General features: G+C 66.8%; 75 protein-coding genes and 4 pseudogenes. 49 read left to right on the plus strand and 30 right to left on the minus strand.

The window, feature by feature from the left end:
* Window positions 1-154: 154 nt before the first annotated feature.
* Together QM693_RS27365 and QM693_RS27370 are read right to left on the minus strand one after the other, a co-directional pair.
* Entirely contained in the window at window positions 155-316 is a 162-nt protein-coding gene (locus QM693_RS27365; RefSeq protein WP_349307522.1) for a hypothetical protein, read from the minus strand.
* A gap of 24 nt (window positions 317-340) precedes the next feature.
* Entirely contained in the window at window positions 341-940 is a 600-nt protein-coding gene (locus tag QM693_RS27370) for an acyltransferase (RefSeq protein ID WP_283353857.1), read from the minus strand.
* A gap of 246 nt (window positions 941-1,186) precedes the next feature.
* Here QM693_RS27370 and QM693_RS27375 point away from each other — a divergent pair, with 246 nt between their 5' ends.
* The 4 genes from QM693_RS27375 (at window position 1,187) to QM693_RS37930 (ending at window position 4,912) form a co-directional block, all read left to right on the plus strand.
* Entirely contained in the window at window positions 1,187-1,471 is a 285-nt protein-coding gene (locus QM693_RS27375; RefSeq protein ID WP_283353858.1) for a PAS domain-containing protein, read from the plus strand.
* A 1,133-nt stretch (window positions 1,472-2,604) separates the two neighbouring features.
* The gene (locus QM693_RS27380; protein ID WP_283353859.1) at window positions 2,605-3,444 is read left to right on the plus strand and encodes a DUF6551 family protein; all 840 of its coding nucleotides are present in this window, start codon (window positions 2,605-2,607) and stop codon (window positions 3,442-3,444) included.
* Window positions 3,445-4,227: 783 nt separating this feature from the next.
* Complete coding sequence (locus QM693_RS37925; protein WP_502942678.1) at window positions 4,228-4,431, plus strand: tyrosine-type recombinase/integrase; 204 nt, start codon at window positions 4,228-4,230, stop codon at window positions 4,429-4,431.
* A 40-nt stretch (window positions 4,432-4,471) separates the two neighbouring features.
* Window positions 4,472-4,912, plus strand: a complete 441-nt coding sequence (locus QM693_RS37930) for a helix-turn-helix domain-containing protein (protein WP_418340889.1) — start codon at window positions 4,472-4,474, stop codon at window positions 4,910-4,912.
* Here QM693_RS37930 and QM693_RS37935 read toward each other — a convergent pair.
* Both QM693_RS37935 and QM693_RS27395 read right to left on the minus strand, forming a co-directional pair.
* A pseudogene (locus QM693_RS37935) lies at window positions 4,894-5,242 on the minus strand (IS1634 family transposase); the annotation flags it as partial. The gene QM693_RS37930 and the pseudogene QM693_RS37935 sit on opposite strands and share 19 nt — an antisense overlap.
* Before the next feature lie 59 nt (window positions 5,243-5,301).
* Window positions 5,302-5,571, minus strand: a pseudogene (locus QM693_RS27395) (transposase); the annotation flags it as partial.
* Between the two features lie 218 nt (window positions 5,572-5,789).
* Here QM693_RS27395 and QM693_RS27400 point away from each other — a divergent pair.
* Together QM693_RS27400 and QM693_RS27405 are read left to right on the plus strand one after the other, a co-directional pair.
* Window positions 5,790-6,770: a DNA cytosine methyltransferase gene (locus tag QM693_RS27400; RefSeq protein ID WP_283353862.1), complete on the plus strand. Its 981-nt coding sequence runs from the start codon at window positions 5,790-5,792 to the stop codon at window positions 6,768-6,770.
* A 114-nt stretch (window positions 6,771-6,884) separates the two neighbouring features.
* Window positions 6,885-7,967, plus strand: coding sequence for a DNA cytosine methyltransferase (locus QM693_RS27405; protein ID WP_283353863.1), 1,083 nt, complete (start codon window positions 6,885-6,887; stop codon window positions 7,965-7,967).
* A gap of 8 nt (window positions 7,968-7,975) precedes the next feature.
* Here the strand turns inward: QM693_RS27405 and QM693_RS27410 are convergent, their stop codons facing one another.
* From QM693_RS27410 to QM693_RS27420, 3 genes are read right to left on the minus strand one after another with little or no spacing between them, the layout of a single operon-like run.
* Window positions 7,976-8,875, minus strand: coding sequence for a DUF6339 family protein (locus tag QM693_RS27410; protein ID WP_283353864.1), 900 nt, complete (start codon window positions 8,873-8,875; stop codon window positions 7,976-7,978).
* Window positions 8,872-9,825 carry a hypothetical protein gene (locus QM693_RS27415; protein WP_283353865.1) on the minus strand — a complete coding sequence of 318 codons (954 nt, stop codon included), beginning with the start codon at window positions 9,823-9,825 and terminating at the stop codon, window positions 8,872-8,874. Before QM693_RS27415 ends, QM693_RS27410 begins: the two co-directional genes overlap by 4 nt.
* Before the next feature lie 23 nt (window positions 9,826-9,848).
* A complete protein-coding gene (locus QM693_RS27420) occupies window positions 9,849-11,942 on the minus strand; it encodes a helix-turn-helix transcriptional regulator (protein ID WP_283353866.1) in 2,094 nt (697 codons plus the stop codon).
* Between the two features lie 343 nt (window positions 11,943-12,285).
* On the opposite strand from QM693_RS27420, the gene QM693_RS27425 reads away from it, so the two are divergent.
* Genes QM693_RS27425 through drmB form a run of 4 tightly spaced genes read left to right on the plus strand, consistent with a single transcriptional unit; the run spans window position 12,286 to window position 24,168 of the window.
* Window positions 12,286-17,097, plus strand: a complete 4,812-nt coding sequence (locus tag QM693_RS27425) for a DEAD/DEAH box helicase (protein ID WP_283353867.1) — start codon at window positions 12,286-12,288, stop codon at window positions 17,095-17,097.
* Window positions 17,076-19,013 (plus strand): UvrD-helicase domain-containing protein, encoded by a 1,938-nt coding sequence (locus QM693_RS27430; protein ID WP_283353868.1) that lies wholly within the window; start codon window positions 17,076-17,078, stop codon window positions 19,011-19,013. The genes QM693_RS27425 and QM693_RS27430 overlap by 22 nt, the downstream gene beginning before the upstream one ends.
* Window positions 19,010-22,285, plus strand: coding sequence for a helicase-related protein (locus QM693_RS27435; RefSeq protein WP_283353869.1), 3,276 nt, complete (start codon window positions 19,010-19,012; stop codon window positions 22,283-22,285). The genes QM693_RS27430 and QM693_RS27435 overlap by 4 nt, the downstream gene beginning before the upstream one ends.
* 11 nt (window positions 22,286-22,296) lie before the next feature.
* Entirely contained in the window at window positions 22,297-24,168 is a 1,872-nt protein-coding gene (gene drmB, locus QM693_RS27440; protein WP_283353870.1) for an MrfA Zn-binding domain-containing protein, read from the plus strand.
* Window positions 24,169-24,245: 77 nt separating this feature from the next.
* Here drmB and QM693_RS27445 read toward each other — a convergent pair whose 3' ends face one another.
* Entirely contained in the window at window positions 24,246-26,336 is a 2,091-nt protein-coding gene (locus tag QM693_RS27445; RefSeq protein ID WP_283353871.1) for a UvrD-helicase domain-containing protein, read from the minus strand.
* A gap of 926 nt (window positions 26,337-27,262) precedes the next feature.
* Between QM693_RS27445 and QM693_RS27450 the strand changes: the two genes are divergently transcribed.
* From QM693_RS27450 to QM693_RS27465, 4 genes are all read left to right on the plus strand, one after another.
* Window positions 27,263-27,658 (plus strand): low affinity iron permease family protein, encoded by a 396-nt coding sequence (locus tag QM693_RS27450; protein WP_005248960.1) that lies wholly within the window; start codon window positions 27,263-27,265, stop codon window positions 27,656-27,658.
* A gap of 81 nt (window positions 27,659-27,739) precedes the next feature.
* Complete coding sequence (locus QM693_RS27455; protein ID WP_283353872.1) at window positions 27,740-29,293, plus strand: succinic semialdehyde dehydrogenase; 1,554 nt, start codon at window positions 27,740-27,742, stop codon at window positions 29,291-29,293.
* Window positions 29,294-29,295: 2 nt separating this feature from the next.
* Entirely contained in the window at window positions 29,296-29,739 is a 444-nt protein-coding gene (locus tag QM693_RS27460; protein WP_349307523.1) for an SRPBCC family protein, read from the plus strand.
* Between the two features lie 102 nt (window positions 29,740-29,841).
* Complete coding sequence (locus QM693_RS27465) at window positions 29,842-30,792, plus strand: alpha/beta hydrolase (protein ID WP_283332562.1); 951 nt, start codon at window positions 29,842-29,844, stop codon at window positions 30,790-30,792.
* Here QM693_RS27465 and QM693_RS27470 read toward each other — a convergent pair.
* From QM693_RS27470 to QM693_RS27480, 3 genes are read right to left on the minus strand one after another with little or no spacing between them, the layout of a single operon-like run.
* Window positions 30,782-32,341, minus strand: coding sequence for a long-chain-fatty-acid--CoA ligase (locus QM693_RS27470; RefSeq protein ID WP_283332563.1), 1,560 nt, complete (start codon window positions 32,339-32,341; stop codon window positions 30,782-30,784). The two genes, QM693_RS27465 and QM693_RS27470, sit on opposite strands and share 11 nt — an antisense overlap.
* A gap of 10 nt (window positions 32,342-32,351) precedes the next feature.
* Window positions 32,352-33,134: an enoyl-CoA hydratase gene (locus QM693_RS27475; protein WP_283332564.1), complete on the minus strand. Its 783-nt coding sequence runs from the start codon at window positions 33,132-33,134 to the stop codon at window positions 32,352-32,354.
* Between the two features lie 11 nt (window positions 33,135-33,145).
* On the minus strand, window positions 33,146-34,117 hold the full coding sequence (locus QM693_RS27480; RefSeq protein ID WP_283353874.1) for an NADPH:quinone oxidoreductase family protein: 972 nt from the start codon (window positions 34,115-34,117) through the stop codon (window positions 33,146-33,148).
* A gap of 148 nt (window positions 34,118-34,265) precedes the next feature.
* Here QM693_RS27480 and QM693_RS27485 point away from each other — a divergent pair, with 148 nt between their 5' ends.
* From QM693_RS27485 to QM693_RS27510, 6 genes and pseudogenes are all read left to right on the plus strand, one after another.
* Window positions 34,266-35,066: a crotonase/enoyl-CoA hydratase family protein gene (locus tag QM693_RS27485; RefSeq protein WP_283332567.1), complete on the plus strand. Its 801-nt coding sequence runs from the start codon at window positions 34,266-34,268 to the stop codon at window positions 35,064-35,066.
* 89 nt (window positions 35,067-35,155) lie between these two features.
* Complete coding sequence (locus QM693_RS27490; protein ID WP_061042174.1) at window positions 35,156-36,349, plus strand: thiolase family protein; 1,194 nt, start codon at window positions 35,156-35,158, stop codon at window positions 36,347-36,349.
* 39 nt (window positions 36,350-36,388) lie between these two features.
* Entirely contained in the window at window positions 36,389-37,150 is a 762-nt protein-coding gene (locus tag QM693_RS27495; RefSeq protein WP_283353875.1) for a 3-hydroxyacyl-CoA dehydrogenase, read from the plus strand.
* Window positions 37,151-37,160: 10 nt separating this feature from the next.
* The gene (locus QM693_RS27500) at window positions 37,161-37,802 is read left to right on the plus strand and encodes a TetR/AcrR family transcriptional regulator (RefSeq protein ID WP_283353876.1); all 642 of its coding nucleotides are present in this window, start codon (window positions 37,161-37,163) and stop codon (window positions 37,800-37,802) included.
* 55 nt (window positions 37,803-37,857) lie between these two features.
* Entirely contained in the window at window positions 37,858-39,009 is a 1,152-nt protein-coding gene (locus QM693_RS27505; RefSeq protein ID WP_283353877.1) for an acyl-CoA dehydrogenase family protein, read from the plus strand.
* A gap of 141 nt (window positions 39,010-39,150) precedes the next feature.
* Window positions 39,151-40,451: pseudogene (locus QM693_RS27510) on the plus strand (ISL3 family transposase).
* A gap of 52 nt (window positions 40,452-40,503) precedes the next feature.
* Here QM693_RS27510 and QM693_RS27515 read toward each other — a convergent pair.
* Genes QM693_RS27515 through QM693_RS27525 form a run of 3 tightly spaced genes read right to left on the minus strand, consistent with a single transcriptional unit; the run spans window position 40,504 to window position 42,769 of the window.
* Complete coding sequence (locus tag QM693_RS27515; protein WP_283353878.1) at window positions 40,504-41,481, minus strand: NAD(P)H-dependent flavin oxidoreductase; 978 nt, start codon at window positions 41,479-41,481, stop codon at window positions 40,504-40,506.
* Window positions 41,482-41,504: 23 nt separating this feature from the next.
* Window positions 41,505-41,909 (minus strand): nuclear transport factor 2 family protein, encoded by a 405-nt coding sequence (locus tag QM693_RS27520; RefSeq protein WP_280781955.1) that lies wholly within the window; start codon window positions 41,907-41,909, stop codon window positions 41,505-41,507.
* Window positions 41,906-42,769 (minus strand): crotonase/enoyl-CoA hydratase family protein, encoded by an 864-nt coding sequence (locus QM693_RS27525; RefSeq protein WP_280781954.1) that lies wholly within the window; start codon window positions 42,767-42,769, stop codon window positions 41,906-41,908. Before QM693_RS27525 ends, QM693_RS27520 begins: the two co-directional genes overlap by 4 nt.
* A gap of 109 nt (window positions 42,770-42,878) precedes the next feature.
* On the opposite strand from QM693_RS27525, the gene QM693_RS27530 reads away from it, so the two are divergent.
* From QM693_RS27530 to QM693_RS27545, 4 genes are all read left to right on the plus strand, one after another.
* Complete coding sequence (locus QM693_RS27530; protein WP_011596490.1) at window positions 42,879-43,484, plus strand: TetR/AcrR family transcriptional regulator; 606 nt, start codon at window positions 42,879-42,881, stop codon at window positions 43,482-43,484.
* A gap of 61 nt (window positions 43,485-43,545) precedes the next feature.
* Window positions 43,546-44,547, plus strand: a complete 1,002-nt coding sequence (locus QM693_RS27535; protein ID WP_280781953.1) for a YihY/virulence factor BrkB family protein — start codon at window positions 43,546-43,548, stop codon at window positions 44,545-44,547.
* The gene (locus QM693_RS27540) at window positions 44,544-44,906 is read left to right on the plus strand and encodes a PH domain-containing protein (RefSeq protein ID WP_054248435.1); all 363 of its coding nucleotides are present in this window, start codon (window positions 44,544-44,546) and stop codon (window positions 44,904-44,906) included. The genes QM693_RS27535 and QM693_RS27540 overlap by 4 nt, the downstream gene beginning before the upstream one ends.
* A 222-nt stretch (window positions 44,907-45,128) precedes the next feature.
* Entirely contained in the window at window positions 45,129-46,379 is a 1,251-nt protein-coding gene (locus QM693_RS27545; RefSeq protein ID WP_283353879.1) for an MFS transporter, read from the plus strand.
* A gap of 4 nt (window positions 46,380-46,383) precedes the next feature.
* Here the strand turns inward: QM693_RS27545 and QM693_RS27550 are convergent, their stop codons facing one another.
* Complete coding sequence (locus QM693_RS27550; RefSeq protein WP_283353880.1) at window positions 46,384-47,928, minus strand: acyl-CoA synthetase; 1,545 nt, start codon at window positions 47,926-47,928, stop codon at window positions 46,384-46,386.
* A 47-nt stretch (window positions 47,929-47,975) separates the two neighbouring features.
* Window positions 47,976-49,289 (minus strand): MFS transporter, encoded by a 1,314-nt coding sequence (locus QM693_RS27555; protein WP_283353881.1) that lies wholly within the window; start codon window positions 49,287-49,289, stop codon window positions 47,976-47,978.
* A gap of 229 nt (window positions 49,290-49,518) precedes the next feature.
* Between QM693_RS27555 and QM693_RS27560 the strand changes: the two genes are divergently transcribed.
* The 4 genes from QM693_RS27560 to QM693_RS27575 are packed head-to-tail and all read left to right on the plus strand — an operon-like array spanning window position 49,519 to window position 54,802.
* Entirely contained in the window at window positions 49,519-50,604 is a 1,086-nt protein-coding gene (locus tag QM693_RS27560) for a phosphotransferase family protein (RefSeq protein ID WP_283353882.1), read from the plus strand.
* Between the two features lie 34 nt (window positions 50,605-50,638).
* Entirely contained in the window at window positions 50,639-51,868 is a 1,230-nt protein-coding gene (locus tag QM693_RS27565) for an acyl-CoA dehydrogenase family protein (protein WP_283353883.1), read from the plus strand.
* Window positions 51,865-53,439 (plus strand): acyl-CoA synthetase, encoded by a 1,575-nt coding sequence (locus QM693_RS27570; RefSeq protein WP_283353884.1) that lies wholly within the window; start codon window positions 51,865-51,867, stop codon window positions 53,437-53,439. The genes QM693_RS27565 and QM693_RS27570 overlap by 4 nt, the downstream gene beginning before the upstream one ends.
* A gap of 13 nt (window positions 53,440-53,452) precedes the next feature.
* Window positions 53,453-54,802 carry an MFS transporter gene (locus QM693_RS27575; RefSeq protein ID WP_283353885.1) on the plus strand — a complete coding sequence of 450 codons (1,350 nt, stop codon included), beginning with the start codon at window positions 53,453-53,455 and terminating at the stop codon, window positions 54,800-54,802.
* 53 nt (window positions 54,803-54,855) lie between these two features.
* On the opposite strand, the gene QM693_RS27580 is transcribed toward QM693_RS27575, so the two are convergent.
* Genes QM693_RS27580 through QM693_RS27590 form a run of 3 tightly spaced genes read right to left on the minus strand, consistent with a single transcriptional unit; the run spans window position 54,856 to window position 58,164 of the window.
* The gene (locus tag QM693_RS27580) at window positions 54,856-56,337 is read right to left on the minus strand and encodes an adenylate/guanylate cyclase domain-containing protein (RefSeq protein ID WP_283353886.1); all 1,482 of its coding nucleotides are present in this window, start codon (window positions 56,335-56,337) and stop codon (window positions 54,856-54,858) included.
* Between the two features lie 55 nt (window positions 56,338-56,392).
* Window positions 56,393-57,016 (minus strand): response regulator, encoded by a 624-nt coding sequence (locus QM693_RS27585; RefSeq protein ID WP_061041732.1) that lies wholly within the window; start codon window positions 57,014-57,016, stop codon window positions 56,393-56,395.
* Window positions 57,013-58,164: a sensor histidine kinase gene (locus QM693_RS27590; protein ID WP_283353887.1), complete on the minus strand. Its 1,152-nt coding sequence runs from the start codon at window positions 58,162-58,164 to the stop codon at window positions 57,013-57,015. Before QM693_RS27590 ends, QM693_RS27585 begins: the two co-directional genes overlap by 4 nt.
* Window positions 58,165-58,362: 198 nt before the next feature.
* Here QM693_RS27590 and QM693_RS27595 point away from each other — a divergent pair, with 198 nt between their 5' ends.
* The 17 genes from QM693_RS27595 to QM693_RS27675 all read left to right on the plus strand — a co-directional run bounded on the left by QM693_RS27595 (window position 58,363) and on the right by QM693_RS27675 (window position 74,920).
* Entirely contained in the window at window positions 58,363-59,403 is a 1,041-nt protein-coding gene (locus tag QM693_RS27595; RefSeq protein WP_283353888.1) for an ABC transporter permease, read from the plus strand.
* Window positions 59,400-60,110 carry an ABC transporter ATP-binding protein gene (locus QM693_RS27600; protein WP_283353889.1) on the plus strand — a complete coding sequence of 237 codons (711 nt, stop codon included), beginning with the start codon at window positions 59,400-59,402 and terminating at the stop codon, window positions 60,108-60,110. The genes QM693_RS27595 and QM693_RS27600 overlap by 4 nt, the downstream gene beginning before the upstream one ends.
* Before the next feature lie 129 nt (window positions 60,111-60,239).
* A complete protein-coding gene (locus QM693_RS27605; protein ID WP_317569642.1) occupies window positions 60,240-61,622 on the plus strand; it encodes an MFS transporter in 1,383 nt (460 codons plus the stop codon).
* Entirely contained in the window at window positions 61,619-63,127 is a 1,509-nt protein-coding gene (locus QM693_RS27610) for an aldehyde dehydrogenase (protein WP_283353890.1), read from the plus strand. Before QM693_RS27605 ends, QM693_RS27610 begins: the two co-directional genes overlap by 4 nt.
* 215 nt (window positions 63,128-63,342) lie before the next feature.
* Window positions 63,343-64,272 carry a VOC family protein gene (locus QM693_RS27615; protein ID WP_005254764.1) on the plus strand — a complete coding sequence of 310 codons (930 nt, stop codon included), beginning with the start codon at window positions 63,343-63,345 and terminating at the stop codon, window positions 64,270-64,272.
* Complete coding sequence (locus QM693_RS27620; protein ID WP_283353891.1) at window positions 64,269-65,051, plus strand: alpha/beta fold hydrolase; 783 nt, start codon at window positions 64,269-64,271, stop codon at window positions 65,049-65,051. Before QM693_RS27615 ends, QM693_RS27620 begins: the two co-directional genes overlap by 4 nt.
* A gap of 14 nt (window positions 65,052-65,065) precedes the next feature.
* Window positions 65,066-65,572, plus strand: coding sequence for a cupin domain-containing protein (locus tag QM693_RS27625; protein WP_005248926.1), 507 nt, complete (start codon window positions 65,066-65,068; stop codon window positions 65,570-65,572).
* A 2-nt stretch (window positions 65,573-65,574) separates the two neighbouring features.
* Window positions 65,575-66,324 (plus strand): 3-oxoacyl-ACP reductase family protein, encoded by a 750-nt coding sequence (locus QM693_RS27630; protein WP_283353892.1) that lies wholly within the window; start codon window positions 65,575-65,577, stop codon window positions 66,322-66,324.
* 16 nt (window positions 66,325-66,340) lie between these two features.
* Window positions 66,341-67,123, plus strand: coding sequence for an SDR family oxidoreductase (locus tag QM693_RS27635; RefSeq protein ID WP_283353893.1), 783 nt, complete (start codon window positions 66,341-66,343; stop codon window positions 67,121-67,123).
* Window positions 67,116-68,783: a thiamine pyrophosphate-binding protein gene (locus QM693_RS27640; protein ID WP_283353894.1), complete on the plus strand. Its 1,668-nt coding sequence runs from the start codon at window positions 67,116-67,118 to the stop codon at window positions 68,781-68,783. The genes QM693_RS27635 and QM693_RS27640 overlap by 8 nt, the downstream gene beginning before the upstream one ends.
* A complete protein-coding gene (locus tag QM693_RS27645; protein WP_283353895.1) occupies window positions 68,780-69,910 on the plus strand; it encodes an FAD-dependent monooxygenase in 1,131 nt (376 codons plus the stop codon). The genes QM693_RS27640 and QM693_RS27645 overlap by 4 nt, the downstream gene beginning before the upstream one ends.
* Window positions 69,911-71,059, plus strand: coding sequence for an MBL fold metallo-hydrolase (locus QM693_RS27650; protein WP_283353896.1), 1,149 nt, complete (start codon window positions 69,911-69,913; stop codon window positions 71,057-71,059).
* An 88-nt stretch (window positions 71,060-71,147) separates the two neighbouring features.
* Entirely contained in the window at window positions 71,148-71,882 is a 735-nt protein-coding gene (locus QM693_RS27655) for an oxygen-binding di-iron domain-containing protein (RefSeq protein WP_280781934.1), read from the plus strand.
* Window positions 71,883-71,992: 110 nt separating this feature from the next.
* Window positions 71,993-72,952: a PDR/VanB family oxidoreductase gene (locus QM693_RS27660; protein ID WP_280781933.1), complete on the plus strand. Its 960-nt coding sequence runs from the start codon at window positions 71,993-71,995 to the stop codon at window positions 72,950-72,952.
* 12 nt (window positions 72,953-72,964) lie between these two features.
* Complete coding sequence (locus QM693_RS27665; RefSeq protein ID WP_005248918.1) at window positions 72,965-73,177, plus strand: recombinase-like helix-turn-helix domain-containing protein; 213 nt, start codon at window positions 72,965-72,967, stop codon at window positions 73,175-73,177.
* A 1-nt stretch (window position 73,178) separates the two neighbouring features.
* A complete protein-coding gene (locus QM693_RS27670; protein WP_009477073.1) occupies window positions 73,179-74,210 on the plus strand; it encodes a Rieske 2Fe-2S domain-containing protein in 1,032 nt (343 codons plus the stop codon).
* 20 nt (window positions 74,211-74,230) lie between these two features.
* Window positions 74,231-74,920, plus strand: coding sequence for a TetR/AcrR family transcriptional regulator (locus QM693_RS27675; protein WP_348539636.1), 690 nt, complete (start codon window positions 74,231-74,233; stop codon window positions 74,918-74,920).
* A 9-nt stretch (window positions 74,921-74,929) separates the two neighbouring features.
* Here the strand turns inward: QM693_RS27675 and QM693_RS27680 are convergent, their stop codons facing one another.
* Together QM693_RS27680 and QM693_RS27685 are read right to left on the minus strand one after the other, a co-directional pair.
* A complete protein-coding gene (locus QM693_RS27680) occupies window positions 74,930-75,490 on the minus strand; it encodes a MarR family winged helix-turn-helix transcriptional regulator (protein ID WP_192817853.1) in 561 nt (186 codons plus the stop codon).
* Between the two features lie 108 nt (window positions 75,491-75,598).
* The gene (locus tag QM693_RS27685; protein ID WP_009477076.1) at window positions 75,599-75,964 is read right to left on the minus strand and encodes a RidA family protein; all 366 of its coding nucleotides are present in this window, start codon (window positions 75,962-75,964) and stop codon (window positions 75,599-75,601) included.
* A 105-nt stretch (window positions 75,965-76,069) separates the two neighbouring features.
* On the opposite strand from QM693_RS27685, the gene QM693_RS27690 reads away from it, so the two are divergent.
* Both QM693_RS27690 and QM693_RS27695 read left to right on the plus strand, forming a co-directional pair.
* A complete protein-coding gene (locus QM693_RS27690; protein WP_283353897.1) occupies window positions 76,070-76,720 on the plus strand; it encodes a UdgX family uracil-DNA binding protein in 651 nt (216 codons plus the stop codon).
* A 52-nt stretch (window positions 76,721-76,772) separates the two neighbouring features.
* The gene (locus QM693_RS27695; protein ID WP_283332592.1) at window positions 76,773-77,702 is read left to right on the plus strand and encodes an NADP-dependent oxidoreductase; all 930 of its coding nucleotides are present in this window, start codon (window positions 76,773-76,775) and stop codon (window positions 77,700-77,702) included.
* A gap of 50 nt (window positions 77,703-77,752) precedes the next feature.
* Here QM693_RS27695 and QM693_RS27700 read toward each other — a convergent pair whose 3' ends face one another.
* Genes QM693_RS27700 through QM693_RS27720 form a run of 5 tightly spaced genes read right to left on the minus strand, consistent with a single transcriptional unit; the run spans window position 77,753 to window position 81,126 of the window.
* The gene (locus QM693_RS27700) at window positions 77,753-78,691 is read right to left on the minus strand and encodes a CopD family protein (RefSeq protein ID WP_283353898.1); all 939 of its coding nucleotides are present in this window, start codon (window positions 78,689-78,691) and stop codon (window positions 77,753-77,755) included.
* A 5-nt stretch (window positions 78,692-78,696) separates the two neighbouring features.
* The gene (locus QM693_RS27705; RefSeq protein WP_112301550.1) at window positions 78,697-79,230 is read right to left on the minus strand and encodes a copper resistance CopC family protein; all 534 of its coding nucleotides are present in this window, start codon (window positions 79,228-79,230) and stop codon (window positions 78,697-78,699) included.
* Entirely contained in the window at window positions 79,227-79,895 is a 669-nt protein-coding gene (locus QM693_RS27710) for a YcnI family copper-binding membrane protein (RefSeq protein ID WP_283353899.1), read from the minus strand. Before QM693_RS27710 ends, QM693_RS27705 begins: the two co-directional genes overlap by 4 nt.
* Window positions 79,896-79,935: 40 nt before the next feature.
* On the minus strand, window positions 79,936-80,454 hold the full coding sequence (locus QM693_RS27715; protein ID WP_283332598.1) for a hypothetical protein: 519 nt from the start codon (window positions 80,452-80,454) through the stop codon (window positions 79,936-79,938).
* 18 nt (window positions 80,455-80,472) lie between these two features.
* Window positions 80,473-81,126, minus strand: coding sequence for a DUF6474 family protein (locus QM693_RS27720; protein ID WP_280781925.1), 654 nt, complete (start codon window positions 81,124-81,126; stop codon window positions 80,473-80,475).
* Window positions 81,127-81,288: 162 nt separating this feature from the next.
* On the opposite strand from QM693_RS27720, the gene QM693_RS27725 reads away from it, so the two are divergent.
* Together QM693_RS27725 and QM693_RS27730 are read left to right on the plus strand one after the other, a co-directional pair.
* On the plus strand, window positions 81,289-82,845 hold the full coding sequence (locus QM693_RS27725; RefSeq protein ID WP_280781962.1) for a TM0106 family RecB-like putative nuclease: 1,557 nt from the start codon (window positions 81,289-81,291) through the stop codon (window positions 82,843-82,845).
* Window positions 82,846-82,881: 36 nt separating this feature from the next.
* The gene (locus QM693_RS27730; RefSeq protein ID WP_280781924.1) at window positions 82,882-83,556 is read left to right on the plus strand and encodes a YoaK family protein; all 675 of its coding nucleotides are present in this window, start codon (window positions 82,882-82,884) and stop codon (window positions 83,554-83,556) included.
* A gap of 51 nt (window positions 83,557-83,607) precedes the next feature.
* Here QM693_RS27730 and QM693_RS27735 read toward each other — a convergent pair whose 3' ends face one another.
* The 4 genes and pseudogenes from QM693_RS27735 to QM693_RS27750 all read right to left on the minus strand — a co-directional run.
* On the minus strand, window positions 83,608-84,219 hold the full coding sequence (locus QM693_RS27735) for a hypothetical protein (RefSeq protein ID WP_283353900.1): 612 nt from the start codon (window positions 84,217-84,219) through the stop codon (window positions 83,608-83,610).
* A 175-nt stretch (window positions 84,220-84,394) separates the two neighbouring features.
* A complete protein-coding gene (locus QM693_RS27740; RefSeq protein WP_283353901.1) occupies window positions 84,395-86,680 on the minus strand; it encodes a TPR repeat domain-containing protein in 2,286 nt (761 codons plus the stop codon).
* A complete protein-coding gene (locus QM693_RS27745; protein ID WP_280781921.1) occupies window positions 86,677-87,012 on the minus strand; it encodes a hypothetical protein in 336 nt (111 codons plus the stop codon). The genes QM693_RS27740 and QM693_RS27745 overlap by 4 nt, the downstream gene beginning before the upstream one ends.
* Before the next feature lie 38 nt (window positions 87,013-87,050).
* A pseudogene (locus QM693_RS27750) lies at window positions 87,051-87,348 on the minus strand (hypothetical protein); the annotation flags it as partial.

Here is an 87,348-nt window from a genome sequence, read left to right on the forward strand (position 1 = left end):
CCGAACATCCGTTACCGAAAGCCCCCCAACCTTGTTGGGGGGCTTTCGGCATTCCGGAACACTTTTGCCGACGGCAGAGCGAAAACCGTTGCGGCACGATCTCTGTCGACCGTGCCTGGCGTCCGTCAGTAGTTGCCGCAGGTCTCGGCGATCGTCAGTGCCTTCGCGCGCCACTCGACAGCCCGGTCCGTCGGTCAGGACGGGTCTCCAGCCGGCTCTTCAGCTGCGGGTGCGCGTCGAGGACGGCCTGACGATCGGCAGGGGACTTCGAGAAGAAGTCCGCCAGCTGAGCCTTGCGCTCGGGTGCCTGATCCAGGCGGTCAGACGTTCTTCGGACCGCTCATCGACCGGACGGCCTCCGTCCTCGACGACTTCGACGCGGTCGAGAATGCCACCATTTCACGGTTTCTCGACGGCGTGAACCGTGCGGTCGCCGTCGAACGCCGGGCAGGCGCTCAGCGCACGGACGGGGCGGAGTCGAGGTCGCGGACACGGCGCGCGGGCAACCCCGCGTAGAGCCCGTTCGGCTCGCAGTCGCGGGTGACCACTGCGCCCGCCGCGACGACGCACCCTTCCCCACCGTCACTCCGGGAAGGATGATCGCGCCCGCGCCGATCCAGCACCCGTCGCCGATCACGATCGGGCCGTCGAGAACTCGTCCGCCCCGGCCGGAACTCGGACCGATCTCGTGGGTGCTCGTGACGAACTGGACGCGGTGCCCGACGGCGACCTGTTTGCCGAGCGTGATGGGCGCGGTGCCGTCGAACAGGACGCCGCGGTTGACGAAGGTCCCCAGCCCCATCGTGACGTCCTTGCTGCCGAAATAGCAGCCCGAATAGATGCCGGCTCCCCACACTTTCGCTCCCGCGGCCATCAGCAGCAGGACCCGCAGCCACACGGGGGCGAACGCGGAGGCCTGGACGATGGTGACGAACCGCATCCCGTCACCCTATCCTCGCGGAGCACGTTCGCGATCGAGGTTTGCTATTCATTAACTGATTCACCGCACGAAACTGCACGGTGCGGCGTACTATGTGGGCGCCATCGAAGAAGCGCGAGGGGGGACAGTGAGAAAACTGGATAGCGCCGGATTCGCTGCGCTGATGGAATCCATTCCCCAACGCGATCAGCGTTCACGACCGCGAACGAAACGTCGTGTTCAGCAACCCCGCCTGCGCGACGCTGATTGGCTACGACGCCGACGAATTCGCGAACCTCGACCACGCCGCAACTGTTCCACCCCGACGACGCCGCACTGTGGGGCACCACGCTCGCCCGGGTACTGAGCCAGGAAAGCCCCAGCGCGATAGCACATCTGCGCATCCGGCACCGGGAGGGCCACTGGATCTGGGTGCTCGTCGCGGCGTCCACGTTCACCGCAGGCACCGAGAGACTGGTCGCCCTCGTCCTCCAGGACGTCTCCGACACGATCTGGGGCAACCCCACGGCAGCGAGGCAGCCGATCCGATAACCGTCCACTCACCGGCCGTCGCCGGAACCGCAGCAGCACGGCGGAGTCCGAACGGTGGCGCCGCATCGCCGGCAGAAATGGGTGCGGTGCCCACCGTTGCTGGACGTCGCACACCCGCACACCTCCCACCCCACCAGTCACGTATTCGCGGCCAGCGGGTGCCCGTTCGGACAGCACCCCGGCGCGGTCTCGGTTCGGGCGGCCACACGTCGAATCGACCTCGGCAGTCGAACAGATGTGCGAATCGCTGCCCGAAGCGTCACATGTAATTGCCGGGCGAACCGTCCTCCTGGCCGTCTCCCGCTCCACCAGGAACCAACTCCGGGGGGCGTAGATCAGCTCCCGCGCGGCGCGGACGATGACGAGCGCCTCGGACTCGTGGATGCTGTAGCTGTCGTCGTCGCCGAAGTCGGTGACGGCGAACTCCGCCAATTGGTCGAGTGAGCGATGCGTCACAGTGAATGTCATGACGCCAGTGTCCCGCCGGGACAAGAGGGATGAATGAGGAAAGCCCCCACCCGCATCGTCTGCGGACAGGAGGCTTCTCTCGAAGTGGAGCTAACGGGACTCGAACCCCTGACCCCACACTGCCAGGCACGGGACGAGTCGCCGACCACCGTGTTTCCGCGCTCGGTCTATGTGCCGTCAAGGGCGTGAGTGAGTTCGGTGTCGTCGCCGTTGTCGTCAGACCTGTCGTCACCGACGCCCGCCTGTTCGACCACTTCATTACGAGTCGAACACGTCGTGTCCGCGCGGGGATCGCGGAGGTCCGTGCTCCCAGGTGAGGTGGCGATATGGCTCCGTGGGAGTTCCGTCGTGTCCGGGGTTGTCCGGGCGACTTGTGATAACTCGGTGACAACGAGGCGGACCGGCTGGCGGGTGGCACGGGCCCACGCGGACTGCCTACCCGCCTTCTCATAGGCATGCTCCCCACACGTAGAGGCTGGGAGTCAAGGGTGGCGGAGCGATTGAGGTCGAGATCCCAGACCTGAGGAGTCAACAGGACCTGAATAGTTAGAGCAACCTGTCAGAATTTGTTGGCCATAAAAATTTGCACAGGTCATAATTTGACCGTAGGCTTGAAGGAACTTTGACCCAGGGAGGGGCCGAAGACGAGCCGTTGGAGCAACTACATGGACAAGCACTTCGAACGGATCCGGGTCGCTGACCTCACTGTGGATCCGTCAATGGATACCGGGCGCCTCTACATGCAACGCGATGAGATCGCCGCCTGGACCGCAAAGATCGCCGAAGACTGGGACCCGGAGATGCTCCTCCCGGCGCTTGTGTCGAAACGGAAGGACAGCACCCTGGTAATCATCGATGGTCAGCACAGCAACCAGGCCTGCATCAGCAAAGAGGGCCCAGACTTCCTCCGCGACACGATGGTTTATGAAGGGCTGACCATCCAGCAGGAGGCGAAGCTCTTCCTTGCGGCGAACAAGCATCGCAAGCCGGTCAAACCATTCGACAACTTTCGGGTCTCGCTTACGGCGGGCGACGCCATCGCGATTCGCGTCAACGATGAAGTACAGGCCCTCGGCGGCGACCTCCAAGTAGCTGCCACCCCGAGCGCAAACCGCGTCGGCGCTGTCCAGGCCTTGCTTGCAATGGGCAAGAAACCGGGGATGGTCAGTCGAGTTTTGAAGGTGGTGAGTGATGCCTGGGGGCGCGATGCCAGCACCTGGGACAACATTGTCCTGCGAGCGGTGACCATGGTGCTCGATTGGCCCGGAAACTGGGAGCTCGCAGAGGACGCGCGGCTCATCAAGGTCCTGAAACGCGGAGGTTCTCCGACAATCTGGAAGCAAAACGCGGTGCGCCAGCGGGCAAGCGGTGGTGGCTCGGCGTCTCGGTCGACGCCCATGGCGAAGCAGATTGTGCAGGATTACAACGACGGTTTGGATCGCGAGAAGATGCTCCTGAGCGGCCGGCCCAAGAAGGCTCCGTCCAGCCCCGAGATCACGTTGTAGGCAAACAGTCGGCCCCATTCGAGCTGCCGCACTCCAGGCGCGCCGATGCCAGGCTTTAGCCTGCGTATCTGGGTGATTTTTCCGGCCTTTGTGGCGACCTGGTGAAACACTACGGAATAGAGCCCTGAACTGGGCAGGAATATCTTCGCAGTTCTGCCCAGTTCTTCGGCGTTCGTAGACTCTCACGGCCTGAAGACGGCCTGGCAGTCGCAACGCTGAGGGACCTCCTCGCGCCTCAATTCCTCTTGGCACGGGGTTCCATCCATGGACACTCGGCAGATGACCGAGGGTATTCCTCCTGATTCACTGTTCGCGGGCCATGGGCCGCGTCGCAGCTGCCAGCGCGGTGCTGGAGGACGTCCTACGCTACGTGCTGGCTGAACAGTCGGGTGGGCGATTGAGCAATTACGCGGTGATCTTCGAAGGCCAGTCGCTGGATTGGCTCACTTCTAACGCTGTCGCCGTGATGACCTGCCGCATTGAGAATCCCGGCTTAGAGTTCGATGAGCCTGAAACCATCGTGCACGTTGAACCTCTTCGAGACATCCTCAAGGCCGTGCCACCCATCAAGAATGCCCGGAACATCGTCGTCCACGGCGTGTGGAAATCGGAATGCGAGTACGAGGGTGACGAAGACCAGCTCCGTTTCTGCAAACCCCGCTCATCTGTAAAAAATCGCACTGAGCGGGCTTTTCACGTCACACGCAGCCGCTATCGGGACTTCACTGGTAGTGAAGAATCGTGGAGCGTAGGCGGTTGTGTGAGAAGGCCGCCGTTCCCCGAGTGCGTGTCCACGATCTTCGTCACTCATGCGCGACCTTGCTGTTCTCAATGGGTGCGGATGCGGCGACCATTCAGCGGATCCTGCGGCACAGCTCGATCAGCGTGACGACCGGGACCTACGCGGAAGTGATCGAGTCGGTGAAGCGAGAAGCGCTGGATTCGCTCGACTCGCTGTTCGGATCCGCCGAAGACACCGCGATATGAACTGTCGTCAAGTGTGTCGTCAACGGCCGACCGAAATGAGATGGAAACCGTAGTCTTCCCTGGTGGAAGTAAGTGGACTTTGTTCAAACTTAACGGCCCCGATGAAAGGGCCCTGACCACCACATCTGTTAATTCTGGACCAAATCCAGACAGCGGCGACACCATATCCTACCCGTGGGCGCGGCAGATCCAGCGTCGGTTGAATACGGACGAAGTAACCCGGCTCGTGGAGCGATACCAGACTGGCGCCTTGATCAAAGAGCTGGCCAGCGAGTTCGGCGTCAACCGACAGACGGTCAGCAAGCTGCTAGTACGGGCTGGCGTGCCACTTCGACAGCGTGGTCTGAACGCGTCACAGGTCGCGGACAGAAGCCGCGCGACTGTACAAAGCGGGCTGGTCACTCTTTCGGATCGGCGAACAGCTCAGGGTCGACCACACGACCGTCCGGCGACAGCTCCTCAAGCGTGGCGTCCTTGGTAATCGCTCGTAGCGCAACGCTTGAGTGCGTTGGCGTAGGTGTTGCGGTGGGCTGGGGTCAGGCCGATCTCGCCGACGACTGGGGCGGTGTCACTCAGCGAGGTCGGCTCCACGAGTCGACCGAGGACCAACTGGAAGAAGCCGTCGTCGTCAATCGCATCGAACCCCAACCTGCGCCATCCGGTCTCGATCACCTCGATCAATCAGCCAGCGGGACCGTTTCGCGGTGATCACCGACGGGCCGCCGCCGGGGCCGGCGAGCGCATACAGCCCCAGGAGTTCCTCCTGACCCTCGTCGACTTTGTCGCGGGCGACCTGCATCAACGCGGCCAACCTCACTGTCAGGGAATGGGTCAGACGCGGACAACCAACTCGCACCCGTCATTCTCACTGTCCGGGAAATACGAACCGGAGCGCAGCTTGGGGATCGCGATGCCCAGAGTGCCGGCACGGGTGTCGAAGTCGCGGTGTCGGTAGCCGTTTCGGCTGTTGGTGCGGTCGTCGGAGCGTTCACCGAAGCCGGCGCCGCACAGGGTGTCGGCCTCGGCGCCCATGAGCGCGTCGATGAACGTGGACAGCAGGCTCCGCAGCAGGTCGGGGCTGGCGTCGGCGAGCTGATCGCTCAGGAACGGGTGCAGGTCGATATCGTGGGCAGTGGCCATCGCGTGGTCCTTCATCGAGTGACTTTGGTCGGTCTCTCGAAGAGTCACGCGATGGCCGCCTTCATAGGGCTACGACACGCCGGTCAGGTTGGGATCCGGTTCGTACACCACTCTGCTGGACGCAACCTTGGATGTAACCGCTGAGACATGGAAATGCCGGTATGGCAAAGTCGTAGCGAGATGATTCGAATGGTCAGGAGCGATGGAGTGGTGCGCGGATGAAGCGTGATGCGGCATTCAACTCGCTGCTCGTGTGCGCTGGTGGTGGCGGACTAGCACTTGGGCTTGAGCAGGCCGGGTTCGAGCCTGCGCTCCTCCTCGACAATCGGTCGGTCGCTTGTGAGACGCTCCGATTGAATCGCCCTAAGTGGGATGTCGAAAGCTGTGATCTCCTCGACTTCGATCCCATCAACGAGCCGCGTCTCCTCGATATCGACCTGCTCGCCGCCGGGCTTCCACGGCTGAAGGCCTCGGCGGCGGTCGCGCGCACCCGCGGTACCGAGTACGAGTCGTCGCTGGTCCAGGCGGTCGCCTTCCTCGTGCATGGAGTTCAACCCAGAGCGTTACTAATCGACAATGTTCCAGAGCTCGCGACCAGCGACGCATATGCGCCACTCCGGTCCATGGTGGAGGTCGAGCTTGAGCACATCGGTTACTCATATCGATGGTTCGTCGTCAACGCTGCTGATATCGGTGTTCCGCAGGACCGCAAGCACGGTGTGCTGATCGCATTTAAAGACAGGGAGGTCGGCGGCATCAAAGTTCTTGAAGGAATCCCCGATTCGTGGCAGACCGTCGGGGAGGCGTTGCGCGAATCGATGGAAGCCAGGGGGTGGGAGGACGCGGGCGAATGGGCGACTCAGGCGGCCGTCCTGGCGCCGACACTCGTGGGCGGGTCGTGGGACCGCGGAGGTCCAGATCTGGGCCCGACGGGTTCGAAACGTGCCTGGGCCCGGATCGGAGTTGACGGAGGAACGGTAGCGGATAGGGTGCCGGGCCCGGACTTCGTGTGGGATCCGTCCCAGGGACGCCCCGGAATGGTGAAGTTGACCGTCGACCAGGCTGCAATCCTGCAGGGATTCCCCGCGGAGTGGCGTTTCGCCGGACGGAAGACCGCGCAATACCGACAGGTGGCAAACGCCATGCCGCCACCGCTGGCGAGGGCTCTGGGCATGGCCATCGCAGCGCTGCTGCGGTAGCACGCTGGCACCTCGGCGGGTCATCGGCCCATTCGAGACCCTGTCGGTGGCACACCTTAAACTCCACGCATGGTCCCCGCTCCTTCCAAGTCTCGTAGCAGGACGCAACGTCGCATGGTGGACCTGTTCGCAGGTCCCGGCGGACTCGACGTGGCGGCGCATTGGCTGGGCATACCGGTTCACGGCGTGGAATGGGATGACGATGCGTGCGCGACACGGAGGGAGGCAGGACTCGGTACCGAGCACTGCGATGTTCGCAGCGTTGGGCCAGCGGACTATCCCGACGCCACCGTTCTCGCGGGAGGCCCGCCGTGCCAGACGTACACCATGGCGGGCACAGGAGTGGGGCGCCGAGCACTCGACGAAGTGCTCGCATTCGTCAAGCGGATGGCTGTTGGCGACGATGTAACCGCGAGCATCGAAGCGTTGGATGACGAGCGCACCGGACTGGTATTGCAGCCGCTTCGGTGGGTTCTGGAGGCGGTCGGACAGGGCCTCCCGTTCGATGCGGTGGTCCTCGAGCAGGTGCCTGCAGTTTTGCCTGTCTGGGAAGCCTACGGAGAGGTTCTCGAAGGGCTCGGCTATTCGGTGGATTGCGGAATTCTTAAGACCGAAGCGTTCGGCGTTCCGCAAACCCGGCGTCGTGCCATTCTCATCGCTAACCGGGGATTGGAGCCGCGACTACCACGTCCCACCCATCGTGAATACCGAAAGGGCACGCCGAGGACCGAAGGGGACCCGAGTCTGCTGCCGTGGAATACGATGGCTGACGCCTTGCGTTGGAAAGACTCCACGGTGGGTGGAGGTGCGCGTCGGCCAGATCGATTCGTGGTGATCTCGAATTACGGTTCCGGTGGGGACCCCCGAGCGCGTGGCCGCCGTACGTCCGCGGAGCCGGCGGCAACAGTCACCGGGAAGATCTCCCGTAATCGCGTGGTGACACACGACCAGATCGAACTCCCAAGGTTCTCGCACTCGGAAGCCGGCCGACTGCAGACCTTTCCTGCCGACTATCCATGGTCAGGACGTGCAATCGCACAGCAGGTCGGCAACGCGATACCGCCCCGACTTGCCGCCCACGTATTGGCTGCGGCTCTCGGAATCGATCTGGGACCGGGCTTCCTCGATACCGCTGTCGCCTCCAAATGGAGCGAAACCCGGAACGGCGTGCTCGCCCTGGAATCGTGCCGCACCTGACATTTCTGTCAGCAGAGCTGATCGTCGTCGGAGCTCTCTTCCGCCACGTGCCGGGACCGCTTCCTTCGGGGTGCGTCCGCCATGAGTCCTTCGAACAGTGACACGAGAGTGCTGACGGACTGGGCGTTGGTGTAGCCGTCATCGGGGCCCTCAGGAAGGATCCCCCATAGTACGGGCGGCATGTTCTCGACGGCATCGATCCACACCTGTAGAGCGTCATCGTCGACGAAGGCGTCCGGAGCCAGTACGTCGTAGACCAGGGTGCTGCCCGCAGTGTTGACCGCCGACGAGAGCGTATTGACGTAGTCGCCGACGTGAGAGGTGTTCTCGGAGAGCAATCTGTTGACTATTCGGAGAATCGCCTGTGCGGTTGGGCGATGATCGATGACGTCCAGCCTCATGGTTGTGTTGAGAGCATCCTGCACCCGACACGCGACTTCGACCGGCGCATAGTCGCGGCCATCACGGAACAGTTCGGCCGCCCACCACAGTCGGGAGAACGCCTGCGTGTAATGCGCACCACTGAAGCGAGCCGGCGCCGCAACCGCCGCTCCCTTGTGCCGCCACACGACATAGTCCGGGGCTACGACCAACGCGATGAAGTTCCACAGTTCCTCGTTCGCGGCTTCGTGGCGAGTCATACGCAGGGTCGCGTGCAGGCGGGGCGCCAACCACTCGTCGGCGGCAGCCCGCTTACCTTCATACCGGTTCATCGCCTCGTCGAGGAGCTCACGGATCGGTCGTGTCCGCCAACGTGATTGCGATTCGGCCTTCATCACAGCCGACTTCATCAATGTCGCGGTGGCCGGTGGCTCGATCCCCGATTGCACCCCGCGGCCGAGGTGCTTCGTCACAACCGAACTGGGTAGAAGTCCCAGCGCGTGCGGAATCTGGATACCGCGGGTCACTGGGAACTCCTCACCTCAGACTGGTGGACCGAACGCACGGCGGCAGTGAGGGTCCGTGCGAGTCGACTTCGTCGTCCGGCGGCGTACTGGATGCGGGTTTGAATCTCCGACCATCCGACACCGTCACTTCGCTGGCGTTCGATCTCGTAGAGTGCATCGGTCAGCTGGCGGTCCGGAATCACATCGGGCAGCATCGTTCTCAGAACGGAATCACGCCACCCTCCTGGAAGCTGGGGCGTGCCGTCTTCGTCCTTGTCCAGGCTGCTCACCGCGGAATGGAACATCGCCGTCCATGCATCCTGCGCGATCTGGCTGGCCGCCATCTCGCGGAGCAGCTTCTCCTCGCCGGATCCGGCACTGGCGTTTAGGAGTTCGACCAGACCCTCCACCGCAGTGGTGTTCAGGTACACACGCGGGATCTCCGCCGACGTGTCGACGATCCACGCAGATTCTTTGAACGCCTCCAACCAGGCGAGCGGGCCGTCGCGGAAGTCCTCCTCGACGATGTCGACGTCACGTTGCCGAACGGGCTTGGATGCGGTGAGGTCGATGAACCAGGCCTGCTCGGTACCACCGATAACGCGGCCTCCCACACCATCGATCTCGGCAACCACTGTGAGCGAGAGGCTCGCCCGACGAACGTGGCGCGCATGGCACAGATCGACGGAACCCAACCACGTGCCGTGCGACCCTCGGGTCAGGACTGCAGTTGTGCGTGCGTTCGTAACCTTTTCGGTGACCACAGCCAGGCAGGAGACATTTGTCCAGGCGCCCTCGTCGAGTTCTCGCACGGGCACAGTCGCATTCAGCGTCAGTCGGGCGGATTCCCAGTGGGCGCGGTCGACCTCGTGCAGTGCGACCGTGCGCTCCGGCTTGGAGACCCTGCTGTAGTGCAGATCTTGTCCGTCTATGGCGACTGACAGAACATCGAGATCGACCTCCCCGATCAAGGTGGGGTAGGAGACGACAGGTTTCACGCGGCGCCTCCCCGAACCTTGGGAACCTCGACGAGAATGCGAGCGAATCGCCCCTTGACCGGGTGCGTCGCCGGGTCTGTGACACCGACAAAGATCGCCTGCCGGACGCGTGCCTCGATCCGAAGATTCTCGCCGTCCACGCGGCAGCCCTCGACCGCGGTGAGGTCGGTCCACCGGACTGTGGGCCGACCGCCAGAACGCACATCGAACTTCGCGATCGGCGTCAGCAACCACGGATCCTCTGATTCGGGCGCCTTCACCGTCACTGTCACCGACCAGGCGCCCGTGTCGTCGACGCTCCCCTGCATGTGGTGGACTGATGGCGCGCCCTGGACGATGGGCGGTCGTGATACACGTGGGTTCTCGAGTTTCAAGAGCTCGCGCAAGACCTTCGGTCCACGGTTCCGCTCAAAATCCCGTTGTCCGACGACACCGCGAACTGTCTTGTCGATGCTCGAACGGAACTCCTTGAGTCGCGTGAGGGCGCCCTTCTCGTACGAGGAGGTGAGTTCCTCGGTTCGGTCCCACTTGTCGTGTTCCGGTGGTTCCGAAGCGCGGAGGAACGCTTCGGCTTCGGCGACCTCGGTGCCTTCGCGGCCGGTTGCGTAGCCGGCGAGAAGTACCGCTTGGAAAGGTGGTGTGCCAAGCGGGATCTCGCGCGGGCGGTGTTCCGCGATCGTCATTCGGTTACCGCGTATGCAGATGACGCGATTGGCGGTTGTGGCGTTATCGGCCGCGGGTGTGACCAACAGGACGCAGTCGTGCAGTGCGCCTTTACTTCGCCCGGATGCTTTGCCCTTACGAGGAGTGACGACGAGCGGTACGGTCGCGTGCGCGACCTGGTCCGCGGCCGTCAGTGTCTCGACGGTGTCGTCATCGAGGTAGGCGCGAAGTGCGCGGCTAAGCGCGGGGTGGTGTTGATGCGGATCGACCCGTTGCTCGGATACGACGATCTCGTGGTTGCGGAGGGTAGTGACGTGGGCGTCCAGGAGCGGCGCAGCGGCCTTTCCTCCGACCATTGCTGCCCAGAACGCGTCGGCGAGTGAACGAACGAGCTTGTCGTGCATTTCCTGGAGTGTTTCGGCGTCGCCCGAGGCGTCATGGGCGCCAACGATGAGGAAGGACGTGCCGGGCGCTGCCTTCGAGCGGTCGAGGTGAAGGTCGCGGACCATCTGCTCGGTGGCCCACCACGAGCGCGATACACCCTCCCGCTCTGGATCGGTTTCCAACGTTCCAAACCATGCCGGTCCGGCGTATGCCGTTTCCTCGACCTCGTGCCAGGGGAGGTCGAGTCGGCCGATGACGCGGCGTTCCGTGTGGCCATCGTGGGGTTCGGAGAGCGTCGAGTTGATGAGAACAAGGCCATACTTGCTTGTCGCCCAGAGGGTTGCTTTGCCGAGACCATACGAACCGCCTGCGCGACTGACGGACTGCTTGTGGCTGTCGAGTTGGCGTCGAACGACCGCGGCGAAGTTACCGTTTTCGTACTCGGGTCCGTTGAGACCGGAGGCGTTGAAGTCGTCGATGCGCAGCAGCACGAGAGATTGACGTTCGGCCAGCTCGTTGAGCGCGGCTCGGAGGCTGCGTGAGACCTTCTGCTCGGCTCTTGCCGCGCTTTCCAGGTGGGGTGACAGATCACCCCACTGGATCGCCGACAGGAAAGACTCGAGGTGCTCGTCGGTCAGCTCGTGCAGGGTGTAGTGGACGCGTACAGGGGCGTTGTGGTCGAGGCGCTCGTCGATCGAGTTCTGGGTTGCTTCGCGTGCGAGGACCGACAGGTCGGCGTTGAACGCGAACGCCGCGGCATTGCCGTACTCGCGCCCGCCATCGGTATGTGCAGGCCGGTGATGCCATTGCAGGTTGCGATCCGCCGGCGCGATCGCGCTACGGTCATCAGCCTGGGGAAGTTCGGCTTCAAGGATGGTGACAATCCGTTCCTTCAGCTCCTCACGGGGTTCGGCGCGTCCGGCGATCCACGCCGAGACCGCCGCACGAGTGAGCCCCAGTGCGATTGCGAGCTGAGCCTGGCTCATACCCGCTTGCTGGAGGTTTGCCCCGAGCCAGCGCCCGTAACGGTTCGGGGCGGTCATAACGATTCTCCTGATAGTTCGCTGGCAGACAGATCCGCGCGGAGCTTATCAGCGGGGTGAGTAGCCCGATGATGTCAGTCGATCGAATGACTTTCGGCAGGAAGGTGGTCAGATGTGTCGGTGGGAATGTGCACAATATGGACATCAGGATGTCAGGGTGCAATGCCGATCACTTCCTGAGCACTATCGCCGGAGAATTGAGGGGTGCCGTGGACGACAGTGACAATTGGGTGCAAGCGGCTTTGAGCAGGGACATCCGCACGTAACACGGGCGATAGACGACATATGACCCGTCGTCATAGACGTCGGGTCAGCCCCTCCACGCTCCTAGGACGAGACCTCCATGAACATGACCAACGACAGTGACGTTCTCCGCAAAGTTGCGGAGCTCACCGAACTTGCTCTCCGTACGTATGCCTTGAACCCGGCACGCATCGAGGAGGATGCGAACGGGGAGCGCCGTATCCATCAAGGTGGATACGGGGACCGCCAGATCTTCGAGTTGGTCCAGAACGCGGCTGACGAGCTTCGAGCCCCTGAGCACCGCGGAGGACGCATTCACGTCGCCCTCACAGAGGAGTACCTCTACTGTGCGAACGAGGGCACCCCCGTCACGCCGGAAGGCACGGACACCATTCTTCGAATGGGTGTCTCGAAGAAGCGCGGCGGCCAGATCGGCCGGTTCGGTGTAGGTGTGAAGTCGGTCCTCTCGGTTTCGCAGGCGCCGCAGATCTTCAGCAAGACAGGATCGTTCGGATTCGATGCAAAATGGTCCGAAGCTGAGATCCTCGCAGCGGTAAACGGGGCGCAAGCCGAGAGGGGCGAGCCTTCGCTCGACTCCGTAGGTGAAACGCCGGTACTGAGGATGGCGCGTCCCCTCGACGTCTCCTTCGAACGCTCACGCGATTCAGTTCTCGATTCGATGCTGGGTTGGGCGAGCACGGTGGTGCGTTTGCCTCTGGTTGCGGGCGCAGCAGAGCGACTTGGACGTGACATCCAGCAGAGCTCCAAAGCTCGCGTTGATGAGTCGAAACAGGACGAGTTTCCACACCTCTTCCAACTATTCTCTCCCCATGTCGGGAGCGTAGTGCTGGAGGATCGCCGGGATATGCCAGTCGTCCGCCGCGAGATTCAGGTCGGGGAGTCGGGACACATTCGTACGATTCATCAGTCTCGTACTGGATCGAAGGCGGTGTCCGAGAGCTACCGGGTCTTCACGCTCCCCCATAGGGTGAGCGATGAAACGCGACGACGTGCGGGCGAACTCCACGACCGAGTCACCATCGACATCTCCTGGGCAGTGCCCAACTACACGGTGGCGGACGGATCCGACTATCACACCATTCCCAACGATCGGGGTACGTTCTGGTCGTACTTCCCGACGAAATATCCGATGACGTTGAGTGGCGCACTCAACGCTGCGTGGAAGACGAATGAAGACCGGCAGAATCTCCTCGACAGCAGTGACCTGAATGCGGAGCTGCTCAATGTGGCCGCCAGGTTGGTCGTCGGTTCTTTGGAGAATCTCACACCTGTGGAAGACCCTGCGGCCTTCCTGCCGCTACTTCCCGGACGGCCGAAGGAATCGCCGAACTGGGCTTGTAGACATCTCACTGAGGAGGTCTGGTTACTTGCTGCCAAGAGTCCCTCGCTGCCGGACCAGCGAGGCGACCTCCGCTTGCCCACTGGCCTGAGGATCCACAAGGAGAAGCTGTCTCCACAGGCACTGGCATTGTGGCGCGAATACCCGGGACGGCCGGTGAACTGGGTCCATCACTCTGTCGAAGGACCTGGGTCTCGCCGGGGAAAGATGAACCACATCCTCGAAGCGGCTTCCTGCAAGGAACCTGAGACCGTGCGCGCCTGGCTGGAGGCCCTTGTCGAGGACCGCACGGCCGCGGCCTCGGCCGCGGCGATTCGGGTCCTCGCGCACATGCTCGTGCACGATCTCGCGGGGTCGAACAATGCCGCGGATGCGGTCGAGGCAAGGAAGGCTCGTATCGTTTTGACGGAGTCCGGGACATTTGTAGCGCCAGCCGCAGGGAGCTTGTTCCGACGTTCGAGCGACGATGGGCTGCGTGACGATCTCGTCTACGTCGATACCAGTTTGTCGGACGATCCGGAGCTGGTGCCGCTATTGGACCGGTTGGGCATCCGGGAGTCCGATACCGAGGGTCGATTTCACAGCGTGTTGGACCAGGGATTCGCGGGCTATACAGATGAGTCCTGGACGCGCTTCTGGGAACTTCTGAATAGCGCGGGCGGCCCCGTCCAGGCTGCTGCCGTCCGACAGCGCGTCAACGACCTCAATTCGACATTGCATGTCAAGACGGTCACTGGGAAATTTGCACCCTTGAAGGCATGTATGTTGCCGGGGCCGATTGTACCGGCAGATGGATCCCGCGACGGAAACATTGCCGTTGACATGTCATTCCATGCGAACGACCGATCGATCCTCCGCAGCTTCGGAATGTCCGATCGACCCGACGCGTCATACAAGCCCGACCAAGACGGATGGTTCGAACTTTACCGCAAGGCGATGTACGACCAATACTGCTCGACCCTGGGCGCGACGCGAAGTCGCATCCAGATCACTACGATGAAGCTGGATGGCGGCGCGATGGCGGGACCCCTTCACTTGTTCAAGCGGCTGTCAGACGAAGGGCGTGCGGCTTTCATCACTGAGATTTCGGACGACGGCCTGATTGAGAACTGGACGCGGCAGATCGGGCAGAGCGCGAACACCCGGGTACAGATCCTCTCTCCGATTCGATGGCTCATCGGCACGCATGGAATGGTACGGACGACGCAGGGTCTCCGGCGTGTCCGAGAGGCGGTCGGCCCACAGCTGAGCGAGTACGGGTCTGTGCTACCTGTGGCCGAGATCAGCCAGGCGAAGGCTCGGAAGCTACGAATGCCCACCGCCGTCGAGGATGTCGAACCGGCGCGCTGGAATGCTCTGCTCGAGAAGCTCAAAGAAAGTACCGACGACAATTTCGTCGGTCGAACCTACGCACTTCTGATCCGGATCGCGTACGACCTGGTCTTCAAGGAAGAAGTTGTTCGCTGTCGAGTGGGCGACGAATGGGAACTCCGTGTGGATGGCGAGATCGCTGTCGCAAGGTCTCGCTCGGAATATGACGAGTTGATACGCGAGCGTCATCCGGCCATTCTTGTCGACCGGGCCGCCGACGCCGATCAGGCCGACGTGATGATCTCGGAGTGGGGAATGCTGACGATCGATGACGTGATCGAGAAGCGAATCCGCGCAGTGCCGGAGGGTGCGCCGATCGCGTTGTCGGACGAGTATCCATCGCTTCGGCGGAGGATTGCCACGTCGACCCTCAGTGGACTGTTCATGCAACGCTGCAGTGAGCTGGAGGAGGTGGTCCGCACTCCGAATGGGACCCGGCTCACGCCACTGGCCAGCGCACGTGAGGACAGCACAGTCTTGGTCCCGGCGAGTGTCACCAGCGAGAAGGCGCTGATCCTTGCTGACAAGGAATTCGGTTTCGGTCTCGGTGCCGATGGGTGCCGTGCGGCGCTCGAAGCCCACCGGAAGCACCTCGAAGACCAAGCATTCAATGAGAAGTTGACGGCGATCAGAAATGCTGGTGAGGTCCCCGAGAAGCTTTCGCTCATGCTGGATGCCGACGTGCTGCAGCGGGGGCTTCCGGCAGGCCTCGTGGAGAGTGAGTCGCTCGGGAGCGGACAGGATTCCGGGGCGCTCCGCCTTGCGGAACTTGCCTACAACGCCCATGACGATGGTGTGTTGCGTGCGTACGCGAAGGAAATTCGTGCGGAGTTTCCTGAAGCGCCCGCCCGATTCGACGGTGGACGCGTAGCATTGAAGTTTGTTGCGGGTCTGAAGTTTCCGGATTCTTTCGCTGGAACGTATATTCCGCCGCTGCCGGAGCGTGAAGTTGCCTCCGGACCAACCGACTTCCCGTCGCTTCACCCGTACCAGGAATTGATTGCTAGTCGATTCGTCGATCTCTTGTGCAGCGCTCGTCCTCAGCGTGCGATGTTGAGCCTTCCGACCGGAGCCGGCAAGACCCGTGTTGCGGCGGAGGGCGTGATCCGTTGGATCCGCGAGTCGGGGATGCCGGACGGGCCAATCCTGTGGATCGCGCAGACGACCGAACTGTGTGAGCAGGCCGTACAATCGTGGAAGTTTGTGTGGGAGAAGGTGGGTGCGGAGTATCCGCTTGTCATTGATCGATTGTGGACCGACAATTCGGCGACGCCGGTGTCGGGTCGTCCGCACCTCGTCGTGGCCACCGACGCCAAGCTGCGGTCCTGCCTGGACACCGACGACTATGCGTGGTTGCGGAAAGCGTCCTTGGTCATCGTCGACGAGGCTCATGTAGCCATCTCAAAGCAGTACACACAGATTCTCGACTCGATGGGCCTGACTCACCGCGTTACGACCCGGCACCTGGTTGGATTGACCGCAACGCCGTTCCGAAACAACGAGGACCTGACTCGACGTCTGGTGTTGCGATTCGGCGACCGCCGGCTTGATGAAGGGGTCCTCGGTGACGAGCCGATCTCAAAACTGCAGGAGCTGGGAATTCTCTCCAAGGTTGAGCATCGAGAACTCGCCGGAATTGACATGGCCCTGCAGAACCACGAACTTGCCGAGGTCGAGAAGCTCCACGGATTCCTCCCGCGAAGTGCGGAGCGCCGACTTGCCGAGGACGGTGACCGTAACAAGGTGATCATCGAGGAGATCGCGGCGCTCCCGGACGGCTGGCCCGTGTTGGTTTTCGCGACCTCGGTAGACCACGCGAAACTTCTCGCGGCGAAACTGAGCAACCGGGGGATCAGGTCGGTTGCCATCGATTCGGCGACCCCACCCGGTGATCGGCGGCAACGAATCGACGCGTTCCGACGCGGCGAGATTCGGGTCATCACGAACTATGGTGTGCTGTCGCAGGGTTTCGACGCACCGGCCACCCGGGCAGTCCTGATCGCCCGCCCTGTGTACAGCGCTAACGCCTACCAACAGATGGTCGGACGCGGGCTTCGCGGGGTCAAGAATGGCGGCAAGGACAGCTGCCTCATCCTCGACGTTCGGGACAACATCACGAACTTCGACAACAGCCTTGCGTTTACTGAATTCGAGTACCTGTGGCAGGAAGACGAGCGATGATGACCATTGTAAAGTCGCACGACCTCTCGCTTACTCAGGGTCAGCGGAACGTCGTCAAGCAGCCTTGGGACGCACGGACACTCGTCACCGCAGGAGCTGGCGCGGGCAAGACCACGACCCTTACTTACCGGCTCGAGCACCTGACCGGTGTCGAAGAGCTGGAGGCCGGAGAGATCCTGGTGCTCAGCTTCTCGCGTGCAGCAGTGCGCGAGCTACGTGATCGTGTCGACCGACTGGCCGTGTCCGCGCGCCGTGTCCGCGCGCAGACCTTCGACGGATGGGCGCTGGCGCTCCTTAAGCAGATGGACCGGGAGCGGGACGACCTCGCAGGAACCAGCTTCGACGACCGGATCGCGATGGCGATCGATGCGATCGACGCCGGTGTGCTCGAGTCCTTCGAACACGGACCGCCGGCGCACGTCATTATCGACGAGGTCCAGGACCTTGTCGGAGTTCGCCGCGAGATGGTCGAAGCACTGCTGGACCGATTCTCCGACAACTGCGGTTTCACAGTTGTGGGCGACACCGCGCAGTCGATCTACGGGTTTCAGGTCGCCGACCCTGCAGAGCGAGCTGGTGAGACCAACCGATTTTTCGACTGGATCCGTGCGTCGTATGTGGCCGATCTCGTCGAGGTCAGCCTCGACGACAATTTCCGTGCACGCACATCCGAGACCCGGGCCGCGATACCGTACGGTGCACAACTCCAGAACCTCCCGACGGACCAGGCTGCGGCTGACGCCGAGGCATCGCGGATTCACGCCGAACTGTGTTCGGTACTCGGCGCTGCCCCGAATTTCGGCGAATTGAGCGATCAGTTTGTTCAGGATTCGCTGAGAATGTCCGGCGGGACCACAGCCATACTCTGCCGGGACAACGGCCAAGTTCTATGGCTGTCGGACAAGCTGCACAACTATGGTGTGCCGCACCGTATCCAGCGGTCGCCGCGATCCCGGCCAGTGCCGCCGTGGGTGGCAGACCTGCTGCAGTCGGCCGGTGGTGCGACCATGACTGAGGAACGCTTCACCGAGGTCCTGTGCCAGCTCCGGGTCGTGACAGACGAACCGAGTCGGGTGTGGCAGTCGCTGCGGAGGGTCGCGGCGAGTCCTCGAAACCAGTTGGACGTTGAAGCCCTCCGGCGCGCGGTCGCCGAGGGCTGGCTGCCGGACGAGCTGACTGCCAATCCGGTTCACCCCCTGGTGCTGTCGACGGTTCACCGGGCCAAGGGCCTGGAGTTCGACCGTGTCCTGGTCGTCGAACCGGAACCGATTGTGAGTAGGGGAGGCGGGGATGTCGACCCGCCGGCCGAGGCGCGACTGCTGTACGTGGCGATGACCCGGCCTCGCGATGACCTATACCGAATCAAGATTCCGAAGCTGTGGCAGATACGCAAGGCGAACCGCAACCCGTTCCCCGTGGACAGATGGTTCCTTGGCGGCCGGGAACGGTGGGCTCGCAACGGCATCGAGGTTTCCGAGTTCGACGTGTGCGGCGAAGTGCCCGCTGGGGTGCGCGAGCCGTTCGCTGATCCGGTGGTCACCCAGCAGTACCTGCGTGAATCCGTTTCCGTCAACGACGAGGTGGAGCTCAGGCGTCTGCATGATCTGCCTGAGACGACAACCGAAACGCCGCCATACGGAATCTTTCACGCAGGAATCGTCGTCGGCGAGATGTCAGCACGATTCCGTGGTGACCTGTGGCGTTTGCTCAAGCTCAATCGTGGTTACGACGTGCAGCGCTGGCCGCGGTGCATCACAGGGCTGCGAGTCGATGCAATGGAGACCGTCGCCGGCTCCCGTGCTGTCGCCGAGCGCAGTGGGCTCGGCGAAACCGGAATATGGATTGCGCCACGGCTGGTTGGGCTCGGGAAATTCGAATGGAACGACACGACAGCGGAAGGCGGTACCGGCGAGTGACCAGGTCCCACCACAGCGCCCACTACGCGCTGAGATCCGAGATTCGCGGCGCACTGAGATCAGACCTTCTCGGCCCGCAAGACGGACAGGAGGAGGTTCTCACCAATGATGCGCCGATCACGGCATATCTGGTGGGCGTGCTTTTCCCGCACGTTGAAGGGGTCACGCCGAGTATTCGCGGGTCCAACGGGGAGCGTGACTCTCCTAGTGCCGTTGAAGCAGCGGCCGAGTGGGAAGCCGACGGCGGCGACACGCCCCCCGATGTCGTGAGCCGTGACGACGGTGAGCAGGGGGCGACCGACCTCGGAGTCGCACTGACGAATCTCCGCAAGCCGTCGTCGATGGGCCTTACCTTCGGGGTGGCGTCCGATATCGCGACAACCGTCTACGTCACGGTGAGTGCCGCCCGGTACGCGCCCGAGGACGAGGAAGGCCGACCCATCGAGCCCAAGCGCAGCGAAGCCCGTAGCACGGAGCAGCAGCGCGAGCGGTGGCGGAGGACGCCCTTCGAGTGTGATCCGGTACCGATCGAGCTGACAGTTCCGGGCATGCAGGCGCCGGTCGCGTTGTGTCCAGGACTCGAGTTGCGGACGCTCGTCCGCCGCCACGATCGTGAAGGTGTCGTGACGGTCACCGTCACGATCGTGAACACCTTCCGCACAGGCGAGTTCGACCTGCAGGATGCCTCCTGTTTCTTCCAGCCCGAGATCGTCGTCGAGGGGCCGAATGGGACCGCCGCGTTCGTCGAACGTGCGGCCGGCGCCAGCGCGGTGGACGACGAACAGGCGCTCAGCAGGCTGCTGCACCGACACGCGCCGTCGTTCGCGGTGGGTCACGGATGCTCGGTTGCGTGGGAGTGGCAGCCGCCGGCACTGCGGACGGCACTGTCTGGTCGAGCCGCGGTGCAGTCGATCCGCACTGATTTCATGCCGACGCACGAAGTTCTACTGACCGACTCGAATCCCGAGATCGACGACCGTGCCCTAGGAATGGCGGGCCTCGGCAGCGGCAGCCGCGACGAGGTCGTCGCGGCGCTGACACAGCTGCTCGACGGCTACGAGGAATGGATCGCCGCACGTGGTGGCGATGCCGCGGAACTCGCCGGTGGTGACTACGCGAAGGTAGCGAACGAGCAGGTTCGGCTCTGCGGTGAATCGCTCGCTCGTATGCGGCGCGGAGTCGAGCTACTCGCGGATTCCGGCAGGCCCCAGATCTTCGAAGCGTTCCAGCTGGCGAACGAGGCAATGGCCCTGCAGCGCGGCCGGAGCGCATGGATCAAGGGTGGTCGTGTCGGCGTGGTAGACGCGGCCAGCGGCCGGTGGCGGCCATTCCAGATCGCGTTCGTGCTGCTGTGCCTCGAAGGGATCGTCGACCCCGAGCACGAGGACCGCGAAATCGCGGACCTGCTGTGGTTCCCGACCGGAGGTGGCAAGACCGAGGCATACCTGGGGTTGATCGCGTTCACCGTGTTCCTCCGACGGCTCCGGGACGGCGAGGACGGCGCCGGCGTTACGGTGCTCATGCGCTACACACTCCGGCTCCTGACTCTGCAGCAGTTCGAGCGTGCGACTGTGTTGATCTGCGCCATGGAGCGCCTGCGAGTTTTGCGTGACGGACTGGGCGACACGCCCATCTCCATCGGAATGTGGGTCGGGCAGTCGGCTACCCCGAACCGGCTCGCCGACGCCGAGGTCGAACTCGACGAACTGCGCAAGAACCCGCAGAAGTCGTTGCAGCGCAAGAATCCCGTGCAGCTGAAGAGCTGCCCGTGGTGCGGTGACCGCCTTGACGCTGGCAACTACGCGGTGCAGATCGAGCAGTGCAGAATGCTCATCCATTGCCCGAACCAGCACTGTGATTTCCATGGTGGCAACGGCATCCCGGCCCATCTGGTCGATGAAGCCGTGTACGACGCGCATCCCACGCTGATCATCGCGACCGTCGACAAGTTCGCGTCGATGCCGTGGCGTCCCGAGACTGGATCGCTGTTCAACCTGGACCTCGAGGCCGTCCCGCCGGAGCTTATTGTCCAGGACGAATTGCACCTGATCTCGGGGCCGCTGGGCACATTGACAGGCCTGTACGAAACAGCAATCGACCTCTTGGCGAAGCAGCCGAAGGTGATTGCGTCCACCGCAACGATCCGCCGAGCGTCGGATCAGGTGGGTGCGCTGTTCGACCGCAAGGTTGCCCAGTTCCCGCCCGCGGGCGTCGACTCCCGTGATTCGTGGTTCGCCGTCGAGACGCCCCGGGAGGACAAGGCCTCGCGTAGGTATGTCGGACTGTTCACCCCGAGTGGAAGTCAGGCAACCCTGCTCGTCCGTACCTACGCGGCGCTGATCAACTCGGCTCAGGCCGCCGGCGAATCGGCGGACCCAGCAGTCCTGGATGCATACTGGACCTTGGTCGGCTACTTCAACAGCCTCCGACTACTCTCTGCGGCCGAGCTGCAGGTTCTCGACGATGTGCAGGATCGACTCGAACTGCTTGGGAAGAGCAACGAGTCCGGGGCCCGGTCGGCCACCGCGCTCATCGAACTCAGCAGCCGCGCCGATTCCAGCCAGATTCCGAGTCACCTGAAGAAGCTCGACATCGCACTTCCGGACGAGGATGTCCTCGACGTACTGCTGGCGACGAACATGATCTCGGTGGGCGTCGACATCGATCGGTTGGGACTGATGGCGGTGATGGGGCAGCCGCAGACCACGGCCGAGTACATCCAGGCGACCAGCCGCGTCGGGCGCCGGCATCCGGGTCTCGTTGCGGTCATGTTCAACTCGGCACGCTCGCGGGACCGTTCGCACTACGAGAAGTTCCCCAGCTTCCACTCGGCTCTGTACCGCGAGGTCGAGTCGACCAGTGTCACACCGTTCTCGGCGCGGGCGCGGGATCGAGGACTGCACGCGGTGATTGTTGCGTTGACGCGCCTGATGATCCCGAGCGCCTCCGACAACGAGGCCGCCGCGCGGATCATCGACTTCGTCGACGACGTCCGGGCGCAGATCGTGCCCGCCATCCTCGACCGCGTCGGCCAGATCGACGTGCGCGAGCGGGCTGCCACGGCGAGCCACTGCGAGGAATTCATCGATTGGTGGCTCAGTGAGGCGAATGAGCATCCGGATCTCTGCTACGAGAAGAAGCGTGGATCTAGTGGGGCTGCATTGATGGTTGGGTTCGACGACGAATCCGACGACGCCACCGGGTGGGGAACCCTGTGGAGCCTGCGCGATGTCGACGCGGAATCGACGCTGTTCTTGGAAAACAACCGGTAGGGAGCCCTGCGATGACACCTCCGAATAATCCCCGTCGACGGCGCGGTGCGGGAGCGCCCTCTCAGCCGATTCCGCGCAAGCCTGGCGCTGTGCGGCGCGCGCAACTCGTCACCACCTACGGGGTGGGCGCAATGATCGCGATCGACAACGAGTCGTTCATCGTCTCGGGTATCGACTCCTGGAAAATCGACGAGGCCCCGGTGGTGTACGAGCGCCGGCTCGCCCAGATCCTAGGCGTCTCGTCGTTTCGGCTACCGCCCGCCCCAGACCCAGACCGCGGAACCGGTGGGGTGGTTGTGCATCGCTTCCCGGAGTTCTATTCGTGCCCAGAATGCAAGGCGCTTCAGCCGTTCTTCAAGTTCAACTCGGCCAAGGGAAAGGCACGGTGCGACGAGTGTTCGGAGGATCTCGTCCCCTCGCGCTTCGTCATTGCGTGCGATCACGGCCACATCGAGGACTTCCCATACTGGAAATGGGTCCACCGCGGTGTTGAGAGGGAGAGTGGGAGGTGCGGAGGCACTCTGTCGCTCGACACAGATGGCAGTACCGCCTCGCTGCGGTCCGTGGTCGTGAGATGCACCTGCGGCGTGCCCAACGCGTCGATGGAGGGCGCGTTCCGTTCGAAAGCCCTGAAGGATCTCGGTATTCGATGCGGCGGGCGGCGGCCGTGGCTCAAGGGGGCAGCATCCCAGCTGTGTGACCAGCCGCCCCGAGCCATGCAGCGCGGTTCCTCGTCTGCGTGGCACCCGATCATGAACAGTGCACTGTCGATCCCGCCGTGGGGCGAGGGAGTGTATGCGCTCGTCGAGCAGCACAAACTGTTCGGAGCGAACGAGGACTACATCCGCTTCTACTTCAAGGATCGCGCCAGCGTGCTGGCCAAACTGAAGGCGACCGTCGAGGATGTCATCGAGGTCGTCATCGCGATCGAGGAATCTGATCCCGATCAAGGAGACGGTGAAGTGCCGGTCGTCAAGGCGAGTTCCAGGCTTCGTCAGGACGAGTATGAGGCACTCGTCCGCGGGCGGCCCGAGGTGCATGTCGCCGAGTACCAGCCGTTCGTCTGTGAGGCGCCGGAAGGTGACCCGACTCCGATTCGGGACCTGGGGATACGGGACAGCATGCTCGTCAAGCGTCTGCGTGAGGTGCGGGTGCTGTCATCGTTCGTCCGGGGCGAAGCGCCGACGGAGGCAGACCCGGAGCAGCGGCACGCGGAGATTAGTACCAAGGACGATCCGGAGTGGTTGCCAGCGATGGAGGTCAGCGGCGAAGGCGTGTTCCTCAGGCTCGATGCCGACCGGCTCGCAGCATGGGAGTCGGATCTTGCGGTCCGAGCTCGCAGTGAGCGGGTTCGGGCGAATCACAATGCGCTCCTACGCGAGCGAGGGGCCACCCGCAAGGTGAAGGACGGCAAGACGGTGGAGTCACATGTGACCCCTCGGCTTCTGCTGCTCCACACCCTCGCTCATGCGCTGATCACCGAGTGGAGCCTGGATGCCGGCTATCCGGCTTCGGCGCTGCGCGAGCGACTCTATGTCGACGGTGAGATGGCAGGAATGCTGATCTACACGGCGACCAGCGATTCGGCAGGTAGCCTCGGTGGAATTGTGGCTCAGGGCGAGCCGGACAAACTCGCGCACACGCTGCGGTCCGCCCTTGCACGCGCCGAATGGTGCTCGAACGACCCACTGTGCATGGAGGCGGAGGCGAGTGGCTCCGGCAGTGTGAACATGGCGGCCTGCCATGCGTGCGTACTGCTTCCGGAAACGAGCTGCGAGAACCTGAACGGCTTCCTGGACCGGGCGATGCTGCTGGGGGATCCGACAGGGACGCTGCCAGGCTACTTCGACGGTGCGATAGCTATGAGGCCTAACCAGCGGTGAGGCGATTCACCGATCAAGCTCGGCTACCGAGCCCGATCGGAAATTCACCCTTGTAGCTGAATTGACCCGACTACCGATCAGATCAGCGGGACGAGGAACGGGCTTGCCGGCCCACTCCAGGTGATGAGCAGGTCCTCGCGCGCGCGGGTGCATGCCACGAACAGCAGGCATCGTTCGCGTTGAATGTCCTGCTCGTGGGTCTGCAGGTCCTCCTCGGCGGGGGTGATCGCGGGGCCGGCCGGCACCTGCTTCGCGCCGACACCAACGACGGCCATGCACCGGAACTCGAGTCCCTTCATCGCATGCATGGTGCCGACGGAGACGGATTCGGTTGCGGTCTTCGACTTCGCCAGCGATCGCACGGGCACGCCCCGTCTGAACAGTTCGTCCTGCACCTTGGTGCCCAGCCATTTCGCGCGGGTCGCGATGCCTATCTCGCCGGGGTCTACACCGCCGTCGATCCACAGCTGCACGGTGTCCGCGACGTAGCCGATCTCCTCGTCCTGCGTGTCGAACTGCGTGGTCGCCGGCGGTGCGCCGTGGACCTCGGACCGGCAGCCGGCGATGGAGTCGAGCCGGCCGTCCATGTCGTCGACCCGCTCCCCACGCAGCAATTGCAGACTCCAGCCGAGGATTTCGGCGGTGGTGCGGTAGTTGAGGTTCAGCCGGCTCGACCGCCCGGTGATGTTGATGCCGACCTCGCGCAGGCTGACCTTGCTGTCGTAGATCCGCTGATGGGTGTCGCCGGCGATGAACAAACTGTCGGTGTCGTCGGCGACGGCGGCGCGGATAAGGCGCCACTGCTCGGGGCTCAGGTCCTGCGCTTCGTCGACCACGATGTGTCGGTACGGCTTCTCGGTGCGGGTTGTGAGCAGTCGAGCGGCTTCGCGGCATATCGTTTCGTGGGTCCACTGCCCGCGGACGGAGAGGAGAGATTCGAACTCACAGATAGTCTGCCACACCTGCGCCTTCTGGTTTGCGCCGAGCCGCCGCCCGCGGCCGGTCCGCTTCGCGGACAGGTACTCGTCGACAGTCGAGATGCTTTGTGAGAGTGCCACGTTGCGCCACTCTGCCGCGAGAAACACCTCCGAGAACGGCAGTTCGAGGCGATCGACGATCGATGACCATATCGCCTTCTCGTCGTCTTCGGTGAGCATCTTCGGCGTGCCGTGCGCCTCGCGGAAGGTCTGGTTGGCGAGTTTATCGACATTCTGCACGTCGATTCGGTCGAGTGCTTCCGGAGAGCTCGCGAGCAGTTTGATCCCGGCGCTGAGCGAATCGGTCAACGTTGAGGTAAACGTCGTGACGAGCACCGGACCGGTGGATCGGTGTGCCAGGCGGTGCGCCCGATGGAGCGCGACGACTGTCTTCCCGGTGCCGGGTCCGCCGGTGACACGAGCGGGCCCCCGGAAAGTCGCGTCGACGACCGACTGCTGCGTCGGGTGCAGGTAGATGCGCCAGAACGCGAACGGGTGCGCGAAGATTGCCATCAGATCGTCGGGGCCGTCGACGAGGACGATGCGATCGCTGCTGCGGGCGACAGCGGCGTCGAGGTCTTCGGGGTCGTATGGTTCGTCCACGATGCGGGCACCCAACTCGGACCACACCTGCTCGGGGGTGAGGCCGGAGGCAAGTCCGGTCAGTGCATCCCACTGGGTTTCGGGCAGGACCGGCTTGAGGGCGCTCAACTGCGACGCGTCGGTGAGGGTACGCGCGAGTACTAGGATCGTTTCGTCGATACCCAGACGGGTGAGGTCGGCATCGTTGACGTGCTCGAACAGCAACGTGGTCGACGATTTGGCAGCCTTCGCCAGCTCAGGCAGTGCCTCGTCGATCGTGACCACGTCGCGTACTTCGATGCCGCCCGTCGCACGGTTGACCGACACGTCCCGGCGACGCGCCCACATGTACGCGTCGTCGTGGGGCTTCACCGTGAGGAGGGTGTAGGAGTCACCGGTTTCGGGTGCGAGGACGATGCCGCGGTAGAACTGGTCGATCCGGATGGATCGGAATCGCGGATTGCGTGCGTCGCCGATCTTCTCCATATGGACGCCAGTGTGGGTGGCCGCCTCGAACTTTGCGAGGGTGTCGGTGATCCTGTCCTGGACCTGCTTGTCGAGGCGTCCGTATTCGCGGAGGCATTCCTTGTCGAGTGCGAGTTTCGGCATGTGGTGTACTCCCGGTAGCGACGATGGTCCGAACCATCAAACCACTCGCGTGTGGAGAGATGGTTTGGACTCGGCGCCGCGGCCGTAGGTCCGTGTTCAGACGACAGTTTTTACCGGTTCTGACCCCTAGTAGTACTCTGTTGCTCGTGGCGACTGTGGAGATCGACAGTGCTGCAGCAGAGGATCTTTCGGGAACACCTGCGGGCGCGGAGGTCGGTGCGGGCGCTCGAGGAGCGGAGGTGGTGGCGTCAGAACCAGCGGTCCGATCGACGCGGGTGGTCCTCGCGTTCTCGGAGTCTCGGCAACTGGTGCCCCTGTCCGTATCGGCTAGGTCGTCCCGCTGAGGATCACGCAGGCGACGAGAATCGCCGCGACCGACAACCCGCCGATCCAGCCGCGTCGAGGCAGTCCCAGCGCCAGTCTCGGAACTCGGGGTGACCACTCATGATCGGGGCATGTTCTGCGTCCGCCCGAGCAGCCATCTGGAGATTCTCGATGCGACGATTAGCGCATCGAGCACCTTCGGACGCAGGAAGCCCAGTAGAGGCACTCCCCGCCGAGGACGAGCATGAACAAGCCGATCCACGGGGCGCCGGTCATGAGCCCCGCGATCGCCATCGACAGCAGGAAGCTAGCGAGGACGGTGCCGACGAACCGCCACGATAATCGGATCGCTAATGGAGGTGAACGCGTCCATCTCGGGCGCGGAGGCCGCCTGCCCTGGGCGAGGTCGGATCGGCAGCGCGATGGCGGCCGGACCCCCGCACTCGGCGGAACGGGGCTTGGTACTCGGCGGACCGCGCCGAGCGCGGCCCGGATGGCGCTCCACTGCGACGGCGGCTGAGTCGTCTCCCTCGACACCGTCATCGCGGCGACTCGGGTGAAACGGGCATATCGGGAGTGGCAGCTGAGCCTAGACTCCGAAGATGGTGCGCAACGCGAAGGCCGCACGTCAGCAGCCCACCGATCAGCGTTCGGCGTTCGACAGGTTCGTGGAGCAGATCGAACTCCGGGTCAGCCAGGCGCCGTTCTTCGGGATCTGCGCAGGAGTGGTCGCGCTGTGGGTCGTCAGCATTCCGCTCTGGAAGGACCTTCACGAGTGGCAGATCGCCATCCACACCGCCGGTGCCGTCTTCACGTTGCTTCTCGTGGTCCTGCTCGAGAATGCCAGCCGCCGTGCCACCGAGGCTCTGCAGGAGAAACTGAACGTCATCGCCGAGGCGCTCGCCGCCCTGCTCGATTCCTCCGCCCAGGACAACCCCGAGCTGAAGAAGGCGGAGGAGAAGTTGCGGGAGGCTGTCGGGCTCGAAGACCGGCACTAGTCCATCCGCCCCTGTGACTTGGCGCACCAAGCAGGTAAGTTATGTGTAACCGCAAAAACTACTAACCAGTAGGGGTACGAAATGCCTGTTCCGTCCGCCGCCACGTTCGCGCGGCTCGCCGACCTCATCGCCATCCCGGATGCGGCGGATCGCCCGACGCGGTCCGTCGTCGAGGCGTTCACGGGTAAGGAACTGGCCACCGTCCCGGTCGGTACCGCTCAGGACGCCAAGGACGCGATCGCACGCGCCCGGGTGGCACAGAAGGAATGGGCCAAGCGTCCCGTCACGGAACGCGCCGCGATCTTCCACCGGTACCGCGACCTGGTGCTCGAGAACCGCGACGCCCTGATGGACATGGCTCAGGCCGAGACGGGCAAGTCCCGCGCCGCCGCGCAGGAGGAGGTCCTCGACATCTCGATGACCGCCCGCCACTACGCGCGCGTCGCCCCCAAGCTGCTGCGTCCCCGGCGCATCTCGGGCATGCTGCCCGGCCTCACCAAGACGGTCGTGCGGTACCAGCCGAAGGGCGTCGTCGGCGTCATCTCGCCGTGGAACTACCCCATGACCCTCGCGGTGTCCGACGCGGTCGCCGCGCTCCTCGCCGGCAACGCCGTCGTCCTCAAGCCCGACAGCCAGACCCCGTACTGCGCGCTGGCCTGCGTCGACCTGCTGTACCAGGCCGGGCTGCCGCGCGACCTGTTCGCTGTCGTCCCCGGACCGGGCTCGGTGGTCGGCACCGCCCTCGTCGAGAACACCGAGTACCTGATGTTCACCGGGTCCTCGGCCACGGGTCAGCTCCTCGCCGAGCAGGCCGGTCGCCGTCTCATCGGCTTCTCCGCCGAACTCGGCGGCAAGAACCCGATGATCGTCACCGCAGGCGCGAACCTCCGTGAGGTCACCGACGCCGCCGTCCGCGCCTGCTACTCCAACTCCGGGCAGCTGTGCATCTCGATCGAGCGGATCTACGTCGAGGAGTCCATCGCACCCGAGTTCACCCGTTTGTTCGGGGAACGCGTCCGCAACATGAAGCTCGGCGCCGGCTACGACTTCGGGATCGAAATGGGCAGTCTCGTCTCCGAGGCGCAGGTCAAGGCCGTGTCCAGCCACGTCGACGACGCCGTCGTCAAGGGCGCCACCGTGGTCGCCGGCGGTAAGGCGCGCCCCGACCTCGGACCCCTGTTCTACGAGCCGACCGTCCTGACCGGTGTTCCCGAGGACGCCGAGTGCTACCGCGACGAGACGTTCGGGCCGCTGGTCTCGATCTACCCCGTCGCCGATGTGGACGAGGCGATCGAACGCGCCAACGACACCGAATACGGCCTGAACGCCAGCGTGTGGGCGGGAACCAAGGCGGAGGGCGAGGCCATCGCCGCACGGATCCACGCCGGAACCGTCAACGTCGACGAGGGTTACGCCCCGGCATGGGGCAGCACCGGTGCGCCGATGGGCGGCATGGGAGTGTCCGGTGTCGGTCGCCGCCACGGCGACGACGGGCTCATCAAGTACACCGAACCGCAGACCATCGCCACCACCCGCATCCTCAACCTCGGCGGTCCGCGCGGACTGTCGCCGAAGGTGTGGGCCAAGATCATGCCGCCTTTCGTGAAGGCGCTGCAGTGGATTCCGGGCCGCTAGGCGTGGACAGCGCGAGCATCCTGATCGACGTCCCGCCCGGCAAGGTGTGGGACGTGGTGACCGACGTGGAGGGAATGGGCCGGTTCAGTCCCGAGAACACCGGGGCGCGCTGGACGTCCGGCACCCCGGTGACCGTGGGTGCCCGGTTCGTCGGCGCCAACCGGCACGGACCGGTGCGGTGGAAGACGCACTGCACCGTCGTGGATATCGTTCCGGGCCAGAAGTTCTCCTTCGAGGCGGACGAGCCGAAGGCGCGCTGGACGTATCATCTCGAACCCTCCGGCGCGGGCACACTCGTCACCGAGACCCGGGAGATCTACGCGACGCCCGTATGGTGGGTACGGCTGGTGCAGAAGTCGAAGGTGCTGGGCAGCAACCGCGACCAGCTGATGCAGGACGGGATGCGGCAGACGCTCGAGTGCATGAAAGTCGCACTCGAGAGCTGATTTTCCACCCTGGGGTGCCGATTCTTCACCCTAGGGTGGCTGTCGCCGCCGCGCGCAGGGCCCGAGACTGGACCATGTCCACACCTCTCGGAGGCGCCTCCCATGAATCCTCGGCCGTCACCCGTCGAAGCTGGTCGGTCGTGCCCTGACGTCCGCCGTGAGGACGTGTGGTTCTCCTCGCGGGGACAGCGCTGCGCGGCCTGGCTGTACCGGCGCCATTCCGAAACCCACACGGCAGCACCCTGTGTGGTGCTCGCGCACGGCTGGAGCGGGGTACGCGAACAGAGACTCGACGCGTTCGCGGAACGGTTCGCGGCCGCGGGAGTCACGGCGCTGGTGTTCGACTACCGCTACTTCGGCGCCAGCGAGGGCGAACCCCGCCAACTGCTCGACATCGACAGCCAACTCGACGACTGGGACAGCGCCGTCGCGTTCGTGCGCAGCCGCCCGGACATCGACCCCAGCCGGGTCGCGCTCTGGGGAACGTCACTGTCCGGCGGACTCGTCCTGACGGCGGCAGCGCGGGACCGGCGGGTGGCCGCGGTCGTGTCGCAGGTTCCGTACGTCGACGGTCTGACGAACCTTCCGCGACTGGGTGTGGTCGGCCTCGGCCGCATGGCGGTCGCCTACCTGCGGGACCGGTACGCCCAGCTGCGGCACCGGCCGCCGTACATGTTTCCCGTCGTCGGGCCGCCGGGCTCGTTCGCGGCCATGACCACACCCGACGCGGAGGCGGGATATCACGGGATGGATCCGCCCGGTTCGACATGGCGCAACGAGACACCGGGGCGGGTGGCGTTGCAGGCAGCGCTGTACCGGCCGACGAAAACGGTCGCGAAGATCGCCTGCCCCGTCTTCTTCGCCATCGCGGACCACGACGTCGTCACGTTCACCCGCAGCGCGCAGAAGGCCGCGGCCAAGACCCCGGGCGCCGAGGTGCACGTGTACCCGGGCGGTCATTTCGACCCCTACTTCGGCGAGCTCTTCGAGCGGGTGGTCGCGGACGAGACCGACTTCCTCGTCCGCCACCTCCGTCCCCCGGCTAGCCGCTGACCGTGCCGAACTGTTCCCGCAGAACACCTTTGACGACCTTCCCGCTGGCGTTGCGGGGCAGTTGGGGGAGGACCTCGACGAATTTGGGCCGCTTGTAGCGGGCGACCCGGCCGTCGAGCCAGTCCGCGAGGGCGTCGACCTCGAGCGCCGCCCCGGCCCGCGGGACGACGACCGCGACGGGAACCTCACCCCACCGCTCGTCGGCCCGCCCGATCACCGCGACATCCATGATGTCCGGGTGGGCGGCCAGGGCATTCTCGACCTCGGCGCAGTAGATGTTCTCCCCACCCGAGATGATCATGTCCTTCTTGCGGTCTACCACGTACACGAACCCGTCCGAGTCCACCCGCACGAGGTCGCCGGAGTGGAACCAGCCGCCGTCGAACGCGTCCGCGGTGGCCGCGGGGTTCCGCCAGTACCCCTCCATGAGTCCCGGGCCGCGGTAGACGATCTCACCGATCTCGCCCTGCGGCACGTCGTTCATCGCTTCGTCGACCACGCGCATCGCCACGGTGTCGATCGGTTTCCCGACCGACCCGATCTTGCGCACGGCGTCCTTGCCGTCGAGCATGCACGTCACCGGCGACATCTCGGTCTGCCCGAAGAACGCGACGATCGCGGCGTCCGGGAAGGCGGCGTACAGGCGGTCGAGGAGGGTCGGGGTGGCCGGCGCGGCTCCCCAGCCCAGCACCCGCAGGGCGAGATCCCGACCCTCGAGGCCGGCGTCGTCGAGGATGGCCTGCCACTGGGTGGGCACCATGAACACGCTGGTCACCCGCTCACGCTCGAGCGCGTCGAGTAGCTCGGTCGCATCGAACGCACCGGTCGGGTGGATCACGATGGTGGCGCCGATCAGCAGGAACGGCCCGACGCTGCCGAGGGCGGCGATGTGGAACAGCGGGGACGAGACCAGGTTGACCTCGGACTCGGTGTCGAACAGTCGCCATCCGCGGATCAAGGTCAGTGCCTGTGCCTGCAGATTGAGGTGCGACAGCACCGCGCCCTTCGGACGGCCGGTGGTGCCGGACGTGTACATGATGGCGGCGGGGGAGTCTTCCGCCACGTCCGCGATCGGGACGTCGGGATCGGCTGCGCGCAACTGCGTCTCGAGCGAGACGTCGACGGGGGCGTCGCCGACCACGAGAACCGGCACGCTGTCGTCGACCTCCGCGGCGAGCCCGGTGAGTGAATCCTCCACGACCACGACGGTGGCGTCGCTGTCGGCGACGATGAACCGCACCTCGCCGGGGCTGAGCCGGAAGTTCACCGGCACCGCGATCGCACCCAGGCGAGTCGCCGCCAGCATCACCTCGAGGAACTCGGGGCGGTTGGTCAGCAGCAGCACGACGCGGTCGCCGCGGCCGACACCGTGGGCGGCGAGGACGGCGGCCGTCCGCGCGCTGCGGTCCTCGAGCTCACGCCAGGTGGTCGACGTGCCCCGGAACCGGAGCGCCACCGCCTCGGGTTTCGCGAAGGCATGCCGGGCAACATGATTCGCCCAGTGGGTGCGCCGGGAGGCGAAGGGCTGCGCGTTCGACGTCGCGGTCATCGTGATGCCGTCAGCCGCGGCCGAACACTGCCGGACGCTTCTCCAGGAACGCCGCGACGCCTTCCCGGAAGTCGGGGGCGGCGAGGAGGTCGAGCTGACCCGTGCGCTCGCGGGCGAACGCGTTGTCGAGTTCGGTGAGGGTGGCGTCGTTGACCGCGTCCTTGGTGAAGTGGAACGCCTCCGACGGTCCGTCGGCGAGACGTCGCGCGAGGGCGTCGACGGTCGCGGCGAACTCGTCGTCGGGGTACACGTCGGCGATCAACCCGGCCGCGAGAGCCTCACGTGCGGGCAGTCGTTCGGCCAGCAGCGCCATCTTCAGCGCGCGGGCGCGACCGACCGACGCGGCGACCAGTGCGGTGGCACCACCGTCCGGCATGAGGCCGACCTTCGTGAACGCGAGCAGGAAATAGCTCGACGCGGTGGCGACCGTGAGGTCGCAGGCCAGGGCGAGGGACACCCCGACGCCGGCGGCGGGACCGTTGACCGCGCCGATCACGGGCCGGGGGAACGCGCGAATCGTGGCCGCCGTGCGGTTCGCGGCGTCGATCGTCGCGGACGACGGAGGACCGGAGACGTTCTCGCCACCCAGGTCCGCACCCGTGCAGAACGCACGACCGGCGCCGGCGAGGACGGCGGCCCGCACCTCCGCGTCGCCGGCGTACTTGTCGAATGCGTCGGCGACGGCGTCGAGGGTTTCGGTGGTGACGGCGTTCATGCGGGCGGGACGGTCGAGGGTGACGCGCAGGACGCCGTCGTCGACGGTCGTGTCCACGCCGGGAATGTCGGAGCTCATGGGGATCCTTGTCAGGAAGGGTGGACGGAGAGGGCGATCTTGCCGGTGGCGGAACGGGTTTCGAGCGTCCGCAGTGCGTCGACGGCGTGTTCGAACGAGTAGGTGGTGGGCTCGGCGATCTGCAGCGCACCGGATTCGAGGAGCGGGCCCAGGGCCGCCCACTGCCTGCTCGTGTAGCCGGGGTTGGTGCGCACGTACTCGCCCCAGCCGGCCCCGAGAACGGAGATGTTACGCAGGAGAAGGCGATTGACCTTGACGGTGGGGATCTCGCCGCCGGTGAAGCCGAGGACCACCAGTCGCCCGTTGGGCGCGAGGCTGCGCAGGCTGTCGGTGAAACGGTCGCCGCCGACCGGGTCGAGGATGATGTCGACTCCGCGGCCTCCGGTGAGGTCGCGGACCTGGTCCTTCCAGCCGTCCAGGAGAACGACGTGATCGGCGCGGTTGGCCTTCGCGATGCCGGCTTTCTCCTCGGTGCTGACCACGGCGATCGTCTCGAGCCCCAGCGCGGCGGCGACCTGCAGGGCGGCGACCCCGACACCGCCTGCGGCGCCGTGCACCAGCACGATCTCGCCGGGGCGGTAGCGGGCGCGCTCGTCGAGAGCGAAGTGCACGGTGAGGTAGTTCATCAGGAAGCCCGCCCCGGCCTCGAGCGACACCGAATCGGGCAGCGGGAACACCGAGTCCGGCTCCACCGCAATGGTCTGCTGCCACGATCCGTCCGACGCGAGGACGGCCACCCGCTGCCCGGCACGGATGCCGCTGTCCGTGGGTGCGCTGCGGACCACGCCCGCGCCCTCGACACCGAGCACGAACGGCAGTTCCCGGACGAGCTGGTAGCTGCCCGTGGTCTGCAGAAGGTCGGGAAACGACACTCCGGCGGCGTGCAGATCCACGACGACGCGGCCGGTGCCGTCGGGTTCGTCGATCTCGACGAGCTGGACTCCGGCGGGGCCGGAAGCGGTGGTCAATTGCTGGGCATACACGTGGTGATCTCCTCCGTCGGTCCCTGACTATCCATACCAGACGCAACTGAACGGGCGCTAGATAAATTCGACCATTGACCCTGTAGGTGACGCCGTGGTACTAACTTTAACGAGCGATCAGTAATCATGCCGAGGCGGAGGACGAGACGTGCCAGAACAGACGGAGACGACGGAGGCAGCCGCACTGTGGGAGCGGCGCGGAGGAATCGGCATCATCACGCTGAACCGCCCCAAGGCGCTCAATGCGGTGAACGGCGCGTTGTCGACCGCAGTGGGCAATCTGCTCGAGCAGGCCGAGAACGACCCCGAGGTGCGGGTGGTCGTCGTGACCGGGGCCGGCCGCGCGTTCTGCGCCGGCGCCGATCTCAAGGCCCTCTCCACGGGCGGGAACATCGCTGCGGAGGGGCACCCCGAATGGGGCTTCGCCGGATACGCGCAACACTGGATCAGCAAGCCGACCATCGCCGCGGTCAACGGCTTCGCCCTCGGCGGTGGCACTGAACTGGTCCTCGCCAGTGACCTCGCGGTCGTCGATGAGGAGGCGGCCCTCGGGCTTCCCGAGGTCAAGCGCGGACTGTTCGCCGCCGCCGGCGGCGTGATCCGCCTGCAGCAGCAGATCCCGAAGAAGGTCGCGCTGGAAATCGCACTCACCGGCGAGCCGATCACCGCGGCGCAGGGCAAGGAACTGGGCCTGGTCAACCGTGTCGCCCCGGCAGGCACCGCCCTCGACGTCGCGCTCGAACTCGCCGAGCAGATCGCCGCCAACGCACCGCTGTCGGTGCGCGAATCGAAGGCCATGATCCACCGCACCGCAACCGAACCCGACTGGGGCGACGGGGCGTGGGAGGCGAACAACGCCGCCATCGCGACCATCTTCACCAGCGCCGACGCCAAGGAAGGCCCGACGGCGTTCGCCGAGAAGCGCCAGCCGGTCTGGCAGGGCCGCTGACCCGTGAGTACTTATTAACCGCGGGCGGTTAATAAGTACTCACGGGCGGCGCAGCCGCACACACTTTCTCCTCCTCGAAAGGGAACATCATGACCAACGCTGTCATCGTGGACGTCGTCCGCCTCGCCTCCGGTAAGGGCAAGCCGGGTGGTGCGCTGTCGGGCACGCACCCGGTCGAACTGCTGGCACACGTGCTGCGCAGCATCGTCGAACGCAACGGCATCGACCCCGCACAGGTCGACGACGTCATCGGCGGCTGCGTCGGGCAGGCCGGCGAGCAGGCCCTCAACATCTCCCGGACGGCAGTGCTGTCGGCGGGATTCCCGGATTCGGTTCCGGCCACCACCGTCGACCGCCAGTGCGGCTCGAGCCAGCAGGCGGCGCACTTCGCCGCGCAGGGCGTGATCGCCGGCGCCTACGACATCGTGATCGCCTGCGGTGTGGAGTCGATGTCCCGCGTTCCGATGGGCACGACGACCATCGGTCAGGACGCGTCCGGCCCGGGCATCGCCGCCCGCTACCCCGAGGGACTCGTCAACCAGGGCATCTCCGCCGAACTGATCGCCGCCAAGTGGAAGTTCGACCGCGACACCCTCGACGCGTTCTCCGCGCAGTCGCATCAGCGTGCCGCCGACGCCCTGTCGAAGGGCTTGTTCGACAAGGAGATCGTCCCGATCTCGGTCACCAACGCCGCCGGTGAGACGGTGACCCACACCGCCGACGAGACCGTGCGCGCCTCCACCACCGCCGAGGGACTGTCCGGGCTGAAGTCGTCGTTCTATTCCGAGAAGTACGCGGCCCGGTTCCCCGAGGCGCAGTGGCACATCACCCCGGGCAACTCGTCGCCGCTGACCGACGGCGCGTCCGCGGCGCTGATCATGAGCGAGGAGATGGCGTCGAAGCTGGGGCTGACCCCGCGGGCACGGTTCCACTCGTTCGCCGTTGCCGGTGACGACCCGGTCTTCATGCTCACCGCGCCGATCCCGGCGACCAAGAAGATCCTCGCGAAGTCGGGGCTGAGCATCGACGACATCGACGCCTACGAGGTCAACGAGGCGTTCGCCCCGGTGCCGCTGGCGTGGGCGCACGAGTTCGGGGCCGACCCGGCCAAGCTCAACCCGTGGGGCGGCGCCATCGCGCTCGGGCACGCACTCGGCTCCTCGGGCACCCGCCTGCTGAGCACCCTGGTCAACAACCTCGAGGCCACCGGCGGACGCTACGGCCTGCAGACCATGTGCGAGGGCGCGGGCATGGCCAACGCCACCATCATCGAACGCATCTGACCCACTTCCCCGAAAATCCTGCTTCCGAAAGGTATAGACATGATCGTCAACGACAGCGCCGCACTCGTCACCGGCGGTGCCTCGGGCCTCGGCCTGGCCACCACCAAGGCCCTGCTCGCCGACGGCGCCAGCGTCGTCATCATCGACCTGCCCTCGTCCAACGGTGAGACCGTCGCCAAGGAACTCGGCGACCGTGTGCGCTTCGCCGCCGGCGACGTCACCAGCGAGGCTGACGTGTCCGCCGCACTCGATGTCGCGGAGTCGCTCGGACCGCTGCGTGTCGCGGTGAACTGCGCCGGCATCGGCAACGCCATCAAGACCGTGAGCAAGAACGGCGCGTTCCCGCTGGCCGATTTCACCAAGATCGTCACCGTTAATCTGATCGGCACGTTCAACGTGATCCGCCTTGCTGCCGAGCGCATCTCGAAGAACGAGCCGATCGACGGTGAGCGCGGCGTCATCATCAACACCGCCTCCGTCGCCGCGTACGAGGGCCAGATCGGTCAGGCCGCGTACTCCGCGTCCAAGGGCGGCGTCGTCGGCATGACCCTGCCGATCGCCCGCGACCTCGCGTCGCTGCTGATCCGCGTCAACACCATCGCGCCCGGCCTGTTCAAGACGCCGCTGCTCGGCTCCCTGCCGGAGGCGGCGCAGCAGTCGCTCGGCGGTCAGGTTCCGCACCCCTCGCGTCTCGGCGACCCGTCCGAGTACGGCGCGCTCGCCGCGCACATCGTCAGCAACCCGATGCTCAACGGCGAGACCATCCGTCTCGACGGCGCCATCCGCATGGCACCGCGCTGATCGGCGAACTGTGACTCTGCGCGAGGACGGGCCGACGGTGACGGAGCCGGTGTACACCGACTGGCGGACGTTCGAGGCCCTGCCGCTGACGCCCATCCTCGAGCAGGCATTGGATCTGTTCAACGAGAACGGTTACCACGGCACGACGGTGCGGCAGATCGCCCGTCGTGTCGGGGTGACCGTTCCGGCCCTGTACTACCACCACGAGAGCAAGGAAGCCGTTCTCGTGGCCCTGTTCGAACTGCAGATGCGCGAACTGAACGACCGCGCCGAGGCAGCCGCCCGCGAGGCCGGCGACGACGTGGTGGCGCAATTCTCCAACGTCGTCGAGGCGATCGTCCTGTACATGACGTACCGGGTGCGGCACGTCTCCCTCGACACCGAGTTGCGGCACGTCTCGGCCGACAGCCGCAGCCGCTACGCCGCGTCCCGCAAGCGGCTCGAACTGATGTTGGTCGACCTCGTCGCCGACTGCGTCGCCCGCGACGTGTTCCACAGCGGGGACGTCCCCGAGACCGTGCGCGCCCTCCTCGGGATGTGCCAGTCCATTCCGCGCTGGTACCAGCCGGGCGGGGCACTGACCCCCGAGCAGGTCGCAGACCGCTACGTCGACATCGCTCTACACACCGTCGGGTATCTACCCGCCCACTGACATCGCGCCGGGTCCACCGAGCCGGACGAGCTCGTCCCGGCGACAAGGAGAGACCATGCAGCGCACCCTATTCGACAAGGATCACGAAGCGTACCGGGAGACCGTGCGCGAATTCCTCGCCCGCGAGATCGAGCCGAATTACGAACGGTGGGAATCCGAGCGGCTCATCGACCGCTCGGCGTGGCTGGCGGCCGGCAAGTCCGGGATCGTCGGACTCGGTGTGCCCGAGGAATTCGGTGGCTCGGGCGTCACCGACTACCGCTTCCGGTACGTCGTCGCCGAGGAGATCGCCCGCACCGCGACGACGTCGTTCGGTTCGGGACTGTCCCTCCAGGACGACATCGCCATCCCGTACATCGTGAACCTCGGCACGGACGAGCAGAAGCAGCGGTGGCTGCCCGGCATGGCCGCGGGCGAGCTGATCGGCGCCATCGCGATGACCGAGCCCGGCGCCGGCAGCGACCTGCAGGGCGTGAAGACCACCGCGGTGCGGGACGGCGACGAGTGGGTGATCAACGGTCAGAAGACGTTCATCACCAACGGTATTCACTCCGACCTCGTCATCGTCGTCGCGCGCACCGACCCGAGCGCCGGTTCCAAGGGCTTCTCCCTGCTCGTCGTGGAGCGGGGCATGCCCGGTTTCAGCCGTGGCCGCAAGCTGCACAAGGTCGGACTGGCCGGTCAGGACACGGCCGAGCTCGTGTTCGAGGACGTGCGGGTACCCGCCACCAATCTGCTCGGCACCGAGGGTCGCGGCTTCGTCCACCTCATGGAAAACCTGCCCCTCGAACGTATTTCGATCGCGGTCAACGCGATCGCCGCCGCGAAGGCCGCGTACCAGTGGACGAGGGACTACGTGTTCGAGCGCAAGGCGTTCGGGAAGCCGATCGGCGATCTGCAGAACACCCGGTTCGCGCTGGCGGAGATGCTCACCGAGATCGAGGTGACCGAATCGCACATCGACCGGTGCGTACTCGCCTTGAACGCAGACGAACTCACCGCCGTCGACGCGTCGAAGGGCAAGTGGTGGGCCAGTGAACTGCAGAAGCGTGTCGTCGACCGCTGCGTCCAGTTGCACGGCGGCTACGGCTACATGATGGAGTACCCCATCGGCCGCGCATACGTCGACAGCCGGATCCAGACGATCTACGGCGGCACCACCGAGATCATGAAGGAAATCATCGGTCGCGACATCGCGGCAGGATAGGCGGCTCCGCCGCCCGTGCGCCTTTTTGGGCTCTACTGCTGTGAGCGTGGGTGAATACCGGTCCTGCTGAGGGCGCACGCCGTTCTCCCAGTAGCGTTCTGGCTTGTCTAGGGTCAGTCGGCTACATGTGTGGAGAACGGCGTGCGCGAAGCCAGGATATGGCGTCAGGTGTTGGGTGTCGAAAAGACGGTGATCGAGCACGTCGTTTTCGACGAATCGGCCGCGGCGGTGATCGTCGCGGTCCGTCCGCAGGCGCGGGCGATGTCACGGTGCGGGGTGTGCGGGCGGCGCAGCCCCGGATACGACGGCGGTGCCGGGCGGCGACGGTGGCGCGGCCCGGATTGCGGCCTGGTCCGTACCTTCATCGAGGCCGAGGCACCGCGGGTGGCCTGCCGCGAGCATGGGGTCACGGTGGCCGCGGTGCCCTGGGCACGGCACCGCGCCGGCCACACCTACTCGTTCGACCAGACGGTGGCGTGGCTGGCCACGCACACCTCGAAGGCTGCGACGTGCGAGTTAATGCGCACCGCGTGGCGCACGGTCGGGGCGATCGTGGACCGGGTGTGGGCCGACACCGAACCCGCCCGGGATCCGCTGGCCGGGCTGCGGCGGATCGGGATCGACGAGATCTCCTACAAGAAGGGCCACAAGTATCTGACGGTCGTCGTCGACCACGACTCCGGCCGGCTGGTGTGGGCGGCCCCCGGCCGGGACGCGGCCACCCTGTCCGGGTTCTTCGACCTGCTCGGGGCCGATCGGTGCGCGCGGATCACCCACGTCACCTCGGACGCGGCCGGGTGGATCGGGTCGGTGGTGACCCGGTACTGCCCGGATGCGGTCCGGTGCGCGGACCCGTTCCACGTGGTCGCCTGGGCCACCGAAGCGCTGGACACGGTGCGGCGGGCGGCGTGGAATCGGGCGCGGGCCACCGAAACCCTTCCCGTGGGGGCGGTTGGAAACCGCGGCGTCGCCCAAAGGCCGGGCCAGCTCGAACGGTGAAACGCAGCCGGTGGGCGTTGCTGAAGAACCCGGACACGCTCAATGCGCAGCAGCGGGCGACGCTGCGGTGGATCGAACTGCACGATCCCGTGCTGCACCGTGGTTACCTGCTCAAGGAGAGTTTGCGGTTGATCTTCCAGCTCCCGGCCGAGCAGGCCGCCACCGAACTCGATCGATGGATCGACTGGGCGAGGCGGTGCCGCATCCCGGCGTTTGTCGCGCTGCAGAAAAGCATCCTCGTCCACAAACCCGCCATCCTCGCCGCCATCGAACACGGGTTGTCGAACGGGCGGATCGAATCGGTCAACACCAAGATCCGCCTCATCACCCGACGTGGATTCGGGTTCCACACCCCCGAGGCAGTCATCGCACTGGCAATGCTCAGCCTCGGGGGCGCTCGACCACAATTACCCGGCCGGACCAACCCACGAATGAGTCAGTAGAGCCCCTTTTTGGTTGTCCCAGTTACCAAAAAGGCGCACGGGCGCGAAGCGCCTAGAGCAGGCGGGCCCTCGCTTCGGCGTACTCGCGGGTGAGGCGTTCGACGATCTCCGCGGCCGGGACGACGGCGTCGACGGCGCCGATGCCCTGTCCGGCGCCCCAGATGTCGCGCCAGGGCTTGGCTTCCGTCTTCGCGGCGGTGTCCGCGTCCTCGCCGACACCGAAGTTCATGGCGGACGGGTCCGACACGGCGAGGTTGTTCGGGTCGAGTCCGGCGGCCTCGATGCTGCCGCGCAGGTAGTTGCCGTGCACCCCGGTGAACAGGTTGGAGTAGACGATGTCGGATGCGGTGGAGTCGACGATCATCTGCTTGTAGCCCTGGTCTGCGTTGGCCTCTTCGGTGGCGATGAACGCGGAGCCGACGTAGGCGAGGTCGGCGCCGGCGGCCTGCGCGGCGAGGACCGAGCGGCCGTGGGCGATGGAGCCCGACAGCAGGACCGGCCCGTCGAACCATTCGCGGATCTCCTGGATCAACGCGAACGGGGACAGGGTGCCCGCGTGTCCGCCGGCGCCGGCCGCGACGGCGATGAGGCCGTCGGCGCCCTTCTCCACGGCCTTCTTCGCGAACTTGTTGTTGATGACGTCGTGGAGGACGATGCCGCCGTAGCTGTGGATGGCGTCGTTGACGTCGGCGCGGGCGCCGAGGGACGTGATGACGATCGGGACCTCGAACTCGACGATGGTCGCGAGGTCCTCGTCGAGGCGGTCGTTGCTCTTGTGGACGATCAGGTTGACCGCGTACGGCGCGGACGGTGTCTCCGGGTTGTTGGCGTCGTGTTTGGCGAGTTCTTCGGTGATGCGGGTGAGCCATTCACGCAGGACGGGCTGCGGGCGGGCGTTGAGCGAGGGGAAGGAGCCGACGATGCCCGACGTCGACTGGGCGATCACCAGGTCGGGACCCGAGACGATGAACATCGGCGACGCGACGACGGGCAGGCGAAGCCGGTCTTGCAGGATGGGGGGCAGGCTCATGAATTTCTCCTTGATGCAGTGGTTTACGACTGGGAGAGCTGGGCGGCCATCAGCGGGATGAGCGCCTGCAGGCCTTTCACGGGACGGACCATCACCTTGAACGACGTGATCTGATCGCGGTCGTTCCAGTGAATGAGGTCGATGCCGTTGACGTGGATGCCGTCGAGTTCGGTGGCGAATTCCAGGACCGCCGAACGGTCGCCGTACCACTCCTCGACGTAGTGGAAACCGGTGCCGTCGAAGACGGTCAGGGCGGCGCGGAGGTACGCCAGGACCTTCGCCTTTCCTTCCTGCGGAGTGAACACGGCGGGGGAGGAGAACACGGCGTCGTCCGCGATCAGGGCGTCGAGGGCGGTGAGGTCGCGACGGTCGACGACGTGGTGCCAGCGGTCGACGACGCCGGGGCGGGCAGGCAGTTCGGCGGTCATCCGCGGAACGCCGGGGTCGGGAGGTCTTCGCCGAACACGTCCGGCAGGTCGTCGCGCACGCTGTCGGGGAACACGGCCGGCCGCTTCTCGAGGAACGCGGAGATGCCTTCGCGCGCGTCCGGTCCGATGCCGCGGATATTGATCCCGCGTGTCTCGACGCGGTGCGCGATCATCGGGTGCTCGGCGCCCAGTGCCCGCCACATCATCTGGCGCGACAGCGCCACCGACACCGGGGCGGAGTGCTCGGTCAGACTCCGGGCCAGCGCATACGCCTCGTCGAGCAGGGATTCCCGCGGGTACAGCTTGTACACGAGGCCGGCGTCGAACGCTTCCGTGGCGGGGAACACCCGGCCGGAGTAGACCCAGTCGAGGGCCGTCTGCAGGGGCACGAGGCGGGGCAGGAACCAGGTCGAGCAGGATTCGGGCACGATGCCTCGGCGGTTGAAGACGAATCCGATGCGGGCGTCGTCGGCGGCGAGGCGGAAGTCGGCGGCGAGGGTCATCGTGATGCCCACTCCCACTGCCGGTCCGTTGATCGCGGCGATGATCGGCTTGCGGGATTCGAACATCCGGAGCACCACGCGACCGCCACCGTCGCGGCGGGCGTCGGCGCCCTCGTCCCCGTCCTCGTCCTGCCAGTGATCGAACGTGGCGGCACCGGCGGACAGGTCTGCGCCCGCACAGAACGCTCGTCCGGCTCCGGTGAGCACGATCGCCCGGACGGAATCGTCCGCATCGAGCTGGTCGTAGGCGGCGATCAGCTCGTTCTCCATGGTGGTGGTGAACGCGTTGAGCTGGTCGGGCCGGTTCAGGGTGATCGTCGCGATACCGTCCGCGACGGCGAGTCCGATGTGATCCACCGCCCCAGCATGACATTGTTACCGAACGATCGCTAGAGCGGGTTCTGTGACGGGACCCACTACCCTTGAGTGGTCGTGTGACGATCGGATCGGGGACGGAGACCGAGGGATGTGCGCTGCAAAAGTCGCCGCCGTGGCAACGGGTACCGGGCGGCAGGTGATCCTCGACTCCGCGGTGGCCAACATGAACGAACGCGGCTATCACGGCACGTCCATGCGCGACATCGCCCGCGGCGCCGATATCACCGTCGCCTCGATCTACCACCACTTCGCGTCGAAGCAGGAGATCCTGCAGGACATCATGGTGCGCGCACTCCACGACGCCATCGCGATGACCCGCGGGGCCCTGCTGCGCTCGGGTGGCGCCCCCGCCGACCAGTTGCAGGCGCTGATGCGGGCGTGGGTCATGTTCCACACCACCCGGCAGCTGGACGCGATGGTCGGCGCCACCGAGATACGCAGTCTCGACGACGCCGGCCGCCGGCTCGTCGTCGCCCTCCGCGACGAACAGGAGCACCTCTTCCGCGACGTCGTCGAGCGCGGTGTCGAGGAGGGCGACTTCGCGACCGAATTCCCGCGGGACGCCGTCCGCGGCATCATCAACATGGGTCAATCGGTGTGCACGTGGTGGCACGCCGACGGTCCGCTGAAGCCCGAGGAACTCGCCGAGCGCTACGCCGACCTCGCCCTGGCGATGGTGAAACCGACCGTCTGATCGCCGTGGCCGCGGCCCGGGCAGAATCGGGGTAGCGGGTGTCGCGGAAACGGAGCGTGAGATGAAGTTCGCCAGACGGCTCGACGCTCTCCAGCAGAAGTACCCGGCAATGGGCTTCCCGATCGCCGTCACGTACAAATTCCTCGACGATCAGGGCGTGTACCTTGCGGCGTTGATCGCCTACTACGGGTTCATCTCACTGTTTCCCCTCCTGCTTCTGCTCTCGACGGTGCTCGGGTTCGTGCTGGCGGGGCACCCCGAACTGCAGCAGGACATCATCGACTCGGCGCTGAGCCAGTTCCCGGTCATCGGCGCCGACCTGGCGGACCCGCACCGGATCGGCGGCGGGGTGACGGGCCTGGTGATCGGACTCGTCGGCGCCCTCTACGGCGGCCTCGGGGTGGCACTGGCCAGCCAGAACGCGATGAACACGGCGTGGTCGGTGCCCCGCAACATGCGGCCCGACCCGATCCGAGGCCGGTTGCGGGGTCTGCTGTTGCTCGGCACGATCGGTCTCGCCGTCCTCGGCACCGCCGCGGTGGCGGCGGTCGGCGCCGCGACGCACCTGTCCGGATCGTCCACCGTGCTTCTCATGCTCGCCGCGATCACGATCAACTCCGCGATCTTCATCCTCGCGTTCCGGCTCGCCACTGCCCGGCCGCTGTCCGTCGCCGACGTCGCGCCCGGCGCCGTCGCAGCAGCCGTGGTGTGGCAGGTGCTCCAATCGTTCGGCGCGTATTACGTGAGCAAGGTGGTGAGCACGGCGTCCGTGACGAACGGGGTGTTCGCCGTCGTGCTGGGCTTGCTGGCGTTCCTCTTCCTCGCCGCCGCGGCGATCGTGGTGTGTGTGGAGATCAACGTCGTCCGCGTCGACCGGCTGCACCCGCGGGCGCTGCTCGGGCCCTTCACGGACAAGGCCGACCTCGTGGAGGGCGACAGGCGGACGTTCACCGACCAGGCGAAGGCGCAACGCGCGGTACCGCACGAGGGCATCCACGTCACGTTCGACGAAGTTTCTGCGAAGATGGACAGGCCTGGACCGCCGTCGAAGGAGGAACCATGACCGACCCGATCTTCGACAAGTCGGAACAGTTGAAGCAGGTCCAGCAGGGCATCCTTCCCGGCGAGACGATCATCGCCGTGTACGACTGCATCGGCGCGGGCACCGGCTTCCTCGGGATCACGAACCTCCGCGTCGTCATCCAGGACAAGAGCTTCGTCGGCAAGCGCACCGCGATCACGTCCATCCCGTACAAGAACATCCGCTCGGTCTCGTTCCTCAGCAACAAGTCGTGGGCAGGCCAGTTCTTCTCCTCCAGCAGCATCGCCCTCGACGTCGCCGACACCACGTACGAGGCCGACTTCCGTGGCATGGACAAGGCCCACCACGTGCACACGGTGATCCTCGAACACATCACGTGACGTAGGTCGCTCTGCTCCGGTGCGTCGCCCCAGGTCACGGCGACGCACCCACATGCCGCGCCGGTGAGTGGAATCACCCCCGCGTGAATTGTCAATTCGGTTGCAGCCTCGCCCATACTGGTACGAGCCGGTGTGCCACTATCTCGGCCCGGTTCATCCTCAGGCGAGTCCATTGGACGTGCTCGCCGATCCTACGATCAGCCCGACGGGAGTCTTGCTGCCATGACGCCGCCTGCAGTTCACCTCACCGAACCTGCGGTCACCGCTCGTCCGTCTCTGCGTCCGCGGATTCCGTCACCGAGCAGGCGGGGCGCGATGCTGGCGCTTGCCCTCGGCGGGTTCGGTATCGGCACAACGGAATTCGCGTCCATGGGCCTGCTGCCCGCGATGGCTGCGGGGACCGGGGTGTCGGAGCCGGTGGCCGGGCACTTCGTCTCCGCGTACGCGCTCGGCGTCGTCGTGGGGGCGCCCACGATCGCGGCGATGGCCGCGCGCGTCGAGCGGCGCACGCTGCTCATCGCGTTGATGGCCACGTTCGTCGTCGGCAATCTCGCGACCGCCCTCGCCCCCGGTTACGAGTCGCTGCTGGCGGCCCGGTTCCTCGCCGGGCTGCCCCACGGCGCGTACTTCGGGGTCGCAGCGTTGGTCGCCGCGCACCTTGCGGAACCGGGCAAACGTGCCAAGGCGGTCGCGACCGTGATGATGGGTCTGTCTGTCGCGAACGTTGTCGGGGTGCCTGCGACGGCGTTCTTCGGTCAGATCCTGGGCTGGCGGTCCGCGTTCGTGCTCGTGGTGATCATCGGAATCGTGACGCTGGTGGCGTTGGCACGCCTCGTCCCGCCGCTGGCCGGGGTGCACGTGAGCAACCCGGTGGCCGAACTCGGGGCGCTGAGCCGGGTGCAGGTGTGGATGACGCTGATCTTCGCGACAGTCGGGTTCGGCGGTTCGTTCGCGGTGTACACCTACATCAGTTCGACGCTCACCGACGTGTCCGGGTTGCCGCACGCGATGGTTCCGGTGGCGCTGATGCTGTTCGGTTCGGGGATGATCCTCGGCAACGTCGTGGGTGGCCGCATCGCCGACAACGCGGTGGTCCCCGGGCTGTTCGGGTGCATGATCGCCCTGATCTGCGTCCTCGCCCTGTTCATCGTCGCCGCACACAACCCGGTGACGGCGCTGATCGTGCTGTTCTTCATCGGGATGGCGGTGACGGCGATCTTCCCGGCCGTCCAGTCGCGGCTGATGGACGCGGCGGGTGACGCGAAGACCCTGGCGTCGACGCTGATCCACGGCGCGTTCAACCTCGCCAACGCGGGTGGTGCGTGGATCGGTGGTGTCGTGATCGCGGCCGGATACGGCTACACCGCCCCGGCCGCCGTCGGCGCCCTCCTCGGCGTCGCCGGACTGATCGTCCTCACGATCGCGGTCCTCCTCGACCGCCGGCGCCGGGACGAACCGGCCGCCGACGGCTGACGGTTCAGGCGTGAACTCCGGCGGCGTACCGATCTCGTAACGTGCCCTTGACGAGTTTCCCGGTGGGGGTGCGGGGGAGGTCGTCGCTGAAGACGACGTTCCGCGGGACCTTGAACCGGGCGAGCCGTCCCCGCACGTGGTCGAGGAGGTCACCGGCCAGCGCGTCGTCCCCGGTCACACCCGGAACGGTCTGGACCACGGCCAGCACCGATTCACCCATCTCCTCGTCGGGGATCCCGATCACCGCGACGTCCAGGACGGCAGGGTGTTCGGTGAGGGTGTTCTCGATTTCCTGCGGATAGATGTTGACGCCGCCGGAGATGATCATGAACGACTTCCGGTCGGTGAGGAACAGAAACCCGTCCTCGTCGAGGTAGCCGACGTCGCCGGTGGTGGTCCACGTCGGGTGCTGTGGGTGCTGGGCGTCGCGGGTCTTGGCTGGGGCGTTGTGATACTCGAACGGCAGGGTGTCCCGCTCGAAGTAGAGGGTGCCGATCTCGCCCGGTGCGAGGTCGGCACCGTCGTCGCCGCAGATGTGGGCGACGCCGAGCGCGGCGCGGCCGACGGTTCCGGGCTTGCGGAGCCATTCGTCCGAATTCACGAGGGTCATGCCGTTGAGTTCGGTGGACGAGTAGTACTCCGACAGGATCGGACCCCACCACTCGATCATCTGCCGCTTCACCTCCACCGGGCACGGGGCCGCGGCGTGCACGGCGACGCGCAGGCTGGAGACGTCGTACTTCTGCCGGGTCTCGGCGGGCAGCTTCAGCATGCGGACGAACATCGTGGGTACCCACTGGCTGTAGGTGACGTGGTACTGCTCGATGTACGCGAGCGCCTGCTCGGCGTCGAAGCGGTCCATCACGACGACGGTGCCGCCGAGGGCCTGCACCGACGCGCAGGTGCGGAGCGGTGCGGCGTGATACAGCGGGGCGGGTGAGAGGTAGACGGTGTCCGGTGTGACTCCCCATACCGTCGCGTTCATGCCGGTCATGGTGTCGCCGGGTTCCTGGATCTGACGCGCGGGCAGTTCCGGTTTGATGCCCTTCGGGCGACCGGTGGTGCCGGACGAATACAGCATGTCCGCCCCGCGGGGCTGGTCGGGGAGCGGGACGTCCGACTCCGCGGCGGCGGCCCGGTCGAGCGAGTCGTAGCCGGGAATGGTTCCCCCGAACGCGAGCCGGTGCTCGGTGGCCGGGGTGAGGGCGGGGAGGTCACGCGCAACCGCGTCCAGTGCGGCGTCGACGATCAACGCCTTGGCGCCGCAATCTTCGACGATGTAGGCGATCTCGGGTGGCGTGAGGTGCCAGTTCGCCATCGTGAGGTAGAGACCGGAACGCATGGCCGCCCAATAGATGTCGAAGATCGCGGGAGTGTTCGTGGCCAGCACCGCGACGTGATCTCCGCGGCGCAGTCCGAGGGCGTGCAGGTGGCGGGCGATCCGGATCGAGCAGGACTCGAGTTCGGCGAAGGTGACCGTCTGCCCGGTGCCTGCCATGATCACGGCCGGCTTGTCGGGGGTGGTGGCAGCATGAGCGCCGGGATACATGGTTGCTCCAATTCGTGAGGGATCTCGAGGGGGACACTGTCCGGACGTCAGCCGAGTTGCTCCTGCGCGACCTTGGACCGGCGGGCCACACCGGCCACCGAGATCAGTCCGATGACCGCAGCGACGATCACGAAAACGGCAGGGGAGAGGACGTTTCCGGTCTTCTCCACCAGCCAGACGGCGACGAAGGGGGCGGTGCCACCGGCGATGACGACGCCGAGGTTCCAGCCCATGGCGACCCCGGTGAAGCGGACGTCCTTGTCGAACAGCAGCGGCATCAGCGTGTACGCGCCGACCTGGGTTCCCACGGTGTTGACCATGATCAGTAGGTAGGCGATCGCGGCGATCCACAGGCTGTGGTGCATGACGGCCATGGCGGGGAAGGTGATGATCGCGAATCCGGCGAGGCTGATCACGGTGAACCGCAACCGTCCGATGCGGTCGGCGAGCATGCCCCCGAGCGGCATCGCGAGCGCGACGACACCGATGACGGCGGTCGCGATCCAGTAGACCGGGGTGCGTTCGTAGCCGAGGCTCTTCATGAGATGGATGCTCATGTAGGTGAGGCCGATGTACGCGGTTCCGTTGCACGCCAGGCTGATCCCGACCGACTGCAGGAGGGCGAGCGGCTGCCGCCGGAAGACGGCGACGACGGGCGCCTGGACCGGTCCGGAATCGGCGTCCTCACCGTGGGTCTCCTCGACCCGGGTGCGGGCCCACAGGCAGAGCAGCGTCAGCGGCAACGCGAGCAGGAACGGGACCCGCCATCCCCAGCTCTCGAGTTGCGCGTCGGTCGTCAACGCCGACACCGTGCCTGCGACCGCTGCGGCCATCGCGAACCCCATCGTGGATCCGAGCGGGGTGAACGCCCCGTAGGTGGCCTCGAGATGCCGCGGCGCGGATTCGGAGATGAACGTGGCCGAGCCGCCGACCTCGCCGCCTGCCGAGAATCCCTGGACCATCCGCACGACGACGAGCAGCACGGTGGCCCAGATCCCCGCTTGCGCGTGGGTGGGCAGGAATCCCATGGCCATGCTGCCGAGGCCCATGCAGACGAGCGTCGCGAGGAGGGCCTTCTTCCGTCCGAGCCGGTCGCCGATGTGCCCGAACACGATGCCACCGAGTGGGCGCATGAGGTAGGCGGTGCCGAACACGGCGAGTGCGGACAGCAGCGCGATGGCCGGGTCGCTGCTGGGGAAGAAGAGTGGGGCCATCACGATCGCGAGGTAGCCGTACAGGCTGAAGTCGTAGTACTCGATCAGGGTGCCCACGCCACCCGCGATCGCGGCGCGGCGCGCTCGGATGCGGTCTTCGGTCCGCCATGCGGTGGTGGCAGCAGACCCGGTCAACTGGTCCGTCATTGGTGTCCTGACCTTTCGGAGGCGGATGAGACGTGCATCACTTCTCGTGGATCATGCCAAGCGAACGATCGATTGGCAAGGTGTTCGGGCGTCGGGCCTTTTTCGACAGTTCTGGATCTTTAGTCGCTGTATAAGGAGATATTGACTTCCGACGTTCACTCGGTTGATGATGAGAACTGGCCGAACGAGCGTTTGGCTGAAGATCGAAGTATTCGAAAGGACGCAGCGGATGACGACGTCCCACGCCGAAGCGGACACCCACGAGGACCGGGAGGATTCGGCCGGCGTCGACCTCACTGCTCTCGCCCACTACCTCGACGACGCACTCGAGGGCGGGGTGCGCGGCGACCTCGCCGTCTCGCTCATCAGCGGTGGCCGATCGAACCCCACCTACCGCGTCGCCGACGCCGACCGGACGTGGGTTCTGCGGCGGCCACCGTACGGGCACGTCCTGCCCAGCGCTCACGACATGAAGCGCGAGTTCACCGTGATCAGGGGACTGGCGGGAACCGCCGTCCCGGTGCCCGACGCGGTGCTGCTGTGCGAGGACAAGGACGTGCTCGGAGCCGCGTTCTACCTCATGGAACTGGTGGACGGAACACCCGTCGGAACGGTCGAGCAGGCGTCGGCACTCACCCCGGACGACCGTCGCCGGCTCGGACTCGACCTCGCCGACACCCTGGCCGCACTGCACGGCGTCGACCCCGCCGCGGTCGGGCTCGGCTCGTTCGGCCGCCCCGGCGGATACCTCGAACGTCAGCTCGACCGTTGGTCCCGGCAGTGGGAGGCCTCGCGCACCACCGATCGGCCCGAGGTGTCCGTGCTGCTCGACAAGCTGCGCCGGGCGCTGCCCACCTCGCACTTCCCGGGCATCGTCCACGGCGACGTCAAACTCGACAACGTGCTCGCGTCCCGTAACGACGCCGGGAAGATCGTCGCCGTTCTGGACTGGGAAATGGCCACGCTCGGCGACACGTTCGCCGATGTCGGGATCATGCTGAGCTTCTGGGACCAACCCGGCGCCGTCGACAACCCGGTGACCAAGGGTCTCGCCCGACTCGACGGATTCCCCACCCGTACCGAACTTCTCGACCGCTACGCCACGCGGCGCGGCATCGAGATCCCCGACATCGACTGGTACACGGTGTTCGCCGACGTCAAGATCGCCGTCATCCTCGAGGGCATCAATGCCCGGCACGCACAGGGCGACACCGTTGGTGGGGGTTTCGACGACGTCGGCGACATGGTCGGCCCGCTGTTGCAGCGTGCACTCGACCTCGCCGCCGTGTCGCCCGTGTCCGAACTCCGCCGCTGACCGCGGCACCACCGAAGAGATTGGAGCCACGGAAGTGGATTTCGACTACAGCCCGAAAGTGCTGGAACTGCAAGCGAAGCTGACGAAGTTCATGCAGGAGCGGGTACTACCTGCCGAGACGATCGCCGAGGAGCAACTGGCCTCGAAGCCGGACCACTGGGGTGCGCCGCCGATCGTGGCCGACCTGAAGGCGGCCGCGAAGCGCGAGGGCCTGTGGAATCTCTTCCTGCCCGCGCGCGAGGGTGCGGGCCTGACGAACCTCGAGTACGCGCCCCTGGCGGAACTCACCGGCTGGAGCCCGCTGATCGCGCCCGAGGCGTTCAACTGCAACCCCCCGGACACCGGCAACATGGAGCTGCTGCACCTGTACGGCACCGACGAGCAGAAGCGGGAATGGCTCGAACCCCTGCTCGCAGGCGAGTTCCGGTCGTGCTTCTCGATGACCGAACCCGACGTCGCGAGCTCGGACGCCAACAACGTCCGGTTCGAGATCGCCGAGGACGGCGACGACTGGGTGCTGACCGGCCGCAAGTGGTGGTCCACCGCGGCCCTGCGCGACGACTGCCGGGTGGCGATGGTCATGGGCGTCACCGACCCAGGTGCCCCGGTCGGCAGCCGGCACAGCATCGTCCTCGTTCCCATGGACACCCCCGGTCTGACCATCGTCCGGTCCACCACGGTGCTCGGCTTCACCGACCGCCACGAGGGCGGGCACGGCGAGATCGTCTTCGACAAGGTCCGCGTCCCCAAGGCGAACCTGCTCGGACCGCGCGGCAAGGGCTTCGCGGTCGCGCAGGCCCGCCTCGGTCCGGGGCGCATCCACCACTGCATGCGGTTGATCGGCATGGCCGAGCGGGCGATTGCGCTGATGACCGAACGCGCCCGCACCCGGGTGGCGTTCGGCAGGCCCCTCGCCGACGAGGGGGTCGTGCAGGCGACCGTCGCGGACGCGCGGATCCACCTCGACGCCGCCCGGCTGCTGGTGCTGCGGGCCGCCTGGCGGATGGACGCCGAGGGCACGAAGGCGGCCCGTCACGACATCGCCGCAGCCAAGGTGATGGTGCCGCTGACGGTCAAGCGGATCGTCGACGACGCGATGCAGATCTTCGGCGGCGCCGGGCTGTCACAGGACACGATCCTGCCGGTGCTCTACGCGCAGGCCCGGTTCCTGCAGATCGCCGACGGTCCCGACCAGGTGCACCGCCGCTCCCTCGCCCGCGCGGAGTTCGCCGCCACCCCGGTACTGAAAGAAGTCCGCGGGTGAACGACGACAGCACACGCGCCCGGCAGCAAAGCATCGGCGACATTCCGCGGCGGTCCGCGGCGCGTTTCCCGGACAAGCTCGCCGTGGTGCACCGCGACGTCCGGCTCACGTTCGCCGAATTCGACACCCTGATCGACAGGGTCGCGGCGGCCCTGCACTCCGAGGGGCTGACGCGGGGCGACCGGCTCGCGCTGTTGTCGCACAACTGCTGGCAGTACCCGGTGCTGAACTTCGCGACCGCCCGGCTCGGTGTGGTTCTCGTGCCGGTCAACTTCATGCTGACCGGCGGGGAGATCGCATACATCCTCGACGACTGCGCAGCCGACGCGTTCGTCGTCGAGGACGCCCTGGTGCCCGTTGCCGAGAAGGCGCTCGCGGAATCGACGGGAAGCGTCCGGGTGCGGGCCACGATCCCGCTCGGGGATACGGCCACACCAGATGGGTGGCGTTCGGTGACTGACTGGACCGAGGGCGAATTCGGTTCGCCGCCCGAGGTGTTCGTGGCAGACGACGACGTGGTCCGCATCATGTACACGTCGGGCACCGAATCACGGCCCAAGGGTGCGATGCTCACCAGCCGGTCGCTGATGTGGCAGTACATCAGCTGCATCGTCACCGGCGGCATGAGCAGCGACGACGTGGAGGTGCACGCGCTGCCGCTGTACCACTGCGCTCAGCTCGACAACTTCCTCAGCACCGACATCTATCTCGGCGCGACGAGCATCATCGTCGACGGGCCCGACCCGCAGGTGCTGCTCCGCACCATCGAGGCCGAGCAGGTGACCAACCTGTTCTGCCCTCCGACGGTGTGGATCTCGCTGCTGCAGTCACCCGAGTTCGAGAGCGCCGACCTGCGTTCGCTGCGCAAGGGCTACTACGGCGCATCACCGCTGCCGGTGGAGATCCTGCGCGAAATGAACCGCCGGTTGCCGGGTATCCGGCTGTGGAACTTCTACGGGCAGACGGAAATGGCGTCACTCGCGACGGCCCTCGGGCCGGAAGATCAAGACACGCGCGGTGGTTCGGCGGGCAAACCCGCTCTCAACGTGGAAACACGCATCGTCGACGACCGGGACCTTCCGCTTCCCGCGGGCGAGGTCGGCGAGATCGTGCACCGCAGCCCGCACGCCACCGTCGGCTATCTCGGACAACCCGAGAAGACCGCGGAAGCATTCGCGGGCGGGTGGTTCCACTCCGGCGACCTCGGCTACCTCGACGAGGACGGATACCTGTGGGTGGTCGACCGCAAGAAGGACATGATCAAGACCGGCGGGGAAAATGTCGCGACCCGGGAGGTCGAGGAAACGCTCTACGAACTCGACGGCGTCGGTGAGGCCGCCGTGTTCGCGGTGCCGCACCCACGGTGGATCGAAGCGGTCGCCGCAGTCGTGGTCCCCGCCGCCGGCGTCGAACTCGACGAGAAGGACGTCGTGGAGCACTGCCGCGGACGACTCGCCGGATACAAGGTGCCCAAGTACGTGATCGTCGCCGACTCCCTCCCGAAGCACCCGAGCGGCAAGATCCTCAAACGCGTTCTCCGAGACACATTCGGTTCCATTGCCCAAGACTGAGCAGGAGACCATCATGCCCACCGATTCGAACACACAACGCGCGGGCAAGCCCCGGGCCGCGCGCGCCTCGTTCGCGGCCGCCATCTCGACCTCACTCGAGTGGTACGACTTCTTCATCTACGCGACCGCCGCCGCACTCGTCTTCAACGCCACATTCTTCGCGACCGACAGTCAGGTCGTCGCCGCCCTCAACTCGTTCGCCACGGTGGCGGTCGGCTTCATCGCCCGGCCGATCGGCGGCGTCCTCGCCGGCCACTTCGGCGACAAGGTGGGGCGCAAACCGGTACTCGTCGCGGCCATCGTGATGATGGCCGTCGCGACGTCGCTGATCGGCCTCGTGCCCAATACCCAACTCGTGTGGCTCGCACCCACGATTCTCGTGACGCTGCGGATCTGCCAGGGCCTCGCCGTCGGAGCGCAATGGGGCGGTGCCGTCCTCCTCGCCACCGAGAACGCCCCCGCCGGACGTCGCGGGTTCTACGGCAGCTTCGCGCAGCTCGGCGTGCCCATCGGCGTCGTGCTCGGAAACGTCGTCTTCCTCGTCATCACAGCGGTATTCGACTCCGAGTCGTTCCTCGCGTGGGCGTGGCGCATCCCGTTCTGGATCAGCCTCGTGATGCTCCCGGTCGCCTTCGTCATCCACCGCTACCTGGAGGAGACACCCGAGTTCCGGGAACTGTCGAAGAAGCTCGCCGCGACTCCGGTCGCGCGGAAGTCGCCGATCCTGCAGGTGCTGCGCAACAATCCCGGCACCGTACTCACCGCGGCCGGCGCGAACGCCATCGGCGTCATCTTCTTCTACACGATGATCACGGGGTCCGTGCAGTTCGCCACCACATACCTCGGGATCGAACGCTCGACCGTGCTCGGCTTCATCCTCGCCGCCTGCGTTCTGATGATTCCGCTGGTACCGCTGGCCGGATACCTCTCCGACATCTACGGCCGGAAGCTGATCTTCGGAATCGGCACCGCCGGAATGCTGCTGTGGGGAATCCCCATGTGGCTCATGATCGGACACTCGAGCCAGGGCACGCTGTGGCCGTTCGCGCTCGCCGTCTTCGGCGCCGTGATCGTCATGTCGTTCCAGACCGGAACGCAGGGAACGCTGTTCGCGGAACTGTTCCCGCCCGAGATCCGATTCTCCGGTGCCTCCCTCGGCTACCAGATCTCCGCCATCATCGGTGGCTTCTCACCGATGGTCATGGTGCTGCTCATCAACGGCGACGCGTCCAACGCCTGGCGCGTCGGCGCCTTCCTCGCCGGCGCCGGAGCGATCGGGCTGCTCTGCCTCGTCGCGATCGTTCGCAAGTACTCGTCGCCCGACATCCAGCAGGCGCCTGCCCGCCAGCCCACGGCGGTGTGAGGTGACGTGAGTGGCAAAGTGTGCTGGCGCACGCTTTGCCACTCACCTGGGGGTCAGCGGGACAGTCGGCGTTGCCTCGCGTTGGCGGCGCCGACGAGCGCGCGCAGTGCCTGCGGTGCCCGCTTCGCGGTGCGCAGGATGGCCTGGTCGATGACGCTGAGCCGTGGTGCGCGCCGCGGCACCATCCGGGGTGTGTCCGCGTCGGAGAGCGCGTAGAGGATCCATCGACCCGGGACACCCTTGAGTTCGTGTTCACCGACTTCGGTGAACCGGAGACCCGACCCCACCACGAGGTCGCGCACGGTACGTGACACCAGCACTTCCCCGGCGCGGGCCGTCGCTCCGATGCGCGCTCCGATGTGGACGGTCATCCCGCTGACGTCGGGCCCGTTCCGCTCCACCTGCCCGGTGTGTACGCCGGCCCGCACGTCGAGGCCGAGGGCGCACGCGTCGTCGACGACGCTCCGCGCACACCGGATCGCCGAGGTGGGGCCGTCGAAGATGCTGAACGTGCCGTCGCCCGCGACGTTGAGGAGGCGTCCGCCCGCCCTCTCCACCCCGTCGCGCACCTGCCGTTCGTGGGCGGCGCGGAGTTCCCGGTAGGCGCCGTCGCCGATCCTGGCGAGCATCTCCGTCGACCCGACGACGTCGGTGAACAACACGGACGCAACGAACTGCCCGGCGTCCGGTGTCGGGTGACCACCGGTGGCGAGTTGCTCGACGTCGTCGATGATCGGCTTCCACGCCTCCCCGAGCGACGCGCCGGTCGGCGCGGGCGGCAGCAGATGGAAAGTGCTCTGCGGGATGTGATCGGCGACGTACCGCGCGGCGGCCGCGGGAACGGGACTGCCCGAGACGATGACGATCCGGGCCGGGCACTGGATCGCCGGCAGTATGTCGGAGTAGTCGAGGCGGAAGATCCACTCCATGTGGGCGCGCGCGACGGCCGGTGTCGCCGAACTTCGCTCGAGCATCGACATCAGCCGTCGGTTGAACGGGGAATCCTCGCCGGGATCCCACAACGGCACGGTCGCGCCCGACCCCCACACCTCCGTGGCCGCCCGCCATCCCTCGACGAAGTGGTCCCGTTCGGCGGTCGACCATCCCTCCGGATCGTGGTCGCCGCCGATCAGGCGTTCGGCGAACGGCTGGATCAGCAGCACTCCGGTGACTCGTTCCGGTGACCGCGCCGCCACGAGCGCGACGGCGCCGCTCGCGCTGGCCACGCCCACCAGCAGTGCCTCGCGCATCCCGATCTCGTCCATGACCGCGACGATGTCGTCGGCCTGCTCCTCGAGCGTCGGCAGGTGGTCGACCGGGTCGGACAGGCCCAGCCCCCGCTGCTGGAAGTAAGCGGTGCGGGCGAACGTGCTGCCCCGTTCCATCAGGTAGTGGATCTGCGGGTCTGTCCACATCAGGTCGAGGTGCATGTTGATCTCGAAGAGCCACACCACGTCCAGCGAACCGCCGCCCACCACCTGATACGCCAGCGCGTGCCCGTCCCGCTGGATGTACTGGACGACCGGTGGGTCCATTTCCCCAGCGTAAACGCATGTGAGTGGCAAAGTGTGCGTCCGCACACATTGCCACTCACCTGGGGATGGTGCCCAGCTCGCGGGCCCGGGCGATTGCGGAGGTCCGGGACTTGACGCCGAGTTTGCCGAAGATGTGGACGAGATGGGACTTCACGGTGGTCTCGGAGAGGAAGAGTTCCTTACCGATCTCCCGATTGGATCGCCCGGCAGCCACCAACGTCAGCACCTGGATCTCCCGTGGGCTGAGGCTGGTGGCAGGTCGGCGTACGCGCGTCATCAGTTTCGACGCCACGGCCGGGGAGAGGACGCTGTCGCCGGCCGACGCCGCGCGGACGGCGGCGAGGAGTTCGGGCGGGGGAGTGTCCTTCAGGAGATACCCGGCGGCGCCGGCCGCGACCGCGTCGAGGATGTCGGCGTCCGTGTCGTAGTTGGTGACGACCAGCACGTGCGGTGGGTTCGGCAGGGACCGCAGGTTCCGGGTGGCGTCCACACCTGAGGTGCCGGCGCCGAACCGGAGGTCCATGAGCACCAGGTCGACCGGAGTCGTCGCGCACAACGCCACGGCGGCGTCGGCGGTGGCAGCCTCGCCGACCACCTCGATGTCGTGCTCGTGCTCGAGGAGGGCGCGCAGGCCCGCGCGAACGATCGCGTGGTCGTCGGCGAGCAGCAGTCGGATCATGCGCCGACCTCGAGCGGGAACGACACCGCGACCGCGGTCAGTCCTGGTTCCGACTCCACCGACATCGACCCGTCGAGCAGCTCGACGCGTCGGCGAATCGAATTCAGCCCGAACGCTTTCGACGGTTCACGGTCGAGGAGTGCGACATCGAAGCCGCCGCCGTCGTCGACGACGTCCAACCGGACCGCGTCCTCGTAGTAGGTGAGAGTGACCGCCATCCGGGATGCGTGTGCGTGCCGGACCACGTTCGACACCGCGCCCTGCGCAATCCGCACCAACGCCGCCTCGACGGGCATCGGCAATCGCACCGGCTCCCCCTCGACCACGGCAATGGTGTCGAACGTGTCGTTCCTCGCCTGCGTGCAGATCCGTGCGAGCGCGTCCACGAGTGACTGCCCGTCGAGGACGGCGGGTGTGAGATCGCCGATGAGCTGACGGGTTTCGGCGAGGCTGTCGGCGGCCGTCTCCCGCGCCAACCGGATGCGGTCCCGGGCGGGGTGGTCGGGGGCGGCGCGTTCGACGGCGTGGAGCAGCATCTGAATGCTCGACAGATCCTGCGCGACGGTGTCGTGGATCTCGCGTGCGAGCCGCTCCCGTTCGGTCAGGGAGCCGGCGGCACGTTCCTGCTCGGCGAGTTCGGCTCGGGTTCGGGTCAATTCGTCGATGAGGCGATCGCGTTCGACAGCCTCCCGGTACAACGCCCGGTAGCCGAGGCCGATCGCCACCGCGACGCACGCACCGATCACCGGACCGACGACACCCGCGACGCTCCAGCCGCGGTGCATTCCGGTGCCCACGACCGCCACGACGGTCGCGGCTGCGACCGCCAGGACTCCCCAGCGTCGCGGCAGCAGATGCAGGTACAGGAAGAACAGCCCGAACGCGAGATAGGCGGCGTCGGGGGCGAGGACCATCAGCGCCACCCACAGAGCCGTCAGCGCTGCGAGCCACCACGTCCCGCGCAGACGACGCGTCGCTCCCGCCGCGTACACCGCGAGAAACGCCACCGACAGCACCACGATCGCCGGTGCCTGCGGTGCGTCCGGAAGGACGGCGCGCAAGATCACGACTGCAGTGAGCGCCGCGATCAGCGCATGCAGTCCCAGTTGGAGTCCCGCGAACACGGGCGTGAGAGGGGAGCGGTGCACCCCGCCCAGCTTATCGACGCGACCGCACCCGGCATCCATCGAAAGGCGGAACGCGCACCCGACCTTCGACCACCGAGAATTCCACCGCACGTGCGATGGAACCGTGTCGTGTCCGGGGCACGGTGAGTTCGGAGGCCGTGAGGGCCGCCCCGGCCCGCATCGACTGCGGCGTCGGTCGTGATCTGGAGAGGACCACCTGTGTTCGTCGCATCGAGAGACCTGCGTGCCGCGCGTGGTCGCTTCGCGCTGATATCCGTCGTCGTGGTGCTGATAGCGCTGCTCGTCACGTTTCTCAGCGGCCTCACGGCCGGACTGCGTCATCAGAACGTGTCCGTCGTGGAACGCATCGACGCGGAGTCGGTGGTCTTCGCCGCCTCCGACGACGGTCCGTGGTTCGACGAGTCCGTGCTGACGTCCGAGCAGGTGGCCGTCTGGCGGCGGAGCGCCGACTCGGTGCAGCCGATCGGCGTCGGACGAGGCTCGGCGTCGGCAGTAGGAGGTCCGGCGAAGGGGGTGGCACTGGTCGGCGCGGACGGCGGTGTGGGCGACCGTGCACCGTCCGCGCCGGGAACCGTGATCCTCGGGGCCGGCGCGGCGCGATCCCTCGGCGTCGGCGCCGGCGACCGTCTCACCGTCGGCGACGTCACCTTCGCGGTGACCGCAGTCCGCGGCGACGACTGGTACGGCCACAGCCCGGCCGTGTGGATGACGCTCGCCGACTGGCAGCACGCGAACCCGCGTGGGGGTGCGGCGACGGTGCTCGCGGTGGCCGGCGGGGACGACGCCACGAACGCCGTCGCGGGGACGACCTCCCGAAGTGTGGCCGACTCCTTCTCCGCCATCGGCTCCTATACCTCCGAGAACGGGTCACTGACGTTGATGACGGTGATGCTGTTCGCGATCTCCGCGCTGGTGATCGGCGCGTTCTTCACGGTCTGGACCCTCCAGCGGACCCCCGATGTCGCGACGTTGAAGGCGCTCGGCGCGTCCACCGGGTCGCTCGTGCGGGACGCGCTCGGGCAGGCGCTCGTCGTCCTGCTCGCCGGCGTGGGTGTCGGTGTCGGGACGGCAGCGGTGGCCGGGTCGATGATCGGCGACGCCGTGCCGTTCGTGCTCGACATCTCCATCACTGTCCTGCCCGCCACCGCCCTCGTCGGGCTGGGCCTCCTCGGCGCCGCGTTCGCGCTCCGCTTCCTGTTCACCACCGACCCCCTCACCGCCCTCGGGAGCACACGATGACCACCCCCGCCCTCATCCTCGACGACGTCACCCTCACCTACCCCGACGGCGCGGGACGCGTCACCGCCCTCGACTCGGTGTCGCTGACCCTCGGCCGGGGTGAGATCGCCGCGATCACCGGTCCGTCCGGTTCCGGAAAGTCGACGCTTCTCGCGGTGGCGTCGACGCTGATCCGGCCCGACTCGGGCTCCGTCCGGTTGGGCACCACCGAACTCACCGCGCTGAGCCGGCGGGAGGCGTCCACGCTGCGCCGCGACCGGATCGGCATCGTGTTCCAGCAGTCCAATCTGGTGTCGTCGTTGACGGCCCTCGAACAACTGGAGGTGATGGCGCATCTCGGGCAGCGGATGTCCGTGCCGCGGCGGGCCGGGCGCGCGAAGGCTCGCGACCTGCTCGACGCCGTCGGCCTCGCTGACCACGCCGGGAAGCGGCCCGCGCAGTTGTCGGGTGGGCAGCGGCAGCGGGTCAACCTGGCCCGGGCGCTGATGAACGATCCGTCGCTGCTGGTCGTCGACGAGCCGACCAGCGCGCTCGACCAGGAACGGGGCGCCGCGATCATGGATCTGATCCTCGGTGTGGTGCGAGAGCGCGAGGTCGCGACGCTGCTCGTGACACACGACCGCACGCATCTGTGCAGAATGGATGCAGTCCACCGCGTAGTCGACGGCTCTCTCACCCGTGAGCACTTGTTAACCGCGGAAGGTTAAGAAGTACGCACAGGTGTGAATAACATGTTTCTTCCAAAGTCAAGGGTTGACGTTTCTCATGTGCGTGAGATTACATCTTAGCGGTAAGCCTTTAAGGGCTTAAGTAAACGCCTCGACCCGACCCTGAGGATGCTCATGACGACGGTATCGCCCGCCATGGCTGCCACAGCTGAGATGATCAGCGCCCGACTCGAACGCCTGCCGATGAGCAGGTGGCACATCAAGGCCCGCGTCATCGTCGGCGCCGTCACGTTCTTCGACGGCTTCGACCAGCTGATGATCGCGTACTCTCTCCCCGTTCTCATCCCCAAGTGGGGTCTGACCCCCGGCGACATCGCCTGGGTGATCGCCATCGGCGGCATCGGCATGCTCGTCGGCGCCCTCGCCGGCGGCTGGTTCGCCGACCGCGTCGGCCGGCTCAACGTCATCATCTTCTCGCTCGCGCTCTACGCCGTGATGAGCCTCGGCATGGCGTTCACCGACAGCCTGATGCTCTTCCTCGTCTTCCGATTCGTGCAGGGTATCGGCCTCGGCGCCGAGGTCCCGGTCGCAGCGAGTTACATCGGCGAGATCACCAAAGCCCACAAGCGCGGACGATTCGTGCTGCTCTACGAGGTGATCTTCCCGATCGGGCTCGTGATGTCGGCGATCGTGTCGGCGTGGGTGGTCCCGAACTACGGCTACAAGATCCTGTTCGCGCTCGGCGCGCTGCCCGTCGTGCTCCTGCCGCTGCTGTGGAAGCTGCCCGAGTCGCCGCGCTGGCTCGCGTCCCGTGGCCGCCACGAGGATGCGCACAACGCCATGACCCGCATCGAGAACGAGATCACCGGCAAGTACGGCAAGACGCTCCCGGCCCCGCAGCCGCTGCCCGCCGTCGCCGTCGACACCCGCCGCGGAACGTTCGCGGAGGCCTTCCGGGGTATCTACCTGCGTCGCACGCTGATGCTTGCGGCGATCTGGGGCTGCGCCTACTTCGTCAACTACGGCATCGCGTCCTGGCTGCCGACGCTGTACCGATCCGCATTCGACGTCAGCGTCGACACCGCCCTGCACTACAGCATCGTCACCAGCGTCGCCGGCCTGATCGGCTGCATCCTCGTCGCGTTCCTCATCGACAACCTCGGTCGCCGCATCTGCATCACCGCGTCGATGGTCCTGTGCTCGTCGCTGCTCTTCCTGCTCGCCGCCTCCGGCGCCGACACCGCGACGAAGGTCCTGTTCTGGTCGGCCGGATCCGCGCTGTTCGTCTTCGCCGTCAACATGGCGCTCTACGTCTACACCGCGGAGCTGTACCCGACCCGGATGCGAGCCATCGGCTGCGCGATCGGCGGAGCGAGCGGACGCCTCGGCATCATCGTCGGTCCCCTCGCCGTCGGCGCCATCCTCGACGGGGGCGGCACACTCACCGTCGTCTTCGGAATGTTCGCCGCGGTCGCAATGATCGGTGCCCTCGTGGTCGGCTTCTTCGCCGTCGAAACCCGCGAAAAGACTCTCGAGGAGATCTCCCAGTGACCGTTCTCGACACCGCACCACAGACACTGCCGTTCGTCCCGGTCGCCGACCGGATCCTGGTCGCCGGGCAGTGGCGGCAGGCGAACGGACCCGCGTTCGCGGTCACGGACCCGTCGACCGGCGAAACCCTGCAGGTGATCCACCAGGCCACCGCCGACGACGCCGACGAGGCGGTCCGGAAGGGCCGCGCCGCCGCCGACGACCCGGCGTGGCGCGCGCTGCTCCCGCACCAGCGGGCGAAGTACCTGCACCGCATCGCCGACGCGATCGAGGCGAACACGTCCCGGCTGGCGCTGCTGCAGAGCTACAACACCGGCAAGACGGTCGCCGAGACCACCGCACTCGTCGGCAGCGCGGCGGGCACGTTCCGCTACTTCGCCGCCGTCCTCGAAACCGCGGACGACGACCTCACCACCCCGCGCGGCAACTTCCTCACGATGAGCGTTCTCGAGCCCATCGGCGTGGTCGGCGCCATCGCACCGTGGAACTCGCCGGTGGCCAGCGACGCGCAGAAGATCGCGCCCGCGCTGGCGGCAGGCAACGCCGTCGTCCTCAAGCCCGCCGAGTGGACGCCGCTGGTGTCGCTGGAACTGGCGCGGCTCATCGACCAAACACAACTGCCTGCCGGACTGCTGTCGGTGCTGCCGGGCAAGGGCTCGGTGGTCGGCGACGCCATCGTCACCCACCCCGGTGTCGGGAAGGTGACGTTCACCGGCGGCACCAACACCGGACGGTCCATCGCGCACGCGGCAGCCGACAAGCTGATGCCCGTGTCGCTCGAACTCGGCGGCAAGTCGCCGACGATCGTGCTGGACGACGCGGACCTCGACGCCGCCGTGAACGGCGTCATGTACGGGATCTTCTCGTCCACCGGGCAGAGCTGCATCGCCGGATCCCGGCTGTTCGTCGACCGCCGCATCTACGACGAATTCCTCGAGAAGCTGGTGGCCAAGACGCAGCGACTGCGACTCGGGCCCGGCCGCGACCCCGACACCCAGGTCGGGCCGATGGTCCACCGCAAGCACCGCGACAGCGTCGCCGCATACGTCGACCTCGCTCGCGAAGAGGGCGGACGAGTGTTGTGCGGCGGGGCGATCCCCGACGACGAACGGCTCCGCGACGGCGCGTACTACCTGCCGACGATCATCGACGGGCTCCCCAACAATTCGCGCACCTGCCAGGAGGAGATCTTCGGACCCGTCCTCGTGGTCCTGCCGTTCGACGGCGACGCGGATCTGGTTGCACAGGCCAATGATTCGGTATTCGGTCTGGCATCAGGAATCTGGACGCGCGACTACCGTCGCGCGTGGAAACTCGCCCGCCGCCTCCAGGCCGGCACCGTGTGGATCAACACCTACAAGCAGTTCAGCATCTCGACGCCGTTCGGTGGCGTCAAGGAGAGCGGACTCGGGGTGGAGAAGGGGCGCAGCGGTATCGCCGCCTACTCGCGGCAGAAGAGCATCTACTGGGGCCTCGACGAGGAACCCAATCCGTGGGCTGATTGAGCGACCCGCTCGTGGGCTGATTGAGCGACCCGCTCGTGGGCTGACTGAAGCTTGCTCGCCGAATGTCACACGGGTTCCGCCTGACTGAACCGCTGTCACATCGGCCCACGGGGAAGCTGAAGTAGTAGGTCGTCCGGAAAGAAATTCCCGTCAGCTCTGTACGACCTATTACTTTAGCGCTAAGATATTGAGACCTAAGTAACTGGAGGCATGCGATGAACCAACCCATAGCCCGGCTACGGTGCCTGCGCTCCGTCGAACTGCGCACACAGGCCAGCATCGAATCCACCGACTTCTACTCGGAGGTGTGGGGACTGCGCGTGGTCGAGCAGGGCACGGACGGTGCCTGGCTGCGGGGAACCGGTGAGCACCACCACGCGCTGCAACTCACCCAGGCCGAGCGGAACGGCCTCGGCCGCATCACGTTCGCCGTCGCCACGCCGGCCGAGGTCGACGAGGCCGCCCGCCGACTCGAACTCCGCGGCGTCCCGATCGTCAGCGGCCCGGGGCCGGTGGACGATCTCGGCGGCGGCTACGGCGTCAGCCTGGTCGACCCCGAGGGCCGCGTCGTCGAACTGCTCGCCGACGCACTCGCGGTCCCGAAGCTCGGCCGCGAGGACGCCGTCCCGGTGGGCGTCACGCACGTCGTCCTCAACACCGTCGACATCGACGCCGCGGTGACGTTCTACTGCGACGTCCTGGGCATGCGGGTCTCCGACTGGTCCGAGCACCAGATGGCGTTCCTGCGCTGCAACACCGACCATCACAGCATCGCGTTCAACCAGGCCGAGTGGACGTCGGTGAATCACGTTGCCTACGAGATGCCCACCGTCGACCACTTCATGCGCGGCATCGGCCGGTTGCGTCACCACGGCACCGTGCCGCTGTGGGGTCCGGGCAAGCACGGCCCCGGCGACAACACGTTCTCCTATTTCGCCGACCCGGCAGGGCTGGTGTGCGAGTACACGTCCGGCATCGCGCAGGTCGACGAGGACCGGTGGCTGTGCAAGGTCTGGCGCCGGGTTCCCGAACTCTCCGACCTGTGGGGCACCGCGGGCCCGCCGTCCAAGCAGGTCCGCGACCACATGGCCGGCATCCCCGACCCCGGTGCGTTCGAGCGGTTCGACCTCGGGCGGGCGTCGTGACGCACGTCGTCGAATCCGGTTCCGGCCCCGCGCTGCTCATGCTGCACGGGATCGGGGGCGGCGCAGACAGTTTCGCGCCGCAGTTCGACGAACTGTCGTCGTCGCTGCGACTGCTGGCCTGGGACGCTCCCGGTTACGGCCGCAGCGAGGACCCGGGCCGTCCGTTCGACCTCGACGACTACGCCGACGCCGCCGCCGACGTGATCCGCGACCGTTGCGGTGACGCGGGAGCGCACGTCCTGGGGATGTCGTGGGGCGGCGTGATCGCCACCCGGCTGGCGCTGCGCCACCCCGGGCTCGTGCGGAGTCTGCTGCTCGGCAGTTCCACCGTCGGCTCGGGAGCGGACGGCGACGCCGCCGGCCGGATGCGCGCCCGGGCCGCGACGCTCGAGCAGGAAGGCGCGGAAGCCTTTGCCGCCGAACGGGCCCCGCGGCTGCTGTCCGGAACCGCCGGTGACGAACTGACCGCGAAGGCCACGGCGATCATGGCGTCGTCGATCCGGCTGCCCGGCTACGGGTACGCCGCGGAGTCGATGGCGGCCACCGATCACACGGCCGATCTGCCGAAGATCGACATCCCCACGCTCGTCCTCGGCGGAGACGAGGACAGGGTGACCGGGGTTCCGGCGAGTCAGGTTCTCGCAGGCGGAATTCCGGGTGCCGTGTTCGTCACCATCCGGGGTGCCGGACACCTCGCGAACCAGGAGCGGCCGGAGGCTTTCAACGCCTGGGTCGAATCCTTCATCCACATCACCGAACGCCTACGCAACCACCTCTAGAGAAGGAGCACGACATGACACTCGAATACGGCACCGCCGATCTGAAGGAATTCACCGACTCGCTGATCCTCACCCGTGGCTCCCGCCACGAGGACTGGGACACCCTGGGTTTCCAGGCCAAGGCCGGCGACCAGTTCAAGCGCGCGCAGATCCGCTACGTCGGCTCCGGCGCGACGGGTAACCACGAGAACGACAACCGCACCATCGTCTCGCGCGGATTCACGTTCTCCAACATGCTGCTTCCCCCCGGCGCCGAGGGCCCGGAGCACACCCACCACGACGCCGAGGAAGCCTTCTTCGTGCTCGAGGGCGAGGTGGAGGTCGGTGTTCACCGCGACGGCCAGGTGGAGAAGCGCACCCTCGGTTACCGCGACATGATCGTCGTCCCGGCCGGAGTTCCGCGCAGCCTGAAGAACAACGGCGACAAGGACGCTCTGTTCTGCGTCATCATCGGCGCGCAGAAGCCGCAGATCCCGACGTACCCCGAGACGTCGGCCATGCACGGCGTGACGCGGGACTGACCGTGAATCTCGACGGCCGCAGCATTCTCGTCACCGGGGCGGGGCGGGGTCTCGGACTCACCCTGGCCCGCCGGCTCGGCGAGGACGGCGCCACCCTGTGGCTCGCCGACATCCGCGAGGACTGGGGCGAGGACGCGGCGGCGAGCCTGCGCGCCGACGGCGTCAAGGCACAGTTCGTCCGGGTCGATCTCCGCGACGCGGAGTCCGTCGACGCGATGGCGGCCACCGTCACCTCCGGTGGTCCGCTGTACGGCCTCGTCAACAACGCGGCCCTCGCGGACGGCGTGGGCGGCAAACCGATTCACGAACTCGACATCGACGAGTGGGACCGGGTGCTGGGCGTCAACCTGCGCGGCACGTTCCTCGTGAGCAGGGCGATCATTCCCTCCATCATCGGGAACGGAGGCGGACGAGTCGTCACCATCGGCTCCGACGCCGCCCTGTACGGTTCGCCGCGCCTCGCGCACTACATCGCCTCCAAGGGCGGGGTGGCCGCGCTGACCCGCGCCATGTCCCGTGACCTCGGCCCGCACGGCATCACCGTCAACACCGTCTCACCCGGTCTGACCGAAAGCGAATCGGCGCAGAAGGTTCCGGAGCACCGGCACGAGCTGTACCGCCTCAATCGCGCGCTCGAGCGGCCACAGCAGCCGTCGGACCTCGTCGGCGCCGTCGCGTTCCTGATGGGACCCGAGGCCTCGTACATCACCGGCCAGCAACTCGTCGTCAACGGCGGATTCGTCCTGCACTAGAGAAGGGGACCACGTCGTGGACCTGCAACTGAAAGACCGCACCCACCTGGTGACGGGCGGAAGCTCGGGAGTCGGGCTCGCCACCGTCGCGATGCTGCTCGAGGAGGGTGCCAACGTCGTCACCTGTGCGCGCGACCGCGACCGGCTCGACTCCGTGATCGCGCCGCTGCCCGGCAGTGACCGCGTCCTCACCGCGTCCTGCGACGTCCGGGACCCGGCCGCGGTCGCCGCGCTGGTCGACGCCGGTGTCGCCCGATTCGGCGGCCTCGACGGTCTGGTCAACAACGCAGGCAAGTCCCGCATGGTCCCGCGCGGCGAGGCGACCCTCGACGACTGGCGCGACGAACTCGACCTCAAGTTCTCCAGCGTCCTCAACACCGTCGAGGCCGCCCTGCCGCTGCTGCGCAAGTCCGACGCCGCGTCCATCGTCAACATCTCGGCGGTGCTCGCACGTCAGCCCGAGCCGCGGCTGGTCACCACCAGCGCCGCCCGGGCCGGGCTGCTGAACCTCAGCAAGTCGCTGTCGCTCGAACTCGCTGCCGACGGCATCCGCGTCAACTCGGTGTCGCTCGGACTGGTCGACACCGGCCAGTGGCGGCGCCGCTACGAAGAGTCCGGCACCGACGCCACATTCGCCGAATGGGAGGCGGAGATCGCCCAGGACCGCGGTATCGGCCTCGGCCGGTTCGGCCGCGCCGACGAGGTGGCCGCCATGATCGTGACCCTGCTGTCTCCACGCTCGTCCTACGTGACGGGCACCAGCCTCGACGTCTGCGGAGGCGTCGCGCGCTATGTCTGAGAGGAACACCATGTCTGCACGAAATGACAAGCAGGTGGGTAATGGGGGCGACCTGCTCGTCCAGGTGCTGCGCGAGGCCGGTGTCGACACCGTCTTCGGTATCGTGAGCGTCCACAACCAGCCCCTGGTGCAGGCGGTGAGCAAGCACCTGCGGTTCGTGCCGGTCCGGCACGAGGCCACTGCGGTCAGCGCCGCCGACGGGTACGCCCGCGCCACCGGCGGCCTCGGTTGCGCTCTCACGAGTACCGGCACCGGTGCCGGCAACGCGGCCGGTTCGCTGATCGAATCGCTCAGTGCCGGAACGTCGGTGCTGCACGTGACGGGCAACGTCGAGAGCCGCTACCTCGGCTCGGGTCGCGGTTTCATCCACGAGACCAAGGATCAGCTGGGGATGCTGACGGCGACGTCGAAGCATGCCGCCACGATCCTCGACACCGACGGCGCCGGAAAGGTGTTGCGGGAAGGCGTCGCTGCCGCGCTCGCCGCGCCTGGAGGCCCGTCGAGCATCGAATGGCCCATCGACCTCCAGTACGCGGAACACGTCATCGACGTGGTCGGACCGGTGTCGGAGTCGCCGCGCACACCGGACGTCGACGAGTTGGCCGTCGCCTTCGCTCTGCTGCAGTCGGCGGAACGTCCGGTGATCTGGGCTGGCGGCGGTGTCGCCACGGCCGGTGCCGAGCTGACCGAAGTGGTGGAGCAGTGGGGAGTCCCGTTGCTCACCAGCAACTCCGGGCGCGGCGCCGTGCCCGAGGACCATCCGCTGTGCATCGGCAACTACGGCAACACCCCCGTGGGGCGCGAACTCCTCCAGGATGCCGACCTGCTGCTGTCGCTGGGTACCCACTTCCGGTCCAACGAGACCGGCGACTACTCCATGCCCGTTCCTGCCGTGCACGTGCAGGTCGATATCGACGCGGCCGCGATCGGACGCGTCTACCCGGCGCAGGCCGGGGTCACCGCCGACATCGCGACGTTCCTCCGGCAGCTGTCGGGCCTGACGCCCGTCGACGCCGCCTGGACCGAACGTGCCCGCACCACCCGCGAACTCGTCCGCAGCAAGCAGCGCGCCGGACTCGGCGATCACGCGGTGCTGTGCGACGCCGTGCGTGCCGCGTTCCCGCAGGATTCCGTGATCGCCCGCGACGTCACCATTGCGTCGAGTTCCTGGGGCAACCGGCTGCTGCCGATGTTCGACCCCACGTCCAACGTCTTCCCTCGCGGCGGCGGCATCGGGCAGGGCCTGGGCATGGCCATCGGTTCCGCACTGGCCGACGAGACCCGGCCCACCCTGGCGCTCGTCGGCGACGGCGGCCTGGCCGTCCACTTCGGTGAGATCCTGACCATGGCGCAGGAGAAGCCGTGGCTGGTGCTGCTCGTGTTCAACGACGGCGGCTACGGCGTGCTGCGCAACATGCAGAAGGGCGGCGGCGAAGACACCTACGCCGTCGACCTCGTCACCCCCGACTTCCCGTTGCTGGCGCAGTCCATCGGCGTGCCGTACCTGCGGATCGGTGGCGCCGGCGAGGCCCACGAGGTGCTCGCGGACGCCGTGTCGAGGCAGGCGCCGGTGATCGTCGAGGTCGATCTCGCCGCCTACGGCGACATGCCGGCACCGTTCACGCCGCCCGTCACGGTCCCCGGAAAGGCTGCACAGTGACCACGGTCGCCGTCTGCGGCGGCGGCATCGGCGGACTGGCGACGGCGATAGCCCTCCGCAAGTTCGGTCTCGACGTCACGGTCTACGAGCAGACGAGGCAGTTCGCCCGCGTCGGCGCCGACATCAACCTCACCCCCAACGCGGTCCGGGCTCTCGACGGACTCGGCATCGGCCCGGCGATCCGCGAATCGGCCGCCCGCCCGCAGTTCCGGATCAGCCGCACGTGGGACACGGGGGCCGAAACGTCCCGGCTGCCGATGGGCGACAGCGCGGAACAGCAGTACGGCGCACCGCAGTTGACCATGCACCGGGGCGACCTCATGACCGCGCTCGAGAACCGGCTGCCGTCGGGTGTCGTCGAAATGGGTCGCCGGGTCAGCGGCGTGGCCGACGGCCGCATCGAGTTCACCGACGGCAGTGGGGTTTCCGCAGACGTGATCGTCGGCGCCGACGGGATCCACTCCGCGGTCCGGACGTCGCTGCTGGGGCGGGAACAGCCGACGTTCACCGGGGTCGTGGCGTTCCGCGCCGTCGTCCCCACCGAACGCGTCGGCGACCTGCCGAACCTCGACTGCTTCACCAAATGGTGGGGGCCGGATTCGTCGACGCAGATCGTGACGTTCCCCCTCAACCAGGGCAAGGACATCTTCGTCTTCGCCACCTGCGGTCAGGAGGAGTGGACCGAGGAATCGTGGACCACACCGGGATCCGTCACCGAACTTCGTGAGCTGTACCGCGACTTCCACCCCGAGGCACGAGCCCTCCTCGACGCCTGCGACGACGTCCTGAAATCGGCTCTCTACGTGCGCGACCCGCTGGCGTCGTGGACCGACGGGCGGTCCGTGCTCCTCGGCGACGCGGCACATCCGATGATGCCGTTCATGGCGCAGGGCGCCGGCATGGCAGTCGAAGACGCCGTCGTCCTGTCCCGCTGCCTCAGCCTGTTCGACGACCCCGCAGTCGCGCTGCAGACCTACCAGGAGACGCGACTGCAGCGGACGTCACGCATCCAGCGGGGCTCCCGGTCCAACGAATGGCTGAAGGTCGCGGGCAACGGCGACTGGGTCTACGAATACGACGCCTGGCAGGTGCCGCTGGAGTTGGCCGCCGCCCGCACGGACGCCTGAATGGAAACCGTCGGCGGACAAGCTCTGTCGAGGCGGCGGGCGCTGGCCCTGCTGGGGTCCGCCGCCACTGCTATCGCCGCGACGAGCTGCGCGTCTCACACCGCGGACGCGCAGCCGAGTGGCGCGACGCCACCGGACGCCTACGAGTTGTCCGGTGACGTCGACGGTTACGCGACGACGCTGATTCTGCTCGGCACGGCGGCCGGTCCCATCGCCGTGCCGGGGCGGAGCGGCACGTCCAGTGTGCTCGTCGTCGGCGACAGACCGTATCTGATCGACGCGGGTCCCTGGTCGAGCCGAAAGCTGATCCAGGCTGGTATCGCCGCGGATTCGCTCGGTGGCGTCTTCGTCACGCACATGCACAGCGATCACATCGCCGACCTGTTCAACGTCTTCTGGCTGCCCGGCGGGACACCGTCCTACACGTTCCGCAACGTGGTGCCGGTGTACGGCCCCGGCTCGGCGGGCAGACTGTCGGCACCGCGCGGCGGCCAGAGTATTCCGATCCAGAGTCCGGCGTCGCCGACACCCGGACTCACCGATCTGTTCGCGGGTGTACTCGACGCATTCGCCTACGACATCAACATTCGCAACGTCGAAAAGGGCGCCCAGTCCGACTACGGACAGCGGTTGTCGCTGCACGACGTACTGCCACCGGAGTCGGCGGGTGCGTCCGCCGACAACACGGCGCCGGAGATGGAACCGTTCCCGGTGTTCGAAGACGACCGGGTCCGGGTCACCGCGACGCTGGTTCCGCACGGCCCCGTCTATCCCTCGCTGGCGTACCGGTTCGACACGGAGGACGGTGCGGTCACGTTCTCCGGCGACACCGCGAAATCGGCGAATGTCGTCCGGCTCGCCCGAGGATCCGACATCCTCGTCCACGAGGTGATCGACGTCGACTTCTACGCGCAGACTTCGGGTCCCGCACTGGTCGAGCACATGATTCAGGCGCACACCACCGCGCAGGACGTCGGGCGCGTCGCCACGGACGCGGATGTCCGTCAGGTGGTGCTCTCCCACATCGGGCCGGGCGACCCCCGGCAGGTCACCGACGACCAGTGGGAACGAGGCGTGAAGTCCACGTTCGCCGGCACCGTGACCGTCGGACACGATCTCGTCCGGATCGGCGTCGGGCAGCGGCGGTAGCGCCATCTCGGACCGCCAGGATCTTGCGCGCCGCCGCTGTCCCGAGAAGGCTTGTCCTCACGACACCGTGACGTGATCGGAGCCAGGGATGGACACCACGATTACCGAGATCGCTCCCGACATCTACCGGTTGTCCACGTATCTGGACGAGCCCAACCTGATCATGAACCAGTTCCTCGTCGACGGTGAGGAACCGCTGCTGTTCCACACCGGTCAGCGTGCGCTGTTCCCGTCCGTGTCCGCGGCGGTCGGCCGGCTGATTCCTCTCGACAGACTGCGGTGGATCACGTTCGGGCACGTGGAGGCCGACGAGTGCGGTGCGATGAACTCGTGGCTGGCGGCCGCGCCGAACGCCGAGGTCGCGCACGGGGCGATGGGTTGCTTCGTGCAGGTCAACGACCTCGCCGATCGCATGCCGCGTCCCCTGCAGTACGGCGACGTGATGGAGACGGGCACCAGGCGGGTCCGTCATCTCGACACCCCGCACGTTCCGCACGGGTGGGACGCCGGGCTGGTTTTCGAGGAGACGACGCAGACGCTGTTCTGCGGCGACCTGTTCACCGCGTTCGGGCATCATCCGCCTGCCACGGAGGAGGAGATCGTCGGCCCGGCCATCGCGGCGGAGGACATGGGGAACGCGACGTGCCTGTCACCGGCGCTCGGCCCCACGATCCGGGGACTCGCCGATCTGGAACCCCTGCTGCTGGCGCCGATGCATGCGCCGGTGTTCACCGGTGACTGCGTGCAGGCTCTGCACGACCTCGCACAGGCATACGAGGAGCGGCTCGCGGCCGAGACCGTGCGGTACCGCGAAACGGAGTAGCCCGGCCTGTACTCGACGAATTTCCCCTCAACTGTGGCGCACGATACATCTTAGTGCTAAATTATTGAGCACTAAGGAACTATGCCTTCGGTTGAGCCTGGGAGTGAGCGATGACAACAGACGCAGACACCGTCCCCATGATGGTGCGTCAGATGCGGGTCGAGTCCTCGGGCGTGGTGTCGCTTCGCCTCGAACGACAAGACGGCGGCGCGGTCGACCGGTGGACGCCGGGCGCCCACCTGGACCTGCACCTGAACCGCGGGACCATCCGTCAGTACTCCCTCTGCGGAGACCCCGACGACAAGACCGGGTACCGCGTCGCGATCCTCCACGAGGTGACCGGCCGAGGCGGTTCCCGGCACGTCCACGAGACGCTGCGGCCCGGCGACAGCCTGTCGGTGAGCGCACCCCGCAACAATTTCGAACTCCTGCCCTCGCCGCGCTACGTGTTCATCGCCGGCGGCATCGGCATCACACCGATCCTCACGATGATCGGTGAAGCCGAACGCATGGGCGCCGAATGGGAACTGCACTACGGCGGCCGTGCCCGCGCGTCGATGGCGTTCCTCGACGAACTGTCCGGATACGGCGACCGCGTGCACGTCGTCACCGAGGAGGCCGACGGCATCCTCGACCTCGCCGGCATCCTCGGCGCCGCCCGTGAGGAGACGCTCGTCTACGCCTGCGGCCCCGAGGGTCTGCTCGGCGCGGTCGAGGGGTACACCGATTCCTGGCCGGACGGCGCGATCCGGCTCGAGCGGTTCAAGGCGAAGGAGATCCCCGCCGACACCCTCGCCGGCGACCGTCCCGTCCGCGTGATCTGCGAACGATCCGGCATCTCGGCCACCGTCGCCCCCGACCGGACCATCCTCGACACCCTCGAGGAATCCGGCGTCGACGTCCCCAACTCCTGCCGCGAAGGCATCTGCGGGACGTGCGAAACCCGCGTCCTCGCCGGCACCCCCGACCACCGCGACTCCCTGCTCTCCAGCTCCGAGCAGGAGTCCGGCACCACCATCATGATCTGCGTTTCCCGCGCCCGCTCCGACGAGCTCGTGCTGGATCTCTAGAAGGGAAGAACCATGAGCCTGTATCTGCAACCACGCCAGTCCGGCACGGCACCCACCCCGTACGAACGGAAGCTGGCCGGTGCGATCGAAGAGGTCTTCGGCACCGGTGTGCACCACCTCGAAGGCCTGGTGAAGGGTTTGAACGCCCTCGGCATCCACAGTCCCGGCGGCGACGCCTGGACCACCGACACTTTCACGGACGAGATCCGACGGATGGGGGCCTGACATGGTGAACCGACTGCACAAGGCGGCACTGACCGGCGACGAGATCTTCGCGACCGGGATGCGTGACCAGTGGCACGCGGTGTGCCCGTCCGACTTCGTCGCGCGCGGCGACATGAAGAAGGTGCGGCGCCTCGGCGAGGACTGGCTGCTGTTCCGTCAGTCCGACGGCACCCTCCGCATGCTCGCCGACCGCTGCCCGCACCGCGGCGCCCCGCTGTCGCAGGGTCAGCACCTCGGCGATCGCGTCGCCTGCCAGTACCACGGCGTGCAGGTCGACGGCGGCGGCACCGTCGTCTCCGTCCCCGGAATGCCCGGCTGCAACCTCGAGGGCAAGCGGCTGGTGACCAGCCTCCCCGTGCGGGAGGTGGCCGGCGCCGTGCTCGCCTGGTTCGGCACCGACCCCGACGCCGAGCCCGCGCCCCTCGAACTCCCCGAGCGACTCACCGACGACGGCATCTCGAACTTCCTCTGCTACGCGGAGTGGAAGGCGCCGTGGCGGTTCACGCTGGAGAACCTGCTCGACCCGATGCACGGAGCGTTCCTGCACCGCGAATCGCATTCGATGTTCGGCGGCGAGACGTCCGCGAAGTTCCGGATCCGCGAAACCGATCGCGGGTTCTTCTTCGAGAAGACCGACCAGCGGGGCGTGAACTTCGACTGGGTCGAATTCTGCCGGACCGGCATCGACTGGGTGGACCTCGAGATTCCCTACCCGCCGACCGCGGGCCCGGGTGGCTCGTTCGGCATCGTCGGCATGGGAACGCCGATCGACGCCGAGACCACCGCGGTGTTCTTCTGGCGGTACCGCCGTGTCGAGGGCTGGGAACGCGACGTCTGGCGGTTCCTGTACCGCACCAAGCTCGAGGAGCGGCACTGGGTGGTGCTCGAGCAGGACCGCGCCATGCTCGAGGCGATGGCATTCGACGCGGACCAGGCAGAGAACCTGTACCAGCACGACCTCGGCGTCATCCGGCTCCGCCGGCTCTACCGGGCTCAGGCCGAAGCCCAGGCGAAGGCACTTCAGGAGGCGTAGGGTCGCCCGGGTTGACGTGAATGAAATGTCAACTAAGAATGTGTGACGGCCGACACGTCGGGCGCCGGCCGGGGTACGAGGAGGCGCGAGCGGTGCTTACGAACGGTGACGATCGAGGTCGGCTCGCGTTGGTCGAGGCGGCGGGGCGGTGCTTCGCCGAGCTCGGATACGAGCGCACCACCGAGGCGGTCATCGCCGCTGCCGCCGGAGTGTCGCAGGCCGAATTCTCCGCCCGGTTCGCATCCCGGGACGACGCGTTCCGTGCCGTCGCCGCCGCGGTGTTCGACACGTTCGTCGAGGCTCAGCGCATCCCGGTCCCGCCGGACGCGGACCCGCGCACCGTCCTGCGCGCGGCCACCGCGGCGTTCATCGAGACCGTCTACAGCAGCGGCCGCCTGTTCACGATGATCGAGGACCGCGCCGCCGTCGACCCAGTGATCGGGGAACAGCTCGAGGCGGCCCACAACCGGATCCTCGGCCGGTACATCCGGTTCATCGAACGGCTCAACCAGGCCGGGATCGCGACGCCGTGCGCCGAACCCGCCCAGCTCGCCCGCAAGCTGTCCGAGGCGCAGTGGACGGGTGCGGCGCGCCTGATCGGTGCATCGCAGGACGAGCAGCGACGTTTCATCGTGGAGATGACGGCGGCGTCCGAACGGTTCATCGGATTCGGTGAGGTCGCCGACCTGACCGCCCGCGCGGCCAGCTGAGTCCTCCGCTCAGGCGGTGGGGGCCTGGTTCTCGACGATCGAGTGCTCGAGCTTGCGGAGCAATTCGGCCAACGCCGCCTGATCGTCCTGCGACATCCCGCTGAGGATCTGCGACTCGTTGGCGAAGTGGGCCTCCGCGACCTTCTCGATCACCCGCAAGCCCTCGTCGGTGAGTTGCGCGTGCACGATGCGGCGGTCCTCGGCGTCACGCTCCCGCTGCACCAGTCCCGCCTTCTCCAGGCGGTCGACGCGCAGTGTGACTCCGCCGGTGGTGACGAGGGCGGATTCCGCCAGCTGTCCGGACGTCATCCGGTACGGCGGACCCGAACGTCGGAGGGCGGCCAGAACGTCGAACGACGCCATGTTGATGCCGTGCTCCTCGAACACGGCGGCAAGGGACGTCTGGTACCGCAGATACGAACGGTGCAGGCGGCCCAGCACTTTCAGCGGACTCACATCCAGGTCGGGCCACTGGTGGGCCCACTGGTCGACGATGTCGTCGACGGCATCGCGATCTGGAACGGGGCGTTGCGTCACCGGGCGCACCTCCTGGATCCTCGAGGGTCTCATCTGTTTAGTACCAAGATATCGAACGAGCATAGGTGACGGCGACGCGCCGCGGGTCCCCGTCGATTCCTCGGAACGGGGACCCGCGGCGCTGCCGGGCAGGGTGCGCTGTCAGCGTCCCTCGACCGCCGCGACGGCGTCGATCTCGGCGATGGCGCCGTAGGGGAGGCTGCTGACCTCCAGGAAGGTGCGCGCGGGACGCGGCTCGTCGAAGATGCGCTCGAACTGGCGGTTCGCCTCCTCGCGCAACGACAGGTCGGTGACGTAGTAGGTGAGCTTGACGACGTCCTTCAGCTGTCCGCCGACGGTGGCGAGGCGATCGACCATGCGGTCGACGGCGGCGTCGAGCGCCTCGGTGCGGCCGGGGACGGCGGTGCCCTCGGCATCGACGGACAGTGCGCCGGAGACGAACGCGAGTCCGCCCGCGACCACGGCCGGGCTGTAGGGGTGGTGGGCGGTGACTTCGGTGAGGGACATGGAGGCTCGCTTTCTCGGTGGGCTTCTCCGGTGATTATATCTTAGCGCTAAACTAATTGACAGGGTTGCGCGAATGAAGCTCCGCCCGACGGGTACTCGACGCCCATGTCCCGAGCCACGAAGCCCTCGGCCGCACCGTTCGTGCCGGACACCGTCGACCTCGACGCGCTGTCCCGCGCGGCGGACGGGTGCCACGGCTGCGATCTGTACCGCGACGCCGAGCAGACCGTCTTCGGCGCGGGCAGGCGATCCGCACGGATGATGCTCGTCGGCGAACAACCCGGCGATCAGGAAGACCGCGTCGGTGAACCGTTCGTCGGTCCGGCAGGAAAACTCCTGAACAAGGCGCTCGACGCGGCGGGCATCGACCGGGACCTCACCTACGTCACCAACGCGGTCAAGCACTTCAAGTTCGTCCCCGCCGAACGCGGCAAGCGTCGAATCCACAAGAAGCCGAACCGCACCGAGATCGTCGCGTGCCGGCCGTGGCTGATCGCCGAACTGGCGGCGGTCCAGCCCGACGTCCTCGTGTGCCTCGGGGCCACCGCCGCGCAGGCGTTGCTCGGCCCGTCGTTCCGCCTCACCGAACACCGCGGGGAGCTGCTGCACCTCGACGGCGAGGTCGACGTCGACGTGGATCCGGACGTCTTCGTGACGATCCACCCGTCCGCCGTGCTCCGCGGACCTTCGGAGGATCGGGACGACGCGTTCGGCGCCCTCGTCGCCGATCTGAAGAAGGCCGCCGCAGCCCTGTGATCAACCAGCCGAATCTCTGGCGCGACGGACCGCCGAGGACGAGATTGTTGGCATGACGAATTCCAACCCGAAGCAGACCATGAAGGCAGTCTCCTACTCGTCCTACGGTGGTCCCGAGGTGCTCGAGACCCACGACGTGCCCGTCCCCGAACCCACCGGCAACCAGGTACGCCTCGTCATCCGGGCCGCCGGCGTGAACCCCATCGACTGGAAGCTGCGGTCGGGGTCGATGGCCGAGGTGATGTCGGTGCAGTTCCCGAAGATCCCGGGCAGTGAAGTCGCCGGCGTGGTCGACGCGGTCGGTCCGGACGCGACCGGCGTGGTGGTGGGTGACGAGGTGTTCGGCTGGTCCGACACCGGCGGCTACGCCGAATACGCGCTCGCCTCGATCGTCGTGCCGAAGCCGCAAGGGTTGAGCTGGACGGACGCCGCCACCATCCCCGTCGCCGGCGAGGCAGCCACCCGTGGACTGCGGCTCCTGAAGCTGAAATCCGGTGAGACGTTGCTGGTGAACGGCGCATCGGGGGCGGTGGGAACCCTTGCGGCGCAACTGGCGCTGGATTCGGGTGTCACCGTGATCGGCACCGCGAGCGAGAAGCACCACGACGCGCTGCGGGAGCTGGGCGTGAACCCCACGACGTACGGCGAGGGGCTGGCGGGCCGGGTCCGCGAACTGGCCCCGAACGGTGTCGACGCCGTCCTCGACGTCGGCTTCGGCGGGCTCGAGGCGGCGATGGACCTGCGCGGGGGCACCGACCGGATCGTGACGCTGTCGGACGGTGCCGCGTTCGGGCTGGGAATCACGTTCTCGTCCGGCAACGCCGGCGACCGGAACGCGGAGACACTGCGCCGGCTGGGCGCCCTCGCCGCGGACGGGAAACTGTCCCTCCCACCCGCCCGCACGTTCCCGCTGACCGACGCCGCCGACGCGCAGCGCGCCGGCGAGAAGGGCGGCAGCCGCGGAAAGATCCTCTTGCGCTGACGCGCCCGTGAGTACTTATTAACCGCCGCACGTTAATAAGTACTCACGGGTCAGGCGGTGGTGGCAAGGGCGGCGGCGAGACCGAACGGAACGGCCATCACCACCACCTCCACGATCGCCCGTCGCAGGGACCCCTCGGCGCTGATCCGGTGCGCGGCCGCCTGCCCGACCCACGTTCGCCGCCACCACCAGCCGAGCCCGAGGAGCGCCGCCAACGCCACCGCCTTGGCGAGCACGATGCGGCCGTAACCGGTGTCGAACAGCGGCGTCACCCCGCCCAGCCGGACCGCGGCGTCGACGATCCCGGTCGCGGTCAGCAACCACACGCACCGCCACGCGACGACGGAATACCGCGGCAGCCACGACGACCAGTCCCCGCGCGACCGGAGCATCAGACCGAGGGCGGCGAGGAGCCCGAACCACACGGCGGCGGCCAGGGCATGGACGACGTCGAGGACCGAGCCGAGAACCTGCTGCGACATGTGGCCGGTGATCGGGCGGGCCACCAGGGCGAGCGCCGCGAGCACCAGCACCGGGACGGGGAGCCGGGCGTCGCTGCGGCGGAACGCGACCGCCGACCACGCGGTGGCCGCGGCCGTGCACACGAGAACGGCGAGGTCGACGCGTCCCGCGCTGATCTCGGTCACGTACGCGCCGAACCGTCCGACCGACAGCTCGGACAATCCCAGGGCGTCGGCCTCCGCCGCCGTCATCGACAGCAGCACCGCCTCGGCGAGCATCCACGCACCGGCGACGGCTGTCGACAACCGCCACAGCCGTTGGTCCCGCACGAGGGGACGGTTGTCCGCGCGACTCCACCAGCCCAGCGCGGCGAGTCCGAGCACCGCCGAACCGAGCACCAGGCACAGCGCCCGGACGGCGCTCGACGGTGACGGGTCTTCCGGTTGCGCCAACGCCCAACCGCATGCGACCCCGACGAGCGATGTGGGTACGGCGAACAGCAGCCAGGACTGTCGCGCCGTACCCACCGTGCTCAGTTCTCGCCGCGAGGCTTGCGGAGCGCGAACCACAGTCCGCCGCCGAACACGAGCACACCGGCAACGATGAACGGCCACAGCGGAACTCCGCCGCTGCCGGATTCACCCGAGCTGTCCGCTGCGGCGCCGGGGGTGCCCGACCCCTCCTCGGTGAGGGTGAACGTGCGGGTTCCGCTCACCGGATGCCCGTCGGCCGACGTGACGCGGAACGCGACGGTGTACACACCGGCCGGTCCCAGTTCGCCGAGTTCGGCACTGACCGTGGGTCCCTCGACGGCCGGGTCACCCTTGGTCCACAGGTTGCCGTCGGGCCCCACCACGGTGAGGGACGCGAACGATTCCTGCAGCGCCTCGTTGAACGTGACGCTCACCCGTTCCGGGCCGGCCGCGATCTCCGCGCCGTTCTCGGGGGTGGAGCTGATCACGACGGAATGGGCGACCGCGGTGCCGGCCCCGAGCATGCTCGCGAGCATGGTCAGGAGCCCGACCGCGATCACCTTCACCGATGTGAAAGTGGTGCGTCTTCTCATGAGCGACGGCTCCGGACCATGGCACCGAGACCGAGGGCCGCACCGAGCGCGCCGAGGACCAGGCCGATGCCGCCCAGCCAGCGGGCGGTGTCGTCGGTGCCGGACGCCGTCGTCTCGGTCTCCTCGGACGTCGTGGCGCCACCCGCGTCGTGGCTGTGGTCTTCACCGCTCGCCGCGGTCAGTGTGAGCGTGGGTGCCGGCTTGTCGGGCTCCGCGCCGTCGGCGCCGACCGCCTGATCCCAGTTGACGACCTCGCCGTCGCTGTACGTCTGGGCGGCCGGGAACGACACCTCGTCCTGCTCCGGCAGCGGTCCGGCGGACAGTTCGAACTGCTGGAACTGGCCGGGCGCCACACCGACACCGGGGTCGGCGGTCCACGTCACGGACTTCGCGAGCTTGGACGTCGGGTCCTTCTCGACGACGGACGTCCACCCCGGCAGCGGTGTGGTGCGGGCCGACTTCAGGTCGGGGAGCGTGACGGTCAGCTTGGTGGTGGACGCCGTCTCGGACTCGGTCGGAACGCGGAATGTCAGGACGGAGTAGCCGCCCTGCTCGGCGCCGGGGGCGACGACGGTCACGTGGGCGGCGGCGACACCGGCCGCGAGCAGCATGGCGCCACCGGCGGCACCGGCCGTGAAAAGGGCACGGGAAACGAGGGAATTCATCGAAGGTCCTTTGAGGGTCTGAACGGAGAAGAGGTGAGAGTCAGACCGGGACCGGGGGACCGCGACGCGAAATGCTCGCGCGCAGCAGGGCGACCACGGGATTCGCGGGACGCGCGGGGACGTGTGCCGTGGTCACCGCCGAGACGGGCTGCGGTGCGCCGCGGAGCACCACCCGCCAGACATGAACGAGGGGGCCGTACAGACGCTCGGCGTTCGCGACCAGCAGGGCGCAGATCGCGGTGGCGGCCGCGTGCGCGGCGAGCATCGGCACGGCCGGGACCACCGAGTGCACGTGCGAGGTGAGCGTCAGTGCGAAGTGTCCGGCCACCTGGCCGACACCGAGGGCACCCATCAGCGCGAGCGGTCCGTGGAAGCGGGCGGGCAGTTGCGCGGTGACCGCACCGACACCGCTGCACGTGACGAGCAGCAGGGTCAGCGCGGCGGATTCGGGGAGGCCGCCCCCGCCGATGCCGTGCGCGGCGACCGCGAGAGCGGCCACGAGCGCGCCGACCGCCGAGCCCCGAAGGGTGGCGGTCGCGGCGGGGCGGGCAGGGGACATTGCGGTGGGTCGGGTCGTTCAGCGCACGCCGAGGCGGGCGAGGAGATCGGCTTCGACTCCGTCGAGTTCGGACGAGATGGCGTGATGAGCGGCCTTGCGGCGGGCCTGCGGCATCTGCTCGGCCGCGCGGACGGCGGTGCTCAGATCACCGAGGCGCTCACGGATCGCGGCGGCGAACTTCTGCGTCTCCGCGTCGTCCGGCTTCTGCCCGAGGATCTCCGTGGTGGAGCTTTCGGCACCGGCGATGCGGGCGCTGAGCTTGGCGCCGTGCCCGGTGAAGTTGGCGAGCTGGTCGATGTCGACGCCCATCCGGTCGGCACGGCGGGCATCGATCTGCCCGCGCACGACCGTGGCGGCCCGGTAGGCGATCGGCAGCAGCACCGGCGTCAGCAGGCGTGCGACACCGAGGTACTTGCGGACGGCGGCGACCGTGAAACCCTTCTGGGCCGCGGCCTTCTCCTCGGCCTTCAACGCAGCGATCTGAGCCTTCTCGACCTTCTTCAGTGACTTCAGCTCGGCAGCCTCGAGCTTGCGGCCGGCCTTGGCGGACTGCTTGTCGCGCTTCCGTTCGTTCTTCGCGCTCAGCTTCGCCTCCACTCCGGCCTTGTGCCTGAGTGCCTTGGCTTCCGCCTTGCGGGTGGCTCGGGACTTACGTTTCTTGAACAACCCCATCGAAAAGACCCCTTTTCCTGGTGTTTCAGCGCAGCCCACGCTACCAACTGCATCCGGTGCTTCGGGATCAGCCTAGGGGAGCACATAATCTTCGTCATCGTGTGTTCCCATATCGGTCAGCAATCAGAACCCGACGCCTCTCCCGGAAAGGCGTCGGGGACGGTGATCGATGCCAGCGCACTGACGCGGTGCCGCCACCGGGTGCACCTCGATGCGGCGTTCCCCGACCAACTCGCGGCCGCGCCCGAGGATCCGGGCGTCCGCCAGCGTCAGGATGCCGCCGCCGCCAAGCGTGAAGACGTCCGCCGGATCCTCACCGGCCACGCACCGGAACGGTGGGTGCAGATCGACACCGAGCAGAGCCTGCGCCTGCGGGCCGAGGACACCCTGGCCGCGTGCGAGGCGGGCGCCGACCGCATCTGGGGAGCCGTACTCCCACTCGACCGGGACGCCGGCCGGCGGGCGCGCTGCGAGATCCTCATCCGTGACGAGGACCACGGCGGGTACATCCCCGTGATCGTCGTCAATCACAAGGTCACCGATCCCGGCCGCGGCGCGCTGACGTCGGACATGTTCGAGTGGCGACCGCGGGAGGACGCGACGCGGAAGCCGCGCAGCCAGGTCCGCGACCAGATGCGCGTCGCGCAGGTGTATCGGATGCTCGAGCGGCACGGGTTCGCGAGTCCGGCCCTGGTGGCCGGCGCGATCGGCTACGGCTCCGACGTCATCTTTGTGCACGACCTCACCACCATCCTCGACGACTACGACGAACGCTTCGCCGACCGGCTCGCCGTCGCCCGCGGGGAATCGGCGACCGTGCCGTCGAGGATCGGCGAATGCCGTTCCTGCCCGTGGTGGCCCGGGTGCGAGGAGCAGTTGACCCAGACACACGACGTGAGCCTGGTGGCCACCGGTTCCCGCGCCGACATGCTGCGCGACGCGGGCTGCCACACCATCGACGACCTCGCGGCGTGGGACCGCGAACCGCTCGAGGACTGGCCGCACGGCGCGTTCGAGGACGCCGTCGTCACCGCGAAGGCGTGGCTCGCGGGAGCACCGCTGGTGCGACGGTTCCCGGAGATCCGGGTGACCCGCGCGGACGTCGAGGTGGACGTCGACATGGAGAGCTACCAGGAACACGGCGCCTACCTGTGGGGCACGCTGCTCAACGTGGACGGGGTGTCGGCGTACCGGCCGTTCGTCAGCTGGGACCCAGTGCCGACGCAGGACGAGGCGCGGTCGTTCGCCGAATTCTGGACGTGGCTGATGGCCGAGCGGGAAGCGGCGGCGCTGAGCGGCAGAACCTTCGCCGCGTACTGCTATTCGCGGTCCGCGGAGGACAAGTGGTTGCTGGACTCCGCCCGCCGGTTCGCCGGGACACCCGGCATCCCCACCGAGGCCGAGATCCGGGAATTCATCGACAGCCCACAATGGGTCGACATCTACCAGGCCATCAGCGACCAGTTCATCTGCCCGGGCGGCAAGGGCCTCAAGAAGATCGCCCCGGTCGCCGGATTCCGGTGGCGCGACGCCGACGCCAGCGGTGAAGCGTCGATGAGCTGGTACCGCGAAGCCGTCGGCTACGACGGCGAACCCGACCTCACCCAGCGCGAACGACTGCTGCAATACAACGAGGACGACGTCATCGCCACGAAAGTACTGCGCGAATGGATGTCGGATCGGGCCGAGAAGGAGATCCCGCTCGCGTCCGACCTCTAGGCTGCAAAGCAGGCCCGATTCGGTAGGGGTGGTCAGGTGGAGGTGCCGAAGACATCCACGACGCTGCGGTTCGCTCTGCTCCTCACCGCCGCGGGCGGCTTCCTCGACGCCTACACCTACATCAGCCGCGGCGGCGTCTTCGCGAACGCCCAGACCGGCAACGTCATCCTCATGGCCATCGACCTGTCGGAGCGGCACTTCCACGCCGCCCGGGCACACCTGTGGCCGATCCTCGCGTTCATCGTCGGTGTCGCGTTCGCGCACCTGCTCAAGAGCGAACTCGCCCACAGCGTCTTCGACCATCCGATCCGGATCGCGATGGTCGCGCAGATCGTCGTCCTCGTCGCGGTCGCGTTCGTTCCCGCAAACGTCCCCAACGCGCTGGTCACCGTTCCCATTGCGTTCGTCGCGGCCATGCAGTTCGGCCTGTTCCGCACCATCGGGTCGCTGTCGTACATCGCCGTCGCCACCACCGGCAACCTCATGCGGTTCACCGAGTCGGCGTATGCCGGATTCATCGAGAAGGTCCCCGAATCGCGTCAGCACACCCGGGTGTACGCCGCCATCGTCAGCAGCTTCGCCGGTGGGGCCGTCGTCGGAGCATTCGCCACCCGCTACTTCGGCGGATCCGCCGCCTGGATCCCCGCCGCCCTCCTGTGCGGAGCCCTCGTGCTGTTCTACATCGACGACAGGCGGCGCCGCCGCCTGTGAGCGGTCGACGAGTCCCTGGACTCCTCAACCGCGCACGGGCGGCGAAGCCGGCTACTCGGAATTCGCGGGCCCGATCCACTCCGGATACTGCACGGCAACAGGCATGGTCGGCGGTTCGAACCCGGCAGGCGGCACGAGGTTGCCGGACGCATTCGGGGCGAACGCCGGGAACTGCTGCTGCCACCAGTCCGTGCAGCCCTGTGGAATGACATCACCATTCAGCCGACGCAGGTAGTGGAGCTTGGTGATCTTCCAGCCCTCGAACACATTCCACGTCGGTACCCGATGCGCGCGGGGATCCTGCTGGGCGGGGTCGGTGTCAGGAACACCCGGCTGGCCCGGGTCGTCGGCGGTTCGCTCGAGTTCGACACGGAATGCGATGTTGAGTCCTTCGACGCTGAGATTCGTTCCCGGATCGGCATGCAGGTTGTAGCTACACACGGTCGCACCGATATCTGGGCCCGACTCTTCGTACGAGGTGATGTGGGCGAAGTTGGTGAGGGGAATTTGCTCGTCCTCACCGGGTTCGAGCCAGGTGAAAAACTCTTCCTTGTCGGGGTTGCCCTGTCGAGCAGGGCCACCGACCGCAGCGGGATACCCGGGAAAGGAGTGGGCCTGACCGACGAACCGTGTGTAGTCGGCGGCCTCATAGGCAGCACGCACCAGCTCAGGACCCCGCTGCATCAGATTGATGCCCGGATTGGCCGACCACACGTTCGTGTAGAGAATAGTGGGTTCCTGTTCTGCGGCTCCGGGTTCACCTCCAACGCTGGGTGCGCAACCTGAGGCAAGGATTGCCGCAGCCGCCACCGTCACGGACCACCGGGAACTCCTGCGCTCAACCGTCATTGCGGACCACATCGTCGTACCCGTTGCGCATGCGTTCGCCATTACCATCTGCTGGATCGCCGAGACGACTGAACATCGTCTGATAGCCATCCTTGAGGAGCGAACGGTTCGCAGGATCGGATTGGACATCCTCCCAACTGCGAAGCTCCCCGGAACTGTCGAATGCCCAAGGAAAGTCGACCTGCGCGGACGGCGGGAGATCCGGTGTCACCCGCAGGATGTTGTAGTAGTCGCGGTAGAAGTCAGGAGCCTCCAGGGGAACGGATGGTGCCGGCCCCGGCGCTTTGCCGATGATGGCGTCCTTCAACGGGTCGCCGCCGGCGTCGATCATGGTGTTGATGAACTCCCCGCCGGGCAGTCGGTCCAGGCCTACGGAGCCGACGCTGGTGAGCGCACCGTAGGCCGCGGCCTTGCGGTCGTAGATGGCCTGCGCCTGCTCGGCCTTGTCGCTGTAGCTGTCCTCGGTCGAGAGGAGTAGCCCCCGGTCTATGAGGCCGTGGATTCGGCCGGCGGTGGAGAGGTCGCCACCGGCCAGGGGTGCCGACGGGTCGTGCGCGTACCGGCCCTCGGCGGCGAGGATTTCCTGCATCGAGGACCGGGTGAAATGTGTACCCGCCTCCGGGTCGGTGTTCATGACGGCGAAGACGTTCGCCGAGCCGCCGAAGTGGTTGTTGTCGGCCGGGTCTGCCCAAGTGCCGATGTCGAATCCGGGGTTCTCCGGTCTGCCGGCACCCGCGAGATCGCCGATGTACGGACTCATGCTGTGAGACACGGTCCGAAGGAGGTCCGCATTGATCTCCCCGACGGATTGCCCGTTGGTTCCGGGTATTCCCCTCAGCGTGTCCCAGTCGGTACTCATGTTCTCGGCGACGGCCGACATGATCTGCCCGCTGCGTGTGGCGGATACGACGTCGGCTCGATTGTCGGGGTCCTCGACTGTGGCCTCGGCGACGCCGAACTGGAACATCGAGGCTGCCGATTGCCCGTTGTCGGACCAGTTGTGCGTGAGGACGTCGCGAACCAGGTTCTGGCCGGTGTCGGGCTGGGTGACAGCGTTCTCGACGGCGATCTTGTCGTCGCCGACGGCGGTGAAGATGCTTTCGGTGATCGCCGTGTTCTCGGTACCTCGACCGTCGACTGTGAAGTACTCGAACGTGTGGTTGGGGTTCTGCTCGTGCGCAACCTGGGCGTCGAGGTACTGGCGACCCACCTCCAGCAGGTGCTGATCGAGGCTGCTGCCTTTCTTGTATTGCGCATCGCCGGCCTGGACGATGTGCGCGATGGCCTGGTTGTCGGCGACACCGTTCAGTTCGACGCTGGCTGCGCCGGTGGATCCGACCATCTTGAAATCGCGGTTCACGAGGTCGTCGCGGGTCAGCGATTCGCGCATCTTGTCGGGTAGCAGGTTCAGGCCGCCATTGGTCGGCACCTGCGAGTCGCCTTTGACGGTGGCGGTGACCTTGTCGTTCGACACGATCTGGAGTGAGTTCGCCAGGGCGCGCCCCGAATCCGAGGGCAGTTGGTCGATGATCTGCTGGATCTCCTGCGGGCTTTTTCCATCCAGCGACCGGCTGATCTGGTTCAGATACTCCATCTGAGACGCAGGGACTGTCGCGGTGTTGCCGGAGTTCACGGCGTCGAGTTGTCCGGATGTCAGTTCCCCGGCCTCAATCAGCCGCCGGACCTGCTCTGGATCCATTCCGGCGGGATCGGACACGAGTTGCGTCCCGTCGGACGCGCCTTGATCGGAGCCCAGTGCCGCGGCTGAAGTGAAGGTGGCCCGTAATCCGTCGCGAGCCGAATTGAGCGCAGCCTTGACGCTCGCGTCGGCAGTCTCCGTCGCCGACGCCGCGTCGACGATCTCGCGTTGCCATCCGGTCATCTCGGTCACGCGATCGTTGTCGGGATCGGGGTTCGCGGGATCGGTGACGGTCAAGTCGTCGGCTACACGGAAACCCGCACACTCCGCGGCCGTGATCGCCATCCGTGCGCGCTGCAGGGGCGCGTCCACATCGTGGAAACCCTGTTTCGCGCGGTTGGCGAGAGCTTCGAGTTGATCCACCACCACAAGGGCTGTCTTCTTGTCGGCGTTCGCTCTGTTCTGGGCGGCCTCGGCGGTCTTACCCTCCCAGTAGGCGTCGTTGACCTTGGTCACGCCGTCGACGTATCGAGTGAAGAGATCTTCGACCTTGGTGCCGAGGGCGATCCAGGCGTCACCGATCTCGGTCAGCGTCGAGGGATTCCAGGATTCGATCTGGGTCCGGGTGATGCTCATGCGTCACCGCTCCAGTCGCCCGTTGCGTTCGTGTAGGCAGTAACGAATCGGTCGGCCGACGATTCGTCCTGGCTGCGGTACTCCTGCGCAACGTGGATCATCACGTCCCCGGTCTCGCCGAGTCTTTCCTTGATCGCTGGGACAAGCGCTCCATCAACGAGATCCGCCGAGATCCCGGCCGCCTCGATGACCGAGGACATCACGCCCCCCACGCTCGACATGAACGGTCCCGCCGCCGGGCCGGTTCTCAAACCGCTCGCCTCGTCGGCAAGCCCGTGCAAGGTTCCCCCCAGCTTTTCGAGCTCATCCAGATCAGCTTTCAACGTTCCCACGAAGCCCCCCTCGTCTGTTCACGAATCGAGAGCAGCGTCTACATAGATCTCATACTATCTGCCACTCGTTTAGCAGACTGTAGAGGTGTATGTGTGTCACGGCTACCCGCATCACCGTGCGGTGGTGTGGGTTTGACCGTGTCCCACACCGACGCTTGTGGTGCAGGAACATGCTGTTTCGGAGTCACCCCCAACCACGGTGTTGCGGCAGGGAGGCTGTGGCGGACCCGGCGATGCCGTGCTCTGCTCGGGGTGGGATTGTTCTTGTCCCGGCACTTGCACACCGGCGCATGCTCGGCGACCCGGATCGTAGGCATCTGACCACGCCGCCGGGTG

Source organism: Rhodococcus sp. IEGM 1305 (assembly GCF_030058635.1).
In the GTDB taxonomy this organism is placed as follows: domain Bacteria; phylum Actinomycetota; class Actinomycetes; order Mycobacteriales; family Mycobacteriaceae; genus Rhodococcus_F; species Rhodococcus_F opacus_D.

Bases quoted from the DNA above. Each gene is read 5' to 3' on its own strand.
- QM693_RS27690 (WP_283353897.1), top strand. From the start codon at position 76,070: ATGTCCCGAGCCACGAAGCCCTCGGCCGCACCGTTCGTGCCGGACACC.
- QM693_RS27640 (WP_283353894.1), top strand. From the start codon at position 67,116: ATGTCTGAGAGGAACACCATGTCTGCACGAAATGACAAGCAGGTGGGT.
- QM693_RS27685 (WP_009477076.1), bottom strand. From the start codon at position 75,964: ATGTCCCTCACCGAAGTCACCGCCCACCACCCCTACAGCCCGGCCGTG.
- QM693_RS27680 (WP_192817853.1), bottom strand. From the start codon at position 75,490: ATGAGACCCTCGAGGATCCAGGAGGTGCGCCCGGTGACGCAACGCCCC.
- QM693_RS27490 (WP_061042174.1), top strand. From the start codon at position 35,156: ATGACCAACGCTGTCATCGTGGACGTCGTCCGCCTCGCCTCCGGTAAG.
- QM693_RS27465 (WP_283332562.1), top strand. From the start codon at position 29,842: ATGAATCCTCGGCCGTCACCCGTCGAAGCTGGTCGGTCGTGCCCTGAC.
- QM693_RS27540 (WP_054248435.1), top strand. From the start codon at position 44,544: ATGACCGACCCGATCTTCGACAAGTCGGAACAGTTGAAGCAGGTCCAG.
- QM693_RS27695 (WP_283332592.1), top strand. From the start codon at position 76,773: ATGACGAATTCCAACCCGAAGCAGACCATGAAGGCAGTCTCCTACTCG.
- QM693_RS27420 (WP_283353866.1), bottom strand. From the start codon at position 11,942: ATGACCGCCCCGAACCGTTACGGGCGCTGGCTCGGGGCAAACCTCCAG.
- QM693_RS27625 (WP_005248926.1), top strand. From the start codon at position 65,066: ATGACACTCGAATACGGCACCGCCGATCTGAAGGAATTCACCGACTCG.
- QM693_RS27650 (WP_283353896.1), top strand. From the start codon at position 69,911: ATGGAAACCGTCGGCGGACAAGCTCTGTCGAGGCGGCGGGCGCTGGCC.
- QM693_RS27470 (WP_283332563.1), bottom strand. From the start codon at position 32,341: ATGACCGCGACGTCGAACGCGCAGCCCTTCGCCTCCCGGCGCACCCAC.
- QM693_RS27475 (WP_283332564.1), bottom strand. From the start codon at position 33,134: ATGAGCTCCGACATTCCCGGCGTGGACACGACCGTCGACGACGGCGTC.
- QM693_RS27660 (WP_280781933.1), top strand. From the start codon at position 71,993: ATGACAACAGACGCAGACACCGTCCCCATGATGGTGCGTCAGATGCGG.
- QM693_RS27535 (WP_280781953.1), top strand. From the start codon at position 43,546: ATGAAGTTCGCCAGACGGCTCGACGCTCTCCAGCAGAAGTACCCGGCA.
- QM693_RS27515 (WP_283353878.1), bottom strand. From the start codon at position 41,481: ATGAGCCTGCCCCCCATCCTGCAAGACCGGCTTCGCCTGCCCGTCGTC.
- QM693_RS27580 (WP_283353886.1), bottom strand. From the start codon at position 56,337: ATGGACCCACCGGTCGTCCAGTACATCCAGCGGGACGGGCACGCGCTG.
- QM693_RS27425 (WP_283353867.1), top strand. From the start codon at position 12,286: ATGAACATGACCAACGACAGTGACGTTCTCCGCAAAGTTGCGGAGCTC.
- QM693_RS27560 (WP_283353882.1), top strand. From the start codon at position 49,519: ATGACGACGTCCCACGCCGAAGCGGACACCCACGAGGACCGGGAGGAT.
- QM693_RS27505 (WP_283353877.1), top strand. From the start codon at position 37,858: ATGCAGCGCACCCTATTCGACAAGGATCACGAAGCGTACCGGGAGACC.
- QM693_RS27555 (WP_283353881.1), bottom strand. From the start codon at position 49,289: ATGACGGACCAGTTGACCGGGTCTGCTGCCACCACCGCATGGCGGACC.
- QM693_RS27705 (WP_112301550.1), bottom strand. From the start codon at position 79,230: ATGAGAAGACGCACCACTTTCACATCGGTGAAGGTGATCGCGGTCGGG.
- QM693_RS27715 (WP_283332598.1), bottom strand. From the start codon at position 80,454: ATGTCCCCTGCCCGCCCCGCCGCGACCGCCACCCTTCGGGGCTCGGCG.
- drmB (WP_283353870.1), top strand. From the start codon at position 22,297: ATGACACCTCCGAATAATCCCCGTCGACGGCGCGGTGCGGGAGCGCCC.
- QM693_RS27370 (WP_283353857.1), bottom strand. From the start codon at position 940: ATGCGGTTCGTCACCATCGTCCAGGCCTCCGCGTTCGCCCCCGTGTGG.
- QM693_RS27455 (WP_283353872.1), top strand. From the start codon at position 27,740: ATGCCTGTTCCGTCCGCCGCCACGTTCGCGCGGCTCGCCGACCTCATC.
- QM693_RS27615 (WP_005254764.1), top strand. From the start codon at position 63,343: ATGAACCAACCCATAGCCCGGCTACGGTGCCTGCGCTCCGTCGAACTG.
- QM693_RS27530 (WP_011596490.1), top strand. From the start codon at position 42,879: ATGTGCGCTGCAAAAGTCGCCGCCGTGGCAACGGGTACCGGGCGGCAG.
- QM693_RS27710 (WP_283353899.1), bottom strand. From the start codon at position 79,895: ATGAATTCCCTCGTTTCCCGTGCCCTTTTCACGGCCGGTGCCGCCGGT.
- QM693_RS27380 (WP_283353859.1), top strand. From the start codon at position 2,605: ATGGACAAGCACTTCGAACGGATCCGGGTCGCTGACCTCACTGTGGAT.
- QM693_RS27665 (WP_005248918.1), top strand. From the start codon at position 72,965: ATGAGCCTGTATCTGCAACCACGCCAGTCCGGCACGGCACCCACCCCG.
- QM693_RS27520 (WP_280781955.1), bottom strand. From the start codon at position 41,909: ATGACCGCCGAACTGCCTGCCCGCCCCGGCGTCGTCGACCGCTGGCAC.
- QM693_RS27675 (WP_348539636.1), top strand. From the start codon at position 74,231: ATGAAATGTCAACTAAGAATGTGTGACGGCCGACACGTCGGGCGCCGG.
- QM693_RS27495 (WP_283353875.1), top strand. From the start codon at position 36,389: ATGATCGTCAACGACAGCGCCGCACTCGTCACCGGCGGTGCCTCGGGC.
- QM693_RS27445 (WP_283353871.1), bottom strand. From the start codon at position 26,336: ATGCCGAAACTCGCACTCGACAAGGAATGCCTCCGCGAATACGGACGC.
- QM693_RS27605 (WP_317569642.1), top strand. From the start codon at position 60,240: ATGCTCATGACGACGGTATCGCCCGCCATGGCTGCCACAGCTGAGATG.
- QM693_RS27575 (WP_283353885.1), top strand. From the start codon at position 53,453: ATGCCCACCGATTCGAACACACAACGCGCGGGCAAGCCCCGGGCCGCG.
- QM693_RS37930 (WP_418340889.1), top strand. From the start codon at position 4,472: ATGGAAACCGTAGTCTTCCCTGGTGGAAGTAAGTGGACTTTGTTCAAA.
- QM693_RS27585 (WP_061041732.1), bottom strand. From the start codon at position 57,016: ATGATCCGACTGCTGCTCGCCGACGACCACGCGATCGTTCGCGCGGGC.
- QM693_RS27545 (WP_283353879.1), top strand. From the start codon at position 45,129: ATGACGCCGCCTGCAGTTCACCTCACCGAACCTGCGGTCACCGCTCGT.
- QM693_RS27600 (WP_283353889.1), top strand. From the start codon at position 59,400: ATGACCACCCCCGCCCTCATCCTCGACGACGTCACCCTCACCTACCCC.
- QM693_RS27720 (WP_280781925.1), bottom strand. From the start codon at position 81,126: ATGGGGTTGTTCAAGAAACGTAAGTCCCGAGCCACCCGCAAGGCGGAA.
- QM693_RS27655 (WP_280781934.1), top strand. From the start codon at position 71,148: ATGGACACCACGATTACCGAGATCGCTCCCGACATCTACCGGTTGTCC.
- QM693_RS27670 (WP_009477073.1), top strand. From the start codon at position 73,179: ATGGTGAACCGACTGCACAAGGCGGCACTGACCGGCGACGAGATCTTC.
- QM693_RS27740 (WP_283353901.1), bottom strand. From the start codon at position 86,680: ATGAGCATCACCCGGACCCAGATCGAATCCTGGAATCCCTCGACGCTG.
- QM693_RS27550 (WP_283353880.1), bottom strand. From the start codon at position 47,928: ATGTATCCCGGCGCTCATGCTGCCACCACCCCCGACAAGCCGGCCGTG.
- QM693_RS27400 (WP_283353862.1), top strand. From the start codon at position 5,790: ATGAAGCGTGATGCGGCATTCAACTCGCTGCTCGTGTGCGCTGGTGGT.
- QM693_RS27450 (WP_005248960.1), top strand. From the start codon at position 27,263: ATGGTGCGCAACGCGAAGGCCGCACGTCAGCAGCCCACCGATCAGCGT.
- QM693_RS27405 (WP_283353863.1), top strand. From the start codon at position 6,885: ATGGTGGACCTGTTCGCAGGTCCCGGCGGACTCGACGTGGCGGCGCAT.